This window comes from Chryseobacterium phosphatilyticum, assembly GCF_002899825.2.
In the GTDB taxonomy this organism is placed as follows: Bacteria; Bacteroidota; Bacteroidia; order Flavobacteriales; family Weeksellaceae; genus Chryseobacterium; species Chryseobacterium phosphatilyticum.
This window is the reverse complement of sequence record NZ_PPED02000002.1, coordinates 907,330-1,022,672: the sequence shown is the minus strand read 5'-3', so window position 1 is coordinate 1,022,672 and position 115,343 is coordinate 907,330. Positions and strand designations below refer to the sequence as shown.

Here is a 115,343-nt window from a genome sequence, read left to right as displayed (position 1 = left end):
CAGTTCCTGTAGAAGTTGTCAATAACAAAGTAATACTTCCTAACTTTATTAAATATCCTTACGAACACAGATTCAGAGATTACAGAGTTGATTACGAATTGGTGGTTCCTCAAAAAGCAATTGTGCTTCCATTAAAGAAAAATGGGATCCACTTCGACGGAGATTTGAACGGTGATGGTATAGATGACGATGGAGACGGTGACAATGACGACTACAACAATCACAATGGGGTCAGAATTGAAAAAAATAAAATTACCGTAAACGGTTCAAGCATAGAATATAACTCTGACGATAAAGACAGCATCATTATCAACGGGAAAAAAGTTCCCAACAATCAAGCTAAAAAAGTAATTGATTCTGTAGCATCCGACATCAAAAAAATAAACAAAGATGTGGATATCAAAATCAAAGACGGAAAAAACGAAATTTCCATACAAACTAAATAATTAACTTCAGAGAGTGGAAGAAAGTGTGAATGGATAGCAACCGTTTGAAATTCACACTCTTCTTATCTCATAAAAGTAAAAAAAGATACTATTTAATTCGCTATGTGAAAAAAATGTTTTAATTTCGTATTGCTAAAAATTCAATAACCAATCAACCAAAAAACACTATTGTTATGATACAATTTGCACTGGAATTCGTAATGAAAATCGTAGATTTAATTAACGGTTTATTTTAAGAGCGATAATATTTCAATATATTTGTAAAGTATAACCAATATTTGGTTATACTTTTTTGTTTTTAATCCAACAATCTATGAAAAAGCTGATAGGCAAATTAATGTTAAAATTATTGGGATGGAAAGTTGTTCTTCAGGGCGATGCCAGCTCCCTCAACCGTTGTATCCTTGTAGTGGCGCCTCATACCCACAACATGGAATATATTTTAGGAAATTTTGCTTATTGGTCTTTAGGAAAACCCCTGAAAATAATTATCAAAGACGCTCATACCAAAGCCTGGTATGGAAGTGTTGTAAAGGGGCTTGGAGGTATTGGTATCGATAGAAGCCAGAAAAATGATCTTGTTAATTTTGTAGCAGGTCAATTCGCAAAAGAAGACTTCAGCCTTGTAATCACACCCGAAGGCACCCGAAGCTGGGTACCAAAATGGAGGAAAGGATTTTATCACATGGCTTTAGCTGCAAAAGTTCCCATTGTACTGGCTGCAGGAGATTTCAAAAGAAATATTGTTTATCTGGGATACACAATCCCTTATGAGAGAATAGCATCAGTTCCTTTCGCTGAGATCATGAAGGAGATACAGGATTACTATGTAAAAAATGATATCGTTCCTAAAGTTCCCGAAAATTGGAACCCTGATATTATGGGTACTGGTGAATAACATGTCACAAAATACCCATGCTCGTTATTAATCATTTATCCATTATAAAAATGAAAGATCAAACCAAAGAAGAAATCCTTACGTTTTTGAACAACTGGGGAGAAGGAGTAACATTAGCCAAAACACTTGAAATAAACTTCACTGATATAGATGTAGAAAACGAAACCCTAACGGCTACAATGCCTGTACAACCAAAGGTTCATCAACCATTTGGAATTCTGCACGGAGGGGCCAGCTGTGTCCTGGCAGAAACATTGGGGTCAAGCCTGTCTAATTTTTTTATCGACGGAAATAAGTACTATGGAGTAGGAACTAATATCAACTCCAACCACCTGAAAAGTAAAAAGGACGGCATTGTAACAGCAACGGCACGTTTTATTCGAAAAGGTAAAACCATGCATGTTTCTGAGATTGAAATTCGTGATGAAAAAGGGGCTTTGATCAACCATACAACAATGACAAACAATATTCTACTGAGGTAATTCAGCTAAGTAAGAAAAATAAAAAAGAGCGACTTCCAACTGGAGGCCGCTTTTTTTGTTTATACTCATCAACACTTCTCAGTATAGAATTTTTATCATTTTTGTGCATGTAAAAGCTTCCAAAATAAAGAATACCAGACAACAAAATGATATTTTGGGATAACAAAAATCTCTATAAACCATCCTATCATTGTAAAATCAAAAGAGATCATAGTAAACTCTCAAATATTTAACACAATGAAAAAGTTTAGAAAGTATATCAAAAAGCCGATATCAGTTTACTTTATTTTAGCATTACTTGTATTTATCAACAGTCCTGCTCAAACAATGAATCATGATACAGCAAAAGTTGCTCAAAATCCCCCCGAAGCAAACAACCTTGCAAAAAACAACTTGCTAATCCTATTTCAAGCCTTATAAGCGTACCTATGCAGTTCAATGCAAGATGGAAAGGAGGTATAGACAACAAAGGTTTTGCAACCGTTACGAATTTCCAGCCTGTGATTCCTTTCTCTATATCTAAAGACTGGAACTTAATTATGCGTGCTATTCTTCCTGTAATTTCAACTTCCCAATATACACCTACAGTGAAATTTGGTATGGGAGACGTTGTTCACAGTTTTTTCTTTTCACCTAAAAAACCAACATACGGTATAGTTTGGGGTGTCGGTCCTGTATTGTTATGGCCAACAGCTACCGATCGTACATTAGGACAAGGTAAGTTCGGAATGGGACCTACAGCTGTAGGTCTTACCCAGCAAGGAAAGGTAACCGTTGGTCTGTTGGCCAATCATGTTTGGTCTGTCATGGGGCCTGGAACACGGCCGAATACCAGTGCAACCTTTTTACAGCCTTTCTTTGTATACGGACAATCTACTGCCGTTATTTTAAGCAGTGAAGCCAGTTACAACTGGAAAAAACGGACTGGACGGTTCCTATCTATCTGGCAGGCCGAAAAATGTTAAAAATAGGAACTACCCATTTTAGCGCAGATTTGGGTGGAGGGTATTATGTACAACGTCCGGATTATGCTCCACGCTGGGCATTGCGGTCAACGTTAACCTTACTCTTGCCTAAAAAATAATCAGTTTTCATTGACTCCCTATTTATAATTACCCCCAAAAACTCCAGATTTTCGAGTTTTCCTGGGGGTAATCAATTAAAAATATTGAGTTTAAGAATAAATCTGCATAATGAAATGACCAATATTTTCGTCAAAAAATATCTCTTTTAATTTTGACATTTTTAAGACTAGTAATACCTTTGCACAAAGGAAAATCAAATTGGAAATGTATCTATTATTTCTGGTTTGTGATTTTCTTAATCTATTCAATGCCCATGATTTATTTCAAACTTCCTTTTGACGAAAGATTGTATACTGTAAATGAAAAAAACAATACAAACGCAGTTAATTTCCATTCATATGATACTCTTAACCAAATTAATTTCCACGGAGATATCATCGAAGTAAGTTCGCCTGAATGGGATCATACATCCATCACCAATACTTCATTGGCAAATGATACAACCCATTTCATTGCAGAAACTAACGAAGAATATATTACAAATCTTCAACAGGTTATTGACGTCATTAAGGAAAACAATCTACCTAAGCTGGTTTACTCAAGAAGGAAGATCTTTACTGATTTTAATAATATTGATTTAAAAGAGAGTTTTAACAATCTCTGCAAATCCTATCCCAATGCTTTCAGGTATCTATTTAATGATGGCAAAAATGCATGGATGGGAGCTTTTTCTGAAGTACTTGGGAAATTCAATAAAACAACCCATGCGTTTGAAACGATGGCTCTCGCCGGAACTCTTCCTGTTTCAGAAGCATGGTCGGAAAAAGAAATCGAAGAACAGAAGCCTGTTACCTCTTATATTCAAAATATTCTTGACAATTATACGGATCAGGTATTTCAATCAGAAACCTATGATCACATTGCAGGAAATATTAAGCATTTACGTACAGATTTTAAAACCCATATTCAACCTCAGGATCTGGATCAACTCATTCAGGATTTACATCCTACCCCAGCTGTATGTGGTATCCCAAAAGATTTCTGTAATGACAATATCCGAAAATATGAGAAATTCCCTCGTGAATTCTATGCAGGATATATCAAAGTAGAAACAGAGGAAAGTATTTTATACTTTGTGAATCTTCGTTGTGCAAGGCTATATCAGGATAGAATACACATTTTCGTAGGGGGTGGAATTACTGATCTGAGCAACCCAGAAAAAGAGTGGATAGAAACAGAATTAAAGTCTGAAGCGATTCTGAAGAACCTTACTTTATTAACCTGATTATAGAACATACAACTCAATTCAAATACAATTTTATAACACGAAATCATTTGATGTTTTCATAGAATATTAAGATTTTAGTTGGTAAAAGTAAAAAACAACAAATATTTAATACTTTTACAGAACATCATTTCTTAAAATACCATTATGAAATCAAATCTTATTTTCAGTGTATTACTGACTGTCGGATTGATATCCTGCACTTCAGAGAAAGCAGTTGATTTTAAAAAGGAAATCACCGCTCAGGAACAGATTGTATTCAATGCTTTAATCAATAAAGAAGGATATGAAACAGAAAAGTCACTAAGTATTATAAAACGTGACTATGACAGAGCTCTCTCTTTTATAAATAAAGAAGAACAACTTTTTGATTCAGTGATTAAGCACCTATCAATATTGTCGGATGATCATATTAAAGAAGGAGCTCCTGTAAAAACAGCAGCCATCAGTTATTATAAAGCTATGAAAGATTTATTTCTTCTGGATAGGCAATCGATTCAACAGCAAAAAATAACATTCAGCAAAGATATCCGGAAAGTGGATAAGGCACAGGACAGTATATTACAGATATCCAGAAAAAAGCTTGAATTTCACAAAATTGTAGAGGCCAGAAATATGGATCTTCAAAAAGCTTTGGAGAAATTTGATCAGGCCAATAATATAAAGTAACCTGCTAATCATACTCAACAAAAAACCTCTTTTGTACAAAAGAGGTTTATATTTATAATAAAAAATGAATTTATTTTTTTGCTCCGATCCTGCTCCAGGTATCCATTACAAAGAGAACAAGAAGGCCAAGGGCAGCCGCTGCCGCTGAAAATACAAATCTAACATTATCCTCATCTCCTAAAATTTCTGTTTGCCAGTTGATAGCATAAAGATTGATTGCGATGAAAACAATAAATACAACTAGAAATACTTTATAAAACTTCTGCATGATATTTAAAAATTAATATAATTCTGCACCAATTGAGCAAAATTTGCGGTGAATAATTTAATTGAAATCGCCAACAAAATAATTCCGAAAACTTTCTGAAGGATCATTAATGTAGCATCCCCTATTTTTCTTTCTAACCACTTCGCTGATTTCAGCACCAAATATACGAAAATTGTATTAAGAATAATTCCACAAATAATATTAATATCATGAAATTCAGCTCTGAGGGATAAAGCTGTAGTCAGGGTTCCAGCTCCTGCAACCAAAGGAAATGCGATGGGAACAATAGATGCGGCCTTTGCTTCTGTAGTTTTGTTGATTTCAATTCCTAAAATCATTTCCAGCGCTATGACAAAAATCACAAAAGCTCCGGCAATAGCAAATGAATTTACATCCACCCCTATCAGCTTAAGAATCTTATTTCCTACAAACAGAAACACAATCATAATTGCTCCGGCAGTGATGGAAGCTTTTCCGGCTTCAATCTTCCCGAACTTCTGTTGAAGACTTACGATAATGGGAACCGAACCAATAATATCGATAACGGCAAAAAGAACCATAAAACTGGTAACAATCTCTTTAAACGAAAAACCATCAAAAATTTCCATCTCTTTGTAATTAAAAATTTCGCAAAAATATGAAAATAAACTGACTATTTGCTAATTTGTGAATATAAATTAACAATTGTTTTCAAAAGTTCTTCCAACCCTTCAGCAGATTTCACAGGAGAATATTTTTCAATCTGGATTTTCTGTTGTAGCTTGCTATACTCTTCAGCCATTGAAGAACCCTTGTGCTTTTCAAGAAAAGTTTTAAATTCCACAGATGTACCCTGAAAATATTGATTTCTTATTTCCTGATCCAATTCTTCCAATGTAGTAAAAAACTTTTCGTACTCACCATTGTCTTTAAGATTTTCAAGATATCCGAAATAATCGTTAATATCAGTTTTCAGTAATTCTCTGATCTCTTTTTCTGTTTCAGCTACAGAACCTAATGGTTTTGGGGATGTGGTTTCCCTAACTAATGTACGTTTTTTTTGCCAAGTCTTAAATAAGATATACACAATAAATAAGCCTAAAAGAATACCTATATTAATAAAAAGAGTATTCCAATGGAATTTACTTTTTTCTTTTACTTTAAATGATGTTGTTTTGAGTACCGGAGTATTTACCGTTTCCAGTAGATTATTGGTATATTCATTTACCTTTTCCACGGTAGAGCGTGCTTCCATGATCTGATCATGAGAAAATGCATTTAATGCCAGCGTTTTTTGTCCAAGATCAACATATTCTCTGTTTTCAGGATCAAAGAAAGCGAATTGTTCTGTTTTGATAGAGATCGTTCCGGATTTATTGGGAATAACAACATAGTTAGCGAGTATTTCACCTTTCATTCCGGTAGATCCCGGAGAAACTCTAGAGGTAATCTTTGGTGCGAAAATTTCATAATCCGGAGAGGCTGCAATTTTAGGAAGCTCCATATCCGGTAAATTTCCTTCTCCCGAAACTTTTATGACAACATTCAGTGGTTTTTTAGCTTCCGCTTTTTCTTTGGAAGCATTGTAAACACTTACATTAAAATTCCCAACAGCATTTTTAAAACATTCAGGTGCTCCTTCCGGAAGTTTTCTGACATTCAGTTTTATTTTGTTGGAAACTATCTTATTTTTATTTGAATAGGAATTAACGGATGCTGAAACTCCAGGTACTTCTACATAACCAGCTTCATTGGGAAATACCATAAAAACAGCTAATACCTGAGAAGCCATATTTCCGATACCCGAAGGATCAATTTCTGACTTACTAAAGTTAATAGGATGTACATTGATGTTATCCTGCTGTGGAAGGCGGATATTTTTCACCTTTCTGAAGTTATCCATATTTCTTGAATACACCTTCAAAATAGCAATTGTCGGCTGGTCCTGATACACTTCCCTATCCTCAATCTCCATATTCAGATATACTTCACTGGAAGTATTGCTAGCCAGAGATTTTTTTTCAACAAAATCTTTAACGGTTACATCAAAAGGTTCTGTTTTGTAGATTTTATTATTAACTGTAACCAGTACCGAACCTATTTTTATTTTCCCCTTTTTCTTAGGTTCAAGAGCTATTCTGGATACTTTTTGGGTAATTAAGGTATTGGTAGCAGGATCAATAACCGTATTGGTTACAGAGCCACTGCCTATAATATTAAATTTAGAGAGATCAGGAAGCTGAAATCTTGTCTGTTGTTCAAGATCACTCCCATTAAGCTCAAGAACAATCGTAAGATTTACAACGTCCTTACTTCCATATTCAGATTTATCAGCATCCAGAGAAAGATTCACCTGTCCGTAAGTAATTACGGATGCCAAAGTAAGCAATATGTAAATCAGTTTGTGCTGCATCACCAATCTTTCTCGTTGCTTTCAGGCATCGAATAAGAATTCTTGTTTAAAATTCTTCTGGCGGTTTCTTTTTCTTTTTCGTTAATTTTATCTAAAATAGCATTTTCAAGATTTTTAGGCATCTTTCCTTCATTGTTGGGGTTCTGCTGAGGATTATTTCCCTGATCGCTCTTGCCCTCGTTTTGCTGGCCATTTCCCTGATCCTGCTTTTTGTCTTTATCACCTTTCTGATCATCACCTTTGTTCTGATCATTTCCACCACCACCTTTGCCTGAATTATTCTGCTGGTTTTTCTGTTGTTGTTCTTTTTCTTTCAGTTTGGCAATTTCATAATTTTTTCTGGTTGCCTCGCTATATGGATTTTGCTTCAGAGATTTTTTATAATACTCTGCAGCTTTCTCAGGCTGATTCATTTGCATATAAGCATTTCCTAAATTATGAAATGCCGCAGCTTTATCGGGAAGTATTTGAGAAAGTTTTTCTGCTTTTTCAAACTCAGCCTTTGCCTCTTCATATTTTTTACTTTTATACAAAGCATTCCCCAAATTGTAATGAGCCGTAAAATCTTTATCATTAGATTTTGCGGCTTCCATATATTTTGAAGATGCTCCATCATAATCTTTACCGTCAAATTTCTGGTTGCCTTCATGAACTAAAGTTCTGTAGTTTTCCTGCCCAAACAAAATGCCTGAGAACGAGAAAGCAACAATAAACGATAAAAAAATGATTTTAGTATTCATCACTTGCAAAATTATTCCTTTATATGTTAATAAACAGCGTTTTATTTGTTAAAATTCGGTTAAAGTAGCCTTTAAAAATCCTCATCAACAGTAAGGAAATTATATATTAAAATCTCTTTTGGGATTAAAAATATAAATTAAAAAGAAAAGTAGGATAGAAACTAATAAAAAATATTGATAATAATGATTGGCATTCTGCGATTTCACCAGCGTTTCAGCCCCTGATGACTTCTTGTTAACCGCATCAATAATTCTATTGGGAGCCTCGTTGATATTATTTCCATCAATATAAGTTCCACCTGTGGACTCTGCCATTTTCTTTAATGCTTCAGTTTGTCTTTTTGAAATTACCGTTCCTCCGTTTACATCTGTTTTGTATCCCATCAGCTGCCCGAAAACATATTCCGGAACAGGAGCTCCTTCATCAGAACCTATTCCTACAGAAGTAATACTAATCCCTTCCTGATTGGCCAATCTTATTGCAGCATTATCATTTCCTTCATTATCTTCTCCATCACTTAACAATATCACTTTTCTGGATCCTTTACTTACATTTTTAAATTTATTAACTGCTACCTGCATTCCTTTGAGAAAATCAGTCCCCTGAATCTGCATAGAATTTGTTTCAATCCCGCTGATATAGGTTTCTGCAGAATTGTAATCCGTAGTCAAAGGCATAATCGAAGTGGCCTGTCCCGCAAAAATTACAATTCCAATTTTATCATTCTTCATCTTCTGCATGGTTCCGATCATCAGATTTTTTGCCTCCGCAAGACGACTGGGATCAATATCCTCCGCATTCATCGAATTGGAAACATCAAGCATAAAGATCACATTATTAAGCCTCTGATTACTTTTCACTTCTTCAGATCCGTTCAAAAGATCAATAATTGAAAAGATCAGAAACAAAGTACCTAAAAGATATAATGCCGGAAAAAAACGGGTAAAACCGGAACTTTTTTCAAATAAATTTTCATGAAACTGACTGTTCGCAAAAATTTCTCTTTTTTTCTTTCTCCACTTTAAAAAACGGATCAAAAAAATGGCTAACAGCGGCAGTAGCAACAGTAAAAATAAATACCAATAATTTCCTAAAGACCAACTCATCAGCTTAATATTTTATAAAACACCCATCTCAACAATGCATCCAACACCAGCATTCCTAAGGCTATCCAAAGGAAAATTTTGAAATATTCTTCATAGTTATATAATTTTGAAATCTTTACATCTGATTTTTCCAGCTGATTGATCTCATTATAAATTTCTTCAAGACTACTGTTTGAAGTAGCCCTAAAATATTTCCCTCCCGTAGTTTGTGCAATTTCCCTTAGTGTATTTTCATCAATGGTAACTTCCGTTTCGGTGAAAACAAGATCCCCGAAAATATCTTGTGCTGTAGGCATCAAAGCATAGCCGTTCGTTCCGATTCCAATAGAATATACCTTAATATTATTATTTTTTGCCAGTTCAGCAGCTATCTGTGGTGGAATTGCATTTTCAATATTGCTTACACCGTCCGTCATCAGAATAACTACTTTACTTTTAGCTTTGCTTTTAATCAAATGATTTACGGCAACAGAAAGTCCCTCACCAATTGCGGTTCCGGGTTCAAGGCCCTCTGAGTTTAAATTTTTAATTTCATCAATGACAACCTGATGGTCTGAAGTAACAGGAACTTTGGTAAATGCTTCGGCAGCATATGCTACAACACCAATTCTGTCATTCGGACGCTTCTGAACAAACTTTACTGCAATATCTTTTAAAGCTGTAATACGATCGGGATTCAGGTCTTTTGCCAGCATACTTAATGATACGTCAATAGACAGCATAATATCAACACCTTTTGTATCATCCCTGTCTTGAGAAACAGTGAATGTTCTGGGTCTTGCCATTGCAATAATAAGAGCAGACAGAATGATATACTTTGATATTTTCAATATAAAAAGTACTCCCTGGATCCCACCACTGCTATCCATATTTTTGGTCGTAGGAACTTTTATTCCTTTTCTCTTTTTTTGCCCCGCATCTTTAATAAAAAGGGGTATAAAAAGCAGAAAAAGCAACAAGAACCACGGACTGTAAAACTCAAAATTAAACATCCTTTCTCAAGTTTTCGAATTCTAAATCTTTAGATGATCTTTTCACAAAATCCCTGATATCAGCAAAATCTTTTTCCATAGTTCCCTGATCAGGAAAAGTTTTGGCAAATTTCACCAAATCTCCTCTCAAAAAGACATCTTCTATTATTTTTTCGTTGTCCTGTGAAATGGTATTATTTCTTTTCATTACATCAATGAGGTCGTCAGTAAGAAGTACATCAGCAGGCAGATTATATTGTTTGGTAATAAAATTTCTTGAAATATCGATCAATTCCACATAAAACGATCGAAAATTACCTCCTTCAATGTATTTTTTCTTTTTAAGGGAATCCAGTTCTTTCAAGGTTTGGTTGGTAGCAACTACCGGCGAACTTTTTGCTTTTCTCCCCCATTTTACAATCATGACAATGGCAATAATCAAAGCAATAAGAGCCAATACCAGCAGAATGTAAAACTTATAGAGTTCCCAATAGTCTTTAGCATCCAGTTTTACTTGCTTATTCTTCATAATGTCATTAATCTGATCAGCTTTTTGAGCAGTATTGATGACATCTATTTCATAAGGAATTGTTTTAAGAATTTTATCCCCCACTTTAAATTCTAACTCCGGAATCGTAAACTTACCCTCTTCAAAAACGGCAAATTCAATTTTCCTTTCATAAGATCCTGCATTCTGTCCGATGCTGTCTTTTGTTTCTTCAAAATGAAAAGGAAGCAATTCATTCTTTGCTGCAGAAGTTACCTGTTGATCATGAACATTATCAATTTTAATAATCAGATGATTCACTTCTCCTAAAGCAATGGTTTTCTTTTCTATATTGGAGGAAAGTATCTGTGAAAAAGCATTTGCACAGATGAGAAAAGATAGTATTAAAAGTATTTTTTTCAATGTTAAATAATAAAAAGGCCTCGCCTCATGTTTTTATGTACGGGCTTTACCCGTGTTATTTTTTCTGAAAATAATTATATAATAATTTTGAATAATCTGTACCTGTACTGATATTCATAAAACTTGCCGAACTTACGGAAAAATCATCTTCCAAAGCTCTTAATTTTTGTTTTTGAGCCTCTGCAAAGGTGTACCGCCATCTTGCACTGGAAGTATTTGCCCATATTTGTTTTCCTGTTTCTGCATCGTATAGCAGAGTGTATCCCACATCAGGAATTTCATTATCCTTATCATCGTAAATTCTCATTCCCAGCAACTGATGTTTTTTGGAAGCGACTCTCAACATTTTAGAATCATATTCATCTTCAAAATCTGACAATAAAAAGACCAGAGATTTTCTCTTAAAGATCCCCATCATATATTCAAGAGCCTTATCTATTTTGGATTCTGCAGGAACATAATCTGCGGTGAGAATAGTACTGATAATCGAAAGAATATGCTTTCTCCCTTTCTGAGGCGGAATTACCTTATATACTTTATCAGCAAACAGGATGAGTCCTACTTTATCATTATTACCTGCCGCTGAAAAACCCAGACTGGCAGCGATTTCAGCCACATACTCTCTTTTAAGCTGAACTTTTGTTCCGTAATCCATAGAAGCAGAAATATCTACTAAAAGCATCATCGTAAGCTCTCTTTCCTCTTCCATTACTTTTACGAATGGTTCCCGGAAACGCGCTGTTTTGTTCCAGTCGATTCTTCTGATTTCATCTCCAAACTGGTAGGGACGAACTTCGGAAAAGGTCATCCCCTGCCCTTTAAAGGCGCTGTGATATTGCCCCATCAAAGCAGCTTCCGTCTTTTTTCTCGTACGGATTTCAATCTGCTTTACTTTCTTTACAATATCTTTTATCTGCATAGACGAATTTTAATTATTTACAGGTTTGAAAAGTTTGAATAAAGAGAATTTAGAGTTCAAAATCACATCTAAGTTCCTTATCTTATTTTTCAACCTCTAACCTCTAATTTCTATTTTTTAAATTCAATGGATACATTCAACCACTCATTATCAAACTTCGGACTGTACTTTTTATAAAAATTGATTGCTGGTTCATTCCAGTACAATACCTGAAAAACCATTCCACTGTACTGATTGGTTTGACCATGTTCCAGGGTTGCATCAAAGAGTAATTTTCCAATCTGCTTTCCTCTTAGCTTTTCCGTTACCACAAGATCTTCAAGATATAATCTTCTTCCTTTCCAGGTTGAATATCGATCATAATAAAGGGAAATCCCTACTACCTCACCCTCAAATTCAGCTACGAATGCTCCCCAAACCGGAGATTTACCGAAACCGTCTTGTGTAAATTGCTCAAGAGTCACTGTTACCTCATGTAACGCTTTTTCGTATTCTGCCAGTTCTTTAATCAGATTTAGCATCGAAGCACAATCCTCAATAACAGCTTTTCTAATTATCACATCACTCATTACGGAGCCTGGATTTTTGCTAAAATTCTGTTAATAATCTCCTCCGTGGAAATCTCTTCTGCCTCAGCTTCAAAAGTTAAGCCCATCCTGTGTCTTAATACATCTTTTGCTAAAGCTTTTACATCTTCAGGAATTACAAATGCTCTTCCTTTTAAGAATGCATATGCTCTTGAGGCAATGGCAAGATTAATGGAAGCCCTTGGTGATGCTCCAAAACTAATATAATTTTTAAGCTCAGAAAGTCCGTAGTTTTCCGGATAACGGGTGGCAAACACCATATCCAGAATATATTTTTCAATTTTCTCATCCAGATAAATCTGATTGATCAATTCTTTAGCATCTATAATGTCCTGAAGAGAAATTACCGGTTTCACGGTTGGCTGGTGTGAAGTGGAAACCATTCTCATCACCTGCCTTTCATCTTCAAAAGCAGGATAATCTATAGTACATTTCAACATAAAACGGTCACTTTGTGCTTCCGGCAGCAGATAGGTTCCCTCCTGATCAATAGGGTTTTGTGTAGCCAATACTAAAAATGGTTTTGGCAGCTTCATCGTTTCATCACCAATGGTCACCTGCTTTTCCTGCATGACTTCCAAAAGAGCTGACTGTACCTTTGCCGGGGCACGATTGATTTCATCTGCAAGAACAAAATTTGCAAATACAGGTCCTTTTTTTATAGAAAAATCATTATCTTTTATATTAAAGATCATCGTTCCAACAACATCAGCAGGAAGTAAATCCGGCGTGAACTGAATTCTTGAAAATTCACCATGAACAGCATCGGCCAAAGTTTTTATGGCTAAAGTTTTGGCCAATCCCGGCACCCCTTCCAAAAGAACGTGCCCATTCCCTAAAAGTCCTACCAAAAGGCGATCTATCATGTATTCCTGCCCAATAATAACTTTATTTATTTCCTGTCTCAGAAGAGAAAACAGGTAATTTTTTTCTTTTATTTTTTCCGTCAATTGACGGATATCTTCAGCTTGATATATATCTGACATAGCTTGATTTAAAATAAGTGGTAAATTTCTGATAAATACTTGCATTAATCAACACAATCAATGCCATTTTTGAGTTAAAGTTTGTTAAAAATTCCAGTATTGATAAAGGATTATGAAGCAAACAACCTGATTTTCTTATACATAAAAACAATTCTTCTCCCCCTTCATCACTAATTGCACTTAATTTTTACAGAAACCGGGTTTGCTATATAATCGACTGCAAATCAAAAAAATGTTGTGATAACAGTACCACAACATTTTTATTATCTTCTTATATTTCGTATTACAGTTTGGTAATCGTAATTGTGAACACATCTTCCGGCATATCTACATCATCTTCAAAAGATCCTACATTTATAAAATATTCTGTTCCTGCAGTTGTTGTAATTGTCATCGTTTCTGCAGTACCTCCGCCTCCATTGTCTTTTGTACCCACGCAAGTGAGATTAGTACATGTTCCACTAAAAACACCAATTTTAGGATCAAAGGAAGTTGTGGACGGAGCTACTTTAATGGTGTATTGATTACCATCTCCTGTCAACCTGAACCAAAGTCCATCATTCATCCCATCATTAGCACACGCCAAAACAAATCCTCCATTGTTAGTAGAAGACATTGCATCACTCTGCACATAGGTATAAGGAAAAGTACTGGCTAATAATGCTCCGGTACACTCATCATTTACCGGTATCGGGGGAATTGTTTTAAAAGTATTTTCCGTACAACCTGTAGATTCTCCATTCGCTGAGACAGCAGTAACTTTTAAATAATAAGTTGTATTTCTGGTCAGAACAATTGAAGGAGAAAGGTTAAAATTATTAGTGCTTACAACTTGTTGATTAATAACATCTGTACCTCCTGTACTTGTCCCCAGAGAAACCTTATAGGAGCTGGCTCCTGAAACAGCCTGCCAGCTCAAAGCAGGAGATAAAGAAATATATTGAGCATTATTTGAAGGATAAAGGATGATGGGACATCCGGGAGTTACATTGGGAGTCAATCCCGAAATCGTTATTGCTGATTTATACTCCGCTCTAATTCCTCCCGGAGGAGAAGAGATATCTACTACTTCACGATCACCTTTATAGTATAAAGTAGAATTGGGAATATAAGGATACACATGAAATGCCTCATTAAAATTATTAATATCAATACTCGGAGCACTTTCTTTTGCTGCTATAACTAAATTATCTGTGTTATTATAGGCAAAGGGAGTTGTAAGGATAATTTCAACTTTATTATTATTTTTAGTTACGTTTCCGGCAAACACCTGAGTCAGCTGAGAAACAGGTATCCAGTCTGTACCAGAAGTGAAAGTTGCCTTTGAAGTATGACCAAGATATAGAGTCCAGTTAGAAGAATCAGTAATTGTTGCTGAGGGATCCAGATAAAATGTAAGTCCTGTAATATTTCCGGCAGCATTGATATTGAGTTCCTGTTTGAGATAAATCTGCTGAACGTATGAATAGGAAAAAAAACTGCTTACAGGAGCGCTTCCAACATTCATACTTCCAATATTAAGGTTGACCTGTGCATCAAACACAGATGATATCAACACCAGAAGCAAAAGTAAAATTCTTTTCATAATTGACAATATTAATATCTTATTTCATGCTAATCTAATAATAAAATTTTAATTTTTATAGCAAAAATAAATTATTCAGCAAACAAAAATAATCTCATTTATAATTTTAGTGCAAAAACACCATTGTATTAATTTAATTAGACAATCAACAACAAAAAACCAAAAACAGCAATATTAAATCAAAAAACAGCAAAACATAATGCATATTTTGATATATTTACAACAAATACCAAGTAATATGCACAAAAAAATATTTTTTTTAAGTCTGTTCTTTGCGGGTCTTATACAATCACAGGTAACCACAATGACCAATGTGATTTCACAAGCAGTTTATTATGACGGTTATGCCGCAACGGTATCTCAACCGGTTCCCACTGGATTGACAAGATTAAATAATGCGAGATACACCAGAAAGCTTACAGATACTGAACTTAACTCGTTTAAAACAACCATTGCAATGAGGGTCACAATAGGTGCTTTGTGTGATAATTATGACCGTCTGGGGGAGGTTTTTCTTGCATTAGTACCCAAAAACCAAGCTACATATACACTGAATGATCCGAATGTCAAAAGAATTGAAGTTGGCAGGTACATTACTCCGTTTATGAATAAAAACAGAACTCCTTCGGAAGTCCCATATACCTATAATGTAAGTAATCTATATAGTATATTTCATGATACAGAATTACGCAATACCTATGACATCTATATGGAACTGGATGTTTTTGGAGTTCCATACGCTGCAAACAATGAAGTTCCCGGATGTGCCGGCAGGAATGATGTTTTTACGGGAACCTTGACATTCTTTTCAAATGATTCAGGAACGGCTACTGATTACAATGCTCTTGTTCCTTTACTCACTTATAATGCACTTAATAAATATAACAGCACAGATGTTCCGGGTGAAACGGTAAGAATTGTAAACTTCAACCTGCCTAACGCCGTTACTAACGCCAACTTTTTTGTAATATCTACTCCTCATGGTGCCAATAGTGGCGGGGAAGAATATGTAAGAAGACAAAACTATACTTATATTGATGATGTACAGATGCTAACCTACACACCAGGAGGTATTTCATGTGAACCGTTCAGAGTATATAATACACAAGGAAACGGTATCTATGGAGCTACTCCCAAGACTGAAGCAGGCTGGACTTCATGGAACAACTGGTGCCCCGGCAATTCGGTTCCAATTCGTGGATTTACCATACCTAATATGACCGCAGGAAATCACACATTGAAGCATACCATTCCTACAGCGGTATTTAATCAAAATCAGGGAGATGTCATGCTATCTGTCTATATGCAAGGGAAAAGTACCACCACTTTAAATGTAAAGGATTTCAAAACAATTGATGTTAGTATATTCCCTAACCCTACTTCTGATTTTGTCAATATAAAATCAAAGACAGCAGTAGCCTCATTAAGTCTTTTCAGCATGGATGGTAAAAAATTGCTTGAAACCTATAAAGAAGATAGAATAAATATCTCCTCTTACAGTACAGGTGTCTATCTTTTAAATATTACCCTGAAAGACGGAACTCATTTTAAACATAAAATTATTAAAAAATAAAACAGTTGTCTTAAATCCTATTTTTAGGTTTCAACTTATTTAAAAGAAATATAAACTCCTGATGAATGATACTCAACAGGAGTTTTTGTTTATTATTATCTGCTTCGACATCATAAGCAATTCATAATTTCTTACCAAACATGCTTATAATACCCGTCAGCAGCAGAAATCAGGTAAAATTTTAATAAAAATAATCCTAATTGAAAATTATCAAGAATATAAACCAATACCATTAATACTTTATACACAAAACAATATATTATGATTTATTTTATATTATTAATAATTATTTAGTTAATTTACTATCAATAACGTAAAATAAATGTCAATTATATTCCATTTTTTTTTACATTTACAAAAAACACCAACGTTATGTACAAAAAAATATTTTTTCTAAGTATCCTTTTTGCAGGTCTTGCAAAATCACAGACAGTCACTCCGGTAATAACACAAGCAATTTACTATGACGGGTATGCTGCTACAGTATCGCAGCCCGTTCCTCCCGGATTGATCAGACTGGGTAACACCAGATATTCACGAAAACTTACCGACAATGAACTTGATTCTTTCCAGGCAAAGATCACAATGAATGTAAAAATAGGAGCTCTATGTGACAACTATGATCGTCTGGGGGAGGTATATCTCACCCTGGTACCTAAAAGCCAAACATCTTATACGATGAATGATCCTAATATTAAGAGAATTGAGGTAGCCAGGTATATCACTCCATTTATGAATAAAAACATTCTTCCTACAGAAGTTCCCTATACTTATGACGTGAGTAATTTGTACAGTGTATTTCACGATACTCAACTGCGCAGTACCTATGATATCTATATGGAACTGGAGGTTTTTGGTGTTCCGTACGCCGCCAACTCCCAAGTCGCAGGATGTTCGGGAAGAAATGATGTTTTTACCGGAACCCTTACCTTATCTTCAAACAATACAGCCACTGCCTCTAACTACAACACTTTAGTTCCCATACTTACCTATAACACACTCAATAACTATAACAGCACTGATGTTGCGGGGGAAACCGTTCGGATTACAACCTTCAATCTGCCCAACCCTGTTACGGACGCTCGCTTCTTTGTAATATCCACTCCACATGGCGCTAATAGTGGCGGAGAAGAATATGTAAGAAGACAAAACTACACCTATTTAGATAATGTTCAAATGCTCACATATACACCCGGAGGAATTTCATGTGAACCCTACAGAATGTACAATACCCAGGGGAACGGCATCTATGGATCCACCCCTAAGACTGAAGCTCAATGGACCTCCTGGAATAATTGGTGTCCGGGGAATTCTGTTCCAATAAGAACATTTACAGTAGCTAATATGACAGCTGGGAATCACACGCTCAAACATACTATTCCAACAGCTGTTTTTAAAGACAAAAAAGGTGATGTCATGCTATCTGTCTATATGCAAGGGAAAAGCACCACTACTTTAAATGTAAAAGATGTTAAAACGATTGATGTCAATATCTATCCTAATCCTACCTCTGACTTTATCAATATAAAATCCAAAGTTGAAATAGCATCATTAACTCTTTACAGTATGAGTGGAAAAAAATTATCCGAAACCCATAAAGAAAATAAAATAAACATTTCTGCTTACGCAACAGGCTCTTATCTTTTAAATATCGTTCTTAAAGATGGTACTACCTTTAGCCATAAAATCAATAAAAGGTAAGATTCAAAAAATAATAAAGATTTAGTTACCCCTCCGGTGAAAACATTCACCGGAGGGATTTTTTAGTCAATGATTTACAAGACAGTCTGCATCATAATTGTGACCTTATCGCTTTAAAAACAGCATAATCAATATGATTTTTTGAAAGAGTTAAAAAACTTTAACTCTAATCCTCCATCCAAAAAATTGTCATTTCCAGTTTATTAAACTATTTTTGGAGATTAAAATTTCGCAAAATGAATTATCATTTTCAAGCGCACAGACAAGTTAGAAAAAACCTTTTAGACATCCTTCAGAATACATCCCATGAGGATTTATTGCTGATTCCGGATGGGTTCAACAATAATATGTACTGGAATATCGCCCACACTGTTGCCACACAGCAGCTTTTGCATTATTATCTGAGTGGAAACCCCTTCCGTATTGACAAATACTGGATTGAGACTTATAAAAAAGGAACACTACCTAACTTAAATGTTCAAAAATCTGAAGTGGAAGACTTGGAATTTTTACTAACGGAAACTTCGAAGATTTTAATGAAAGATTATGACAGCGACTTCTTTTCAGACTATACTCCTTACACTACTAGTTTTGGAATGGATTTGAAAAGTATTCAGGATGCGATTATCTTTAACAATATGCATGAAAGCCTGCATTATGGTTATGTAATGGCACAAAAAAGAGCAATTTTAGGAGAAAAATACTAAAGGAAGCCGGAAGAAAGGAGACCGGAAGTTTAACGTGGAATATTGATATTAAACAGTATTTTACGAATCCCGGATCCTGAATCCCCAACCTTAAACATAAAATTTTAAACAACTCAATGAAAGACGATTTTATTTTCGGGCTGCGTCCCGTTATTGAAGCAATTGAAGCGGGAAAAACGATTGACAAGGTCTTTGTGCAAAATGCACTTCAAGGCCCTATTTATGCTGAACTGAAAGCGATTTTAGCGAAAAATAAAATCCGTCCCAATTATGTTCCGGTTGAAAAACTGAACCGTTTTACAAGAAAAAACCATCAGGGAGTGGTTGCTTTTATTTCGGATGTTCCGTTTCATAAAGTGGAGGATCTTGTTCCACAATTATTTGAAGAAGGAAAAACTCCCTTTTTACTAATTCTGGACAGACTTACTGATGTAAGAAATTTTGGTGCAATATGCAGAACTGCAGAATGTGTAGGGGTTGATGCTATTGTTATTCCTGAAAAGGGAGCAGCTCCCATCAATTCAGATGCTATAAAAACTTCTGCTGGAGCCATTTATAATATCAAAATCTGTAAAGAAAACAATCTGGCACATACGGTAGACTTTTTACAACAAAGTGGAATTACTGTATTCTCAGCCAGTGAAAAAGCCCAAAAATTAATTTATGATGTAAACTTCACAGAACCATGTGCTATCGTGATGGGGAATGAAGAAACAGGAATTTCTAAAGAAGTACTGCATCATTCAGACGAAAAAATAAAACTTCCTATTGAAGGAAAAACTCAATCTTTGAATGTTTCTGTTGCTTGTGGCGCGATTTTATATGAAGCTGTAAGGCAGAAAATGTTGAAATAAATTAATTCGATAACACACAACACTTAAAAAATCAGGAAATGAAAAACATAGCAGCAATAGCTCTTATCTCATCTATAGCTCTTGTTTCTTGTAAAAAAGAAACAGCAAAAATCACTAAAGTAGATCCTAAAACCGGAAAAACAGTTACAGTAGAAGTTCCGGCTGACTCTGTAGCAAAAGTTGCAGAAAATCCTGCAATCAGAGATTCTGCAGGAATTGTAAAGCAAACTTTCAAGCTTGAAAAAGGAAAGACATACCCTCTTACAACTTATCAAAGAGATGTAAAAACCATGACAGATCCTCAGGGAAAATCAATCACCGCAACCAGCGAGTCTACAGACGAAATGAATTTCACCGTTAATGAAATCAAAGGGAATGTATATGAGATGACTCTAAATCTTGTTGCTAAAAGAAGTTCTCAGTCTGCACAAGGAAAAACAATTGTAGTAGATACAAAGCAACCTCTGCCTAAAGAAGATGATCTTAAAATGATCTGGAATATCAACAGAGCACTTACCGGAAACAAACTGGATATGAAAATGGATACCAACGGTAATGTAATCTCTATTACAGGTTTTGATGCTGTTTATACCAAAGTATCAGCTGCTGTCGGAACTCTTGTTAAAGATGCCAATGAAAAAGCAAGCGTTGTATCAAGTCTTAAAGAATCTTTCAATGAAAAAGTATTGAAGGATCAATTCAATAAAAACTTGACAATTATTCCTAGAAAGGGAGTAAAAGTAGGAGAGAAATGGACAACTTCTGAAAATGCTGACCCAAGTGGAAGCGTTAAAGTAACCTCAAACTATGTATTAAAAAGCTTAGGAAACGGAGTAGCAGAAATTGCAGTCACCGGAGGAATTCCTAAGAAAACTGAAAAGAAAAACCAGGGACCTATTACACATAGTCTGAGCAGTGAGCTTACTCAGAACGGAAGCATTAAGTTTGACGAAAATACAGGATGGATTACGAATCAAAACATCAACGTAATCACTACACAGATCGAAACGATTTCAGACGGAAAACAATCTCAGTCTATGAAAAGTGTTTCAAAATCTTCTGTAATGGTAAATCCTTCCGCTAAATAATTCAATAAAAGTGTTCAAAGTTGAGAACTACAATACACTTTAGACTCTCAACTTTGAACTTTAAATAAAAAAGTTATGAAGTACATTCTTGAGTTAGTACTGTCTGCTATTATTATTTTCTTTGTATGGAACATTCTGAAAAGGATATTTTTTAAAACCTTTTACAGTTATCGGTTCAACAACAATAATCAGGATAACAGACAGCAAGATATACACAACTCGAATAAGAATAACAAACAAGGCCTTAAATGGGATGCGGAAACCGTAGACTATGAAGAGGTAAAAGAGAGTAAGGACAAAAGGTAAAAATTCCAAGAAATAAAGATAATAACCAGCATGGCGAAAAACAAAAACTTAATTTATATTGCAATTTCATTAGTAGTATTTATAGTTTTAGCATTTTTATATTCCACTCCTGTATTTACGGGAAAACAGCTTTTCCAGCATGATATTGTACAGTACAGAGGGGGAGCAAAAGAACTACTCGACTACAGAGCTAATACCGGAAATGAAACCTATTGGAGTGATTCCATGTTTGGGGGAATGCCGACTTATCAGATGGGTAGCCAATTTAAGGGTGATATCATCAAAAAAATCGACAGCAATCTAAATTTCCTGCCCAGACCGGTAAATTATCTGTTCCTGCTTTTCGCAGGTTTTTTCCTTTTGGGAATGGTTGTGGTGAGAAACTGGAAATACGCTTTATTGGGAGCGACATTTTTCGGACTATCAACCTATTTTTATATTATTATTGCGGCCGGACACAATGGTAAAGTCAATACCATTGAATATTTTGCTCCGCTTTTAGCAGGAATTTTATTAGTTTATATCCGGAAACAATACATCTGGGGATTCATTGTCACCACCCTTTTCATGGGTCTTCAAATTGCAGCCAATCACCCTCAGATGACCTATTATTTATTTATTGCGTTAGGCTTTTTATTCCTTTCTGAGCTCATCAGAGCAATCCAGAAAAAGACTCCGATGAAACATTTTCTGATTTCTTCAGGAATTATTGCGGCTTCATGTATCATTGGGGTTGGAATGAATTCACAAAGAATTATGGCCAATTCTGAATATGTAAAGGAAACAGTTCGGGGAAAACAGATTTTAACAAATGACAGTCATACTTCTGGAAAGTCCGGAATGGATAAAGAAAGTATGCTGATGTGGAGCTATGGAAAACTGGAAACCTTAAACTTATTTATCCCAAGATTAATGGGTGGAGGTAGCCAGGAACCGGAAGCAAAAGAAATGATGAACAGAGTCCAGGAACTCGTTCAGGAAAATGTTGGTTCACAAGCTGAGATGGATAGAATCTCTAAAGGTTTCAATGGAATGACCTATTGGGGCGACCAACCCGGAACTTCAGGTCCTGCCTACCAGGGAGCTATTGTATGTTTCCTTGCTGTATTAGGATTTTTCTTTGCGTGGAAAAAATATCGTTACTGGATTCTGGGTGCTTCAATTTTAACTGTTTTACTGGCCTGGGGAAGTAACTTCATGCCGTTATCCGATTTCTTTATTGATTATGTTCCGTTTTATAATAAATTCAGGGCTCCTTCTTCCATATTAGTAGTCGTAGAATTATTATTTCCTCTTATTGCTATTTTAGGATTGTACAGGTTCTTTACCGATGAAAAACTAACGGAAGAATACAAACAGAAGATTCTGATCTATGTGAGTGGCGGAACGTTAGGTTTGCTTCTCATTCTTTTGGTATTTGGAAAATCCTTATTAGGTTTTGCCGCAGAAGGCGAAAAAACATATTTTCCACCTTTCCTACTCGACTATCTTGTAGAAGAAAGGTATAAACTATTCAGAATAGATGCCATCAAAGCATTTATTTATGTCGCTATTGCAGCTGCTGCATTGTTTTTAAGTTTAAAGAAAAAACTCAACCAAAACATTGCGTTGGTCGTGATTGGATTAATAAGTTTATTCGACTTATGGACTGTCAACAAGCGTTATTTAAATGACGAAAACTACGTAGACAAAATCTTTGCAGAAAATCCTTTCCAAACGGAAAGCTCAGATTTATTAGCTGAAAAAGTTCAGGCAAATCCGAATCTCGCCTCCATTTTATCCAATGTAAATATCAATAAAACATTGGAAACTATTGCTGAAAAGGACAAAACTCACTATAGAATTTATAACCAGACTCTGGGGGTAACAAGTGAAACCAATACCTCTTATTTTAAATCTTCAATTGGTGGCTATCACGCGGTAAAATTAAGAAGATATGATGACCTGCTCAACGAGTATATCTCAACAATTGATAGTGTAAAAACACCGAATATACTAAACTTACTGAACACCAAATACATGGTCTTCGGAGGTCCTGATCAGCCACAGGTAGTTCCTAATCCAAAAGCAAATGGAAATGCATGGTTTGTGAGTGATCTGAAGTTTGTAGAAACTCCTAACGAGGAAATTAAATCAATCGGAACTATTGATAATAAGAAAACTGCTGTTATTGCATCATCAGATAAGTCATATTTCAGCAATAAAACTGTTCAGGCAGATTCTACAGCATTTATCAATCTTACGAAATATCAGCCTAATGAATTAGAATTTAAATCTCAGTCGAAAACACCACAGCTGGCTGTATTTTCTGAAATTTACTATCCTCACGGCTGGAAAGTCCTGGTTGATGAAAAAGAAGTTCCTTATATCAAAGCAGATTATTTACTTCGTGCAGTACATGTTCCTGCAGGAAGTCATCACATCAGAATGGTTTTTGAACCTGAAGTGATTGAAAAAGGAAAATGGCTTTCTTTACTCTCCTTTGGATTATTCATCGCTCTGGCCGCTTTTGGAATTTTCTGGATGAATAAGAACAGAAAAAAAGAAATACTTATTGAACCACAAGCTTGATTGACATGTCATTCTGAATGACAAATAATTTTGAAAATGGAACAAAAGAAAATATTGATTATCACCTATTACTGGCCTCCTGCGGGAGGCCCTGGTGTTCAAAGATGGCTAAAGTTCGCAAAATATCTGCCGGAATTCGGTTGGAAGCCTGTTATTTATACTCCGGAAAATCCGAGTTATCCCTTATTGGATGAGAGCCTGATGAAGGATATACCTGAAGACATAGAAATCATCAGGACCAGGATTTGGGAACCTTATCAACTGGCAGAAAAACTTAATAAAAGCAATAAGAAGTTTAAGGCAGGACAGTTTGACGTTGGCAAAAATCAAAGCTGGAAATCCAAATTATCAATCTGGGTAAGGGGAAATTTCTTTATACCTGATGCCAGAGTTTTTTGGGTAAAGCCTTCCATCCGTTTTTTAGAACAGTACTTAAAAGAAAATAAAATAGATGCAGTAGTCACTTCCGGCCCACCCCATTCTTTACATCTGATAGGGCTTGGTCTGAAAAAGAAATTTCCCAACCTGAAGTGGATTGCCGATTTCCGTGATCCATGGACAGAAATTTCTTACTACAAACATCTGAAGTTAACACAAAGTTCGGATGCCAAACACCGTGAGCTGGAAAGTGCAGTTTTTAAAAATGCAGATATCACCTTAGCAACAAGCTATACAGATGCAGAAAACTTTCGTAAAGCGGGAGCCAATGCGGTATGTATCACGAATGGATTTGATCAGAGTGATTCAACTCAACAAAACGAGACTTCAAAAGATCAGCAACAAAATAAAACTTTTACATTAAGCTATATTGGTGTTCTAGAACAGCTCAGAAACCCTGAAACCCTTTGGAAAATTCTGGATGAGCTGGTAAAAGAAAATTCAGAATTTGCACACCATTTCAGTCTAAAGTTGGTAGGAAGAATTGATGATAAGATTTTATATTCCATTGAAAATTCAGGTTTAAAAAACCATATTCTGAACCTCGGTTATCTTTCACATGGCAAAGCGGTTGAAGAAATGCAACATTCAGATATATTGCTTATTACCAATTTCCCAAATGATTCTTCAAAAGGTATCATTCCGGGAAAGATCTTTGAATATCTGGCTTCAGGAAAGCAAATTCTTTCTTTTGGCCCTTCCGGGGCTGATGTTTCAAAAATTCTGGAAGAAACCCAGGCCGGAAAACATTTCAGTTATGATGATACTGAAACGGTAAAAAGATTTATTTTAGAAAAATTTGATCTTTGGAAAAGCGGAAATCTTCATGAAAATAGTCAAAGTATAGAACAATTTTCAAGAAGAAACCTGACCAAGCAATTAACAGGAATTTTATAATAAAAAAGCGGAAGACTGAAGTAAACCACTACTCTCTTCCGCTTTTTTATTATGGTAAGTTTCCAATCCTTATTTTTCAACCTTCAATGGTAAGCTTGTAGTTTTTTAAATGGTCCATTGATCATTCACAACGGCGATCAGGTAATATCTTCCCTGAAAATCTTCAAAGACCAGCCGAATAGTTTTCCAATCCATTTCACCATATTTCTCAGTACCTTTTATATAGTTTTCCGTAAAATCAGCCTGAGGATAGGTTTCTTTTAAATTATTCAGAGAGTTTCCACCCCCTATAAAATTATTTAGTGAATATTGTCCTTTCGTAAAATCTTTTGAGAAAACCCATTTTCCAAGATAATCGTTGATCGTTGCTTTGTATTCATCTCCTGATCCGTCCTGTGCTCCCCAGGTAAATATAGTTTTAGTGGGTTCATATTTTTCAAAATCAGCTTTTGAGAAATGTTTATCTCCTTTTATATCTACAAAAGCATACATTGAAAAACGAATCCCTTTCTGAGGATGAATAAAGGTGGCAAAAGTTCTATAGTCTCTGTTTTTCAATACCTGTAAAACCTCATCGTTTATTTTCTTTAAAGATTCGTCTTTATGCTCTTTGGGTTGATTGGTATTGATGCTATCATTCTTTACCTGTGTTGTAGAATCATTAGGTTGAAGATCGGGTTTATTTCCATTCTTCTTGCAAGCTACAAATAAGCTTAAAATAACCATTGAGATAAGTAGTTTTTTCATTATTCTTGATTTTGTGATAGGTAGAAAAACACCAAATCTGATGCCAGAGCCTTCACAGAGTGAAAAGAGCTGTCGGTCTGGGAATAGAATTACAAAAATTTTCCGGGTATGCAAATTCCACGCAGAGAAAAGGCTTATTTGTATAGAAATTTTCACTTAAAAACATGAATATAATCACTAAATTACATCGTACATTTGTTCTATGGAAATTTTGGATATTCTTATTATAGGTGCCGGCCCGATCGGTTTAAACTGTGCCATCGAAGCCGAAAAAAACAATCTAAATTATCTTATCATAGAAAAAGGGACTATTGTCAATTCATTATACAATTATCCATTATATATGCGGTTCTTTTCCACTGCTGAAAAATTGGAGATTGACGGAATTCCTTTCATTTCTACAGCTCCGAAACCAGGAAGGCAGGAAGCTCTGGAATACTACCAGGGTATTGCCCGACAAAAAGAAATGAACATTCATCTTTATGAAAAAGTTATGAATGTATCGAAAAATAATACCTTTTTTGAAATTGAGACTACAAAGGCTAAATACACAGCCAAAAATGTAGTCATCGCTACAGGTTTCTATGATATTCCAAATCAGATGAATATTCCGGGGGAAAATCTCCCAAAAGTAAAACATTATTATACAGAACCTTATCCTTATACCAGACAAAAAGTAGTGGTGGTTGGATCAAGTAATTCTGCAGTAGATGCAGCTCTGGAAACCTATAGAAAAGGAGCAGAAGTCACTATGATTATCCGTCATTCTGAAATTTCAAAAAATGTAAAATATTGGGTAAAACCAGATATTGAAAACAGAATTACTGAAGGAAGTATAAAAGCTCATTTTAATGCTGAAATCATTGAAATTAAAGAAAACTCTGTTGTATTTAAAGATGAAAACAAGCATATCCATGAAATTGAAAATGATTTCGTATTGGCGATGACCGGTTATCTTCCTGATTTTGATTTCCTGAAAAACTCCGGAATAGAATTGAACGGTAATTGCCTCAATCCTTCTTACAATATGGAAACCATGGAAACCAATGTTCCGAACTTGTATCTGGCAGGTGTCGTATGTGGTGGTAAAGATACACACCTGTGGTTTATTGAAAATTCACGAACTCATGCCCATATGATTATCCATAATATTCTTTCTCATAACAAACATCTTAAGACCCGGGCATAAGCAAGGCCAATTTTTTTTATAAAAAACAATGAGTAGCTCTTTTTTGAATTACTCATTTTTTATGCAAATACTTTAAATAAGAATATTTTTTTAATTAAAAATACTCTTAAATAGTTATTTTTTTAATATTAATTCATTATTTCAAAAAAACACAAACAACAATCTGAAAACCAATAACTTAACATAAAAAAATATTTCCATAACGTATGATATAAATTTATACTTTTAACGAAGTTATTATCATATTAATAACAAATCAATTAAAAAAATAAAAACATGAAAAAAAAAATCTATCTATTCTGGGCAATAGCTGCCATAGGAAGCCACAGTCTGTATGGGCAGAATTTCTGGAAAAAAACGAAAATCAATGAAAGAAATTTAGTTGAATCCAAAAGAAATATCGGAGCTGATTATTCTAATGCTTATACTCTGGATATCAATCAATTGAAATCTGCACTACAAACAGCCCCTGTATCTAAAACCGGAATGGCCACCCAATCTACTGTAACTTTAGATATTCCCGGTCTGGACGGAAAATTCGAAAAATATGCCATTTATGAGACCTCCAATATGGCTCCTGAACTGGCGGCAAAGTTTCCGGATATTAAATCATACAGAGGATTGTCTGTAAAGGATCCAGGCAAAAGAGTCAGCTTTGGACTTTCATCAAAAGAAGTAAATATAATCATATTCAATACAGATCAAAAACCTGCCGTTATTGAACCCGCCACTAAAGATGCTTCAATCTATCTGGTAAGTCCGGCCGACCCTGAAACATTATCAACAATCAGCACATTTGAATGTCATACTCAGGAAAAAAAAAATGATAATACATCAAAGGTATTTCCTACTGATAATACCAATGATAAGAAATTCAGAACCTATAGACTGGCCGCATCAACTGATGGGGAGTTTAGTGAATATCATGGTGGAACTCTTGCTAATTCAATCTCAGCAGTTAATAATCTGATGAGCTATATTAATCCGGTCTATGAAAGAGATCTTTCTATCCATATGAATCTGGTAGCCAATAATGATCTGATTATTTACCTGGATAAAAATACAGATCCATATTCAACATATACAGCGGCACAAACATTAGATCAGGAAATCAAAACAACTCTTGACAACACTATTGGAAGCGGTAATTATGACCTGGGAATGTTATTTTCGAATCAAAATACAGGTGGTGGCAAGGCTTCAGCTATTGGTGGAGTATGTAAAGGAGGAGCAGCCTATGCCGGCGCGGTAGGACTCACCCCCACTCCCAGTGGCTTTGTATATGCCATGATTGTTGCGCATGAAATGGGCCATCTGTTTGGAGCTAATCATTCATTTTCCAGGCCGGAAAATGTAGATTTTATTTTCATCAGCTCACCTGAAACCGGTGCTAACAGAGAGCCTGGTAGTGGCACCACAATTATGGGATATCCAGGTGTCACGGGGACTTATGATGTAGCAGATAAACATAGTGATCAGTTTTTACACTATAGTATCAGCCAAATCAATAATTATATTAAAACAACAAGTTGTGCTACCATTGTTGATATGTCTAATAATCCCCCAACAGTCAATGCAGGGGAGGATTACACAATACCTAAAGGAACTGCTTTTAAACTGACCGCTATTGCAACTGATCCGGATAATAACAGTCTTACATATTCATGGGAAGAAGCTGACATTTCTCCTCCCAATCCTGCATTTGTCTTAAGTGGAAGTTATTCATTCCCGGATCGAACTTCAACCACTACTCCAAACTTTAGAGTGTACCCACCTGTTTCAAGTCCTACAAGATACTTCCCACCACTTAAAGAAGTTCTTGATGGGAGTTTATACAGTACATGGAACATGATTTCAAATGTTGCCCGAAATATGAAATTTATAAGTCTGGTAAGAGATAATGCCACCGATGGCGGGCAAACAGCAACTGATGAAGCAATAGTAAGTATAAATGGGAACACCGGGCCATTCAAAATTACATCAGTTTCATTAAACCAAAATTATCCTTCAGGATCTTCCCATCTTCTAAAATGGGATGTTGCAGGAACCAATGCACCTCCTGTTAATACACAGTCGGTAAACATCTTAATATCAACAGATGGAGGAACTACATTTAATCAGCTTATCTCCAATACACCCAACGATGGGGAAGAAACGATTACGATTCCTTCTACACCTTCACAAAAAGCATATATTATAGTAGAATCTGTAGGGAATGTATATTATGCGGCAAGTCCGGCATTTGCAATAAACTACAATATTACAATGAATTGTACTCAATATCCCGCCAATGGAACATTTGCTATTGCCCCCAATGCACCGGCAACGATGAATATTAATATTCCAAACACAACTGTTATTGAAGATATCAATATTCCTGTGGATATTTCTTACACCGACCTAAAAAATCTTGCGTTAACTCTAAGATCACCAAATGATACTCAAAATCAAATATTCTGGTATTCGAATTGCCCTGGAAAAAATATTCTTAAAGCAGCATTTGATCAGGAAGGAGAGTCTTCTGCAATAAATTGCAATAATCTTAATTCGAACCCTCCTGTTAGAATAGAACCTGTCAGACTTGATTTAAGTAAATATTATGGTCAAAATCCTAATGGAAACTGGATCATAAAAGCTATTGATACCGTTACTAACTCTACCGCTTCAGGAACCGTAAATGCAGCTGCTATTGAACTTTGTACCAGAGAAGCAATTTCTACTCTTGGGGTAAAAGATCTTTTATCGGAAAAAGATGAATTCCAGATCTATCCTAACCCTTCTAACGGAAAGTTTAATGTTCTTATGAAGAAGAATACGAATACAGAAGTTCAGATTTTTGATATTGCAGGCAGATTAGTTCATAGCCAAACAGGCATTACCAACGACACCCGAATAGACCTTACCCAGTTTGCAAAAGGAAACTATATCATGGTATTCAATACAGGAACCAAAAAAATTGCTAAAAAGGTTATTATTAAATAAATTCAGAGTTTAGAATTACTTAAAAACCCGGTTGAAGAAATTTCAACCGGGTTTTATATTATTAATTAAATTTAAACAAAATCTTGTTCAACTTTATTTTTATCTTTAAGCATCCAGGGAACAATAAAATAAAACCCCAATGCTATGGCTATTGCCAGTATTCCTGTACCGATCCATAGTACGGTGAAGCCTAGTTTATCCGCTATGATCGTTCCTATATAAGGTGTAATGATAAATGCAATGGAAATTGACATCCCGTTCAGTCCCATATAAGCTCCTTTATTATTTTCTCCCGAGCGTAGTGCTGTAATCGTCGACATAAAAGGTAACGTCCAGATTTCTCCAATGCAAAGGATGGTCATGGAAACCAATAATGCAACCAGACTATAATCAAATGCAAGCATTGCATAGGAAAGGCCACACAATACAGTTCCTGCCAACATCGTAAATGCTAACGTGAAATATTTCTCTGCAAGCTGTACAAATCCCATTTCAAGCAAAACAATCAGAAATCCACTATACCCAAGAATAAATCCGATATTCTGCTGGCTCAAATGCGCAGTATCTTTATAGAAAATAGTTAATGTACTGAATAACTGAAAGAAACAGATAGCAAACAACATACAAAGCAAGCTGTACACTAAAAATTTACGATCACGATATGGAGAGCTTTCTTTCTTTACAGCCATTGCATCTTTGGCTTTTTTTGTATTCTGTCTTGCTGATTTTGTACGTTTTTTAAAAAACCATATGTACATCAGGCCTGCTAATAAAGCAGCTAAAGCATTACTAAAAAAGAGAAACTCATAAGAGATAGCTGATAAGATCCCACCCAATGCAGGACCGATAGAGAATCCCAGATTAACAGCCATTCTGTTTAATGAGAAAGCTCTGGTAATATTCTCTGGTTTGGCATATTTTGTAATAGCAACTGAGTTTGCCGGACGAAAGGTTTCACTTACTATACTCTGAGCTAAAATAATGGCTGCCAATCCTACCTCAGTTTTGAATAAGGGAATTAAACAAAATAATGGAACACTCAGCAATAAACTCAAGCTCTGTACCCTATATTCACCAATTTTATCAGTGATCACCCCCCCCAACCAGGAACCCAACACTGAGCCAATGCCAAAAAAGCTCAGGATAATCCCTGAATTTTCAATACTAAAATGTAAATGGGCTGTCATATAAACTCCCAGAAAAGGAAGCACCATCGAGCCGGCTCTGTTGATGAGCATTACCAACGCCAGCATCCAACTCTCCTGCGAGAGTCCTTTGAAAGAACTCGTATATAAGTTAATTAATCTCACAATTTATTGGGGGAAAATTTGAAAATACAAATTTAGATAAAAACAGTATCAAAACCCTCTATTTAAACCATTTTTTATAAATAACCTTCATAAGAAGAGACTATCAGCTGTATCCCTGAAAAAGAAATTATTTTCATTATATAAGAGTTGAGGTAGTTTATATAGTTTGTACATTGTAGTGATCGCAGCAAAGCTTTTCGTTATAAAAAAATTAAAAGCATCATAAAAACCTGATCAGTACAGAAATAAATGAAAAAGCAGGACTTAAAAATAAGTCCTGCTTGTATGTATAGTAATATTCCGGGAATTATTCCGGTTTATACCCATCTTTTAAGGTTACTGTACGATTGAATACCAAAGCAGTATCCGTAGAATCCTGATCTTTTGTAAAGTATCCTATTCTTTGAAACTGAAGTGGCTCGCCTACAGCAACATCTTTTAAACTTGGTTCAGCAAAACCTTTCACTGTAGCTACAGATTCAGGATTAATGAAGTTTAAGAAGTCAACGTCTTTTTCAGCATCCGGTTGTTCTACCGTAAATAATTGATTGTAAACTCTTACTTCTACCGGAATTGCATGTTTCGCTGATACCCAGTGAAGTGTTCCTTTTACTTTTCTTAAGCTTTCTTCAGTTCCGCTTCCTGATTTACTCTTCTCATCATAAGTAGCGTAGATGGTAGTGATTTCTCCGTTTTCATCCTTCTCTACTCTTTCAGCTTTAATAATGTAAGCAGACTTTAGGCGAACCTCGCCCCCTAATTTCAATCTGAAGAACTTATTGTTTGCTTCCTCTTTGAAATCTTCACGTTCAATATAGAGCTCTCTCGAGAAAGGAATCTCTCTTGTTCCGGCATTTTCCTGTTCAGGATTGTTTTCAGTTTCTACCCATTCTTCTTTATCTTCAGGGTAGTTCTCAATGACCAGCTTCACAGGATCTACTACTGCCATCACACGTTTAGCTACTTTATTAAGGTCTTCACGTACACAGAAATCAAGTAATTGAATTTCAATTAAATTTTCTCTTTTGGCAACTCCTACTTTCTCAATGAAGTTTCTGATAGCCGTCGGAGTGAAGCCTTTCCTTCTCATTCCTGAAATGGTAGGCATTCTCGGATCATCCCATCCTGTCACCACCCCTTCTGCCACAAGTCTTTGTAGCTTTCTTTTGGAGGTGATCATATAAGAAACGTTCATTCTTGCAAATTCTCTTTGCTTAGGAGCCACTTTGTCTTTATCAGATACTTGTTCCAGATACCAGTTGTAAAGGGGTCTATGGTTTTCAAACTCTAATGAACACAATGAGTGAGAAACCTGCTCCAGATAATCTGATTCTCCGTGAGCCCAATCATACATCGGATAGATTTTCCAGGCAGTTCCTGTTCTATGGTGAGGTCTTTTAAGAATTCTGTACATAACAGGATCACGCATATTCATATTAGGAGAAACCATATCAATTTTTGCACGAAGCGACATTGTTCCTTCTTCAAATTCACCATTCTTCATTCTTTCGAATAAATCAAGTGATTCTTCCACAGGACGATTTCTATAGGGTGATTCTACTCCCGGTTCTGTAGGATTCTTTCTTTGCTCAGTAATCACTTCAGACGGTTGCTCATCTACGTAAGCTTTTCCTTCTTTGATTAATTGTACGGCCCATTCATAAAGTTGCTGGAAGTAGTCTGATGCATACAATTCTTTATCCCACTTGAATCCTAACCATTCAACATCTTTCTTAATAGAATCTACGAATTCCTGCTCTTCTTTTTCAGGATTCGTATCATCGAAACGAAGGTTTACAGGGGCATTGTACTTTTCACCCAGACCAAAGTTGATGCAGATCGCTTTTGTATGTCCTACATGCAGGTAACCATTTGGCTCAGGGGGAAAACGGAAACGGATTTGATCTTTTTTCAAACCGTTTGCCAGATCATCTTCAATAATTTGCTCAATAAAATTGAGGGATTTTTTTTCTTCTTCCATTAAATTAGCTTTTATTTTATAGCAAAAAAAGTTGCACAAAGTTACGGAAAAATAAGCTTTTATGAAAGTGATAATTTAAAAGCTTACCTATTGGTAATTCAGTATTTTTCTTTACTTTAGGGAAAGCTAAAACCATTTTCAAAGTACTAATCATGGCCGTGTATATCTTAAGCAACCGTAAAATTGTTCGTCATAAAGGTGAAAGAATGGATTCTTTTTCAAATGATGAGTATTCAATTCCCAATTTCAGGATTGCCAAGTGCAATTTTGACAATTATAAAGAACCCACCGCACAGGCCAGGAAAAAGAAAGACTATACCAATAGAAACATTCTTGATTACAAGCTATTCTCTGAACCCGAAAAGCAGGGCTATCAAGAAGTTCTGGACGTTTTACTGAGCGAAAAAGGGATTAAAAAATCGTCTCTGACCGTCAATAATCTCGGGGGGACTCAAAGAATGTTTTATGAATTGTATAAAAATATGTCTTCTACAAAAGACAGAAGTGATGTATTGATCTTTATTCATGGATATGCTTATACTTTTGATGATGAATTAAAAGCTATGATTGATCTGAAAAAACTATTTATTGACAATCCCCTTTCTCCTGTAGAACATATTTTATTTGTAAGCTGGCCTGCATCAAGCAGTATTGTTCCCATGACCTATTTTGATGACAAGGCATCTAGCATCAATTCAGGAACATCATTATTAAGGTTGTTTTATTTTTACACTCAGTTTTTAAAAGATATTTTTTCCAACCGAGACCTTACACCCTGCAATCAAAGAATCCATATTATGGCTCATTCTTTGGGAAACAGGGTGCTACAGAGCATGCTGTACAGCCTTAAAAGGGAAAATATCCTCCGGGTAATTGATCAGGTTATTCTTCTGAATGCTGATGTTTCTTACAAAGTCTTTGAAGATTCTGAAGATTCTTTCAATAAATTACCTCTCCTTGCCAACCGTATTTCCGTGTATCTAAACAGACAAGATTTAATTTTAGGAATATCTCAGTTTACGAAAAACATCCTTACTCCCCGATTGGGTAAAAACGGACCAAGTGATATTGAACAGTATAAAGATATTGTATCTATCATCGATTGTACATTTGTGAAAGATGACATTTTAAGTGGGCTTAAATTTGAAATCGGCAATCACTGGGGATATCTTTCCAGTTCACAGGTTCAGAATGATATTTTTCAGAATTTATATGGTATAGATAGAAATCTTATCACCAATAGGGTTAAAAATAACGAAAATATTTTCACAATTATTTCTTAATGGTTAATTAAAAAACTATTAAGAAATGAAGTCTGTGTTAAACTTACGTCACATATTCAAAATGGCATAAAGATTGCCAATTCAATCACAAGGGAATTACAATTTTTTTATCATGAAACAAATAAAAAGACGTTTTCATTATATAATAGAATTTATAAAGAAAACAATTTTCGTAAAAGATGTGATTTAACTGAAAAAAACAATCATAAAAAACTACAGATTATCCGATCCTATCATTACTCTATCCTCTAAACAAAACCGAATACAATTTACCACTTCCTCCAAGTAGCCTGCAGGAATATTTTCTGTGTGAATTGCTTTGTAATTGTTGATTTAACATTTATTATAACAACTTAATAATATCAATATTTTTACATAAATTAATTTCATTTATTCTCAATACAACCTTGATCAAACTAATAATTTCATTAATAATAGTCTAAAACAACTATTATCAACATATGATCAATTCCGGTTCTTTACATAAAAATCAATGTTTGACAATAAAATACATGGATATGAAGTTATACAAATAGAACATTGAAAAAATAAATCTAAAAGTAAAAAACACAAAATCTCACAGCTATTTAAAAATGACCACCATCCATTTAATAAAGAAGTCATTACATCTGGATACGATCAGTTAAGAAATACGCAACAAATACACAATATTGAATGAGATACTTTTTTGACGATAAAGTTTATTTTTGCCAAAAAGTAGATACAGAGACTACATCCAGCTATTGTTGCAAATAGAAAATGTACGCTCTGGAGAAAACAAATATAATCTTACAGACAGCTAGGGATTAACGCAATAGTGATCAATTTTAAATATGAAAATCAAGCATGATGAACAAAACTGTTATTAATACTTATATCCCGCCCTGTTTATTTTTATTGTATTTACCATTATTTTTATTAACCTTACTGTTATTTTTTCTTTATAAAGAGGATGCTCTTAATACGGTAGCCTATATAGGTATTCAAGAAAACTGGTTCTTTTTTCTGAATTCAAAATTATCCCAATATCCGAATCTTCAATATAACTTAACACAGTTGGGAGATGCTCTGGTACTTTTACCATTTTTATCCATTTTCGTAGTCTATGCTCCAAAAATCTGGCAGTCTCTGTTTTCAGCATCTCTAATATCTGCCATATTCTGTAATCTTTCAAAAAGATTTTTTACCATACCAAGGCCGGCAGCTGTGTTTGACAATGAAAGCTTTGTCATCATTGGGAAAACATTAACCGGCCACAACAGCTTACCATCCGGTCACTCCATGACAATTTTTACAACCCTTACCATTTTAATGTTCGGATTTATGCCCAGAAAATTGAAATATCAAACCATTTGGTGTAGCTCCCTTATTCTGATAGGCCTTGTCATAGCCTTTACAAGAGTGGCCGTAGGTGCTCACTACCCTCTTGATGTTATTATTGGTAGTATTATTGGGTACATTTCAGGTATTTTAGGTATTTTTATCAATCAGAAATATAATATTTGGGAATGGGTTAATCATAAAAAATACTATCCTGTTTTTATATCGTTATTCAGCATTGGTATTATTATTCTGATGAACAAAATCATTAATGAAAATTTAATTATATTTTATTTATCATTCATTACCTTAGTAACTTCACTTTATATCATCACTTATTCTTATGTTAAAAAATAATTTGAAATTATTGAATTTTGCCCTCTTAATGAGCTTTCTTAATTTCATATTCTTTCATATTCCTTTTTTTACTTTTGTCTTCAGTAAAGTTGATTATAAAAGCTGGAACGGCATTGTACTCATTATAAGTTTGATCACTCTTATGGTAGTCGCCAATGCTTTTGCCTTTTATCTTATATTTTTTCTGTCCAGGATTGTTGGAAAAATTCTATTGACACTTACCTTTATCATCAGCTCTGTTGCAGTCTATTTTATCAATACCTATAGCGTTATCATTGATGAGAGTATGATTGGTAATATATTTAATACCAATTATGAGGAATCAAGTAGTTTTTTTTCCTTAAAATTAATTCTCTACATTATTTTCCTTGGTATACTTCCCGGTATTTACATTATTACTGTCAAAATCGTTAATGTCCCGCTAAAAAGGTTTTTAACCACGACTTCATTGACATTGCTATTCATGATTATTGTAGCATTTGCCAATGCAAGCAATTGGTTATGGATTGATAAAAATTCAAAAACATTGGGTGGTCTTGCTATGCCCTGGTCTTATTCTGTCAATACTTCTCTTTTTTATATTCATGAATACAAAAAAAATGAAAAGGAGATTTTATTACCACCTGCAACCATAAAAAACAATGAAAAATCAGTTGTTGTTTTAGTTATCGGAGAATCAGCACGAAGCCAAAATTTCTCATTGTATGGATACGGAAAAAACACAAATCCATTACTTTCCAAAGAACAGAATCTACACAGCTTTAAGGCAACATCTTGTGCAACATACACCACAGCCGGTGTAAAATGTATTCTGGAGCACACCAACACGGATGAGCTGTATGAAATATTACCCAATTATTTATACCGAAATAATGTAGAGGTTATCTGGAGAACAACAAATTGGGGAGAGCCACCGGTTCATATTAAGAATTATCAAAAAAAAGAAAATCTGCTTTCCAACTGTAAAGGTGAAGATTGTAATTATGATGGTGTCCTTTTAAGCGATCTCAAAGAACAGATAGCAGCAAGTACAAAAAACAAAATATTAGTTATTTTGCATACAAGTACAAGCCACGGCCCAACCTACAGTAAAAAATATCCATCCCGATTTGAAACTTTTAAACCTGTCTGCAATAGTGTTGAACTAGGCAATTGCTCTCAGCAAGAGCTTATCAATGCCTATGATAATACAATTGTTTATACAGATTACCTTTTGTATAATGTTATTGAAGATTTAAAACAACTCAAAGATTATAAAAGTACAATGCTTTTTGTTTCAGACCACGGAGAATCTTTAGGAGAAAAAAATCTCTATATGCATGGAATGCCGGTCAGTATAGCTCCTAAAGAGCAATATGAGATTCCTTTTATCGTTTGGGTATCTGAAGGTTCCAGACAGCTCAAGCCTGCTAAAAATTTATCTCAGAATCATGTGTTTCATAGTGTTTTAAACTTTCTGGGAATACAAAGCCCTGTTTATAATGAAGAGATGAACATTTTTAAATAATTATTTTAAAGTATACTTTGTCCCTATTGTGATGGCCTACAGGCCCAGTTATGTCTATAATTATTCTTCGCAAAATCAAACACCCTGTTCGTTTAATTAATAAAATTCACCATTTAGTTAAATATTCATAAAATACAATGTAAAAAATTGCATAACTGAGAAAAAATTTCGACATTTACTCAGAATCAAAACATTAACCATGGAAAATTTAAAAAAACTAAACAAAGCAGAATTAAAAACAATTCGTGGGGGATTGATTCCCCGTGGTTGTATCAGCTGGGACTTTACAGTCAGATGTTGCAGACAATGGGATCCTATGTTCTGGGAAAACCCGGTTTGTCCGGTTCCTTATTAATCAAACTATTTATATTCAACCTTTATTTTGAGATTAAGACATTATCCCAACCGGGGTTCTATTAATTTCGTTTATTCAAACAATGTATTTCACTAATCTTTTAAAATATCAATTATGAAAAATTTAAAAAAACTAGCAAAACAAGAATTAAAAACAATTAAAGGAGGGATTATTCCTATCGGATGTAACAATTGGGATCCAAGAAAAAGATGTTGTAGAGAATGGGATGCTGACCATTGGAACAACCCTGTTTGCCCGGATGCATAATCTTAATTTTTCATTACATTTTGAACCATAGCAGCTCATTACGAAGATCTAAACTTGATTCAAAATTATTTACAAATAAAGCTCCGGTGCCTAATCCTTGTGGCATCGGGCTTTTTTTTGTGAAAGTATACTGAGCAATGGCATTCAGACCTATATTACTTTCCAGTGCAGAAGTAATCCACCAGCCAATATTTTGTTGTTCGGCAAGAGAAATCCATTCATCAGATCCGGAAAAGCCTCCTACTAATGCAGGTTTCAAAATGATATATTGAGGGTTTATTCTCTGCAGCAGCTTTTTCTTTTCTTCAGAATTGATAATCCCGATCAATTCTTCATCCAATGCAATAGGGGTCGGGGTTGTGGCACATAATTCAGCCATATCATCCCAGTTTCCGGCCCTGATAGGTTGCTCAATAGAATGAATATCTAAATCAGCCAACTGCTGCAAAACATCTGTTGCTTCCTTCTTGTTAAACCCTCCATTAGCATCTACACGCAGCTCTAATTGAGTTTTAGAAAATTTGTTTCTTAACTTTTGAAGAACCACATACTCTTCCTTCCAGTTGACTCCAATTTTTAGCTTAATACAATGAAAACCCATTTCCAGCTTGTCCTGGATCTGCTCTTCCATATATCCGATATCTCCCATCCAGATCAGACCATTGATTGTAATGGCAGCTTTTCCTTCAGTAAATTCACTTGGAAAATAGAGACTATCACCATATTTCAGATTTAAAATTGCCTGTTCATAACCAAACCAGATAGAAGGAAATTCTTTTAATTCATCTTTTAAATAATAAGGTTCTTTCTCAATATTTTCACAAAGCCATTTCAGGCGATCTTCATAGTCTAACCTGTCATCAAAACTCAATCCTCTGAAAATAGCACATTCACCTACCCCCTTTCTTCCGTTCTCTGAAATTTCAAGAATGAAAGTTTCCTTATCAAGCAAAACGCCTCGAGATGTTCCACTCGGGCGTTTGAATTCTAATAAGTATCTGTTATATGATGCTTTCATTTATTTTACACTGTCTATACGCATAAATTCTTCAGCTTTCTCCACCATATCAATACTTCCACAGAAAAAAGGAATTCTCTGGTGAAGTTCAGTAGGTTCTACTTCCAAAATTCTTCTGAAACCATCTGTAGCTTTTCCTCCTGCCTGTTCCGCAAGGAATGCCATAGGATTACACTCGTATAACAATCTCAATTTACCGTTAGGAGCCTGAGAATAAGAAGGATAAATATAAATCCCACCCTTCAACATATTCCTGTGGAAATCTGCTACCAGAGAGCCAATATATCTGGAAGTATAAGGACGGTCTCCTTCTTCCATCTGACAATATTTAAGGTAATTTTTTACTCCTTGAGGAAATTTGATATAGTTTCCTTCATTAATGGAATATATTTTTCCTGTTTTTGGGAAAGTCATATTGGGATGAGAAAGATAGTATGTTCCTAAAGACGGGTCAAGCGTAAATCCGTTTACTCCGTTTCCTGTCGTATAAACGATCATCGTAGAAGAACCATAGATCACATATCCTGCAGCGATCTGATTAACTCCTTTTTGTAAGAAATCCTCAAGCTGAACAGGAGTTCCCGGTTCAGAAACTCTTCTGTAGATAGAGAAAATGGTTCCTACAGAAACATTCACATCAATGTTTGAAGATCCATCCAAAGGGTCGATCAACACTACATATTTACTTAAATGGCCATTTTCACCACATTTGATATCAATGAAGTCATCGTTTTCTTCTGAAGCAATACCACAAACAACCTCTCTTTGAGACAAAGCCGTAATAAAAATTTCATTAGCGATTACATCAAGTTTTTGCTGTTCTTCACCTTGAACATTCTGGTTTCCTGCAGCTCCGGTAATATCTACAATTCCAGCTTTATTTACTTCTCTGTTTACCACTTTCGAAGCCAATCTTATTGCACTTAGAAGACGAGAAAATTCACCTGTTGAATACTGAAAATCGTCCTGTTTATCAATAAGAAATTCCCCTAAAGTCTGTAATGGTTGATTTGACATATTTTACTTTTTATGTTTTCCCAAATTTCGGAAAATTTATCACATTAAGAAAATTTAATTATAAAAGACACTAAGCACTGTATTTCAATCAAATACAATCAAAAAACAACATAATACGAAATATAAACCTGCCATTACTGACCCCAAATACTTATCCCGGGCTGATGAAACATAATCTATCGTGTTCAAAATTGACGGAAGCAGAAACCATCTGTTTTATATCATTAAAATTGAAATCACAATTAAGTATAAACATCAAAACACGATCACACAACCTACTTAAATACAATAAGTTACACCCAAAAAGAAATATAATCCAAATAGTAAGCATCATATTTTAAGGAAATCTTAATTCCATCAGATTGGTTGACTATTTCATATCTCGTTGTAAATTTATAATTTTGACGTCCGTAAAAAACTCATGTAATTTTTATCTAACAATTTTATTTTTAACAATTTAATGAAAATTTTCAAGTTTGGTGGAGCGTCTGTAAAAGACGCCGAGAGTGTGAAGAATGTGTCTATGGTATTAAAAAGCCAGGGATTTGCTAAATGTTTGCTGGTAATTTCAGCAATGGGCAAGACGACAAATGAATTGGAAAAAGTTGTGGAACTTTATTTCAAAAAGGATAACTATCAAACCGAGATTGAAAAGATAAAACGAAAACACATTGAGATTGCAGAAGGACTTTTCCCTGAAAATCATGCTGTTTTTGCGGAAATCAATCTTTTTTTTGATGATATTGATTCTTTTTTAAGAAGAAACAAGTCCCCGAACTACAACTTTGTGTATGATCAGGTAGTAAGTTGTGGAGAAATGATTTCTACTAAAATTGTAAGTGAGTACCTGAATGAGATTCAATTTGTAAATCAATGGCTGGATGCAAGAGATTACGTTAAAACGGACAATTCATACAGAGAAGGGTCAGTAGACTGGACAAGGACTGAAGAATTTATCTCAAATCTTAATCCGGAAATCTGTTATGTAACACAAGGGTTCATTGGGTCTGACGAAAACAACTTTACGGTGACATTAGGAAGAGAAGGCTCCGATTATTCTGCAGCTATTTTTGCCTATTGCCTGAATGCCGAAGCCATGACCATCTGGAAAGATGTACCGGGAGTAATGACAGGGGATCCCAGAAAGTTCAGTGATGTCTCTCTTCTTTCTCATATTTCTTACGAAGAAGCAATTGAAATGGCCTATTATGGTGCAAGTGTCATCCATCCAAAAACATTACAGCCGTTACAACAAAAAAATATTCCTTTTTACGTAAAATCTTTTGTAGATCCTACTAAAGAAGGGACCAAAGTAGGTGCTTCAGAAAAAAACCAGCAGGAAGAATCTTATATTTTAAAAGAAGACCAGGCATTATTAAAAATCTCGACAAGAGACTTTTCTTTTATCGCAGAAGATCATATGAGTTTGATTTTCGGATATTTATCTAAATACAAAATCAAAGTTTCCCTGATGCAGAATTCCGCTATTTCATTAGCTTTATGTCTGGAGGATAAATTTAACCATATCGAAGAGCTTAACGAAGAGCTTCAAAAAATTTTTAAAACCGAAGCAATTAAAAATGTATCTTTATTCACAGTAAGAAATGCGAAGATGGATCACATTGACAAGTTTTACCATGGAAAAAATGTATTATTAGAGCAAATTTCTAAAAATACTCTTCAAATGGTAACACAATAATATTAATTGCGACTAAACACACATGAGTTTAATTTCGAAAAACGATCTGATCAAAGCTTCCGGCTTAAGTAAAATTGGGTTCCTCAAGAACCCGGTAGCATCTGCTGTGATGAGCATTGCTAAAATAAATGAAGTAAATAGACTATACGACAAACTAAAAGATAAGGAAGGCAAAGACTTTTTCGACTCATTTGTAAGAGAAAGGAACCTAAGCTATGTCGCTTTTGAAGAAGATTTGGCAAAGATTCCTAAAACAGGACCTTTTATTCTGGTTTCCAACCACCCTCTGGGTGCTATTGACGGAATCCTGATGTGTAAGATCCTGACAGAAGTACGTCCAGATTTCAAGGTGATGGGGAATTTCCTTTTGGATAAAATACAACCCATGGCTCCGTATGTAATTGCTGTAAATCCTTTTGAAAACCGAAAAGATGCTTACAGCAGCTCTTCAGGAATGCGTGAAACTCTAAAGCATTTACAGAATGGAGGTTGCGTAGGTATTTTCCCGGCAGGAGAAGTTTCCAATAAGAATAATCCTTACGGAGAAATCTTAGATAAAGAATGGGAAAAAACGGCACTTAAGCTCATCAGAATGGCTAAAGTGCCGGTAGTTCCTATGTATTTTCATGCTAAGAACAGTCGCTTGTTTTATCAGATTTCAAAACTTCATCCTAACTTACAAACCCTGATGCTTCCTGCAGAAATGATGAATGACAGGGAAAAGCCTATCAGAATCAGAATCGGACGGCCGATTACTGTAAAGGCAATGGATGAAATGGAAACCATTGAAGAATTGGGGGAATTCCTGAAACGCAAGGTGTATATGATGAAATCTTACTATGAAAAGAGGAAATCCCTTGCACAAAGCATCAATCTTCAGAATTTATCAGTAAAATTCCCTTTGTTAAAAGAGGAAAATATTGTTCAGAATATTATTGATGAAACTCCTATTGAAGACATCATTCAGGATGTCAATAAACTGAGAGGGACAGACAAGATGTTATTCAGTAACGGAAATTATGAGATTTACTTTACAACCTACGAAGAAATCCCTTCTATCATGAGGGAAATCGGGCGCCAGAGAGAATTGACTTTCCGTGCGGTAGGTGAAGGAAGTAACCTACCGTTTGACCTGGATGAATATGATAAGCATTACCACCATCTTTTCCTTTGGGATAATGGTGAAAAGAAACTCGCAGGAGCTTACAGAATGGCTCTTGGAAGAGAGGTCATGAAGAAATATGGTATTAAAGGATTTTACACAAGTTCTTTATTCGAATTTGAGCAGGACATCCACCCTTTCTTTAAAAAGGTGATCGAAATGGGGCGTGCCTATATCTGCCAGGAATATCAGCAAAAACCACTTCCTTTATTCCTTTTATGGAGAGGGATTGTACATGTCTGCCTGAGAAATCCTGACCACAAATTCCTGATGGGAGGAGTAAGTATTTCCAATAAGTTTTCAGAATTTTCAAAATCTTTAATGATTGAGTTTATGCGTTCAAATTATTTTGATTCTGCCGTGGCTCAATATATTACTCCAAGAAATGAATATAAGGTAAAACTTCGTGACAGAGATAAGAACATCTTCTTTGAAGAGATGGAGTCTGACCTCAATAAGCTTGATAAAATCATTGACGACCTGGAACCCGAATTAAGACTTCCCGTCTTGATTAAAAAATACATCAAGCAGAACGCTAAAGTAATTGCTTTTAATGTTGATCCTAATTTCAATGATGCAATTGATGGATTGATGTATATAAGGATTAGTGATCTTCCGGAAAGCACGATAAAACCTGTGTTAGAAGAAATGAGTGATCAAATCAGAAAGGAACAGGAAAATAATCCAGCTGAAAATCAGTAAGTTTTTAGTTTTATTCAAAAAAAGCACGATGAATACTTGCTTTGTATACTAAAACTTACTACTTTTGCATCACTTTAAAACAACGAAGTAAGTCAAACAAAAATATAATGGTTTCTTAGCTCAGTTGGTAGAGCAATGGATTGAAAATCCATGTGTCCCTGGTTCGATTCCTGGAGAAACCACTTGAAAACCTCTAATTCAGTTTAGAGGTTTTTTTGTTGCATTAAAACATAATTCATATAAAAAATTAAAGAAGACAGGATCAAGTATAAAGTCACTATCTTTTATGATAAGACAGCATTTTAACGGATGAAAAAGCTCATTATTTTTTTTATAATTTCATTTGCTCTCGCAGTACTGAACGGATATTTTTTTTATTATATCAATAATTCATATGTACATTTTGACGTAAATCAAAATCAAAATATTTCAAAACATGAGTTAAGTTTTATTGCAATCTTCATTGCTCCTTTTATAGAAACCTTAGTATTTCAATATCTTCCTTATATGCTTTTAACAAAGGTGATGATGATTAAAAACAAATCACTTTGTATACTTATAATGAGTCTAATTTTTGCCTCAATGCATTATTATAATTGGCTATATATCATTATGACATTTTTTGGAGGAATAATACTGAATAATCTTTACATTCATTATTTCAGGCATACTCCCAAATACAGCTTCATTTTAACAGTATTCTTCCATGCTTTATTTAATCTTTATGGTTTCTTATTCGTAATATAAAAATCTCTTTTCCTCATATTCAAAAAAATAATATATAGCAGAAACTTTAATTCTTGTAATTATTTTTCTCATCATGTTTATGCATTTTTTTCAATTCAAAAATGTAAAAATTTCACGATTGAAAAATTCAGAAAAACTCACCATGTTATTCTTGTTTTTATAGTTCATTTTTGTATTTCACTGATATTAAACAGTAAAGAAAAAAATGCACAATGAAAATCCGGTACAAAAGCACAGCTTTGTGAAAGTGATTGAAAAAAAGCTACAGGAAAGAAAATATGAAATTCTCTTATTCGCCTTGTTGCAACATTTATTTGTAGGAATATTCCTTACAGACATGGGGTTTTACACCCGCATAATATGGCCCATCAACATGTTGATTTTAGGTTTAGGATCTATTTTCTTATTTACAGGAAAACATAGTTGGAGGCATTGGTTCAGAAATCTACATTTTATTGTCATTCTATTATTACCCATCGGCATTCCATTTTTTAAGGATTTCACATGGTATTTTGCATTTCTGAACATTAATTATGTAGTATTCTTCTGTTTTTTGTTTATGGAGGTTCTGCGATTCCTTATAAAACCAGGCTATATCAATACGGATATTATTTCCGCCTCAATATGTGGGTATATGTTACTCATTGAAATTTCAGTTTTTTCATTACAATTTTTTCAATATCATGACTCTACATCTTTTAAAGGGGTAGATCTATCCTCTCCTGCACTCACTTTTATAGATTTGGTTTATTTCTGCTCCATAACGTTTACCAGTATAGGTTTTGGTGACATCACCCCTAATACACATGTTACAAAATTAATAACTGCTTTTGTAGGCATAGCCGGACAATTCTACACAGTGGTACTTGTAGGTATTTTAATCAGTAAATTTTCTTCAAAAAATTAATTTATTATGAATACAGGTTCACATTATAAGCTTTACCATTTCATTCCATGGACAAGGAAGAAAATTTACAAAATGCTTATCTTAAGTAGTATTCCTACCTTATTATTTTATTTTCTGGACTGGAAATGGCTAGCTATCCCATGGGTTCCCGTCGCCTTGCTTGGAACCGCCGCAGCATTTATTTCAGGATTTAAAAACACTCAAACATATAACCGAAGTTGGGAAGCCCGTCAGATTTATGGCACAATCATCAACAACAGCCGTAGTTTTGGTATTTTTGTAAAAGACTTTATCAGGGCAAACGTTCCTGTTGAAGAAACAATAATACATCAGGAGATTATTTACCGTCATTTTGCCTGGCTTACTGCTTTAAGGTTTCAGCTCAGGGAAATCAAGAGCTGGGAACATGTGAGAACAAAGAGTTACAATAAGGAGTATTTGAAGTACTATAAGGTTCCCGAATGGGAGACCAACATTGAAGACGAACTGAAAGCTTTTCTCAATAAAGAAGAGCTGTTGTATATTCTTACCACGAAGAATAAGGCCACCCAAATTATTTCTTTACAATCTGCACAATTAAGAAAATTAAACGAAGAAGGTAAGATTTCGGAATACAATTATACAGCATTAGAAAATCAGCTTAAAGAATTATATGACCAACAGGGAAAATGCGAAAGAATAAAAAACTACCCTTATCCACGTCAATTTTCCAGCATTAATCTATATTTTACAAATGCTCTTTGTTTTCTACTTCCCTTAGGTTTTTTAGGAGAGTTTTCAAAAATGACAGAGAAGTTGGGAGAAAATATTGTGTGGCTTACAATTCCTTTCAGCATATTGTTAGGTTGGGTATTTTTGGTTTTGGAACAAATTGGTGAAAGCACAGAAAACCCATTTGAAGGAAATGCAAATGATATTTCTATCACACAAATCAGCAGAAACATAGAAATTGACCTACGCGAAATGCTGGGTGAAAAAGAATTACCCGCCGCCATACAACCTGTCAATAATATTTTAATGTAAAAAGTCATAGAATGATCTATGATAAAAGATATATAAAAACAAAAATTATGAGTATAGAATCTGTAAGAAAATGGTATCCAACAGCTTTAACATCTATTGATACAGTCAATCGACTACTGGATACAATTGAAGAAAAATTAAGATTGAAACCTCATCAATTGATGCATGCGGACAGTATGTGTTGTGATGATGTGAATGCAATACAATATCCACCCAGAGCATATGAAATGCTAGGTCCATTCCATTTAGGGGGACTTGATGGCTTCCCCTTTGCCGGCCTTACTGGAATGGGCGCTTTTGCGCACCATGTTCCCGAAGATGGAGCAGTTATAATTTTCTATGCACCTCACATTGGAATCACCAAAAACGGAGAAATAGGAGAAATAAGCAGAATAGGACAAAACAATAATTCAGCATGTTGTGGTGCAGCAAAAGGAGCATTAGGAAAACTAGCTGCAGGGCAAATTATTGAAGGCAATATAACTTCATTGGATTTTCAGATGAATACGATCGAACAGATATTTCTTCATCATAAAAACAGAATTCTGAGTGCAGAAAATCAGATTTTCGAAGCCACAGAAATCATGTACGAAGCCATAGATGAACGAATAGAATTACTGGTAAAAGAAACGAGCTACCCCTGTAAGTATGTGATTTTGGCAGGAGGTATTTTTATCAATGGCGACACAGACATGGGATCATTCTGTCAGTATAAAAAACTTGAATACATCAATCTGGAAACGAAAGAACGAAAAAGCCTTATGGAAGAGTATTATAAACATAATCTATAATCTGATGATAATGATAATCGCATCCGAAAAAACTCTTTACAATATTTATTATTCAAAAAAATAAATATCGAAACACCCTGATGAGCAACCCTTTGAATCTCAAAACCGGCTGTATCAATATATTTTTTCAAAAAAATTGCAGTAAAAACTTGCATGATATTATAAATTATTATACTTTTGCATCACTTTAAAACAACGAAGTAAGTCAAACAAAAATATAATGGTTTCTTAGCTCAGTTGGTAGAGCAATGGATTGAAAATCCATGTGTCCCTGGTTCGATTCCTGGAGAAACCACTTTAAAACCTCTAATTCAGTTTAGGGGTTTTTTTGTATTAAATCACTGGGTAATTTAATATAGATTAGCCTCCGAGTTCCAGCTGATTCTTCACAAGATTATAATAATCTGATTTTCTGGAAACAAGTTGCTGATGACTTCCCTGTTCAACGATTTCCCCATGCTTCAATACAATAATCTGGTCCGCATTTTTCACGGTAGAAAGCCTATGTGCTACAATGACCACCGTTTTTCCTTTAAAGAAAGACTGCAGATTATCATGAATGACTTTTTCATTATCTGCATCAAGAGCAGAAGTTGCTTCATCAAAAAAAATAAGTTGGGGATTTTTATATACAGCTCTTGCTATAAGTATTCTTTGTTTTTGCCCTCCTGAAATCCCATTACCAGACGTACCAATTTTTGTTTTTAGCCCTAATGGCAGCTTTTCGATGAATGACCTTATATTTGCTATATCTAAAGCTTTTTCAAGCTTTAAATAATCAATATCTTCATCTCCGGCTGCAATATTTCTCTCTATGGTATCAGAAAACACAAAACCTTCCTGCATTACAGTTCCACAATTGACTCTGAGATCTTTTGGAGAAATATCTTTCGCATTTAAATGATTAAAGAAAATCTCACCTTCTACCGGCTCGTAAAATTTCAGAAATATTTTCATCAGAGTGGTCTTCCCGCTTCCACTCGCCCCTACTATTGCCGTCATTTTTCCTTCGGGAATAAAAAGATTGATATTTTTTAAAACATGAGGAGATCGGGGACCTTCATACTGGAAAGATACATTTTTACAATAGATCCCTCGTTGTATACCATTTTGCTCAGTGTATTTTTCACTTAATAAGGGGACCTGACCTTCTTCTTCCTCTTCATGATAATCGTGTACTTCATGCAACCTGGATAAGCTTAATTTAGCATCCTGTAGTGATCGAAAGAATTGAATAAGTTCATTGACCGGAGAATTCATCTGTCCGATAATATAAGAAACACTCAATAATTCTCCTAACGTCATACTTCCCTTTACAACAAAAGAAGCAGCCAAAAAGGTAACAATAATATTTTTCAGTTGATTGATAAATTCAAATCCGGACATTTGTATCTGGTCTACTTTCAGGATTCTTACATTTGTTTTTAGCAGTTTTTGTTGTATTTCTTCCCACCTTTTACGTTTGTAATCTTCAAACTGGTTAAGTTTCATTTCCGACACTCCGCTGATGATCTCATAGACAGACTCCTGATTTTCGCTTCTTTGCTGGAAACGAAAATAATCAAGCATTTTTCTTTTCTTCATCCAAAACAAAGACCATACAATTGATATGGAAGTTAAAGCCATATAGACCAATAAAATAGTAAGATCATAATACCAAAGAACTCCAAAAAAAACGGTAAACGTAATTGCCGAAAATAAGGTAATGAGACTTTGCGAAGTGAGAAAGCTTTCTATACGTTCGTGATCTTGTATCCGTTGATTGAAATCTCCCATAAGTTTGGTATCAAAAAACTTAATGGGTAGTTTTAAAAGTTTTTTCAGAAAATCGGAAATAATACGAATATTGATATTCGTTCCTACAATCAACATGATCCAGTTACGAAATATGTTAAAAATAATATTTCCCAGAAAAAATGCCAATTGTGCTATCAATATGTATGAGATCACTGACATATCTTTTTTACTAACCCCGTCATCCATCAATTTCTGAGTGAGAACAGGAAACACCAGAGTCGTAAGGGTGCCAACAAGTAAAAGAAGAAGCATCTGAACCATTTGAGTTTTGTAAGGCTTCAGATAATGCAAAAGAAACTGTACTGATAATTTTTTTTCTTTATGAGAGGACTGTTTATAGAACTCTTCCGTTGGTTCTAAAAAAAGAACCACTCCTTTATCTTCATCGGAAATCCAGTTTTTTTTAAACTTTTCCTCAGAAAGATTAATATACCCATGCCCCGGATCTGCTATTTTAAAAACCGGTTTACGCGTAAAAATATTTTTTGAGATTTTGTACAAGACCACAAAGTGGTTTTGATTCCAATGGAGAATGCAAGGTAAGAGGGAATTGTCCAGATATTTCAGCTGTGATTTTGCAGCAACTGTTTTTATTCCTATTTTTTCAGCGGCCTCACTTATTCCTAATAATGAAACTCCTTCTTTAGTAATAAAGCTTTTATCCCTCAGATATTGCAATCCGAAATCTACCCCATAATGAGAGGCTATCATGGCGAGGCACGCCGGGCCACAATCCATTTGGTCATGTTGAGGAATAAAATTCATGAAAAACAGGTTCTTTTAAAATTATTAATAAGTCATAGGTTTTGTCACTTTCAGATCATCATGCAAAGAATCTATGGCTATCGTAGACGTGTAATCAGTTGATCCCGCAATAAATTTTTTAAGTAAATCCATACTCAATTCCTCATGATTACTTATATTTTTTTTAAGTTTTACCCAATACAAAAGACTCTTCAATTCATCTTTTACGGTGTTTTCCTTCAAAAGAATCTCACCGAAAGTACGATCCAGAATTTCTGTTTTATTTTTAAACTGATCCAAAAAAGGGATATATTCATTGGTAATCTGTACCAACATTAGCTTTCTTAATTTTTTTAAAGATTCAGAACGATCTGCATAATAAAAATTAACGTCACGATAAGTTACTTTTTCTGATAACATTAAACACCTGTATAATGAATTAAATATCTCCAATGCATATTCAGTATTCAATTCCTTCATTTCAATTCTTGCAATATTATGCAACTGCTGAATCTTATGACAAGCTATGGATGAGTTATATTGTTCCAATTTTTCATCAAACAACATCGTCTCATACGTCTGTTGTTTTGCAAGAATATAATTTGTTTTTTTATAGCTTAAAAAGGCCTGAATAGGTAGACTGATAAGCTCATATAGATGTTTTTCCTGTATTTGTAATGAATCAAAATCAATATATTTTTTTGCCCGTATAGCTAAGATTTCTGCTTTTTGTACATTTCCTGTTCTTGCTTCTTTTAAAGCTTCATGGTAATTGAGACTGTAAAAATTAAAAGCTTCTTTATCAGTACACACCACATCAATAAGTTTATCCATTTCCTTCTCAAAAAGAAAATCATCCTTATAGTACAGGAGATTAGCAGATATCTGATCTTTATGCTGCTGTAATAGTTCTAAGATATACGTATTATCTTCCATTGCGTTAACTCATTAGATATTCTGTCCCTTTTTCCTGAATGATATAATTAATGGCCAGTTTATCCTGGATATTAAATTTATTGGAAGGACAGGCCATAATTCCTTCTTCCCATGATTTTGGACATCCTCCGCCACAGACCGGAAACATTTTGCAGGTGTAGCATGGGTATCCCTTTTGATCAGTATGTACAATATCATTCCAGTTTTGCAGATGTAAGGAATTAAACTTCTGATCAATTTCAATATCTTTTATGTTACCAATTTTATAGGGTGTATTTTCGTAGACAGGAACATAGGAGACTTCCGTACAATTATACATATTGCCGTAGGCATCTATTAATTCGGCATCTAAACTTGTAATCATACACAATTCATGATTTCTAACGGGAAGAATAGATGGTGAAAAGCCGTATTTATATTGTTCCAGAATCCATTCTATTTCTTTCTCTGCGAAGGTTTCCTTCTCTAATGAGACCAAATGGGCTTCGTTCCCCCATGAATGAATAGGCGCCACATAGAAAAATGAAATTTTATCCTGAAAGCCATGTTCATGCATCAATTGTAACAATGGTACTACAGCCTGATAATTAGTACTATCCACATTGCAGCGGATAGAAATATTAGCGCCCAGATCTTTATAATTTTCGATACTGAAAATATCCACGAGATTTTTAAAAATAAGATCAAAAGAATTTTCCCCTGATTTTACAAACCTTCTTTTATCATGAAATTCAGCAGTTCCATCCAGAGTCACCTCTATGGTCTTTACGGCATGTTCATTGACCAGCTCCAGAAATATATTTTTTTTCAATGCTAATCCATTGGTCGTTATTTTAGCACTATAACCAATTCCTAAATCTGAGGTTAATTCTTTCAACTTTCCCGTTACTTTTCTTAGAGTTTGCAGACTCATCAGAGGCTCTCCGCCAAACCAGCCAATAAACAAACCTTTATATTCTTTTAAAGAAAGCTTATATTTTAATCGTTCAATTAATTTTTCATAATCCTTAGCCTGCAAGTCATTTTTGGTATGCTGTTGCCCACAGTAATCACAGCCCAACTGGCAGTTGGAAGAAGGTTGTATAACCTGATAAAGCACATCGTTTGCTTCAATCATCATTTTATTTTCTTCAACAATTTCCGTAAGCTCATCTTCGAAAAGAGGAACTAAAATCACAGCAGTAATCAGCTGATTTTTTATATCAGCATTAATTTTTTCAAAGTGTCCGTTCATCAAAGAATGATAATTTTCTTTCTGTAAAAGAAGAACTTTACAGCTTCTTGTCGAAAAGACAACGTATTTGTCTTCCGAAACCTGAGTAGAAACAGTATAATGGGATAATTTATAGTTCATGGGGTTCACTTTTAAAATTAAAGGAAAAGTGTTCATAGTTTAGAGACATTAAACACAATCGGTCTGTTTGAATTTTTTTTAGCTTCAGGTTCTATTGCTTAGCCAGGCATCCGGAGTTGCATGCCAGATTAAGAGGTGCAGTTCCACCTTTTATTGAAGATAATTCTCCTTCTTTCAATGTTGTCACGTCTCCTGAAATTTTAGTCAGCAGGTTTTGTAATTTTGAATTTTTCATTTTAATTAATTTTAGTAATTAGATGGTAGAATCATGGTTTTTGAAGTGTATAATTCTTTCGACTTTTTTCACACTTTCCTTGCAAGGGATATTATAAAATGTTTCACCTGTATAGTACTCTACAAATTACTCCATCTGATAAATTCATTGATTTAAAAACGATTTTCGTCAGCAGCGAAACCGTTTTATTTTTTCGGGGGAATATTCTTTGGATCTTCTACAACAGGATTTAAAACTTCCGCGGAAGTCTGTTGTGTATTTTCAGTTGCTTCAGAATCATTTACTTTCCCTTCGTATATTTTTTCAGAATTTTGCATAGAAGGGCTGGTTACATCCGGTTCACGCTCATCCGTACAAGAGTTCATGATAACCAAAGCTAAAGCAAGCATAAAATAAAATTTAGCTTTTTCCATAAAAATTAGTTTTGTTTTCTGTTTTGAAATGTATACACGTAAAATGAAATTCACAAAATCTGAGAGCAATCTCAATACTATCCCGAAAAAAAAAAATCATATATCCAGTAATAAGAACTCTATTTTAATAAAAAATAACAATAAAACCATAAATAACAATTCATAACATATTGTTTTTGAGTAATTTAAATTTTTATCACCATTAATGGAAAAAATTATTTATTTTTATCCTGCTATACAATTAAAAATGAATAACCTGAAGTATATTTTTCTTACTATATTTATTTTTGGAGGATTTTATACATTACAATCTTCGCAAAAAATGCAAAAGCCAATCGGTAGCCTGAGTTATTCTGATTTAGAACTGGCTATAAAAAATCTGGAAAATAAACCGGATGAACAATGGAAATATATTCATCATTTTATACAAAAGGCGAAGAAAGAAAATAACTTTGAAAAAACAAGAAGAGGCTATGTTCTCGCTACCTTCAGTACCAGAGGAAATGAACAGATTACTTATGGGGACAGTATCGTTATTATTGCCAAAAAGATAAATGACAACAATATTATTGGTGATAGTTATTTGTCTCTCGGAATGTCCTATGCTAATAATGAAAATTACCCGAAGGCCCTGGATGCATTTATTAAAGGATATGATTATATAAAAAAAAACAAAAACCCCTATTTAATTCATAATGCTGAATATCAAATTGCCCAGACAAAATCCTATCTGGGACTTTATCGGGAAGCCCATGTATTGTTAACAAATTGTGTTTCGTTCTTCAGAAAACATCATGAAAAAATCGAAGATACCCATTATGCTTATTATTACCTTTATTCTTTAATATCCTTAATAGAAACAAACAGCCACCTTTCAAATTTCCGTATCAATAAAGATCTTATTCAGGAAGGAATTGAATTTGTAAAAAACAATCCGGACTTTAAAGAATATTATGCTTATTTTATCTCTTCTGAGGGTACCGATCTTTATTATCAGAAAAAATACAGCGCATCAGTTTTTAAACTTCAGGAGGCTATTCGATTATATAGTGACACATGGAAACATCTTACGGATAAATTTTACATAGGGATGTCCCTTTGGAAAATGGAAAAAAAAGAAGAAGCACTCCCTTATTTCCTGCTGCTTGATCATGAGTATAATGAAACTCAAAAATTAGATCCAAAGTTTCGGCCAGCTTTTGAAATGCTCATCCGCTATTATTCGGAAAGAAATGATTCTCATAAACAGCTGGAATATATAGACAAACTTATCACACTGGATAAGGCATATGAAAAAGATTATAAATATCTGAATTCTACTTTAAACAAAGAATATGATACCAAAAAGTTATATGAGGAAAAGGAAATCCTGAAAGATAAAATTATGTGGGAAAGATTTATATATTTTAGTCTGATTGGTCTATTTCTCACACTTATGTTAGTTTTACTATTTTTACGTAGAAAATATTTCATCAAAAAACAGTACTTGCCATTATATAATAAAGATTTCACTGAAAATCAAAATGAAAAACCCATTTTCAGAAATGAGATAACAGAAAGTGCAAATGACGACTCCATCATTAATGATCACCTGGGAATCAACCCATTAATCGTTGAAAATGTTCTTAAGATATTGTCTGATTTTGAAAAAGAAAAACAGTTTCTTAAAAAAAATATTTCACTTGCCGCAATGGCGAAACTATGTGGAACCAATACAGTCTATTTATCTAAGATTATTAATTTTTATAAGAAAAAAAGCTTCAATGAATACCTTAATGAACTAAGGTTGGATCATATTGTATCTCAGTGGAAAAACAAACCCAAGACAAGATATATCAGCATTCAGAAAACTGCAGAAAATGCAGGATATAATACGACTCAGACGTTTACAAAAAATTTCCAGGAGAAGTACCATATCCCCCCTACTTACTTCCTTAATCGTCTCAATAACGAAGGCTAGCTTTACCCATTCCGGATGATTCTACCTCAGCTATTCAGCCAGCTCAGACATTCGGAAATCTGTATTTTGCTGATAAAAACCTCTGCATTCACTTCAGGTTCAGGAGAAAGCTTAAGTTCTACTTTCTGGCTAGAATGCTTGATAATTTCAGTGACAGATTCCTTATTGACGATAAACTTACGGTTTATTTTAAAGAAAATCTGTGGATTCAATTTTTGAATAATATCTTTAATGGTATCATCATAAATATAGGTCTGGTGATCCTTGGTCGCCAGAAACAGATATTTTCCCGATGCAAAAAAATAGGCTGTATTGTGTTCATCTATAGACTTCAACTTATTCCCTTCTCTCACCATAAAACGTTTCATCATTTCCTGATCATTAGCCTGATGCAATGTAGACATCGACTTCAGCACGGGTTCAGGGTCAAAATTATTACGGATTGAAATGAATTTTTGCAAGGCTTTATGCAAATCGGTTTCCTCAAAAGGTTTCAGAAGGTAATCTATGGTAAAATGTTTGAACACCCTCATTGCATACTCATCAAATGCCGTAATGAAAATAACAGGCGTAAACAACTCTACATGCTCAAAGATCTCCAGACTCATTCCATCACCCAAATGGATATCCATAAAGATAAGATCAGCAGCATTATTTTCAAAAAATTCAATTGCCTGTTTTTTTGAACGAAGAATAACGATTTCGGTGACAGGAATAATGTTCTGATTATCCAAAAGATTTTTCAGATAATTAACAGCCAGCAATTCGTCTTCTATAATGGCAATTCTCATAACCCTGCAAAAGTACAAAAAAACCGCTAGAACGATTAAGTTCAAGCGGTTTCAGGGGTTGTTAATATGAAATGTTATAAATTAGGATTATTCTTCTTTGCACTCATTGGATATTCTATGATATATCTCGGGTCATTTTGCTGAAGAATATACTCTTTGCCTAATACGGTATGTATAATTTTTTTCTGGTCAGCTCTTCTCAAATCAAACCATCTGTGGCCTTCCATTGCAAATTCTCTGAATCTCTCATCTAATATAAAATTCATGAAATCGGTGGTATTCATTCCATTGATCTGATTCTGAACAGCAGTATAGCCATCTGCTGTATATCTGTTTTTTAAAACCGGAAGCAATGCTTCTTTAGCTTCAGCCAGTCTGTTTAACTTTAATAATGATTCAGATTTTATAAAATATAATTCAGCGGTTCTGAAAGACACCCTGAAGTCATTGCTTCCACCTTTGATCGCTTTATACCGGTTCTTACTTTTTTCAAAATAGATTCCAAATCTTTTATCGGTGATGGTATTATACTTTGAAATCAATTCCGGAGAAGCAAAAATCACATTTTGTATATTGGTATTCAACGGATTGTCTAGTGCCAGAATAGATTCTACCGATGCATAATGATTGGGTGCTGTATTACTTGTATTTAAATTACTTAGTTCCCCTTTTACTGTCAATAATTCTTGTGAATCATGGAGTGCTTTGTTCCAATCACCCTGATAAAGCGCAACTCTTGCACTGAACGCCTTCAGTGCATTTTTTGAAAACTTATAGTTAGCACCGGCAGCCTGTTGCTGTTCCGTCATCAATCCCTGAGCCTTTTCTATATCCGCATGAATCTGATTGTATACCTCCTGTACGCTAGACGGTTTCAACACCGCTTCCATATCCGTTTCCAAAGTAATCGGAACTCCTCTGTCTGAAGAAGCAGCAGCACTACTATACGGTTTTGCATATAAATTAATCAGATCAAAATAGGAATAAGCACGCAGGGCATAAGCTTCTGCTAAAATCTGATTCTTTTCAGGAGAATCTTTCATCGTTTTACTTCCTTCATTGATTGCCTGATTCAAATAAAAGATTACGGTATAAAAATCAGCCCACTGAAATTCTTTTGTTTCAGCATCATAATTGCTGTCCTTCCACATGGCAAGTTCACGATAGTAAGGAAAGTCACTGGTATCTTCATCTATCACTATTTCATCTGTACGAAGTGCAGTAAAAGATTTATGAATCGGATATTTGGCGTATGCAGATGTAAGTACTTTCCGGTAATCTTCAACCGTAACCGGAATCACTTTTCCTTCAGGCTGGATATCCAGAAAACGGTCACAACCTATGCTGCTAAAGCTTATTACAGCCAGTGCAATGAATGTAGTTATTTTTCTCATTTTTCTCAAGTTTTAAAAAGAAACATTAAAGCCGATTGTAACCGATTTGGCAATTGGCTGTGCATAAATATTACCATACGTTTCAGGATCAAAATATCCTTTGTATCCGTTACTGAATACAAAAAGGTTACGCCCTTCAACACTCAGTCTCAGACTGCTGATTCCCATAGGAGCGGTAAATTCTTTAGGAAGTGTATATCCTAAACGGATACTGCTGATCCTCAAATAACTGATTTCTTTTGCCCAGATATCAAGAAGCCCATAGGCATTATTCGGACTGTCTGTAAGCCACTTGTTTCCCATCCATCCGGGATTGTTTTCCATATTAGGGCTGGTGATCGCCGGAAGCGAAATTCCCGCTTCATAGATATCCCTTGTATAATTTCTACCTCTGTCCAGATCCATTCCTCTGTAAGAAGGAGACCTCATCACAGTCTGCTTAAAGCTGAAAGCTGCTGAAACAGTTAAATCAAAATTATGTATTTTAAAGCTGTTGATAATACCTCCTGTAAATTTAGGATCCCTGTCACCAACATAGGTAAAAAGACCTCTCATCTCTTCTGCCGTAAGCTTTGTACCTACCAGCTGCCCTGGAAGGAACTCCTCATACACATCATACAGTTTAAAGAAATCTTCAATCTTCACCTTTTCATTCCCTTTCCAGAACATTGGATTTCCGTTTTCATCCATTCCTGCAGTTTTCAAAGCAAATACAGCATTTACAGGAAGTCCTTCTCTTGAAGGAAGCATTGAATTCTGACGAGGCTGCTCCGTAATTACATTACTCTTATTATGAGCAAAGTTAATTGTGGTAGACCATTTGAAGTTTTCTTTTTCAATATTTCTGGTTGATATGGCAACTTCAAATCCTTTGTTTGTCAAACTTCCCCAGTTCATCATCGTATAATTGAATCCTGTTTCAAGAGGAGTTTCTCTCATACTGATCATATCTGTACCTTTTCTGTTGTACACATCAGCGGTAAGGCTGATGCGGTTTTTAAACAATCCCATATCAATTCCGAAATTCACATTGGTTGTTTTTTCCCAGCGAAGCTTATCGTTCGGAGAAGTCAGTACATTGATAATTTCATGTTTTTGCCCTGGAAGAATGGTAGCTTCACCATACTCACCGATGAAAAAAGGTGATGTATTACGGTCAATATTTCCTTGTAAACCATAGGAAGCTCTTAATCTAAGATTGGAAATAAGAGGTATATTCTTCATAAAGTTTTCCTTAGAAACCAGCCAGGATCCTGAAACAGCCCAGATTGGAAGGTACCTGTACTTTTTATTCACTCCAAACAGATTGGTACCATCATATCTCACACTTCCGAAAAACGTATACTTCTGATCGAAGGTATAAGAAGCTGTAGCAAACATAGAAGCATAGGCATTCTCTACAGTTGGCATCTCACGATACGTTTCGTATTTTTTATCTCCGGCAAAATCAGAGTTTGGAAATATAATCGGGGTTCCTGTTTTCGTAAGGCTATTAAAACCAAAAGCTCTGGTTACCGTAGTATTATCTTCTGTTTTACGAATTTCAGTTCCGGCCATCAAATCAATCTCATGTACCGAATTAATTCTTGTACTATACAACGCTTGTAATTTCCAGTTGTATTGAAAGAAATCGTTATTCCAATTTTGCTTTATTCCACCTACTGGTAAGAAGTAATTGGCCACTCCATTTTTAAAATAACGGGTTCCTTCTCTCATCTTTCTCGTAAAATAGGTGTTTTCAGCCGCAAACTTCTCGGTTTTATTAGTATCGTACTGAATACCTAACTGTGAGGTAAATCTAAGGCTCTTCGATGCTTTATACTCTAAATCAAGGATCCCTTTTAATGAATAATTTTTTAGGGTATAGCTTGTATTCGAGCGCTCTTCCAAAAAGTTGAAAGGAACATAAGCATCTCTGGTCCCATCAATGTCCGGATCGTATTTGTAGCTTCCGTCAGCATTGAATGGAGTCAGATAAGGATTAGCATTTCTTGAATAATTAATAGGATTGGCAGCTGCATCCGCATCCGTCATGAAAGACTCTTTTTCACTCTGAGTACCGAAAATAGAGATTCCTGCATTAAATTTATCGCTTATTTTATAATTATTCTTTAAAGTCAGGTTATATCGTTTGAAACCTGTGCCTATAGTTGTTCCTTCTTCATCAAAATACCCCAGTGAAAAATAATAATCTGAACGATCACTCCCTCCTGAAAGACTTAATCCGTATTGTTTATTGATGGCATTTCTGTATAACAGCTTTCCCCAGTCGGTATTATTGCTTCTTAAACCATCAATCTGTTGGCGGGTAATTGAATTCAGCGCATCTAAACCTCCTGCTCTGAAAGCATCAAGTTGATTGTTTTTGTTTAAGATTCTCATTACTTCTCCTTTGTCAGCACGATAGGTTAAATCAGCCCGCTTTGCAAGCATCAGCTCAAGATCTACTTTTTCGTTAGAATTCAAAAGATTAAGCTTATCAAAATCAGGACGGGAAGTAATGAAAGTATCTGCTGAAAAATTCAGTCTCATACTCCCTTTTTTACCTTTTTTTGTGGTAATAGAAATTACCCCGTTAGCCGCTCTGGCCCCATAAATAGCTGTTGCTGCTGCATCTTTCAGGATGGTAATATCTTCAATATCATTGGGGTTTAATCCTGCTATTGAAAAATTCTGCAGCTGATCAATATTATCTTTATCACTAAAATTAGGAACGTCATTTCCCTCTAAAGGTAAACCATCCACTACCCATAAAGGATCCTGAGGCCCGGATAGAGAAGCTGTACCACGGATTCGGATTTTCGCAGGACCTCCCGGCGCTCCTGTTTCAGGAGTCACCACTACCCCGGCAATCTGCCCTGATAGCATCTGATCAACACTGGCAACACCGGCCTGGTTAATGGCATCCATTTTAACGGTGGAAACCGCAGAAGTCTGCTTACGTTTTTCGATTTTCTGATATCCCGTAATGATCACTTCCTGAATCTTATTCTTATCAGAAACCTCAGGAGTAAGTCTTATCGTATAATTAGTTTTCCCTTCAATGAGCTGAATAACTCTGGATTCGTATCCCGGAAAACTTACCGTTACTGATTTTGTGTCTGCAGGAATTTCCAGTATAAATTTCCCATCCTTATCGGTTACAGTACCTACGGATACACTTTCAATAATTCCTTCCAGTTCTGTTTTGGCAGAAACGGACTGTGTTTCAATTTTCACAGATGCACCGGTAATTATAGTAGAATTATTTCCGTCTTCTATTTTTCCGGTAATAGTTTTCTTTTCCTGAGCAAGGGCAACCTGAGCTGCCAAAAGAGGTAAAAGTATTAGAGATTTTTTCATAGCCGATTATTTATTTAAAGCCTCTTCAATTCGAATAATTAAGTCTGTGTAATGAGCTCTTGAAGAATCATCACCTTTGTATCTGCGTGCAGTCAGAAGGTTCAACACCTTCTGTAGCTCTGCTCTTTTATAAGTGGTTACTTCAGATACTCTTTTCATGGATGAATAATTGATATTTCTCAGGCTGTGATCTTCTTCATGGAAATTACAGATGGTTGGGATATTTAATGTCTGATCAACCTTTAATCCTTTTACTGCTGTTTTTTCAAATAATTTATTTACTGAAACAATCAGGGCATCCACATAGTTTTTCTGAGTCATTTTTTCCAGAATGGTCAGATTTCCTTTTTTATTGAAAACGGCTCCTCTCACCTGATCAAATAAATTTTCAACCGTATAGATTTCTTCTTTCGAACCTGAAACCTCGTGTTTTAATTCATTTTCCAAAATTCTGAGTAACCGATCATCCACAAACAAAGAATAGATGTTAGCATATTGCATTCCTCTCGCCAGGGTATAAGGAGTCTGTTCAAATGGCCCCATCGGAGAATTTTTAACGGGATAAGTCTTTTCTGTTATTGGATTAAAAAACAGCCATTCCGGAAGATTGATTACATTTTTAATAAGGTAATCAACCGCTCTTTTCTGCGTTTCTGCCGATACTGGCTCGTACGCTTTTTTCTTATTACCAAAAACAGTATTATTAAGATAAATTCCTCCTACATTTGCCATCACATGACCTGTATACAAATCCCACTGTCCGATAACTCCAAAATATAATTTACCTGCATCTGTATAATCTTTTCCGTCTTCATAGCTCCATTTTAAAAGATTATTGACCACGATTTTCAGGTTTTTCAATCCATATTCACTGGCTTTCATGGCATCATCCCCCAGATCTTCAGATTGTGAGCGAGGATCAATGGTTTCCAAATAACTTTGTTGTTCCCCATAAAAATACAGAGGATCATCCTGATGTTTTTCTATGGCACTTCGAAGAGCTTTTTTTTCCGTAAATTCATCGGGATACCAACGATAACCCCATTCAATCGCATATTTATCATAAATCCCTATTTTTGGAGTGATCGCCGTAACCCCATCTTCAGGTTGTGCTACATAGTTATAGCGGGCATAATCCATGATAGAGGGTGCCGTACCCCCCATTTTATCTGTAAATTCTTTCGAACGAAGTGATTCTACCGGGAATGCAAAAGAAGATCCCATATTATGCTTTAATCCGAAAGTATGTCCTACTTCATGAGAGGACACAAAACGAATAGCTTCGCCCATATACTCGTCACTGAATTTATTTCCTCTCGCCTTCGGGTCAATAGGTCCTATCTGGATTCTCATCCATTCCTGAAGTGACGTCATTACGTTGTGCCACCAGATGATATCTGACTCAATAATTTCACCACTTCTAGGATCCACTACTGACGGTCCCATCGCGTTCGACTTAGGAGAGGCAGCATAAGTGATCACAGAATATCTCACATCATCAATATCAAAATCTTCATCTTTCTCATCCGGCATTTTTGCAATCACTGCATTTTTAAAACCAGCCTGTTCAAATGCAGCCTGCCAGTCATACACTCCGGCAATAATTTTTTCACGCCATTGTTTCGGGGTAGCAGGGTCTATATAATAAACAATTTGTTTTTTGGGCTCTACCAGCTCTCCTCTCAGATATTTTTCTTTGTCTTCGTCTTTAGGTTCAAGGTTCCATCTGGTAATGAAGAATTTCTCATCCATTTTCTGCTGACGGTCATTGAACGCCCAGTGCTTTTCACTGAAGAACCCTACCCTCGAATCTAAAATTCTTGGTTTCATAGGCGTTTTTGAAAGCAATACCAAATTTGTGGTTACCCCTAATGTTACCGGCAAATCTACTCCTCCTTCATTGACAGAAGTAGTCAGTTGAGATTTTACCACAAGGTTTTGAGGAAATGTCTTTACTCCTTCGATGTAGGAAAGACTTGATTTTACAGATCCTCCGAGTCCCACATTTGCCAATACATCATTAAAGCTTTTCTGATTACCGTCAAAGACTTTGTTTACTTTAATCGCTACCGATGTAGAGTCATTATTTTGAGCCTCAATATCAAAAACTTCAATCACAGATTCTGAAAAGTTGTCTTTTACAGATTTTGTAATCGCGTCATTCTTAGGGGAAGACACCTTCACGTCAGAAGTTTTCACCCAGACCTTTTTGGCCACGTTATCACGGTGAAAAGAGATGATTTTATTTTCATAATTCATTCCCTTATTCAAACCGGCTTCGTTTACCTGCATTGGTACCTGAGACAGTTTATTAACAACCAAAAACTGGCGTCCCATCAGGCTGTCAGGAATTTCAAAATAAACATCAGTTTTTACCTGGATCGTATTAAAAAGTCCTTTTTTATAAGTTCCTTTTTTGATCAGGTCATCAATTTTTTTGGTCTTCTTTGATGATGAAGTTTCTGTTTTATCAATTTTGTCTTTGTTGACTTTTACTGTATCTTTTTTCTGTGCTATTGCCATCGGTGAGGCCATTGCAAGTCCTAAGTACAGTGCTAGTCTGTAATTCTTCATTAAAATAGTCCGATTCATTCCAAATAGTAAATATCTTAGTTTCAGCTGGCAAAGCTATAGGTACAGGAAATAATATGGGTATTATTAGGGAGTGAGAGGTTAGTTTTTGGGAGTGAGTGGCTTTTTTTAATTTCATTCCAATAAAGGTAAAAAGCATATAAAATATTCACCATCTACAGAAATATTAAGAGAATTAATTTTAAAATACTCATAAATTTGATTCAAATAATCAATCCCGAATTTTTCACCTTGAACAGACTCCGTTTTGGGCTGCCATGTGTTTTTTACAATAATCCCATGATCCTCTACTATAATAATAATTTCTAATGGCTGATCTATAGTGGCAATATTATGTTTTACAGCATTTTCTATGACAATCTGAAGAGACAAATAAGGCATTCTTCTTTTCAGGCTTTTCTCATTATTGATGATCATGTTAAAAGTCATTTCTTCGTCAAATCTACTTTTAAGAAGCTCCATATACTGCTGTATAAATTGAATTTCCTGAGAAACCGGAACAATATTTTCTTTCGGAGGAACAATAAGATACCTATAGATCTTGGAAAGATTCATTGTAAATTTCTGAGCATTCTCTTTATGAATACCAATCAACATATAAAGTGAATTGAGTGAATTGAAAAGAAAATGGGGATTGATATTATTTTTAAGTTGTTGAAGCTGATTAATCACTTCTGCTTTGTGCATCTTCTCATTTTCTATCAACAGTAAATTTTTCTCAGACTGTATCTTTTCTTTTTCTTTATGGGCGATATTGGCAAACCTTTGAAATAAAATAAAAACGGCAACAATAAGAAACAGTGCAGCAAGAAAAATGTAGGTAGTATATGTTTTTACTTTATATACATTCTCATCGATAATAAAATTGACATGATTCACCACGGTGTACCCATCAAAATTATCGGTCTTTAATGGTTTTATAAATCGGGTTACTTCGACTCCAAGATATTCAGAAGTTGCAATTCCCTCTGTATATCCGGATTTTGTTGTACTGCATAAAGTATCTTGTGGCTTGATATCCGTAAAGTCAAAAACATTCTTACCTAAATATTTTTTCTCGGGATGAGTAATACAAACGCCTTCTTTGGTAAAAACATAGGCATAGGTATTGGAACTTTTATCCACATTGGTAAAATACTGATGCAGATCGTCAAGACTCACTGTAGATCCGTAAAACAGCATATTTTTGTCGGGAAGTATGAGAGAATCATAGCTCATCCAATATAAACTGTCTTTACGGGTTATCAAAAGATCTTTAAAATGTCCGGGGCCGTTATTTTTTAAAGTAATAGTCTTTTCCTGGTGCCTGTTCTCTTTAAAAATGTAAGATAAAGAACTATTACTCTCGGATGTACCGGAAGTACTATTATAGTAGTAATACCAGCTATACGCTAAAAGATTACGTTTTTTGTTTAAGTCATTTAAAACAGAAGAGTAATCCTTATAGTTTTTCAACCCGTCTTTCTGGATCAATGCACGAAGTAAATATTGATAATCTTCAATATTTCTAAATTCATTTTCTACCGATTCATACTTGCGAACAAAAGTTTTTCTGGCAAAATCTTCAGTATTTTTCCTACTGTCCCGGGTGATTAAAAAGCTTAAAACAGCAAATGCCGCAACTGCAATTAAACAGGCGGACAAGGCGGCGATATAAACAGATTTTTGTGATAAGGCTTGTTTAAAAGTAATAGCCAAATTGTATGGAGTGTTATTTTCCTTCAAAAGAAATCAGCAACATTTCCTTAAATGTTACTTTTTTGATCTAGTTCTTTAAGAGGTAATTGATTAGGGCGCAAAAATACAACAAATATTTCAGGACCAAAAAGTGAATTATTTATATCCGGAACAACCAGTAAAAAGGCGATTTCTCAGATAAAAAAACAACAAACCCTAAAAAATAGGGTAAAAAAAACATTTGAACAGGTAAGTTTTGACATCTCTATCCAAGTTTTTTGCTTACTTACATGTAATATTTTATCAGTTAAAACGGTCTACTTATTATATAGCTCTCTTTTAAACATCAAATAATATGGAATGTAGGGTCTTTTATTTTATTTTCTGTTTGTTAATCAATATTGGAATTTCCGGGCAAAGGTTTTCAAAAAAAACAGTGGAACAGGATTTCGATTTCCTATATCATTCATTGCAGGATACACACTATAATCTTTATGCGTATCAAGATAAGCAAGCATATGACCGCTTATTTTATTCTCTAAAATCCGGAATCAAAGATTCTATGAGCTTTATTGAAACCGTCTCCTTATATCAGAATCTGACAAGCTTTTCAAATACAGGACATTGCGAAATAGATTTTCCTGCCGGCTCCTATATTCAATATGCCCAAGAGGGAGGAACGCTTTTTCCACTTGAGTTGGCTTTTGAGAATAACAGAACGTTCATCCGAAAAAATTTTTCATCCAATAATAAAGCAGCTATTGGAGATCAGCTATTGAGTATTGACAAAGTTCCTGTAAGGGATCTCATAAAAAAAGTCTATCCCTTGATTTCTGCTGAAAGGTCTTATTTTAAAAATGCAAAAATAGAATTCTGGTCTTTCCCCAGACTTTGGTTCCAGCACTATGGAAAGAAAAATTTTTGGGATCTGGAAATAAAAAACAATAAAAATCAGATATTTATTACCAGACTAAACTCAATTTCCGTAATGGAATATGAAGAAAAAAGAAATGGAGAGATTCTCAATCCCCAAAAGATTCTGAAATTCTATGGGAAAACAGCTTACCTCAAACCCGGATTTTTAAGCAGTGCTGATCCTGATGGTCTCTATCTCTTCAAAAAATACATTGATAGTACATTTGATAAAATCAGAAATAACCAAACCCGTAACCTTATTATTGATTTGAGAAATAATCCTGGCGGAGATAATGATTACAGCGATTATCTCATTTCATATTTTGCATCAAAACCTTTTAAATGGTATTCCCGATTTTCAATAAAAACGAGTGCTATTTTGAAGGATTATACAAAAAAAAGCAATGATACACTCAGTTCTTTCGCTCAAACTATTCTTAAAGGAAAAGATGGGGATATTATTCCAGTTGATCTGCCTGCACAGCAGCCTATGGAGCAATCTAAAAGATTTAAGGGAAAAATCTACATACTGATAAACCGTCAAACATATTCTATGGCAGCAGTAAGCGCCGCATTGATTCAGGATTATAAGTTTGGAACCATCGTCGGGGAAGAAACAGGAGATACTCCCACCCTTTACGCTTCCCAGTTTTCATTTCAACTTCCGGAAACAAAAATTAACGTTAAAGTTCCTAAAGGTTATATCATACGACCAGACGGTGATGAACATCTGAAAGGAGTTGTACCCGATATTGCTATCACTGATCATTTATTGGATGATCATGACGAAATAGTGGAAGGTCTATTATTACGATTAAACAGTGTCAAAAAAAACCACCTCTAAAGAGGTAGTTTTTACATTAATTTTCTCGTTTTTAGATTTTTTTTATTGAAAAAGTCTATTCATAAGGAAGTCTTTATATTCATCATTCAGAGGAGAATCAAAAAGATCAAAAACATGCAGTGCTCCGGGAATTACCCATAACTCGGTCTTTACACCCGCCTGATACAAAAGTTGGGAAAATTCTATATCTTCATCTCTTAAAGGATCCAGTTCACAGGCAACAATTGTTGTTTGCGGTATTTTCGAAAAATTGTCATAAAAAGTTAAATCTGAGTACCTGATACTTTTGTTCTTGTTTTCTTCCCCTAAAAAATGAAGCCAGGCAGTCTGAGCATATTTTTTATTCCATAATGGTATGTCTGTAAATTCTTCCATGGATGCTGTATTCAATTTATTATGAATAACGGGATACAATAAGAATTGATGTTGAATATGATGAATCCCCTGATCTGCAGCCATCTGAGTAACTGCTGCAGCAAGATGCCCTCATGCGCTTGCTCCAAATACAGTAAAAGAAACAGGGTTAATACCTAACTGAGCCTCACCGTACGCAATAGCCCATTGCAAAGCATCAAAACCATCCAAAATAGGAATAGGAAAACGATATTGGGGAGCCAGCCTATAATCTACGGAAATAATTGTAGCATTCAGCTGATCTGCAATTTCAAACATCTGATCATCGACTTGCTCCGGAAGACCAAAAACATATCCTCCTCCGTGAAAATAGATCAGCACCCGGTCACGGTTGAATCCTTCAGGCTGATAAACATGCAGCCTTATCTCAGTACCATCTACCGAACTGGGTATAAAAATATCTTTTACAGTAATATGCTCAGGCTGCTTTATAAAATTATTTTTTGCAGATTCTTTTCTTTCCTGTTGAATAATTTCAGGGGTATTCAAAAATAAATACGGATCAATATCCAGTGAGTACGGAACTTTATTCATGCTGGCCTGTAAGTGATTATCAATTCTTTGAAAATCCATTGTAAAAATTATTTTAAAAGCCAAATAATAAAGGCTTTATGGTTTATATCTTTAAATCTAAATGATATATCAACAATATCCAAACATACCATTGATTGTATGCAACGAACAAAAATGTAAGTTTTGATATTTTTGCCACCAACATAGCAAAAACTACCATTTATAATTATAGCCAACCTGAACGAGAAAAGGCAGTTGAGGTTTGGTTGTAAAATCCTGTGAAACAATATTTCCCAATTTAAGATACACATCCTGATGTGGAAATGAGTACCCACCCTGTAGCCCATAATAAAAGTTTCCTCCTGTTGCAGGTTCATACCAACCATTCTTGACTTCCGGATATATTTCTTTATAATGTTCAGAGTGCTGAAAATGGCTGACTATAGCTTTATCAAAACCTACCTCTATTCCCGCGAACCATCTTGGCCTGTAATAACCAATAACACCTGCCATATCCAAACCAAAATTGGCAATGGTAACATTTTCATTTTCAAATCTTCTGAAAATTCCCTGAACTCTTGTAGAAAATTGAATATCATGGACTGTTAACCATCGTACATTAGCGCCTGCTTTTATTTTAAAATCATCCAGTAAAGTATTCCCCGAAGGGACAGAAAGTTCGCTACCTATGATGATCGGAAATAATCTGTTATTAATTGTATAACCATAACCCAATCCGAAAACCACACCATATTCAGTGCCTATATTGGCATTCACCCTATGTTTTTCTTTATTATTCAGAGTTGACCAATTTACTGTTTGTGAAGCCAATGAAGAGGTTGTCAGTATTACAATGAATACGGATACTATATAATATTTTCTCATGATTTTTGTGTTTTAAAGACCGTTTATAAAAGTGATGATTTCAGGCTTTGTTTGACTATTCCAGACATTTGTATTCGTAATTATTCCGTCATGGCCCACACCCGAAACTTTTACTTTGGTTACATCCTTATATTTAGAAGATATCTTTTGAGCCCAGGAGTCAGGATAAGCTTTATTTCTTTCGCTATACAAGAATAAAACAGGTGCATGGAAGTACTGAAGCCCTTTGGAAAAATCAAGTTGATATCTGTCACCGCTGTCAAAAAGTGCGTCCATAATAACAGCACCACTCCTCCAGCTTATCCCCGGATCAAAATCACCTTCTCCGGTAATACTATTTTTTGAAGCAAGCATGGTCATTTTATAATCAAGAATTTCATGCTGATCCTCTTTTCCCGAGATAAACTGATCAAGATAGGTAACATCATTAAGGATCTCACTCCATAGTTTGAATGATCTTGATTTTTTCACATAATCCTTAACATCATCCCACACGAGCCCTCCCGGTTCACAAACGATAAGTCCCTTTATATCATTGGGATATTTTCCGGCGTATCCGGAAGCCAGCATCCCTCCCCAGGAATGTCCTAACAGGACAACTTTCTGCTCGGGATTTTTACGATAATGTGCAATTATAGTATGTAATTCGTCATACATCAAATCCGTAACACCAGCTCCCAAAGATAGGTAAGACTGCCCGGAGAAACGTTGGGAAAGCCCCGAACCACGCTGATCATAAAATACAACCCTGAAGCCAAGATCTGCAAGATTTTTACAATTAAGAAGGTAACGATAATCTCCTCCGGGGCCGCCATGAAGTGCTATAATTATTGTCCCGTTTTCAGGACCAAATGCTTCAGCGTGAAGTTGTGCTCCATTAATAGAAATTGAAGGAATGGAAGAATCCTGGTCAACAGTTTTAGGAACCAGGTTTCCCGGCTCGTCAATAGTTCGTCCATCTGTGCAGGAAAATAAGATGGAAAGCATCATAAAAACAGCCATTGCTGTATTTTTTTGTGTAAAAGCAATCATACTTTTTAGGTTTAAAAATTATGATGCAAAGATTCATCATTCCCAAAAGCAATGCGCTCCATCAGGAAAGTTGAAACTCAAAAGCTCAAAAACACAATAGATTGATTATAAATCACATATAGATATTGAAACCTTCTCCCTGAAAGATGAAACCCGAATATCAGTTCTTCTGATACTCACTTGGGGTAACTCCGGTGTATTTTTTAAAGTTTCTGTTGAAAGATGTTTTGGAATTAAAGCCACATTCAAAAGCTATAGAAAGTAAAGTATATTGCTTACTTTCAGGTTGTGAAATTTTTCTTAAAAATTCTTCAATTCTTTTCTCATTAATAAGCTCATAAAAGTTTTTGCCTTCTTTAGAATTGATCACCTGTGAAAGATAATTAGGATGAACTTTTAACATGTCTGCCAATTCATTAAGTGTAAGGTTTGGATTCACAAATGGCTTTTCATCAGTGAGAAGATGAAGCAATCTCATATGAATATCAGCAATACTATTTTCTGTAAGCCCTGATTTTTGATATTTCTTTTCATCAGAAGCAAGTTCTTCTTTTTGAATTTCGATAACGACATCCGTTTTTATCTGATGTGCAACAACGGCAAGCGCCGGTTGATTGAAAACCTGTACCTGTTTTATACCAAAGTAGCCAAGCCATACAATAAATACGGCTACTGCTCCGTAAATTATATTGGTATCAACAAATAATACCAGTCCCCAGATCAGAGCAATCCATATAATAAGGTAGAGCAACCAGTTAAAATTAATCTTTTCCGTGTTGGAAAACTGCTGAACCATATTTTTCCTGAATTGATACAAGGTCCAGAAAGAGAAAATTACATAAACAATTCCTGAAATATAAATCAAATACAGCCGGAGAAGCATTTCGGTTTCAAATCCGCTCCCGTGCTGCTTAAATATTTCTACTCTCCTATCAAAAGGGGCTCCATAAAATGAAACGAACAAAAAGTTACATAGTAAAAAGGGAATAAAGTGCAGAAAATATTTCCATGAAAAAGGTCGGGGTGAAGTTTGCTTTCGGACATAAATATATAAAAACGGTCCGTAAATTACAGGAAGTGTAAAACCAAGAAAAGTCAAGGAAGGGTATTGAGTGTACTGCTTTGTAAGCAGTAAGTAATGTCCGGCTAGATTCAGTCCGATCACAAAAAGCCACATTGCCAGAATATAATCAGCGGTATTTTTGTTTCTTTTTGTAACCAAAAGAAAAGACAGAAAAAAAGCGAGAAAAACACCTGACAAGTAAAGCATCCAGCTATAATTTTTGATTTAAATATTTTTCCCAACAAAAGTAAATATAATTCTGATGTGAAAATTCAATAAATTTTCAATATTACAAGAACAAATTATGAATTATTTAAAGATTTATTTTTTTAACGACACATAATACAATTAATTTAATATGTTTTATTAAAAAACTCTACGATCGCAGTAATAAGCCTTAAGTCTTAAAATTAGTTAATATAGGTATACAAACGGTAGATTCAGCATTTTATATTTCGAAAATTAATTATCTTCGCTCACAAATCTTATTTGAAATGAAGAAGATCATCTCCGGGATATCTATTTTTTGCGCCGTCATTACTTCTGCTCAGGAAGCCATCCAATTTCAGGAACTACCATACAAGGATATTATCGCTAAAGCCAAAAAGGAAAAAAAATTGGTTTTTATCGATGCTTATGCTTCATGGTGTGGTCCATGTAAAATGATGGAACATAATGTATTCAACAAAAAGTCTGTTGGAGATTATTACAACACCAATTTCATCAATGCAAGATTTGACATGGAAAAAGGAGAAGGAAGGGAAATTGCCGCTAAGTTCGGAGTTCGTTCTTACCCTACTTATCTTTTCCTCAATGGTGAAGGAGACCTTGTATCACGAAATACAGGGTATATGGAAGAAAGCCTTTTTGTCGCAATGGCTCAGGACATCAATTCACCCGGCAATAAAAAAGGATCTCTTAAAGATAAATTTGCAAGTGGAGAAAAAGATCCGGAATTCCTGATCAATATTATGAAACTGAATTCTACCACTGATTATGAATTTGCAAAAAGAGCTTCTGAAAGATATTTTGAGAATAAAAAGAAAACCGAAGAACTATCAAAAGAGGAAATCGGCTTTTTGTTATATTTCTTAAAATCAACTGAGGATACCAATTATGCCACCTTTATATCCAGAAAGGCAGACATCATTAAATATCTTCCGGAAGAAACCTATAAAGAATTTGATGCACAAATAAAATTATCAAAAATAGTAGAACAAGCTATTGATGATAAGAATAAAAGAATCAATGATGAGTACTTCATGAAAGTTGCTGAACCTTTAGTAGGCAAAGAAGCTGCAACTACAAAACTCAATCAAACAAAACTTAGCTATTATGAAGTAAATGCTAACTTTCCGGAATATGAAAAAGCTGCGTTGGATTATTATAAAAATCCTGATACCTTTGAGCCCAACGAATTATTGAGAGCATCATGGGTATTTGCTGATCATATCAAAAACCCATCATCATTAAAAAAAGCTACAGAATGGGCAGAAAAGTCTGTAATGAGGGGAGAAACTTCCGAAAACACTTACATTCTTGCCAAGCTTTACTTCCTTACCGGAAATAAAGAAATAGCAAAAAACTATGCAGAAATGTCTAAAAATATGGCAGTTCAGGCCAACAAAGACTCAAAATTAGCAGACGAACTACTAAAGCAAATAAAATAACACTTCGAATGAAATATAAATTATTAACAGCCGTATTGGCTTTCTTATCTGTAGGAACGATCAATGCACAGGAACAAGGACAAGATAAAAGTTTATATATAAAAGGTAATGCTTTGTTTATTCCCATCGGAATTTTAAATGCAGGAATCGAAAAACAAATCAGCCCTAAATATACAATACAGGGAGATGTTTTTATTTCGCCATGGAAGTCTTTTGCAGGGCACAAACTTCAGTTTTATTCTGCTTCTGTTGAAGGAAGATATTACTTTAAAGAAGCTTTCAAACATTGGTATGTTGGAGCTAATCTTGCTCTCGCAGCCTTTAACGCTCAAAAATGGAATTATTGGAATGATGATATTTATGTAAATGATAATGGAGAAAGCTTTGTGACATCTAATATTTATCAGAAAGGATTTTCTGTAATGCTTGGTATTACCGGGGGTTACCAATTCCAGCTTTCAGACCGTTGGAATCTTGATGTATATGCAACTGTGGGCACAGCACAAAGCTTTTACAAGGGGTATGACCAAACAACAGGACAACGTTATGATAAACCTGAAGGTCTGAACAGAAGTGGGGAAATTATTCCTTACAGAGGAGGTATAATGATTTCTTACAAACTAAAATAGTCCAATGAAACCTTTCGGAAAAAATCATATTATCATTTCTGTCATCACTTTTGTAATCCTTTTTTTAATGAATTATCTAGGAAATGATCTGCCAGATAAATTACAAAGAGCCTTACTGACTGCTTTCGCAGGAGTTGTTGGTTTAACTATAGGACTTTTCATCTTAAACAAGGGGAAAAATGATAAAAATCCACCCCAGAATTTTGATTAATTAGTTCTCATAGACTACATATTTGGTTCTGATCTTTTCAAAACGATCAAGATCTGTTTTCCATGAAGCTTTAATCTCCGGAATTGATTTCCCTGCAATAATTTGTTTTCTGAATTCATCAGTTCCGGAAAGCGTATCAAACCACAGGTTTTTCAGAAAGAAATCCTGTTGTGAGTTTTTATAATTTTTATATGCTTTGATTATCCATTCGAGATTAAGCTCTCTCAAATCTTTAGGATAATTTGAAAGATTTTCACCATAGCACAATTTTCCATTAAGGAAAGGATCTTTTGCACCATAACTTGGTTTAGGAGTAAACTGGTAAGGTAGATTCTCTGTCCATGGAGAGCCATAGATCTGAAACGGAAGCTCTGTTCCTCTTCCTACAGAAACCTGGGTTCCTTCAAAAAAACACAGACTTGGATATAGATTAATAGCTTTATCATTCGGTAAATTTGGAGAAGGTTTATCTAAAATCGGATAGCGTAGTTTCTTATGGTAGTTCTTCATTGGAATAAGAGTATATTTAGCCTGAACACCATTTTTAAGCCACTTTTCACCATTGACCATTTTTCCATATTCACCAATAGTCAGCCCATATACTACAGGTACTTCATGCATTCCCACAAAACTTGCCCATTTCTTTTTTAAAACAGGTCCGTCAGTATATCCGTCATGTGGATTGGGACGATCCAGAACCATCACCTCAACATTATTTTCAGCACCAGCTTCCATCAGGTAAGTTAAAGTAGAAATATAGGTATAAAATCTTACCCCCACATCCTGAATATCAAAAATCACAATATCAATATCTTTCAATTGTTCAGGTTTTGGTTTTTTATTATTGCCATACAAAGAAACAATCGGGATTCCTGTTTTAATGTCTACTCCGTTTTTCACTTTGGCCCCTGCATCTGCATCTCCTCTGAAACCATGTTCCGGAGCAAAAATAGCTTTGATCTTAATATTATTCTTTACTAAAAAATCGACAAGATGCGTTTTGTCACCCATGAGTCCTGTTTGATTCGTGACAACTCCCACGGTTTTATTCTTTAGTAAGGGTAAATACATTTCAGGTTGGTCTGCTCCGGTTTTGAAATCCGGTTGAACTTGAATCTGAGAATAATATTGATTGAATACTCCTAAAAAAATTAGGCAAATAAGAAGTAAATTTTTAATTTTGAAATCTAAATTCATAAGCTTGAAGTTTCCTTTATATTTCTCTAGAAAAATAGCATTTTCCAAAGATAACAAAAATAACCTTTCAAGGGTTATCATCTTCATTGGCAGGCTATCTGTAGCACTAGGACTCATTGTCTCATTAATTACAGTCGCTACCGGTTTTGGCTCCAAAAAAGCAATTAAAGAGAGACTGGCAGATTTCAGCGGACATATTACCGTTAGGTCAACCCGTTCCAATTCTTCGTACAATACTTCTGTATTGGACAATCAGGGACTTAATCTTGCAAAAATAAAAGAACTTAAAGATGTTGAGACGGTTCAAAAATATGTAACTGTTACTGGTATTATGCGTAATGAGCATAATTTTTCAGGAATTATTTTTAAAGGGATAGGAAAAGATTTTGACAGTTTGCGATTTAAAAAATTTCTTATTGCCGGGACTACTCCAAAAGTGACGGAAGTTGGCTTTAACAACAATGTCACTATTTCGCAAAAAATAGCCAATGATCTTCACCTTAAGCTAAATGACAGTATTGTCACAGTATTCTTAAAAGCTGATCAAAAACCCCTATACCGTAAATTTCGAATTATAGGAATTTATAAGACAGACATTAAACTCATTGATGAACAATTTGTTATTGGAGGAATCAACCATGCACGAAAAATTCAGGATATGAAACCTGATGAAATCGGCGGGGTTGATATTTTTCTGAAAAATGTAAATGATATTGACAAAGATTTCCCCGAAATTGAAAAGCTCATCGGTTACAAAAATTATGCAGAAAAAGCAACTGAAAAGTTTCCTCAAATTACAGACTGGATCAGTATTTTTGACACCAATATCGCTTTGATTATTATTATCATGCTTATTGTTGTCGTTATTAATATTATCATGGTTCTTTTAATCCTTATCATAGAAAGAACCAATTCTATTGGTCTTCTTAAAACATTAGGTGCCAGCAACGCTCAAATCAGAGCCACCTTCATCAATTACACCCTGATCATAATGATCCCGGGACTTTTATACGGGAATGGTATAGGATTGGGACTTATTTTGATTCAAAAGTTCTTTGGCGTTATAAAACTCAATCCTGAAAATTATTACGTAAGTACGGTTCCGGTAGACCTTAATCCCGTTGCTATTATTTCAATTTCAGGAGGTATTCTTATCATTTCCGGGCTGGCTTTAATCATCCCAAGTTATCTGATCAGTAAGATTTCTCCTGTGAAAGCAATTAAGTATAACTAATTATAATAATTGATAATGAAGACTAAGCTTTTTATCAATAGTCTGCGATTATATCTACCGCAAAGAAATTTTAAAAGCCCTATCTTTGCACCGCTTATAAAACATTTATGAAATACGCAAAAAATATTCTTGAAACGATAGGGAATACTCCACTTGTAAAACTTAATAAAGTATTAGGTGAAGACTTCCCAGCCTTAGTTTTAGCAAAAGTAGAGACTTTCAATCCCGGAAATTCCGTAAAGGACAGAATGGCTCTTAAAATGATAGAAGATGCCGAAAAAGACGGCAGATTAAAACCCGGAGGGACCATCATTGAAGGGACATCCGGAAATACAGGAATGGGACTGGCACTTGCTGCAATCATCAAGGGGTACAAATGTATCTTTGTGACCAATTCCAAGCAATCAAAAGAAAAGTGTGACATTCTTCGCGCTGTAGGTGCTGAGGTTATTGTCTGCCCTACAGATGTAAAACCAACCGACCCCCGTTCTTATTATTCCGTTTCTAAAAGACTCGCTAAGGAAACAGAAAACGGATGGTATGTGAACCAATATGATAATTTATCCAACAGAGCCGCTCACTATGAGTCTACTGCTCCTGAAATTTGGGAACAAACTGAAGGAAAACTGACTCATTTTGTTGTAGGAGCCGGTACAGGAGGTACCATTACCGGATGTGGAACATTCTTCAAGGAAAAAAATAAAGACATTAAAGTAATCGGAGTGGATACCTATGGTTCTATTCTTAAGGAATTCCATGAAACAGGTGAGCTTCATTACGATCATGCTTACACTTATATCACAGAGGGAATTGGTGAAGATATTATTCCTGAAAACTATGATATGTCTGTGATCGATCATTTTGAAAAAGTAACTGATAAAGATGGAGCAATTTATGCAAGAAAACTGGCTAAAGAAGAAGGTATTTTCTGTGGATATTCAGCAGGAAGTGCGATTGCTTCTTTGATTCAGATGAAAGATCAGTTTACCAAAGATGATGTTATTGTTGTTTTGCTTCATGACCATGGGTCAAGATATGTAGGAAAAATCTACAATGACGAGTGGATGAAAGAAATGGGCTGGCTGGATTAACAGATGTATAAATTTGTCAAAAAATAAAAACAGGAGCAATTTATTATTGCTCCTGTTTTTATTTTTTGATATAATCCTTGAGATTCTTTTTGAGTAAATTGTACTCTTTTTCGCTCATTGACTTCTTAGGAAACATATAACTGTACTTTCCTTCAAGAGAAATAAATTCATTACCCGCTTCCAAATATTCAAAATCTTTCCATTCACTGGTTTCTTTTTCTCCATCAATATTAACCGTAAAAAAATTTTGATCAAATCTGATCTCGTATAATTTACAATTTTCAAGCAGATTCAAATACTGATTTACCTGTTTCTTCCATCTTGAAATCTTATTAACGCTTACAGACAGAAAAATAGCACACAGCAGGAATATAAAGCTCAAAAAGTATAAAACGCCCTGACTATCTTTACTCAAAGTGTCCTTCAAAAGAAATACAATCAGTAAAATAACAGCAGAAGCAATAGTTATAATTGTTTTGCTCTTAGTAGTCGGTGAAAAAAGTAAACTTCCTTGATTTCCGCTAAAATAAATGGCTTCAAAATTCTTCCTGTCAGGTTGTAATGTAATGACCTTTTCCTCATTCATAAATAAGTGGTTTGCTTTAAAAAGCTACAAAACTAAACTAAATATCTTCATATTGATCACTTATTGCAGAAAGTTTATTCATCAACTCTCTGTTTCTACGATTGAGAGCTTCCAGCTTTTTCAGCATATTATGAATAACTTCCAGCCCCGGAAGATTGATTTCAAGATCATAATGCCAGTTGGCAAATTTTTCCAGATCAGGTAAATCTTCATACAACAGATAATGAACTTCATTTTCTGTCTGCACATGAAGCAATCCATACTCTACAAGATCATCAAAAAAAGTAATTTCGATATTATATATTCTTACGAGTTCTTCCCGCGATATTCTTTCACTCATAGCCTAGGAGTTTTTTAATTGTTCAAAAAGTTCTTTTTGTTTCTCCGTAAGGTTGGTTGGTAATTTCACTTCATAGGTTACAAAAAGATCACCATGTTCTCCTTCCTTCTTATAGACAGGAAAACCTTTTCCTTTCAATCTTACTGTTATTCCGGTTTGAGTTTCCGGTTTTACTTTGAGATGTACACTTCCTTCCAAAGTATGTACTTTTACCTCACCACCCAAAACAGCTGTATACAAATCAATAGTAACTTTAGTTTTTAAGTCATCACCGATTCTTTCAAAATCCGGATCTACCGGAATATTGAAGGTAATATACAAGTCTCCGTTAGGACCTCCGTTTATCCCTGGATTTCCGTGTCCTTTCAATTTGATCTGTTGACCGTCATAAACTCCTGCCGGAATTGTAATTCTAACTTTTTTCCCATTAATTTCAAAAGTTTGAGGATGTGTTTTTGCAGCATCTCTTAAGTTCAGATTCAGTTCGGCTTGCACATCCTGTCCTTTGAATTTTCCTGAAGCTCTTCCTCTTGAGCTTTTTCCAAAGCCTCCACCTCCAAACATATTTTGGAAGAAGTCTGAATAATCTTCTCCTTCGCCAAAATCAGCACCGGAGAATCCGCCACCGTAGCTCTGTTGTTGATATTGTTTTTGCTGCTGCTGAGCCTTTTCATACTCCTCACCATGTTTCCAGTTTTCTCCATACTTATCATATTTGGCACGATTTTCAGGATTACTGAGAACTTCATTGGCTTCGTTTAGCTCTTTGAATTTTCGTTCCGATTCTTTATCATCAGGGTTGAGATCAGGATGTAACTTTCTTGCCAATTTTCGATAGGCTTTTTTAATGTCATCCTGTGTTGCGCTTTTATCTACGCCTAAAATTTTATAGTAATCTATATAAGCCATAGAAACGATATTTACTCAAATTTATGAATTTTAGGTCTGAAAATTGTATAACAAAATGTTAAAAATAAACTTATCTTTGATAAAAACCACGCATGAAAGAGGTACTCAAAAACTACTCAGGAATCATATTTTTACTTTTAGGAATTACCATAGGAAGTGTAATAGGAATAGTCATTCCAGGCTTTGTAGAATATATCAAGCCTATCGGGGATATTTTTCTTAACCTTCTTTTTGTGAGTGTGGTACCCCTGGTCTTTTTTGCAGTATCCAACTCTATTGCTTCTCTGGAACAACAGTCTGAATTTGGAAGGATCATTCTTGTAATGGCCCTAACCTTTTTGTTTTTTATTCTTACAGCAGCTGTTTTCACAATCTGTGCGGTCTATCTTTTCCCTGTTTCAGGGGTCTCGGGAAGTTCTCAGGTGATTGCCGAAACGGCTAACAGCGATACGTGGGGTAACAGAATTGTAAGCTTTTTTACTGTCGGAGAATTTACGGAGCTATTTTCACGAAGAAATATGCTTGCTCTTTTGGTATTTGCTTTTATGACTGGCTTTGCTGCCAGAAAAACAGGAGAAAAGGGAGAACCATTCAGAGTCTTTATTGCTTCTGGCTATGAAGTCATGAAGGAACTTTTATTGTTGGTTATGAAACTGGCTCCCGTTGGTTTGGGTGCCTATTTTGCGTTTCAGGTGGCGACCCTGGGGCCACAACTTTTTGGATTTTATGCGAAGCCGCTAGGATTATATTATGTTGCCGGAATTATTTATTTTTTTCTCTTTTTCTCCATCTACGCTTTTATGGCCAATGGGCAGACAGGCGTTAAAAGTTTTTGGACAAATGCCATCTATCCTACCCTTACAGCAATAAGCACCTGCAGTAGTTTTGCAACAATGCCCGCCAACCTTCAGGCAGCTTCTAAAATTGGAATTCCTAATCCGATCGCTAACCTTGTGATTCCTATTGGAACAACCCTGCATAAAAATGGATCATCCATGTCTTCGATTATCAAGATTTATGTAGCTTTTCTTATCATTGGAAAAGATTTCTTTGATCCTGCCAATCTACTTTTAGCTGTGGGAATTACCGTATTTGTAAGTATAGTAGCCGGAGGAATTCCTAATGGCGGATATATTGGTGAAATGCTGATGATTTCTGTTTATAAGCTACCACAGGAAGCAATTCCTGCAGTAATGATTATTGGAACTCTTGTAGATCCTTTGGCAACTGTTCTGAATTCTGTGGGAGATATTGTCGCCGCAATGTTCGTGAACCGGTTTGTGAAGGTTTAAATCAAATGTTCCCACCTTTAAAAAGTCTTTCATTAGAAATAAAAGAGTCTATTCACTGCGTTGCACAGGTTCCAGATTTTCATATTCTTCGGGAGTGAAAAGTTTGTAATGGACTTTGAAGGTTTTGCCTAAAGGAGTTTCTAATGAAAAGCCACCTGGACCAAACCCCTCTGTCACATCAAGGGTAAAATGAGAATATTTCCAGTATTCAAAGAGATCCCGGTCTATCCAGAATTCATAGCCATTGATAGTTCCAATCATGGCATCATTCATTCGTGGGAAAAAACCTCCTTTTTCAAAGCATTGTGGTTGTGTACCTTCACAACAGCCTCCAGCCTGATAAAACATAAGAGGACCATACTGTGCTTCAAGGGTATGAATTACTTCAAGTGCTTTTTCTGTCGCAGAAAGTCTTGATATTTTTGTTTCCATATGATGATTCAGACTGTATAAGACAGCCTTAATATTTTTGAGTTTTAATAAAAAGATCCCGGTCATTTACCGGGATCAAAACCACATTATCAACTTAATTTGAGCTGGTAATATCGAAAATGAACTTACCGTCAATTTGAGTTTTTATTTTATTGAAGACATTACTGATATCTTCAGGCTTTGCACAAGTTATTATAGCCTTGAACTGCTGTAGCCTCTTTTTTTGGATTAGAATTTATTTTGATGAGCTTTTATTGGGGTTATCAATTAAGGAAGCTTTACAGCCATATGACATATAATGTTACCCGGATATTGTCTGCGTGAGGGATAGTAAGGGCGGCGAGGAACGAGCCGGTATGTAATGTAATGAAATACCGAAACGAAGTGCAGCCCTGGATAGCCCGACCGTCTGCCCTGATAAAGCCAGGGCAAGCGGGCACGCTCTCATTAATATTAAAAGAAACCTAACTTATTTTTGTTATAAGAAATCAACATATTTTTGGTCTGGCGGTAATGGTCAAGCATCATTTTATGATTTTCTCGTCCTATTCCTGATTGTTTATATCCTCCGAAAGGAGCACCTGCCGGATAGGAATGGTATTGATTGACCCAAACTCTTCCTGCCTGAATCTGGCGCGGGATATTGTACAGCTGGTGAGCATCTCTGGTCCATACTCCTGCACCCAGTCCGTAAATGGTATCATTGGCTATCTTTATCGCTTCTTCTTCATCTTTAAAGGTGGTAAAAGCCAGTACGGGACCGAATATTTCTTCCTGGAAAATCCTCATTCTGTTGTTTCCTTTAAAAATGGTTGGTTGAATGTAAAATCCGCTTTCAAGGTCTTCTCCCAGATTGTTGACATCACCTCCTACCAATACTTCAGCTCCTTCATCTTTTCCTAACTGAATGTAAGAAAGTATTTTATCTTTTTGGATCTGAGAAGCCTGAGCCCCCATCATGACTGTTTTATCCAGTGGATTTCCTACTTTAATAGCTTTCACCCTTTCAATTACTTTTTCTATGAAAGCATCTGCAATACCTTCCTGAACTAATAATCTTGAAGGGCATGTACAAATCTCGCCCTGATTAAGAGCAAATAAAACAGCTCCTTCAATAGCTTTATCTAAAAATTCATCGTCTGCATCCATCACAGAGTTGAAGAAAACATTGGGTGATTTACCTCCCAGCTCCAATGTCACAGGAATAATATTTTCTGTTGCATATTGCATCACTAAACGTCCGGTGGCTGTGGAACCGGTAAATGCTGCTTTTGAGACCTTGGGATTGGTTACCAGGGCTCTGCCTAATTCTGCCCCAAAACCGTTAACAATATTCACGACACCTGCAGGTAAGAGATCCCCTATCAACTCCATTAAAACCATGATGGAAACAGGAGTGCTTTCTGCCGGCTTCAAGACTACGCAGTTTCCTGCGGCGAGTGCCGGAGCCAATTTCCAGACAGCCATCAGTATGGGAAAATTCCATGGAATGATTTGTGCAATGACTCCCAGGGGTTCATGTACGATCAGAGATACGGTATCTTTATCCAGCTCGTTATGAGATCCTTCTTCTGCACGGATTACGGAGGCAAAATATCTGAAATGATCAATAGCCAAAGGCATATCTGCAGCTAAAGTTTCTCTCACTGCTTTTCCATTATCAATTGTTTCTACGGTAGCCAGATATTCTAAGTTTTGCTCAATGCGATCGGCAATTTTATTAAGAATGATGCTCCTCTCTGTAGACGAGGTATTTTTCCAGGTTTGAAAAGCTTTATCTGCCGCATCTACAGCCAATTCCAGATCCTCTTTGGATGAATGTGCCACCTGAGTAAAAATCTTACCATCAACAGGAGATACCACATCAAAATATTGTCCTTTAACGGGTGGTGTAAATTTTCCGTTGATATAATTATCATATCTGCTTTTGAACTCAGGACGCTGTAAAAGGGTCACTGATCTAGGTTCTGTAAGAGTGCTCATATTAGTATGTTTTAATTTTTGCGTTATGCCAAATTACTGTTCCGGAATAAAAAGCGATAGCACAATCGTATAAAAAAAGTGTAAAATAATACAGGGTAGTAATTTTATCATTTTATTAACAACAACGTTGTATCAAATTTTCTATATTTGAGTAAGCGCCTTCATAAAAATATTTGGAAATGAATAACAATAGTAAGATTTTATTAAATACTCCCGAATTATCCAGGGAGAACCAGCTATTGAGTCTTGTTGAAAACCAGACGAAATTTAATCTGAACAATTGTGAATTCAGTATATATGAGACCCATAAGGCAGCTTTTGATGTAAGGCTTCATTTCGACAATATTGCTTTTACGGCTATGTTAAGAGGGAAGAAGCATATGAAACTTGATAATAAAACGAATTATTTTGATTATTTTCCGGGTGAAAGTATTCTTGTTGCTCCGGGAGAAACCATGGTCATTGATTTTCCTGAATCTGATGAAATTCCTACCCAATGCATTTCTCTAAGTCTGAATCCTGAATTTATAGAAGATTCTCTTAACTATCTGAATTATCATCTTCCCAAAATGGATGAAGAATCCCAGTGGAACATTCAGCTGGATGAATATTTCCTTTTTAATAATAAAGCACTGGCCTCTGCGACCAACAATATTATGAGAATTGCAATGGATGATAATTCCCAAAAGGATATCATGGCTGATTTTGCGCTGAAAGAGTTACTGATCAGACTTATGCAAACGCAGGCAAGAAGTATGGTAGAAAAAAATATCATCAAGAATAAATCCAGAATCGGATTTGTGGTAGATTATATCAAAAGAAATCTGCACCAGAAATTATCTATTGACAGTATTGCCAAGCTGGCGTATGTAAGCAAATCCAACTTTTTTAAAATGTTCAGAGATGAATTGGGGACTTCTCCTAATGATTTTATTTTGCAGGAAAGAATTAGCAGAGCAAAAGAATTATTGGCCGGGCAGAACAGCATTAAGGAAACAGCTTATCAGACAGGATTTTCGGACACCAATTACTTCACAAGAGTATTCAAGCAACTGGAAGGAATCACACCGAAAAGCTATCAGAACATGAAGCTTATTCGTGAGTAATCTAACTCCGAAAGTAAACCCAATACAATATAAAAGAAAGAGCCCCATCAAAAGATGGAGCTCTTTCTATTTTCAATAATGACTACTGATTAATAGCCTTTATTTTGTTCAGCATTCGGGTTTGCCGAAGTTTCTTTGATAGGAATAGGTAATGTATATTTATCATCACCGTTCGGAAGGTTCTTGGTAGGAATGATATCATCTGTATCATTTCTATCCATTTCTACATTCGCTGCTACTGCAAGTCTTTTTAAATCTACATAACGGTGTCCTTCAAGTGCTAATTCAATTCTACGTTCTTTAAGAATATCTGCATAAGCAAATTGAGCATTAGTATATGTAGGGGTTACCGCTTTTCCTTCAGAGTTTCTTGCTTCTCTTACTTTCTGAATAAGATCTTGAGCCACCGAAAGATTTCCTGCCACTGTTTCAGCTTCAGCAAGAATGAAATACATTTCAGACAATCTGAAAACTTTCACATCATTTCTCGTTGGAGTACCGGTTTTACCAGGATATTTATCAATTACCAATTTATCATCTCTTGTTGCACCCGCTGTTGCACTTGCATAGTTAGGATTTGGAACTGAAGTAATATCTACATATGATGTTTTTCTAACATCCCCCGGAATATTCTGGAACAAATTATACAGGTTTCTTCCCCAGAACCACATTGGTGTACCATCAACGTTAGATTGATTGGTATTCCATCTTGCTCCAATAGCTTGCCCGGCCCCTAAAGGTAATCTGTTTAAAGAGAAAATAATCTCTCCTCTTGCTGTGTCATTCCACATATTACCGTATGAATCAGCTTTAGTAAGAGCCAAACCTGAGTTTGAAATTACATCCTGTGCATATTGTTTTGCCAAAGTTGTATTTCCTCTGTATAAATTAAAACGAGCACTCACTGCATTCACAAATCCTTTATCTGCAAAATATCTTCCAGATTGTCCGTTGGAATACTCTAAAATACCTCTTGCAAAATCTAAATCAGCATTAATAAAATCGTATACATCCTGATTTTTAGCCCTTGGTAGCTTGGCATCCGTAGAAGGAACATCTTTTAAAAGAATTACTCCTAAACCGTTAGGGTCTTTCATATCTCTTGCAAAATATGCCTCTAACTGTACGTAGCAATATGCTCTGATTGCTCTTGCCTGCGCAAGAATTGCATTATAGGTTTTTGTTTCTTTTTCGTTAGCAGGTGTAATTTTCTTTGCACCTTCAAGTAATCTGTTAACTCGGTTAATCACTCTGTAGTTATTCAACCAGATCCCGTCACTTTGAACAGTACTTACGGTTCCTCCTCCCGTTACAATAACAGTTGCGGGGTCAAGGAAATGTCTGTGTAATGAATATTCCTGTCCTCCACTTCCTGAACCGGGCTTTACCTCATCTGTAAATACAGCGGTAAAGTATACCTCATCAATAGGATCCAATTGAGCATATACAGACCCGTTTAGTACTTCACCTAAATTGGCCACACTTGTATATAATTCATTTTCCTGTAATTCTCCCGGCTGTCTGATGTCTAATGCATCCTGACAGCTGTTTAATGTAAATGCAGCAGATGATAAAGTTGCTACAACTAATATGGTATTTATAATTCTTTTCATAATTTCTTTCAATTAAAAATCAACATTTAACCCTACCGATACAGTTTTTGGGTTTGGATAAACATTCAGTGAGTAAGAAGTAATTGGCTCAGGATCGAATCCTTTCCATTTTGTCCAGGTATAAAGGTTTTCTGCCTGAATAAATACTTTAATTCCTCTTACCGGTAGTTTACCGAGTTGATTTTTATTAAAACTATATCCTAAAGAAACATTTTTAAGTCTGATAAAGTCTGATCTGCGTAAGAATCTGTCTGAAGACCCTAAACTTGAGTTTGTTGCTTTTAATCCTGGTACATCAGTATCTTTATTTTGAGGGGTCCATGCATTCAACAAGTCTGCTGAAAGGTTTCTGTTGGCAGCGGCACTTGGATCAAATACCCATGATTCCAGGTTATCATAAATCCAACCTCCTTGTTGGAAAGAGAATAAGGTATCTAAGTACCAACCTTTATGCTGTAAATTGAATCCAAAACCTCCTGTAAACTTAGCATATCTTGATTTTCCTGTCAATCTTCTGTCCGCAGATGTTGGAGCTTCAGTAATATTTCCGTTTTTGTCAAGGAATTGAAGATTTCCGTTTTCGCGGTTCACGCCGATATACGGGTATAGCTGATATTGACCAGCAGGTCCACCAATTGCATTTACTACATCTCCTGCAAGATTTTCGCTTCCCATTGAAACAATTTTGTTGGAGTTGTATGCTGCGTTCGCAAAAATAGATAATCTTGTATTTTCAGTTCTGATGGCATTATATTTAATTAACCCTTCAATACCCTTGTTATCAAGGATTCCATCGTTACCTCTGATCGCGTAAGTACCTGTAATTGATGACTTTTGAAGGTCATTAAACATTCTGGTAGTTCTCTTTTGATAATAATCAACGCTACCTTCGATCAATCCTTTATAGTTAAAGTCGAGACCAATGTTCGTCTGCTTTACCTGCTCCCATCTTAAGTATGGGTTTGAAAGATTAGTAAAGTTATACCCTAAGATATTTTGATATCCTGAAAAACCGTTGTATAAATCAAGGAAGTTGTTAGGTAATAATGCTAATGGGTTAGAATTATCTGTAGCAATTCCTAAATTCTGGTTACCAGTTGTACCGATAGAAGCTCTTAATTTAAGCAATCTGAATCCTGAATCAGCCATGAAATCTTCTTTATCGATATTCCATCTTGCTGCCAGGGACCAGAAAGTTTCCCATCTGTTGGTAGGAAGGAAACGGTAAGATCCGTCTCTTCTGATCACCCCGCTTACCCCATACTTGTCTTTGTAATCGTAATCTAACGTACCGAAGTAAGCTAAAGTACCTGCCGTTACTTTTGTAGCGCTCACAGAAGGTCTGTAAAAGTTAGGAGTATCCGGGTTAAAAGGGATATAACCCGTTCCAGCTCCGAATTCCCATTGTAGTGGGTTCAGACCATTTTGTCTCTGGAAAGTTGTATTAACGTGAGCTTTTACATAATCCATATAAGCTGCAGCAGTAATTGTATGATCTCCAAAAGATTTGTTGAATGTAATATTCGTAATACTGTTGAATGTTAAATCTCTTGTAGTAGTAAATTCTTCGCTACCTCCATACTTAGATCCATCACCATTGGCAACACTGATTGAAAGATATCCGAGTGGAGATCTGGCAAAAATCTTTTCGTATTGTTTGTATTCAATACCTGTTCTGTTTCCAATGCTTAAGAAATCTGTAATTTTATAATTTACATTGGCATTTGCAGAGATGCTTAATTCTGTAAATCTGTTTCTGATTCCTCCATTGATATTATCCTGAAGTACCCATTGTCTGTTATTTGTTGCATCTGATTTAATCGCATTAAATAATTCCTGACCGTTTGCATAAGGAGAAGGGCCTATGTATGGTCTTGAAAGAACACCTCCAAATAAAGGGTTTTGAAGTGTATTGGCTGCAATCCCTGTGTTTGTTTCATCATCAAGCTGGTTTCTTTTGGAGAATCCTAAACCAATGATAGACCCGAAAGTCAGTTTTCCGTCTTTAGATTTACCATTAAGGTTATTTCTCATCGTAAACCTTTTGAAATCAGTAGATCTTACAGTACCTTCACTTTCAAGATATCCTAAAGATAAAAAGTTATTGATGTTTTCACCACCTCCAGTAATGGAAAGGTTGTGTTGTTGAGAAATACCAACACGGGTAAATTGCTTATTCCAGTCTGTATTTGTTCCCCAATTATCAATCTGGTCTTGCGTAAGAGTTTTTCCTTTGCCAGTTTGTAAATTCTTTTGAATCTGTAGTAACTCTCTACCATTTGCCATGTTGTATTTTGTATCAGGCAATTGGCTGAATGAAGTTAATGCATCATAAGAAACTTTTAGTCCGGAATTAAATCTTCCTCCTTTTGTTGTAATTACAACAACTCCATTAGCGGCTCTGTTACCATAGATTGCAGTTGCCTGAGCATCTTTCAGAATACTGAATGTTTCAATATCATAAGAGTTTAGGTTTCTGAATTGAGAACCTGAAGTAATTACTCCATCTACCACATACAAAGGGTCTGTAGAACCATTAAGGGAACTTGTACCTCTGATCAGGATGTTGAATTTACCAGAACCCGGAGAACCTGACGCTGAATTAACAACAATTCCAGGAGCAGTACCCTGAATTGAACTTAATACCGAAATGTTTGGTCTGTTTTCCAGAGTTTCGGCACCAACTGTTACCGAAGAGGTTGTAGTTTTAGCTTTTGTAGATGTTTTACTATATCCCAACACCACTACTTCCTCAATCTTAGTCTCCTTGTCCTTACTGTTCTTAGATTCTTTTTCTTGAGCAAATACAGCCTGGCCTGTAAAAAACAAAACCCCTGCTGTTAAAACACGCAATTTCACATTCATATTAACAAATTTTAATATATTCAAGGTGACAAATATGTTAATAAAAATTAACAACATCAATTTATCAAGCGTGTAAAACAGCCTGTCAGAGGGAACATATCTTCACTTAATTCACAAAATCAATACAAAATAATTTTAATTATATTTAAAATATTAACAGAAAATAAAGCAATCTGAACATTAATGGAATTTTAAGGAAAACTGAAATTAAAATTAAAGTCCTTCAATTGATTAAATACAGTAAAAAAAATAAACCTAAACCGGAATTAATAGCGAAAAATATTAAATTAAAATATTCAACATTTTGAAGAAAAAAGAGAAAAATAAAAGGGTATTTCTGATAATTTACATAAAAAAGACTTAATAAATAGCAGTAAGGCCGTCTTAAAAGACGGCCTTACTGCTATTTGGATTAAAAATTTGTTAATTATAATTAGTATCCTGGGTTTTGCAACATATTAGGATTTAAATTAATAGCATCTTGGGGAATCGGTAATACAAATCTAAAACTATTTGCAGGAAGGGTTTTTAGTGATCCTGTAGGCGCATCTGTACCTCCGCCATTTGCTGCTGAACCAAAACTCGATCTAATAACAGATTGTCCCAATCTCTTAATAGTCCAAAAACGATCATTCTCAAACGCAAGCTCTAACCTTCTCTCATAATATATTGCATTTAATAGATCAGTTCCTGTTTCTGTACCTGCAACATATGATGTATACCTTTGAGTTCTTAATATATTTAATAATTGTAATGCTCTTGTAGGATTTGCAGCAGATGATTTAATATATGCTTCTGCTACATTAAGATAAACTTCTGCAGATCTAAGAAATTTGATATCTACAACCCCCCTCACAGTAGAACTATTTCTTGTTCTATATTTTATAACATGATTATAAGGCGTGGATCCAAAATTAGCAGTAAGTACATAAGCTGTTTTTCGTATATCAATGTCCTGATATTTAGTAAACAAATCATAATTTACATTATGCTCGGAACGAATACCTGAAACATCCTGACTATAAGCCACACCTACATTTACATTGTCAGCCGATACATTTGAGTTTAAAATTGTAAATAATTCTCCATCATCAGATGCATCTCTCCACACATTTACAAAGTTATCTTTACTTCCTACAGAAGGATAAGCACTTATGCATTGCTCTCCATACTCTATAGCTTTATTATAATCTCCCTTGTATAAATACACTCTAGACAAAAAGCCTAGTATTGAGGTCCTATTCAATCTACCAATGCTCCCATTATCACTATTGATTTTACTCAATGCATCTAACAAATCAGCAATAATCTTATCATAGGTAATAATAACAGAGGTGTCTCTCACTGGCTTAATAGCAGGATTAAAAGTTGTCACATAGGCAATTCCTAAAGAAGAGGAAGCATCAGCACTTTGTGTAGGAATTTTTGCATAAGCTCTCACCAAATCAAAATGAGCAATTGCTCTTATAGCTTTCGCTTCAGCCTCAATGTTTCGCATATAATTAGTATATGGAACTTTATTAAGATTATCCAAAACGAGGTTCGCTCTTGAAATCACAAAATACGCAGAAGAATATAAAGCCGTTACATCAGAAGACTGTGGAGTAAAAGACCACTCGTAAGCAACTTTGTTTGTTTGCCTTCCCTGTGTATTTAAAATAAGATTATCAGCAAGTACGTCTCCAAGTATAATCGAGCTTCCAGTATCACCACTATAATAAGTTGCACTTTTAAATGCATCATAAGCACCATCTACAACAACCCTGTAATTAGACTCCGTAGTAAAAATTGTCTGAGGAGAATCTTGGTTATTAGGCAAGACATCAAATCTATCATCGCTACATTCTATAAACGAAAAAAGAGCAAATGATAATATTGTTATGTTAATTATTCTTTTCATGTTTCAATTATATAATTAAAATTCTAGTTCAATTCCAAATAAATAGGTTTTCACAGCCGGATAACTATAAAGAGCAAACGCACCATTAATAAATGTTTGTCCGGTTCCGGTTTGATTTTCTCCTGATCCGATTGAAACTTCTGGATCTCCTTCGAATTTTGTCCAAGTAGCTAGATTTTGCCCAGTTAGTGATATTCTTATCTTATTAACAGGAAGTGTCTCTCCAATGGTTTTTTTATCAATCGTATATCCAATACTTACATTTCTAAGTCTAATAAATGACGCATCTTGTAAAAATCTGTCAGTAGTTTGCAAACCAGTAATTCCTCCAGGTGCATTGGTGGGATTGCTAGGCCTAGGCAATACATTCGTTTGTCCTGGTGCTGTCCAATAATTAGCAGCATCGGATCTCATATTACTATTGGTCCCATTACTATAATTTAACATATTAAGAGCCATATAATTATATGTATAGTTTCCTGATTTATACGTAAAATCAGCTTGAAGATCAAACCCTTTATAGTTTAAGCTTGTACCAAAGCCACCAAAAAGGTTAGGAAGGGGGGATTTGCCATCTATTAAAACTGCATCATTAGAATTATAAATTTCTGTAGTATTTCCATCCTTGGTATAATATACTTCGTTGCCATTATTAGGATTTATTCCTGCACTTTTTACCAAGAAAAATGAAAATGGTTCATAACCTTCTCTTAAGATATTAATTCCATAAATTCTTTCTGTTTCTCCATTTCTCAATTTATTAAGCTTATAGCTCATAATACTTGTATTAGCCCTTACACTCCAATTAAAATTAGCTGACTTTATTATATCTGCTGATAAGCTAATTTCCAATCCCTTATTAGAAAGATCTCCGGCATTAATATTTGTTGAGTATGCTCCTCCTTCTGAACTAAAATTAGGTATTGATAATATAAAATCCTTTTTCTTATCAATAAAATAGTCTATCGTACCTTTGATTCTGTTCTTTAAAAACCCAAATTCTGCCCCATAATTTTGAGATTTTGTTACTTCCCACTTCAAGTCAGGATTTCCATAATTAGCATTTGAAACTATTGTTGGAAATGTTCCATAGATTCCTCCTGACATAAGAATGTTATTTAGATTAAGGTTTATATTATTATATCCCCTTGTTCCTATTGAAGCACGTAATTTTAGCAGAGAAAGTATCGTGCTATTTTTTGCAAAATCTTCATTCGTCACATTCCATGCACCGCTTAAAGACCAGAAAGGCTCTGAAGAAACATTATTTTTCCCAAAACGAGAATCTTTATCTTGTCTTATAGAAGCTGTTAAAATATACTTTTTAGAGAAATCATAAGTTAGAAACCCTCCATATGAAAAGGTTCTGTACAATTCATCATATCCCGCAATAGCAAAGGGAGTGGAAGCGTTACCTAATTCACTTAAAGATGGTGAGGAAAAATTTCTCCCTGTACCACTTATATAATCATTTCTAAATTCAGTATATTCGATTAATGCCAGCAAATCAAAACTGTGATTACCAAATGATTTAACATAATTCAATGTATTTGAATTTGTATATCTGAAGCGATTTTGATTTTGTTCAACAACACTTCCATTAATTCCAAGAACATTATCAAGAAATGATCCTCTTAAAATTTTAGATGTTCTTCTTATATTATTATAATATCCTCCTAACTGGGTTTTAAAATTTAAGCCATCAATAATTTTGTATTGAGCAAATACATTTCCATCAAGAATTAAAGAATTTATATTTTCAGGATTATTTTTAAGAGCTTCTAATATTGGAAAACCCTGCCTTGTTGGGTTATAGCTTCCATCTTGTCTATATACGGGTTCAAAACTATTATAATCATACATAGCTCGAAAAGGATTTTGTGTATTATTCCGATCCCTGATTTCTTGAGACATGCTATAATTGACACCTAATGATGACCCAAAACTTAATCTATCAGTAGGGCTTGCTTCATATTTCATTCTCCCTGTATATCGTTTATACGCATGGATGTTCTCAACAATACCATTATCAGAATCATAGCCTAGCGAGATTGTATACTTAGATTTTTCATTTCCACCTCTTACAGCAACCTGATAAGATTCAATATAGGAGGTTCTTAAAATACTTTTTTGCCAATTATGGTCCAAAGCTAGAGCGTTGGCGGTTGCTTGATCACTCCACTGAATATATCCCGGAATACCCAAAGCATACATTTGCTTCTCATAATTAATCTTTTCAGCAGAGTTCATCATGCTAAAATTAATATCTTTGATTTTGTCAGAAAATCCCATACGAGAACTTAAAGTAATAACTGGCTTTCCGGATTTACCGCTCTTTGTTGTTAAAACAATAACCCCGTTAGCACCCTGAGAACCATAGATTGCTGCTGCTGCTGCATCTTTTAAAACTGATAGACTTTCATAATCATTGGGATTTATAGAGTTGAATACATCTTGTGCCCTCTGATCATTTCCTACAATAAAACCGTCAATCACAAATAAAGGATTAGACGCTCCAACTGATGTCGTAATATTACCTAGCCCTCTAATATTAATGGCTGAACCTCCTCCTGGCTTTCCATTTAAAGCAGCAATATCTACACCCGCAGCTTTTCCTTGTAAAGCATTTGTTCCCATTGTAGAAGAAGAAAGGTTTGACAAAGATTTACCGGAGACAACAGAAATAGCTGAAGTAACCTCATCTTTACTTTTCTTCTGGTAACCTGTAACAACAATTTCTTCAATATTAGTTGCATTAGGAATCGTATCCTTCTTTACTTTCTGCGCGGAAACCCCCTGTCCCAGAAAGAACAAGGCTCCTGCGCTCAATACACATAATTTCACATTCATATTTAACAGTTTTTAATATATTCAGTCACAAATATGTTAATAAAAATTAACAGACTCAACTTTTAAAACACTGATAAACAATCGTTTAAACTGTAATTATTTCGTTAAAAATGGAAAATTATCAAGAACTAATTAGTGATATGTTGAAAAAAACTAAAAAAAACCCACACACTTCAATATTAACGGAATTTTAACAATTATTAAAAATTCTATTAACCCACACATATTTTAAACAATTAATAAAAAAAATAAATTAAAATATTATTTTTAACAAAAAAAATCCAAAAATAAACATTATATATTTTCAGTAAAAACAGTAAAAAGTATACACAAACTCATTAAAACACTAAAAAAAACAGCGAAAAAATAAAGCATCCCTTAATTTGGAATGCTTTATTAGTATTTCTGATTATATTTTACCTCTGGCAGCTATAATATCGGGCTCCATTTAAAACCGGATTTTCAGCTTCTATAGAAACTAAGCCAAACCCTTTATATTGTGGGTTTACGGATTGCTTCAATTGTTTTCTATGTAGTTTTTCATATGTTTCGAAATCAATAGAAGTCCTATTATCGAGATTTTCAAACAAATTCCATTTTTCAACAACCTTTCGCCATTGGTTAGAAATTGTACCTGCAAAAACTTTTGATTTTGAGCCGCTACCATATCCTACAAAGCCTATTTCTTTACCGGTAAGATCTTCATTTTCATTAAAAGAGGTTTGTAGAGCTGATAAAAATGCCATAAAAACGGAAGCGGTATACATATTACCAATTTGTGAAGATGCCCATTGTGTTTTTTCTATTTTATCATGAATTAACTGAAGGTAATCCTCAGACTTTGCCACAGCTTTTTGTTCTTCAGTTGTTTCGTACGAAAGTCCATTTTCAAGGCTGTAGATTTCGGTAAAAACTCTTTTTCCATGAAAGGCGTAAGGAAGGTGGAAAATAATATATTTCCAATTTTCATATGGTTTCTCTTGTCCTGTGATTTCTTTATAGTGATGATATGCCTCTCTTATTCTGTCCTGATAACATTGATTAGAATATTGTCCATCAAAAACAGGTTCATCGGTAAAAACTTCAATTTGGTCAGGATAGTTTTCAGGCGCGGTAACTAAATCAGCTTTATTATATTGTCTTCTCGGTTTGAAAAAGTCAAAAACGCTTTCTGAAGCAACCCCCCAGTTATTTTCAATTTCTAAAAGATCTGGTTTTGCAGAAACCAACAGAGCAACTGCTCCCCCCCCTTGTGTATACTCACCTGAGGAAGCCAACTCATATTTAGCATAATCACTGGCAATGACTACTGCCTTTTTTTCAGGATTCACTCTCACATAGTCAAGAGCATTATGTAGTGCATCTACGGCACCTACACAAGCAAAGGTCATATCCAGGACATCACAATTTTTAAAGCTTCTGATCCCAAACTCACTTTCCAATACTTTTTCTACCATCTGTACAGCATAGGAAGCCGTAGGTTTGGCTGCATCCACAGCACTTTCTGTTCCTAAATAGACTCTAGCAATATCTTTAGGATTGATGTTATAATTTTTAATAAGCTTCAGAAGAGCTTCTGCTGCAAAGGTTGCTGCATCTTCATGAACGTCCGGAAGTCCCATTTTATGCAAACCCAGTCCTTTTTCCAATTTTGCGGGTTCAATTCCTCTTTTTTCTGCTAAATCTTTGATCTCCAAATACAAACCCGGCACATAGTAGTCCGCTGCTTCAATTCCAAAACTCATTTTATTTAAATTTTTATACGAATTTATAAAATGTAGCCTGAATAACCTTTTAATATCCTTATTTTTTAGTTTCTTGTTGATAAGTCAGTTTTTCAACCACAAAAAAACAGCATTGCTACCGCAATGCTGTTCTATCTGTATTGATAAGAAAATTTGTTATTTAAAATCTTCAATACTTTTATTCAAAGCATCAATTTGCTTATTGATACCAGCACTCTGTGGATTTTGTTTCAACAATTCCATTTTTTTACTTAATCCATCCTTTAACATTTGAACAATCATCATTTTCGCCTGTGGATTATCCTTCATTTCATTCTTTGCATATCCTACCATCTTTGTAATGTTTTGAACAGCCTTAAGATTATCGGAACTCATAATCCAGTTGTATCCTTCTTCTGCTGTCTTACCTAATTCCGGATTCTGGAATTTCACAAAAGGATAAAATGCAGCAAGAGGAGCTATATATTCCATTTGTGAAGCAACTTTATTTTTAACAATGACCGGAAGGAAAAGAGCCAGCAATTCATCTGAAGCCCCATCCAGATTAATTTTATCTGCTAAAGAATTGGCTCTTGAAGGATCAATAGTCAACAATGCACTTAGAGAATTTCCCTTTACAGCATTGGAAACAGCATTGACCCCTTTCTCAAAAATGGGAAAATACTTTTTATCTTTTGTTTTTGCCAAAGCACCAATAGCAGCTGCCTGAGCTAATGTTTTCGGGTCATTCGAAGCTATTTTTTCAACCTCTGCTCCTAATGCTTTCATTTGCTCCGGATTGGTAAGATCTATTAACTGTAACGCCTTAATTCTTACCCTAAAGAATGGATCTTTTAAAGCTGCAGCTAATAATTTTGTAACTGCCGGGCTTTTTCCTGTCTGGTCTTTTACTCCTTCTAAAGCAGTATATCTGCTCTTGAATTCTTTCGAGTTTGTAAACTGCATCAGATTTTGCTCCGGCGTCTTTGCATCGGTAATATCTGCTAATAATACTCCGTCTGCATTGATGTTAACCAGATCGGGAGTTTTAGAAACATCAAAGTTGAATGTATTTTTTGCTTCTGCATTCACCCAAACATGATATCTTTTCGGTTTTCCGTTATCATATACATCAATAGCCAAAGGGAATTCAAATAATTGATCCTGAGTTTGATTAATTGTTACAGCTACCTGTTTTTTCACCGGCTCAAAAGTAAGAGAGTAATTGATTTTCGGATTACCACTTCCAAAATACCATTGATTAAAGAACCAGTTGAGGTCTTTCCCTGAAACTTTTTCAAAAGAAAGTCTCAATTGGTGGGCTTCGGCATTCTTGAATTCATTGGTTTTCAGATAATCGTTCATTCCTGCAAAAAAGGCATCATCTCCCAGGTAATTTCTTAACATATTCAGGATTCCACCGCCCTTCTGATAGGTAACCAGATCAAAGACATCTTCACGGGAATCATAATTAAATCGTACCAGATTTTTCTTAAAATCACTCGGATTATGAATGTACATATTTACATCACTCATCAGATGATAGTCTGCCTGATCTTTCCCATATTTATATTCGTTCCAGAGATATTCGGAATAGTTGGCAAAAGATTCATTGACGGTAAGGTTGCTCCAGCTCTCTGCGGTAACCAGGTCCCCAAACCAATGGTGGAATAATTCGTGAGCAATAGTGTCTTCCCATTTATTTTCATCAATGAGTTGCCCCGGTTTTTGAAGGATATCACTTCCATGAAGTGTTGCTGTTGTGTTTTCCATAGCACCACTCACGTATTCTCTTCCGGAAATTTGTGCATATTTAGCCCAGGGGAAATCATAATTCATTTTCTTGGAAAAGAAATCAATCATTTCCGGAGTATTTCCGTAGATCTGCTTCGCATAGGGCTCATATTCCTTTTCAATATAATAATCAACCGGAATATTCTTCCATTTATCTTTAACAACAGCATATTCTCCTACTCCCATAAAGAAAAGATAGGTGGAGTGTCTTTTATCCATCACCCAATGATCAGTTCTAAGACCACCGGATTCTTTTTGAGAATCTTTTAAAATCCCATTAGAAAGGGTTACATATTTATCAGGAACAGTCATATAAATTTCCTGAGTAGTCTTTTGATTGGGTTTATCAATAGTAGGGAACCATGCAGAAGAAGATTCTGTTTCCCCTTGTGTCCAGATCTGTGTAGGCATATCGGGATCTGTACCCTGTGCATTGATGAAGTAAAGTCCTTTTGCATCATTGATTGCCATACTTCCTTTTTGTTTCACCTCGTTAGGACGGGAAGTGTATTTAATATAAACCGTATAATCCTGTTTGCTTTGATAGGTTTTATCCAGGTTAATTTTCAGGATATCGTCTTTATATTCATATTTTAAAGGAGATTTTTTTCCATTGTTATCAAGTGCAACTTCGTGAATCAGCATTCCTTTTGCATCAAGAATCAACTCATTGGTAGGGTAAAAATAAGGTGATGCCGTAAGCCACTCTTCCCCATTCAACTGTTCTTTCTGATAATCAAAATTTACTTTCAGTTTTGTGTGTTTAAGTTCTGTTACTTTGGTATGAGTAGCTCTGTATATTTTCTCTCTACCTGAAGTATCAGTTTGTGCTGCTACAGTTGCGGAACATAAGATTCCCAGTATAGCAATGGATAAAATGCCCTTTCTCATCTCTATTTTATTATTTTTTAGAATTATTTTTTGTCAGGATGTCAAAAATATCATTGACCAAGGTTTCATAATCTCCTGTTTTCAGCTGTTCTTTTGTTTTGGCAAAAGCTTTTTTCAGCTCACTTTCGGGATTCTCTTCATCGATGATTTCTGCGGAACTCACACCCTTTAATTGAAGTATAACATTTTTCAGTATTTCAATATCTGCGCTTTCTTCAATATTAATTTTTAAGTACTTCATGATCTATTATAATTAAAATCAAGTTCTTTCAAATTTAAAACTTATTTTAGAAACAATAGCTCTGTTTATCCTTTTTTAAGGGATATTTTCACATAAAACAGGTAGAAAAACAAAGTGATTTTTTATATAATCTGTATTACATAAAAAATTCCCGGAATTGAATCCGGGAAAGTATATATAAAATTGAAATAAGCGCGTGGAGATAGATGTTAATTTATAAGCCTCGCTTTTGTTCTTATTTGTGAAAAAATTTCATTCACGCTTCTGTTATACGCAAGAGTTATAAAGAATATCGGAAATATTTAAATCGCTACCGGAGCCTTGATTCCCGGATGTGGGTCATAATTTTCCAGCGTAAAGTCTTCAAATTTAAAACTGAAAATATCTTTAATTCCGGGATTCAGTTTCATTATCGGAAGCGGTCTTGTATCTCTTGAAAGTTGTCTGTTTACTTGTTCAAAGTGATTATTGTAAATATGAACATCTCCAAAACTATGAACATAATCCCCTACTTCAAGATCACAAACCTGTGCTACCATCATTAAAAGCAAAGCATAGCTTGCAATGTTAAAAGGTACCCCAAGGAAAACATCTGCACTTCTCTGGTAAAGTTGCAATGACAGTTTTCCGTCGGCTACATAAAATTGAAATAATGCATGACAAGGCGCCAATGCCATATTCGGAATCTCAGCAACATTCCAGGCTGAAACGATCAATCTTCTGGAATCAGGATTTTTTTTGATCTGGTCAATAACTTCCGTAATCTGGTCTATTACTTTTCCGTCAGCACCGTTCCAGCTTCTCCATTGAGCACCATATACAGGACCTAAGTCTCCATTTTCATCTGCCCATTCATCCCAGATGCTTACTCCGTTATCATTAAGGTATTTTATATTGGTATCTCCGTTCAGAAACCAAAGCAATTCATAAATAATTGACTTTAAATGCACCTTCTTGGTGGTTACCAAGGGAAATCCTTTTGACAAATCATATCTCAGCTGGTATCCGAATACACTTCTTGTTCCGGTGCCTGTTCTATCAGTTTTATCTGTTCCGTTGTCTAAAATATGTTGTAAAAGATCCAGGTAATTTTGCATTTTGAAAGAAATTTTATGGTTCAAATTTAGTAAAAAAGCATCAAAAAAAGCATTCATCTTATGAATGCTTTGTATGAAACGAATATCTGTTTTCTATTAAACATTGTGTATCTGCACACTACAGATCAGCGTTATCAAATATTTTTTTATAATACGAAAACACTGACATCGTCATTATTTCCGTTGATAGATTTTACCTGACCATATTTTGCTTTCTCAATAAACTTATCATTCCAGTAGTCAAGACGTACCGGGCCAAATTTGATCAGTTTCTGATAATTACTGTCATCAATAATATCTTTAACGCCATAATCAACGGAAATATTACCAATTGATTTAATTTTGCCATACCTGCTATTATCGATGATGTCTTTAGGCCAATAATCAACAGCATAGCTTCCTATTCTCTTCACTTTTCCAAATTTCTCTTCATTAAAAACAGGATTATCCCAATACTCCAACCTGATATTTCCGATACTTTTTAACTTGCCATATTTCTCACTTTGCTGATCCATGTCATCCCAATAATCAATTTTTACATTTCCAATACTTTTAATTTTTCCAGCTCTGTACTGATCAAAACTGCTATTGTCGTAATAATCAATTCTACCGTTCTGATTCGGGGAATGGAAATCGGTAATGGTTCCCTCAGAATTCATTGTCACAATGAATCCGTCGACCGTAAGACTTACTGAAGTAAGGTCATATGTTTTTGCTGAAACGCTAGCCCGAACTTGTGCGTTGGTACTTAAGCTACCCAAGAGAAAAACAAAGAGAAGTAAATATTTATATTTCATAATGAAGGAAATGTTAATCTACCAGATATTTTCAATAGTCTGGTTGATATTGTTAATGGTAAAGGTCTCTCCCATTTTCTTGCCAAACATAGCCTTCACCAGTGGTGATTCTGTGGAAACTGTCATTATCTTCTGATTTTCAGAAGTAATTTCTCCCATGGAAGCGGCAATATAAAATAACCCTTTGTTTGTTTTTACAACAGCTCCGTTTTGAACTTTTTCACAAGGATCGGTCGTTATTTTTTGCAGAACTCCCTGTTGATTCAGTACTTCATTGAGCTGTCTCTGAAGATTATTGATTTCTTGCTGAAGCATTTCACGACCGGTTTCGTATTTATCCCCCATCGAGCTTTTGGTATCGTTATTGGAAGCTCTGGTTTCAGCAATCAGTTTTTCAAAATATTGAATTTTATCTGTGATTTTGCTTTTGATGATATGTACTATTTCTTGTTTGTTCATTTTAAATTATTGGTATTTTATATGCAGGGTTGGGTCACCCCGTCAAAATCAAAGATTTTGACACCCCTCCACCAGAGGGGAAACAGTATATCTTAAAACCTTATGGTTAGGATTTACAACTGCATGCCTTATAATAACTTCTTGTTTTATTTTTCAAATACGACATAGTCCGAAACCTGAAAACTGAAGTTTTTGTCATCATCAAAATTTCTCGTGATCTTGTCAAAAACATTTCTGAAAGTGCCTGACAAATTTCCATCTTCTATACTAAAGTTTACTGGTTCTTTAGACATATTCAAGACGACCAGTACCTCGTTTTTCCCATTTTTTCTTACATACGCCAGTATCTTGTCATTAGCAGTGGTATTCAAAAGATAAGTGGTAACATTTGGATCTCCGCCTCTTAAAGCGGCATTAGAAGCTTTTAGATTCAATAATGTTTTATAAAAACCAGCCACCTGATAGGTATTGGTCCACTTGATGACATCTTTTTCAAAAAATTCCAGTCTTTTCATATTGGGAAGCTCCTGCCCTGAATATAATAATGGAATACCATTCCATGTTGCAGAGAATACTGCCATGGGTTTAGCAATCACTGCATATTTTTCATATTCTGTTCCATTCCAGGAATTTTCATCATGATTAGAGGTAAACCATGCCCTCATAGAAGTATCTCCAATATTGGAATATTGTACCAGTAAGTCTTTCAATTCCTGGAGAGGTTCGTTGTTCTTATAATAATCGGCTGATTTATGCATCCATTTCCAGGAATAGCTTGCATCAAAAACTTTTCCGTATTCAGGGCTTTCCAATTCATCAAATTCTCCCAACCAGAAAAGAGGTTTTATTTTTTCTACTTCAGGACGGGCCTGCTCCCAGAAATCTACTTCTACCCACGAAGCCAGATCACATCTGAAACCATCAATATTGGTTTCTCTTACCCAAAATTTCATAGCATCAATCATAGCCTGTCGCATTTCCTGGTTTTTGTAGTCCAGTTCGATGATGTCATCCATACCTGAAGCGATGTGAAATTTTCCATCCGGATCTTTTAAGTAAAATTCGGGATGTGTTTTTGTCCATGTATGATCCCACCCGGTATGATTAGCTACCCAATCGATGATAACATTAAATCCCAGTCGGTGAGCTTCGTTTACCATATCCTTAAAATCATCCAACGTTCCAAACTCCGGATTAACGGAGGTATAATCTTCAGCGGCATAAGGACTTCCCAGACTTCCTTTTTTATTCTGCTGAGCAATTGGAGTAATTGGCATCAACCAAAGGGTTTGCACTCCCATTGACTTCAGTCGGGGCATTTCTTTTGCAAATGCTTTAAAAGTGCCTTCCTGCGTATATTGTCTGATATTTACTTCGTAGATATTTGTGGTGTGTTTCCAATCTTTTGGCAATGCTGTCATCTTTCCGGTTCTTTTTTGAGTGGTACAGGAAACAATTCCCAGACCAATTATAGCTAATAAAATTAATTTTTTCATTAATCTATTTTTAACAAAAATAAGGGAAAATGATAAAAAGAAGTAGCCATTGATACAAAGAAAGCAAAATGATCAAGAAAACAAATTTTTCTATTTCGTTATTATCTAAGATTTGTCTTCTTGCTTCCTCAGTCTTTCAGCTTTCACAAAAAAACCCCGGATTAAAAAAATCCGGGGCTATATTTATATATCTTTATTTCCTATCTTTCATCGTCGTTATCATCCTCGTCGTCGAAAACATCATCATTGTAGTCTTCTTCTTCCTCGTCATCGAAGCTATCATCTTCATCAGAAAAGTTTCCTCCAGATCCAAAATCATCTTCAAAGCCGAACTCATCATCTGTAAGAGGCATTGCTGATTTCTTTTTAGATCCTCCTGCACTTCCGTTTTTACTTGGTGCTTTCAAAGGAACATTTCCAAATCTGTATACTGTAATCGGATAATTTACAGCTTTTGTTTCTTCAATTATTTCTACCAGCTCACAGAAGAATTCCCAAAGGTCAAGAAGTCCATACTGGAACTGAGCTTTGTCCCCTACATTTGCAAAAGCTTCATCAATGTACACGTCTGACATAATCTCACCATCACCGTCATCACTCATATCTTCCAACGGAACACTTTTTACAATCGTTCCGTCACTTTCCAACAAGTTGAAAGCAGAAAGCTCGTCTCCTTGCAGACTGAATGCACTTTTAATTCCTAAATGTAAGTTCCATAACGTTTGTTTTCCCTTAACTTCAATATCTCGGAAAATATCCTCTTTCGCATCTAATATTACGCGGATTTTGTAAACCATATCAGTTTCTTAAATTACTTTTTTGCCTTTATAATTATGATAAATCTATGGTGCAAATATATAATAAATGACATGTGACAAAAAAATATTTCAGGATTTTTTAAAATATTTTTTTTTCTTACATTTTGCCGGAATTATTTGCTTTTTTCAAGCATAAAACTGAATTTGGTGCCTTCAAGATAAACACTTTCTACGGTAATGTTTTCATTGTGAGCTTCAAGAATATGCTTTACAATGGCCAATCCCAACCCAGAACCCCCTTCTCTTCTGCTTCTGCTGGTTTCTACCCTATAGAATCTTTCGAAAATTCTTGGAAGGATTTCAGATTTGATTCCCATTCCATTATCGATGACCTCAATGAGTACTTTATTTTTTAAAACACTTGTTTTTACAATCACTTTTGCTTCCTGTCTGTTGGCGTAATGGATTGCATTTGAGATCAGGTTAATGAAAACCTGAGAAATTTTCTGTTTATCCGCTTCCACTAAAATCTGTGGGTGAAGCGTTTGGATTTGCATTGTTGTATTGTGCTTCTCTGCCTCAAGATCAAGAAGATCAAAGATTTCTTTAATAAGAAGGTTAACATCGAATTTTGAAACATTAAGATTGATCTCCCCTGCCTCTAATCTGTTGATCATATCAAGATCTGTAACAATGGCTATAAGCCTTTCTACAGAAATATCAATTCTCTCCAGGTATTTGTCTCTGATGGTAAGATTGTCTACCCCACCATCTCTTAAAGTTTCCACATATCCCTGAATAGAAAATAAAGGAGTTTTAAGTTCGTGAGAAACATTGCCGATATATTCTTTACGGTAGCTCTCCATATCCTTCATCATATCAATTTCTGTTACCTTCTGTTGATTGAGATCGGAAAATCTCTCCCCCAATTCTTTAATGGTCATGTTTTCATCGTTATCATGAACGATTTCCTGAGGAAGCATTTCAGAAAGTCCTCTGACCTGTTTTTTTCCATAATAACTAAAAAGAAGCTCCAATACTACAAAGTTGATTGCAAAGATCAGGAAAACACATAGTATAAATCCCGGTGTAAAGTAAGGAGTATTGTAGTAGATATCCTTTAGTGAGTCAAAAACGACCACTAAGAAAAGCATCACCAATGTCAAAAGACAGGAGGCAACAAGGGTAAGTCTGTAAAATTTCAATTTTACAAAATTTTAAGGTTGAACGTAAAGTTAAGATTTTTAAATGATTAAACGATCAGTTTATATCCAATTCCTTTTAAAGTCTGGATGGTATTGATCCCTAATTTTTCTCTAAGTCTTCTGATATGAACATCAATCGTTCTTTCTCCTACAATGACATCATTCCCCCAAACTTTTTCCAGAATTTCTTCTCTTTTGAAAACTTTTTCTGTATTGGAGGCCAGAAGGTAAAGCAGATCAAATTCTTTCTTAGGAAGAAGAAATTGTTGTCCGCTTTTGGAAACCCTGAAATTATCCTTATCAATAATAAGATCACCGATCTCAATCAGCTTAGCATTCTCAGAAACTTGCGAAGTCAACTGCAATAATGCATTTACTTTGGAAATAAGAATTTTTGGTTTGATCAGTTTTACGATATAATCATTGGCACCTGCCTGGAAGCCTGCCAACTGAGAAAACTCTTCGCTTCTTGCGGAAAGGAAAACGATAAGTGTTTTTTGAAGTTCTTTCACTTTACGAAGTTCCTGACAGGTTTCAATACCATCTTTCTCAGGCATCATTACATCTAGTAGGATCAAATCGGGAATAATTTCCTTTGCTTTTTCTATACCTTCATTACCATTAGTGGCTGTATAGATATCATAGCCTTCTTTTTCCAAATTGTAAGACAGAATCTCTAAAATGTCCAGTTCGTCGTCTATTAAAAGAATTTTTTTGCTCATCTTCTAGTTTAAGAATTCCCACAAAAGTAGTTATTTTCGGTGGTCTTCTTTATTTATGTTATGTTAACTAATTATTAAAAAACCTATTTTCAATTTACAATTAAAAATTTAACAATAAAAACAGGTAAAAAATACACATACATCAAATATACAAAACAAATTCTAAAACAAACGAAAAAAATATCGGTATAAAAAACATATTTCAATAACAAAAAATAGGAGTTATCTATTAATATAAACTTCACAATTAATTAAAATTCTCCTAAAGTTTTCTTAAAAACTTAGCCTTTATTTTGCCCTTGAAAAAGAAGTAAAAGAAGTAATAATGAAAAAACAACTCCACAAGAGCATTGTGCTACTTGCCTTGTTTTCTGCTGGCTATGCTTTTGCACAAAGTCAGATTCTGGAAGGTAGGGTATTGGATGAGAAGGACAACACTCCTATACAAGGTGTAAAGGTAAAAGTAAATGATCAGGAGGTAACGACCGACATTTCCGGATACTATTCTATCAATCTCTCCCCCGGAACCAATTACATCATAACCGTATCTTCTAATGGATATAATAAAAAGGAAATCAGTGAAGTTATTGTAAAAAATGATGGTAACACTCACCTTGATATTGTTTTAGACAAGCCCTCTCTAAAGGAGAAAGAAATTGAAGGAGTTGTCATCAGATCGAACGCAAGGAAGGAAACGATTGCCTCTACTATAGGTTTACAGAAAAATGCAGGTGTAGTCTCTCAGGTGATCGGAGTTGAAGCTATTAAAAGAAGCCCGGACAGAAATACAGGAGAAGTTCTGAAAAGAGTTTCAGGGGTAAGTTTGTTTGACGGAAAATATATTGTAGTAAGAGGTTTATCCGACCGTTATAACCAGGCCATGTTAAATGGTATTCAGTTATCGAGTACAGAACCAGACAGAAAGACTTTCTCATTTGACCTTTTTCCGGCTAACGTTATTGAGACGCTTGTTATCAACAAAACTTTCATTCCTGAATATACAGGGGAATGGGCAGGTGGATTGATTCAGGTTAATACAAAAGATATTCCTAATAAAGATTTCTTTAATGTACAAGTTGGTGTAGGAGGAAATACAGCAACCATGGGTCAGGAATTTTTTATGCAAAAAGGCGGAAAATGGGACTTCGTAGGAATTGACGACGGATATAGAAAACTTCCAACCAATATGCCTGCAAAAAATGCTTTCAGTATTTTGAATGAAGCTCAAAAAACAGATATTGGTAAAGGCTTTACAAAAAATATCGGATATAATAGTGTTGGCTATCCTGAAAACCTTAGTTTACAACTGGACGGAGGTTTCAATACCAAAGTTTTCGGAAAAGATTTAGGAGTGATTGCCGTTTTGAATTACAGCAACAATAAGAGAAGAACTGAATCTACCAACCGTTTCTTTACCATCAACAATCAACTTGCTGATACCAACTTTGATTATTTTACTGAAAAATATAGCAATGATGTTATTTTAGGAGGGATGTTGAATCTTTCTCTAAAGTTTAACAGCAATAACAAAATTTCCCTGAAGAACATCATCACCAACAATACGGTGAACCACATGTCTTTCAGAACAGGAAAAGATTTTGAATTTGATCCGATCAACGGAACCAATATCATGGCGAGAGAAATAGGCTTCAAACAGACTACTTTCTATAACTCTACCCTTACCGGAACTCATAAAATAGATGCTCTCGGCGGATTTACTGTAAACTGGTACGGAAGTTTCGGGATTCTTGATCAGTATATTCCTTTATTACAGCGTTTGCAGTACAATCAATATACAGACCAACCGGGAAGCCCTTATTTAGCATTGATATCCAATGGACTTTCTCAGAAATCAGGAAGTGTATTCTACTCTACGCTAAGCGATTACCTGTATAATGCAGGTGGAGATATTTCTAAAACATTTACATTATTCGGGCAAAAACAAACCATAAAAGGAGGATATTTATTTCAGGTAAAAGACAGGGTTTATAATTCAAGACCATTCTCAGTACGACTTGAAAGATCTAACCAGGGATTACTTTCCCAGCCTTTTGAAACGATTTTCAACCCTGAAAATTTTGGTACTGATGGTAAATTCACATTTGATGAAATTGCCGGAAACCAATACCGATATATTGCCAACACCATCCTTAATGCAGGATATTTACAGTTTGACAATAACTTTACACCATGGCTAAGAGCCATCTGGGGATTAAGAGTTGAGAACTTTGACCAGTTGGTAGGAAGCACAAAAAGAAGTGATGATCGTTTTGTAAATACCCGAGTAACAGACTTTTTACCTGCAGTTAACCTGACTTTCAAGTTGAATCCAAAAATGAACATTCGTGTGGCCGGTTCACAAACGGTTGTAAGACCTGAGTTCAGAGAGGTTTCACCTTTAGCATATTATGATTTTGATTTGGGAGCTACGGTAATCGGTAACAAATCTATTGAAAGAACTAAAATTACCAGTGCTGACCTTCGTTGGGAATATTACCCAAGAAACGGGGAGATCTTTTCCATTGCTGGGTTCTACAAAAACTTTAAAAAACCCATCGAATTATACTTCAATCAATCCGGAGTGGGAACCAGTAATACCTTTAACTTCCTGAATGTAGATAAAGCGGATGCGTATGGAGTTGAAGCGGAATTCAGAAAAAAACTTGATTTTGTAAGCGCTCTGAGAAACTTTACATTGGGTGGAAACTTCGCGTACATCAAAAACAGAGTAACGGATGAGGCCACTAAAATCGACAGACCGATGCAGGGGCAGTCTCCTTACACCATCAACCTTAGTCTTCAATATGATGCCGAAAAATCAGGATGGTCTTCTACAGTATTATTCAACATGATCGGAAGAAGAATTCTTTATGTAGGAAATGACCAGGTTCCACCAATCTGGGAAGCTCCAAGACCTCTTTTAGACTTCCAGATCGCTAAAAAAATATGGAACAAAAAAGGAGAAATCAAACTTAATGTTTCGGATATTCTTAACCGTCGTGCCAAATTCTATCATGACCTTAATGACAATGGTAAATACGACAGCAAAGATGCTCTTGCTATTGAAAGGGTAACAGGAACCAATATCAGTTTAACACTGGGATACAATTTTTAACAATACATAATCTAATAAAAATAATTTAATTCTTTATAACATGAAAAAGTTCGTTTTATATTCTTTAATGCTTGGCGCTCTGGTATCAACTACCGCATGTAGAAATATAGAGGAAGATGGACCAACCATCGTTCAAGGTGGAGGTAACGGAAACGGAGAAACTGAAAACCTTATTCTTTCAGGAAAAATCACATCTAATCTTACCTTAAAAGCTAATAAAACATATAAGCTGAGAGGACTGGTATATGTAACAAACGGAGCGACTTTAACAATCGAACCGGGTACAAAAGTGGTAGGTGAGGCTGATAAAAATGGAGCTTTGATTATCACCAGAGGAAGTAAAATCATGGCAGAAGGTACTGCTGCGAATCCTATCATCTTCACTTCAGACAAACCAAGTCCAAAAAGAGGAGACTGGGCAGGTGTTGTTATTTTAGGTAATGCACCTACTAACGCCTCTTTTGGTGGACAAAACGGAGTTGGAGAAATTGAAGGAGGAATCAACAACTCTGAAGGACTTGGTCTTTACGGAGGAACTAATGCAGCTGACAACAGTGGTATTTTAAAATATGTAAGAATTGAATATGCAGGATATGCTTTCTTACCGGATAAAGAGGTTAACGGTCTAACCTTCGGAGGTGTCGGTAACGGTACTGTAGTAGACTACGTAGAGGTTGCTTATGCAAATGATGATAGCTTTGAGTGGTTCGGAGGAACGGTAAACTGTTCTCACCTTATTTCTTATAAAGGTCTTGATGATGATTTCGATACAGATAACGGATATTCAGGAAATGTTCAGTTTGGTATCGCCGTAAGAGATTCTCAGGTAGCAGACGTTTCAGGTTCTAACGCATTTGAATCAGATAATGATGCTAATGGTTCTTCTTTAACACCTCAAACATCAGCAACATTCTCTAATATGACGATCATTGGACCCATCAATTCATCTTCTTCGGGTTCAATCAACTCATTATTCCAGAATGCTTTACAGATCAGAAGAAATTCTTCAATCTCTGTATTCAACTCTGCTTTCACAGGATTCCCGGTTGGTTTATTCATTGATGCCACTAAGGGAACTCCTACAGACAATAATATTGTTGGTAATAAATTATTTTTTGAAAACAATATCCTTGCAGGAAACACAACTCCTTTAAAATTCGGAGCTTCTACATCTTCTCCAACAAGCTTTACATTAAGCGATCTTACAACATGGTTTAATGCTAAAGGAAATACAATTCTTGCTTCTACAGCTGATGTAAAACTTGCAGGGGCATGGGCTCCGGCGGGAACAACTCCAAATTTCTCTCCAGCAGCAGGTTCACCATTATTAACAGGAGGAACATTTACACATGCTAAATTAACTTCCTGGTTCAAACCTGTAACATACAGAGGAGCGGTAGCAGATGCTAATGATACATGGTATGCAGGTTGGACAAACTATAACTTATAAAATATAGTAATTAGATTAATTTATAAAGAAGCTTTCGGAGATATTTTCCGAAAGCTTTTTTTGTATAAATCTGTCTGATCACAGACTTTAGGAAAATTTAAGATGAAGAGATGTTAACATTAGAAAACTCCGAAGATCAATGTTAAGAACAAAAAAGGTTATTTTTCCTGTAAGTTTTAGCTAAAGCCAATGGAATTTAAATTATCTTATTTGAGCGGGCTAAAGCCCACTCCTATTCATGTTGTAATTTAAACTTTGATGCATAACCACATTATCATTCATCATTCATCACTCATAAAAAAGGCCACTGGAAAAACTCCGATGGCCGATTACAAAAAACAAGTGTATAAAAAATATATACTATATCATTTACTTTCTCCAAAACAGGTTCCCGTCATTCATAAGGGCTTCTATTTTTGAGATTCTTGAAACGGCTTCTGCAGAACATGAAGCGTCAGTCAAAACAATAGCTGCTTCATCCCCGGCTTTAGGCCATTGTTGATTTCCTTTTTCGTTGAGGGGTAGTATACTTTGAGTGGCAAACTGTAAAGCTCTTGATAATGCGAATTCTGTGGCATAGCCATATAATTCTGCAATAAGATTAGCTTTCTGAAGCATATTACCGGAACCGAAAGTACTCCAGTAGTCCTGTACATTATCATTTCCAACCAACACATTTACACCGTATTTCTTCAATGTCGGAATAGGCATTATAGTTCCTCTGAAAGGTACAGAAGAAGCAATTCCCACGTTACCTTCTGCCAGCCTTTGCGCGATCTGCTCTGTTTCTTTTTCTGAAAGATGTCCCAGAGCAAACGCATGGCTTACAAATGTCTTGCCTTGTAATTCCGGATTTTCAATAGTTTTGTCGATGAGATAATTGATGGTTTTCATTCCAGATTCACCTACTTCGTGCAAATGGATATCAATTCCTTTGTGATGATCCAAAGCTAATTGTACAGTAAAGTCTATTACCTTCTCAATACTACCGTCAATACTGAAAGGATCCAGTCCTCCGATAAAACCTACACTTTTCAATTGTGCCGCTTCTTTCATTAAAGTAGCTGTATCTGTATAATACACTCCATGTTGTGGAAAAGCAACCAATTCAGCTTTAAACGATTCTTTTTTATGATGTAAGGCCTGTTCCAAATGTTCCAGTGACTGTAATCCTGAGGTAGGATCAATATTAAAATGGGTTCTGACAAAATGGGTTCCGTAATGCTGTTGTAAGCTAATCAACTGTTCCGCTCTTTCTACAGAAGTTTTCAATAATCCGGGGATAATTTCCTGTTCGTAGGCAATCATATCCTTTACGGTCTTTCTCTTTGGTGACAGGGCTTGCCACGGAAGTCCGTACAATGTTTTATCTAAATGGATATGCATATCTCTGAAAGCGGGAAGCATCAGATATCCTTTTGCATCTATCGCATTGGAGGAAGGTTCGTTGGGTTTTACTGCTTTTATTTTTCTGTCTTCAATTTCGATACTAAAAAGTTCTGTTTTTGTTCCGGTTACCTCTTCATTTTCGTATTCAAAACCTGTTTCCAGGCGGACATTTTTCAGGGAATATTTTCCTTTTGCAGCTAATTGATAGGGAAATTGCATGATGTACTATTTTAACAATACAAAATTACACCCATTTATGTCCAAAACCGGTGTATCAATTATGTCTTGTGTTGTATCAATTATTCTTTAAACTGAGAGGGAGTCATTCCTGTTTGTGCTTTGAAGAATTTTGAAAAACTGGCATGATCATAAAAACCGAGATCATAGACGATATCTTTCACTGACATTTCCGAAACTTTTAAAAGCCGTTTTGCTTCCAGTAAAATACGATCCTGGATGAGTGATGAAGCGGAAGAATTTAAATGTTTCTTACAGACAATATTCAGGTAATTGGCAGAAATATTAAGTTTGCCAGCGTAGAAAGAAACAGATCTTTCTGTTTTAAAATGTATATCAATCAATTGTAAAAAACGGGAGACAATAGGATTGGAGTGATACATCTCAAAATCTTTAAAAGCCCCTTCCATACATTGGCTCACCAATAAACCAATCAATTCACTCCTTTTTTGGATGAGTTCCCAAAATACTTTCTCATGATTCAATTCTCTTTGAATAGCCTTAAATTCATACCTGAAAGTTTCAAAAAACTCTCCGGAAAGATTAATAACCGGATGGTTCTGATAATAGGAAGCAGAAAATCTCAATGATGGTAGAAAACTTTCAAACCAATCCCTGCTGATCATCAGTTGGTATCCTATCGTTTCTTTTTCGATCACCCACTGATGGACCTGATCAGGAAAAACAAGATGAATCTGGTGATCTTTCACCTGATATTCTGTAAAATCTATCGTATGAGAACCTACCCCTTGTTCAAAAAGATTAATGATAAAAAAATCGTGTTTGTGGGGATGATCAATAGAACGTGCCCCGTGAAGCTCATTAAACAACAAATTACAGCCCATAAGCTGATTATCACTGAACTCCTGAATTCCTAAAATAGGAAAATGATCTGTATGGTAACTCACACTACCTTAATTTCTCTTAAAATTAATAAAATTCTCCGGAGAAAAAATTAAAATAACCACAAAAGAAACAAATTATGAATCTCTTGTGGTTAAACACCAACTCAATTATACGTCTATTTTTTTTAATCTATGATTTATAGATAAAACCATTATGTAAAATATCCAATACTTTATATTAAAATATCGTTCACTCTTCAACCTGATCTTTATGATTTTAAAAGCATTGCTATTTCCTTAAATCCTAGTGATTCTGCATGTTGCAAAGGAATTTTCCCGGAGTGATCAGGAATATTAACATCTGCACCATTCTCCTTTAAAACCTGAACAATCTCCTGATATTTTTTTGTACCATTGCCAAGAATGACTGCTTCCATTAAGGCTGTCCAGCCCAGACGGTTCACATGATTAATGGGAAAACCTTTTATTTTCACCAAAACTTTAACAGTTTCCACATGTCCACGTTCGCAGGCAGGAATCAGAGCCGTACCATTATACCTGTTGAAATGGTCAAACCGGGCTCCGTTTTCCAGAAATAATTTGACCAGTTCTGTTTGTCCACTCGCTCCGGCATATAAAAAGGGACTGTCCATCTGATTGTCCTGAAGATTAACATCTGCTTTATAAGATACCAGAAGCTTTGACATTTCCGGTTTCTTTTCTATGGTTGCTATCAAAAGTAAAGAACGTCCTTTTTCGTCCTGAGTATTCACATCACTACCATTTTCCAGAGCCAACTTTACCGCAGTAATATCATTTTTCTTTACTAAATCCAGGATAGTATTCTGTTGCATACTATGTTCTTTTGAATGCTTATCAGGTTTCATTTTACAGGCATTCATGCTTCCAAAAGCCAAAAGAAATACCAACATTTTCATCGTTGTTCATTTTTGGGGTTAATGATTAAAAGACAACATTTCCCTGATGTACCAGAGATTCCACGTTTGAAATTCTGGATACCGCTTCCGCTGAGCAATTTGCATTCAACAACACAAAATTGGCCTGATCTCCGGCTTTCGGCCACTGCTGAGTTCCTTTATCATCCAATGGAAGTACATTTCCTGTAGCCAGTTTCAGGCTTCTTGACAATGCAAACTCAGTAGAATATCCATATACCTGTGCCATTAAATTAGCTTTCTCAAGAACACTTCCCGTTCCGAACGTATTCCAGTGATCAACAATACTGTCATTTCCTGTCAGGACCGTTACATGATGTTTGTATAAGGTCGGAATCGGCATTACAAGTCTTCCGAATGGAATGGTAGAAACAATTCCGATCTGAGCTTCAGCTAATTTCTCAGCAATTTCTTCCTGTTTGGCGGCTTCCAGTTTTGCCAAAATGAAACAGTGGCTTAAGTATGTTTTACCTTTTAAAACAGGATTTTCATTCACTTTTTTGATCAGGTATTCTACTGTTTTCAGTCCGGAATCTCCTGTTTCATGAAGATGAATATCAATTCCTTTTTTGTTGTCTAAAGCAAGCTGGACGGTAAAGTCTACTACTTTTTCGATATTTCCGTCAACATTGAAAGGATCTACTCCCCCAATAAAATCAATATCCATCTTAGCAGCCTCTTTCAGATAAGGGGCAGAATCCGTATAAAACACTCCGTGTTGCGGAAATGCTACCAATTCTGCTCCAAATCCTTTCTTTTTATTGTCTAAGGCTTTCTGAAGGTTCTTTAATGATTGAAGTTTTGAAGTAGGTTCAATATTCACATGGCTTCTCGCATATGAAGTTCCCTTTGACTGTAATAATTCAATCATTTTTTCAGCCTTAAAGGTTGAGTTTTTAAGCATGTCCGGAAGCATTTTCTGCTCCAGTTCTATCATTCCTTTGATTCCTCCTGTCCTTTTCCGAACTGCCTGCCACTTATCTCCATAAAAAGTTTTGTCTAAATGGATGTGCATATCTTTAAATGCCGGAAGCATTAAAAGTCCTTTGGCATCAATTGCTGCTTTAGCATTTGGTTGATTGGTGGTAATCTTAGTGATTTTTCCATTTTCAACTTCTATATAAAACAAATCTGTTTTTGTTGAAATGACCTCTCCATCTTCATAAGTAAACCCTGTTTCCAGACGCACATTTTTAAGGCTCAGTTTTCCTTTTGCCCAAATATTCTGATCATCAAAAAAAGGTGATGCTGTCATGGCACCGGGTAATAAAGTGAGTCCGGTCATTGCCAGTGCTGAGCTTTTGATAAAATCCTTGCGAGATATATTATTGTATGAAGTCTTCATATCCAATCTGTTTATTACAAAATTAAAAAGATCGGCCAGGAACAAAGTGTATGGTTTATTACAAAATCTGTATCATTTATGCTTGTTTTTAAAACACTGATGAATTGTACTGATGGCTCTTCCTTTATGAGCTTTTGATACAGCTATTTTTTGACAGGTTTTGGCAAAAAGCCAATGGAAATTTATTTTTTTATAAATTGGATAAAACTGATTTTTATTAAAGTTTTACAGAAAAATATAGGCGAAAGGATTCGCATCCGTATCCCATTAAAATCAATAAAAAAGACCAGATAAAAAACCCGGTCTTTTTATTTTTATTTATTTGAATATTCAAATTTTCTTACTGCTTCCAGTGTCATATCAATTTCTTGATCCTTGATTGCATCACTGATGAAATACGTTTCATACCCACTTGGCGGAAGATATACTCCATTGGTAAGCATCTGGTGGAAGAAGTTGTTGAATAATGAATGATTGGCTTCCTGTGCTTCATCAAAGTTAGACACTCTGTTGATGTGGAAAAATACAGACATCATGGAACCTTTTCTGTTGATTTTATGGGCAATTCCTTTTTCATTTAAAATTTTTCCGATTTCAAAATCTAAAGTTTCCGTAGTTTTTGCCAATCTGTTGAAAAATTCAGGATCATTTTTAATCAGCTGAAGGGTTTTCAATCCCGCTCTCATAGCCAATGGGTTACCGCTCAATGTTCCAGCCTGATATACACCTCCTTTTGGAGCCAGATGATCCATAATCTCATTTCTTCCTGCGAAAGCACCTACCGGAAGCCCTCCACCAATAACTTTCCCGTATGTTACAAGGTCAGCTTTGACGTTGAAAAGTTCCTGTGCCCCACCGAAGGCTAATCTGAAACCTGTCATCACTTCATCAAAAATCAATAAGGCACCATTTTCATCACAGATCTTTCTTAAATTCTGAAGGAAATTATTTTCAGGCAAAACACATCCCATATTTCCGGCAACAGGCTCAATAATAACAGCAGCAATCTCTCCCTGATTATGACGGAATAAATCTTCAACCTGTTCAAAATCGTTGTAGCGAGCCAGTAATGTATCTTTAGCTGTACCTGCCGTTACGCCCGGAGAATTTGGATTTCCGAAAGTTGCAGCTCCACTCCCTGCCTTAATAAGGAATGAGTCTGAATGTCCGTGATAACACCCTTCAAATTTTACAATTTTATCTCTTTTTGTGTATCCTCTTGCCAGCCTGATCGCGCTCATACAAGCTTCAGTTCCTGAAGAAACCATTCTGATCTGGTCAATATTCGGAACGTTTTCGATAATGAATTTGGCAATCTCGGTTTCCAGTTCTGTAGGAGCCCCGAAAGAGAATCCTTTCTCGGCCTGTAATTTCAAATCTTCCAGTACTTCAGGATGTGTATGTCCTAAAATTGCAGGTCCCCATGAATTGATGTAATCGATATAGGTATTATCATCTGCATCAGTAAGGTAAGCTCCTTTTGCGGATTTCATAAAAACGGGAATACCTCCCACAGATTTGAATGCTCTCACCGGAGAGTTTACTCCTCCCGGAATGTATTTGTAGGCTTCATCAAATAAAGCCGAACTTCTTTGGTATTTCATATATACTTAGTTGCGGGTTGACAGCTCTTGGTTGGCATGTAACTGTCAACAGAAAACTCTCAACAAAAAAATTAGTTTCTTGGTTTTTTATCAATCAAATAAATCAGCTGTCCTGCAGATGGCTGCTGCCCTTCATCCATCCTGTTTTTAGCATATAATTTATGTAATTTGATTCCGAATTTCTGAGCGATGTCATGCATATCTTCACCAGATTCAGCTTTGTAGGTAGCGGTATTTCCGGAAGAATTTTTAGACTCAAGGAAAACGATATCATTTTTCTTCAAGATTCCATTTTCCAGTTCATTCCATTTGATCAATCTGCTTTCGCTTACTTTAAATTTGTTGGCAATAAACTGTACATTGGTGTCTTCAGGAATTACAATATATTTCAGACCGTCATTCGGATGGCTTTTGATAAGAATTGAATTAAGAATCTCTGCTTTTGTTTTGATTCTCTCTACTCTTTTCTGTTGCTGTGCGTAAGAAGTCTGCTTGTAAGGAACTTCTACCGTAACCGGTTCCTTTGTCTTTTTTGCATACTTTGACGGTTCAAGCTGAGCCATAAAAGATCTGTCGTCTTTCAGATCCGGGTACATTTTAAGAACAGCATACAATACTTCGTTAGAACTGGTATTGTCGT

94 protein-coding genes, 2 tRNA genes and 1 pseudogene (2 of these 97 only partly in view) are annotated in these 115,343 nt (G+C 35.2%); 41 read left to right on the top strand and 56 right to left on the bottom strand.

The genetic code is table 11. The annotated features are described in order from the left end of the window. The 7 genes from C1631_RS11725 to C1631_RS11695 all read left to right on the top strand — a co-directional run. Positions 1-446: the end of a PspC domain-containing protein gene (locus tag C1631_RS11725; protein ID WP_109712262.1), read on the top strand. The gene continues 1,285 nt to the left of window position 1, outside the view; the window shows 446 of its 1,731 coding nt (coding positions 1,286-1,731); its start codon lies off the left edge, out of view; its stop codon occupies positions 444-446. Between the two features lie 313 nt (positions 447-759). Then, on the top strand, positions 760-1,344 hold the full coding sequence (locus C1631_RS11720; protein WP_103248375.1) for a 1-acyl-sn-glycerol-3-phosphate acyltransferase: 585 nt from the start codon (positions 760-762) through the stop codon (positions 1,342-1,344). 50 nt (positions 1,345-1,394) lie between these two features. Then, a complete protein-coding gene (locus C1631_RS11715) occupies positions 1,395-1,826 on the top strand; it encodes a PaaI family thioesterase (RefSeq protein ID WP_103248376.1) in 432 nt (143 codons plus the stop codon). A gap of 237 nt (positions 1,827-2,063) precedes the next feature. After that, positions 2,064-2,246 carry a hypothetical protein gene (locus C1631_RS11710; RefSeq protein WP_109712260.1) on the top strand — a complete coding sequence of 61 codons (183 nt, stop codon included), beginning with the start codon at positions 2,064-2,066 and terminating at the stop codon, positions 2,244-2,246. 8 nt (positions 2,247-2,254) lie between these two features. After that, positions 2,255-2,791 carry a hypothetical protein gene (locus C1631_RS11705; RefSeq protein WP_103248378.1) on the top strand — a complete coding sequence of 179 codons (537 nt, stop codon included), beginning with the start codon at positions 2,255-2,257 and terminating at the stop codon, positions 2,789-2,791. Positions 2,792-3,164: 373 nt separating this feature from the next. Beyond that, positions 3,165-4,136: a chorismate-binding protein gene (locus C1631_RS11700; protein ID WP_109712380.1), complete on the top strand. Its 972-nt coding sequence runs from the start codon at positions 3,165-3,167 to the stop codon at positions 4,134-4,136. A gap of 147 nt (positions 4,137-4,283) precedes the next feature. Beyond that, positions 4,284-4,805 (top strand): hypothetical protein, encoded by a 522-nt coding sequence (locus tag C1631_RS11695; protein ID WP_109712258.1) that lies wholly within the window; start codon positions 4,284-4,286, stop codon positions 4,803-4,805. 70 nt (positions 4,806-4,875) lie between these two features. On the opposite strand, the gene C1631_RS11690 is transcribed toward C1631_RS11695, so the two are convergent. The 11 genes from C1631_RS11690 to C1631_RS11640 form a co-directional block, all read right to left on the bottom strand. Continuing rightward, on the bottom strand, positions 4,876-5,073 hold the full coding sequence (locus C1631_RS11690) for a hypothetical protein (protein ID WP_109712256.1): 198 nt from the start codon (positions 5,071-5,073) through the stop codon (positions 4,876-4,878). A 5-nt stretch (positions 5,074-5,078) separates the two neighbouring features. Then, positions 5,079-5,681 (bottom strand): MarC family protein, encoded by a 603-nt coding sequence (locus tag C1631_RS11685; protein WP_109712254.1) that lies wholly within the window; start codon positions 5,679-5,681, stop codon positions 5,079-5,081. A 44-nt stretch (positions 5,682-5,725) separates the two neighbouring features. Then, positions 5,726-7,465, bottom strand: coding sequence for a BatD family protein (locus C1631_RS11680; RefSeq protein WP_109712252.1), 1,740 nt, complete (start codon positions 7,463-7,465; stop codon positions 5,726-5,728). After that, positions 7,465-8,205, bottom strand: a complete 741-nt coding sequence (locus C1631_RS11675) for a tetratricopeptide repeat protein (protein ID WP_109712250.1) — start codon at positions 8,203-8,205, stop codon at positions 7,465-7,467. The genes C1631_RS11680 and C1631_RS11675 overlap by 1 nt, the downstream gene beginning before the upstream one ends. A gap of 99 nt (positions 8,206-8,304) precedes the next feature. After that, the gene (locus tag C1631_RS11670; RefSeq protein ID WP_109712248.1) at positions 8,305-9,312 is read right to left on the bottom strand and encodes a vWA domain-containing protein; all 1,008 of its coding nucleotides are present in this window, start codon (positions 9,310-9,312) and stop codon (positions 8,305-8,307) included. Beyond that, positions 9,312-10,304: a VWA domain-containing protein gene (locus C1631_RS11665; protein WP_109712246.1), complete on the bottom strand. Its 993-nt coding sequence runs from the start codon at positions 10,302-10,304 to the stop codon at positions 9,312-9,314. Before C1631_RS11665 ends, C1631_RS11670 begins: the two co-directional genes overlap by 1 nt. Then, positions 10,297-11,193: a BatD family protein gene (locus C1631_RS11660; protein WP_109712244.1), complete on the bottom strand. Its 897-nt coding sequence runs from the start codon at positions 11,191-11,193 to the stop codon at positions 10,297-10,299. Before C1631_RS11660 ends, C1631_RS11665 begins: the two co-directional genes overlap by 8 nt. A gap of 55 nt (positions 11,194-11,248) precedes the next feature. Continuing rightward, entirely contained in the window at positions 11,249-12,112 is an 864-nt protein-coding gene (locus C1631_RS11655) for a DUF58 domain-containing protein (RefSeq protein WP_109712242.1), read from the bottom strand. A gap of 110 nt (positions 12,113-12,222) precedes the next feature. Beyond that, positions 12,223-12,681: a GNAT family N-acetyltransferase gene (locus tag C1631_RS11650; RefSeq protein ID WP_109712240.1), complete on the bottom strand. Its 459-nt coding sequence runs from the start codon at positions 12,679-12,681 to the stop codon at positions 12,223-12,225. Further along, a complete protein-coding gene (locus C1631_RS11645) occupies positions 12,681-13,685 on the bottom strand; it encodes an AAA family ATPase (protein WP_109712378.1) in 1,005 nt (334 codons plus the stop codon). Before C1631_RS11645 ends, C1631_RS11650 begins: the two co-directional genes overlap by 1 nt. Before the next feature lie 283 nt (positions 13,686-13,968). Continuing rightward, positions 13,969-15,270: a hypothetical protein gene (locus C1631_RS11640; RefSeq protein WP_109712238.1), complete on the bottom strand. Its 1,302-nt coding sequence runs from the start codon at positions 15,268-15,270 to the stop codon at positions 13,969-13,971. Positions 15,271-15,508: 238 nt separating this feature from the next. On the opposite strand from C1631_RS11640, the gene C1631_RS11635 reads away from it, so the two are divergent. The 8 genes from C1631_RS11635 (at position 15,509) to C1631_RS11600 (ending at position 25,405) form a co-directional block, all read left to right on the top strand. After that, a complete protein-coding gene (locus tag C1631_RS11635; RefSeq protein WP_165828281.1) occupies positions 15,509-16,843 on the top strand; it encodes a peptide-N-glycosidase F-related protein in 1,335 nt (444 codons plus the stop codon). 372 nt (positions 16,844-17,215) lie between these two features. Continuing rightward, entirely contained in the window at positions 17,216-18,544 is a 1,329-nt protein-coding gene (locus C1631_RS11630; RefSeq protein ID WP_109712236.1) for a peptide-N-glycosidase F-related protein, read from the top strand. Positions 18,545-18,780: 236 nt separating this feature from the next. Continuing rightward, a complete protein-coding gene (locus tag C1631_RS11625) occupies positions 18,781-19,251 on the top strand; it encodes a DinB family protein (RefSeq protein ID WP_103248712.1) in 471 nt (156 codons plus the stop codon). 116 nt (positions 19,252-19,367) lie between these two features. Continuing rightward, positions 19,368-20,105 carry a 23S rRNA (guanosine(2251)-2'-O)-methyltransferase RlmB gene (gene rlmB, locus C1631_RS11620; protein WP_103248713.1) on the top strand — a complete coding sequence of 246 codons (738 nt, stop codon included), beginning with the start codon at positions 19,368-19,370 and terminating at the stop codon, positions 20,103-20,105. Between the two features lie 38 nt (positions 20,106-20,143). Then, positions 20,144-21,193, top strand: coding sequence for a DUF6263 family protein (locus C1631_RS11615; protein WP_103248714.1), 1,050 nt, complete (start codon positions 20,144-20,146; stop codon positions 21,191-21,193). 75 nt (positions 21,194-21,268) lie between these two features. Beyond that, positions 21,269-21,499: a hypothetical protein gene (locus tag C1631_RS11610; protein WP_109712234.1), complete on the top strand. Its 231-nt coding sequence runs from the start codon at positions 21,269-21,271 to the stop codon at positions 21,497-21,499. Between the two features lie 30 nt (positions 21,500-21,529). Further along, a complete protein-coding gene (locus C1631_RS11605) occupies positions 21,530-24,070 on the top strand; it encodes a YfhO family protein (RefSeq protein ID WP_109712232.1) in 2,541 nt (846 codons plus the stop codon). Between the two features lie 36 nt (positions 24,071-24,106). Further along, positions 24,107-25,405, top strand: coding sequence for a glycosyltransferase family protein (locus C1631_RS11600; protein ID WP_109712230.1), 1,299 nt, complete (start codon positions 24,107-24,109; stop codon positions 25,403-25,405). Positions 25,406-25,510: 105 nt separating this feature from the next. Here C1631_RS11600 and C1631_RS11595 read toward each other — a convergent pair whose 3' ends face one another. Further along, positions 25,511-26,152, bottom strand: a complete 642-nt coding sequence (locus C1631_RS11595) for a hypothetical protein (RefSeq protein WP_103248868.1) — start codon at positions 26,150-26,152, stop codon at positions 25,511-25,513. 202 nt (positions 26,153-26,354) lie between these two features. Between C1631_RS11595 and C1631_RS11590 the strand changes: the two genes are divergently transcribed. Continuing rightward, a complete protein-coding gene (locus C1631_RS11590) occupies positions 26,355-27,341 on the top strand; it encodes a YpdA family putative bacillithiol disulfide reductase (protein ID WP_103248869.1) in 987 nt (328 codons plus the stop codon). A 276-nt stretch (positions 27,342-27,617) separates the two neighbouring features. Continuing rightward, entirely contained in the window at positions 27,618-30,323 is a 2,706-nt protein-coding gene (locus tag C1631_RS11585) for a zinc-dependent metalloprotease (protein ID WP_109712228.1), read from the top strand. A gap of 71 nt (positions 30,324-30,394) precedes the next feature. Here the strand turns inward: C1631_RS11585 and C1631_RS11580 are convergent, their stop codons facing one another. Further along, complete coding sequence (locus C1631_RS11580) at positions 30,395-31,576, bottom strand: MFS transporter (RefSeq protein WP_103247845.1); 1,182 nt, start codon at positions 31,574-31,576, stop codon at positions 30,395-30,397. A gap of 364 nt (positions 31,577-31,940) precedes the next feature. Next, entirely contained in the window at positions 31,941-33,614 is a 1,674-nt protein-coding gene (locus C1631_RS11575) for a glutamine--tRNA ligase/YqeY domain fusion protein (RefSeq protein WP_103247844.1), read from the bottom strand. A gap of 152 nt (positions 33,615-33,766) precedes the next feature. On the opposite strand from C1631_RS11575, the gene C1631_RS11570 reads away from it, so the two are divergent. The 5 genes from C1631_RS11570 (at position 33,767) to C1631_RS24045 (ending at position 38,703) form a co-directional block, all read left to right on the top strand. Next, complete coding sequence (locus C1631_RS11570) at positions 33,767-34,897, top strand: alpha/beta hydrolase (protein ID WP_103247843.1); 1,131 nt, start codon at positions 33,767-33,769, stop codon at positions 34,895-34,897. 849 nt (positions 34,898-35,746) lie between these two features. Continuing rightward, entirely contained in the window at positions 35,747-36,574 is an 828-nt protein-coding gene (locus tag C1631_RS11565) for a phosphatase PAP2 family protein (protein WP_103247842.1), read from the top strand. Beyond that, positions 36,561-38,081 (top strand): phosphoethanolamine--lipid A transferase EptA, encoded by a 1,521-nt coding sequence (gene eptA / locus C1631_RS11560; RefSeq protein ID WP_109712226.1) that lies wholly within the window; start codon positions 36,561-36,563, stop codon positions 38,079-38,081. Before C1631_RS11565 ends, eptA begins: the two co-directional genes overlap by 14 nt. Before the next feature lie 199 nt (positions 38,082-38,280). Continuing rightward, the gene (locus tag C1631_RS24050; protein ID WP_165828280.1) at positions 38,281-38,436 is read left to right on the top strand and encodes a bacteriocin-like protein; all 156 of its coding nucleotides are present in this window, start codon (positions 38,281-38,283) and stop codon (positions 38,434-38,436) included. A gap of 114 nt (positions 38,437-38,550) precedes the next feature. Then, a complete protein-coding gene (locus C1631_RS24045; protein WP_165828279.1) occupies positions 38,551-38,703 on the top strand; it encodes a bacteriocin-like protein in 153 nt (50 codons plus the stop codon). A gap of 13 nt (positions 38,704-38,716) precedes the next feature. Here the strand turns inward: C1631_RS24045 and C1631_RS11555 are convergent, their stop codons facing one another. Together C1631_RS11555 and fbp are read right to left on the bottom strand one after the other, a co-directional pair. Then, complete coding sequence (locus C1631_RS11555) at positions 38,717-39,721, bottom strand: o-succinylbenzoate synthase (RefSeq protein WP_109712224.1); 1,005 nt, start codon at positions 39,719-39,721, stop codon at positions 38,717-38,719. After that, entirely contained in the window at positions 39,722-40,738 is a 1,017-nt protein-coding gene (fbp, locus tag C1631_RS11550) for a class 1 fructose-bisphosphatase (protein ID WP_076352395.1), read from the bottom strand. 460 nt (positions 40,739-41,198) lie between these two features. Here fbp and C1631_RS11545 point away from each other — a divergent pair, with 460 nt between their 5' ends. From C1631_RS11545 to C1631_RS11510, 8 genes are all read left to right on the top strand, one after another. Continuing rightward, positions 41,199-42,437: an aspartate kinase gene (locus C1631_RS11545; protein ID WP_109712222.1), complete on the top strand. Its 1,239-nt coding sequence runs from the start codon at positions 41,199-41,201 to the stop codon at positions 42,435-42,437. A 22-nt stretch (positions 42,438-42,459) separates the two neighbouring features. Beyond that, on the top strand, positions 42,460-44,301 hold the full coding sequence (locus tag C1631_RS11540; protein WP_103248720.1) for a bifunctional lysophospholipid acyltransferase family protein/GNAT family N-acetyltransferase: 1,842 nt from the start codon (positions 42,460-42,462) through the stop codon (positions 44,299-44,301). A 109-nt stretch (positions 44,302-44,410) separates the two neighbouring features. Then, positions 44,411-44,483: transfer RNA gene (locus C1631_RS11535), tRNA-Phe, on the top strand. A gap of 127 nt (positions 44,484-44,610) precedes the next feature. Next, complete coding sequence (locus tag C1631_RS24565; protein ID WP_103248719.1) at positions 44,611-45,048, top strand: CPBP family intramembrane glutamic endopeptidase; 438 nt, start codon at positions 44,611-44,613, stop codon at positions 45,046-45,048. A 205-nt stretch (positions 45,049-45,253) separates the two neighbouring features. Then, positions 45,254-45,955, top strand: a complete 702-nt coding sequence (locus tag C1631_RS11525; protein ID WP_109712220.1) for a potassium channel family protein — start codon at positions 45,254-45,256, stop codon at positions 45,953-45,955. Positions 45,956-45,961: 6 nt separating this feature from the next. Next, the gene (locus C1631_RS11520; RefSeq protein WP_109712218.1) at positions 45,962-46,978 is read left to right on the top strand and encodes a bestrophin family protein; all 1,017 of its coding nucleotides are present in this window, start codon (positions 45,962-45,964) and stop codon (positions 46,976-46,978) included. Positions 46,979-47,025: 47 nt separating this feature from the next. Next, positions 47,026-47,769, top strand: a complete 744-nt coding sequence (locus C1631_RS11515) for an LCIB family protein (protein WP_103248721.1) — start codon at positions 47,026-47,028, stop codon at positions 47,767-47,769. A 222-nt stretch (positions 47,770-47,991) separates the two neighbouring features. Next, a tRNA-Phe gene (locus C1631_RS11510) sits at positions 47,992-48,064 on the top strand. A gap of 65 nt (positions 48,065-48,129) precedes the next feature. Here the strand turns inward: C1631_RS11510 and C1631_RS11505 are convergent. The 5 genes from C1631_RS11505 to C1631_RS11490 form a co-directional block, all read right to left on the bottom strand. Beyond that, on the bottom strand, positions 48,130-50,331 hold the full coding sequence (locus C1631_RS11505) for a peptidase domain-containing ABC transporter (RefSeq protein WP_109712216.1): 2,202 nt from the start codon (positions 50,329-50,331) through the stop codon (positions 48,130-48,132). 24 nt (positions 50,332-50,355) lie between these two features. Beyond that, positions 50,356-51,246, bottom strand: a complete 891-nt coding sequence (locus tag C1631_RS11500) for a hypothetical protein (RefSeq protein ID WP_109712214.1) — start codon at positions 51,244-51,246, stop codon at positions 50,356-50,358. 4 nt (positions 51,247-51,250) lie between these two features. Next, positions 51,251-52,600, bottom strand: coding sequence for a radical SAM/SPASM domain-containing protein (locus C1631_RS11495; protein WP_165828278.1), 1,350 nt, complete (start codon positions 52,598-52,600; stop codon positions 51,251-51,253). A 91-nt stretch (positions 52,601-52,691) separates the two neighbouring features. Then, positions 52,692-52,835, bottom strand: coding sequence for a hypothetical protein (locus tag C1631_RS24040; protein ID WP_165828277.1), 144 nt, complete (start codon positions 52,833-52,835; stop codon positions 52,692-52,694). Between the two features lie 185 nt (positions 52,836-53,020). After that, a complete protein-coding gene (locus C1631_RS11490; RefSeq protein WP_123966665.1) occupies positions 53,021-53,248 on the bottom strand; it encodes a hypothetical protein in 228 nt (75 codons plus the stop codon). A 205-nt stretch (positions 53,249-53,453) separates the two neighbouring features. Here C1631_RS11490 and C1631_RS11485 point away from each other — a divergent pair, with 205 nt between their 5' ends. After that, a complete protein-coding gene (locus C1631_RS11485; protein ID WP_109712208.1) occupies positions 53,454-55,208 on the top strand; it encodes a helix-turn-helix domain-containing protein in 1,755 nt (584 codons plus the stop codon). 26 nt (positions 55,209-55,234) lie between these two features. Here the strand turns inward: C1631_RS11485 and C1631_RS11480 are convergent, their stop codons facing one another. The 5 genes from C1631_RS11480 to C1631_RS11460 form a co-directional block, all read right to left on the bottom strand. Next, on the bottom strand, positions 55,235-55,999 hold the full coding sequence (locus tag C1631_RS11480) for a LytR/AlgR family response regulator transcription factor (protein ID WP_109712206.1): 765 nt from the start codon (positions 55,997-55,999) through the stop codon (positions 55,235-55,237). 74 nt (positions 56,000-56,073) lie between these two features. Beyond that, positions 56,074-57,393, bottom strand: a complete 1,320-nt coding sequence (locus tag C1631_RS11475; protein ID WP_103248302.1) for a RagB/SusD family nutrient uptake outer membrane protein — start codon at positions 57,391-57,393, stop codon at positions 56,074-56,076. 12 nt (positions 57,394-57,405) lie between these two features. Continuing rightward, entirely contained in the window at positions 57,406-60,735 is a 3,330-nt protein-coding gene (locus C1631_RS11470; protein WP_109712204.1) for a SusC/RagA family TonB-linked outer membrane protein, read from the bottom strand. A gap of 6 nt (positions 60,736-60,741) precedes the next feature. After that, positions 60,742-63,327 (bottom strand): zinc-dependent metalloprotease, encoded by a 2,586-nt coding sequence (locus C1631_RS11465; protein WP_109712202.1) that lies wholly within the window; start codon positions 63,325-63,327, stop codon positions 60,742-60,744. Positions 63,328-63,441: 114 nt separating this feature from the next. Then, positions 63,442-65,052 carry a sensor histidine kinase gene (locus C1631_RS11460; RefSeq protein WP_228441175.1) on the bottom strand — a complete coding sequence of 537 codons (1,611 nt, stop codon included), beginning with the start codon at positions 65,050-65,052 and terminating at the stop codon, positions 63,442-63,444. A 307-nt stretch (positions 65,053-65,359) separates the two neighbouring features. Between C1631_RS11460 and C1631_RS11455 the strand changes: the two genes are divergently transcribed. After that, positions 65,360-66,763, top strand: coding sequence for a S41 family peptidase (locus C1631_RS11455; RefSeq protein ID WP_103248297.1), 1,404 nt, complete (start codon positions 65,360-65,362; stop codon positions 66,761-66,763). Between the two features lie 42 nt (positions 66,764-66,805). Here C1631_RS11455 and C1631_RS11450 read toward each other — a convergent pair. The 4 genes and pseudogenes from C1631_RS11450 to C1631_RS11435 all read right to left on the bottom strand — a co-directional run bounded on the left by C1631_RS11450 (position 66,806) and on the right by C1631_RS11435 (position 70,877). Beyond that, a pseudogene (locus C1631_RS11450) lies at positions 66,806-67,711 on the bottom strand (alpha/beta hydrolase). A gap of 192 nt (positions 67,712-67,903) precedes the next feature. Further along, positions 67,904-68,575 (bottom strand): hypothetical protein, encoded by a 672-nt coding sequence (locus tag C1631_RS11445; RefSeq protein WP_109712198.1) that lies wholly within the window; start codon positions 68,573-68,575, stop codon positions 67,904-67,906. 12 nt (positions 68,576-68,587) lie between these two features. Then, positions 68,588-69,607 carry an alpha/beta hydrolase gene (locus C1631_RS11440; RefSeq protein ID WP_109712196.1) on the bottom strand — a complete coding sequence of 340 codons (1,020 nt, stop codon included), beginning with the start codon at positions 69,605-69,607 and terminating at the stop codon, positions 68,588-68,590. A 160-nt stretch (positions 69,608-69,767) separates the two neighbouring features. Further along, on the bottom strand, positions 69,768-70,877 hold the full coding sequence (locus tag C1631_RS11435; RefSeq protein ID WP_103248300.1) for a helix-turn-helix domain-containing protein: 1,110 nt from the start codon (positions 70,875-70,877) through the stop codon (positions 69,768-69,770). Between the two features lie 287 nt (positions 70,878-71,164). On the opposite strand from C1631_RS11435, the gene C1631_RS11430 reads away from it, so the two are divergent. From C1631_RS11430 to C1631_RS11420, 3 genes are read left to right on the top strand one after another with little or no spacing between them, the layout of a single operon-like run. Next, positions 71,165-72,340 carry a thioredoxin family protein gene (locus C1631_RS11430; RefSeq protein WP_109712194.1) on the top strand — a complete coding sequence of 392 codons (1,176 nt, stop codon included), beginning with the start codon at positions 71,165-71,167 and terminating at the stop codon, positions 72,338-72,340. A gap of 8 nt (positions 72,341-72,348) precedes the next feature. After that, positions 72,349-72,969 carry a DUF3575 domain-containing protein gene (locus C1631_RS11425; protein WP_109712192.1) on the top strand — a complete coding sequence of 207 codons (621 nt, stop codon included), beginning with the start codon at positions 72,349-72,351 and terminating at the stop codon, positions 72,967-72,969. Positions 72,970-72,973: 4 nt separating this feature from the next. Next, complete coding sequence (locus tag C1631_RS11420; RefSeq protein ID WP_065398796.1) at positions 72,974-73,180, top strand: hypothetical protein; 207 nt, start codon at positions 72,974-72,976, stop codon at positions 73,178-73,180. On the opposite strand, the gene C1631_RS11415 is transcribed toward C1631_RS11420, so the two are convergent. Then, a complete protein-coding gene (locus C1631_RS11415; RefSeq protein WP_109712376.1) occupies positions 73,181-74,377 on the bottom strand; it encodes an exo-beta-N-acetylmuramidase NamZ family protein in 1,197 nt (398 codons plus the stop codon). Positions 74,378-74,381: 4 nt separating this feature from the next. On the opposite strand from C1631_RS11415, the gene C1631_RS11410 reads away from it, so the two are divergent. Next, entirely contained in the window at positions 74,382-75,611 is a 1,230-nt protein-coding gene (locus C1631_RS11410; RefSeq protein ID WP_103249189.1) for an ABC transporter permease, read from the top strand. Positions 75,612-75,718: 107 nt separating this feature from the next. Then, positions 75,719-76,702, top strand: coding sequence for a PLP-dependent cysteine synthase family protein (locus C1631_RS11405; protein WP_103249187.1), 984 nt, complete (start codon positions 75,719-75,721; stop codon positions 76,700-76,702). A 58-nt stretch (positions 76,703-76,760) separates the two neighbouring features. Here the strand turns inward: C1631_RS11405 and C1631_RS11400 are convergent, their stop codons facing one another. The 3 genes from C1631_RS11400 to C1631_RS11390 are packed head-to-tail and all read right to left on the bottom strand — an operon-like array spanning position 76,761 to position 78,537. Continuing rightward, the gene (locus C1631_RS11400) at positions 76,761-77,288 is read right to left on the bottom strand and encodes a hypothetical protein (protein ID WP_103249184.1); all 528 of its coding nucleotides are present in this window, start codon (positions 77,286-77,288) and stop codon (positions 76,761-76,763) included. A gap of 37 nt (positions 77,289-77,325) precedes the next feature. After that, positions 77,326-77,628 (bottom strand): chaperone modulator CbpM, encoded by a 303-nt coding sequence (locus tag C1631_RS11395; protein WP_109712190.1) that lies wholly within the window; start codon positions 77,626-77,628, stop codon positions 77,326-77,328. Between the two features lie 3 nt (positions 77,629-77,631). After that, positions 77,632-78,537 (bottom strand): DnaJ C-terminal domain-containing protein, encoded by a 906-nt coding sequence (locus tag C1631_RS11390; RefSeq protein WP_109712188.1) that lies wholly within the window; start codon positions 78,535-78,537, stop codon positions 77,632-77,634. Between the two features lie 92 nt (positions 78,538-78,629). On the opposite strand from C1631_RS11390, the gene C1631_RS11385 reads away from it, so the two are divergent. Continuing rightward, entirely contained in the window at positions 78,630-79,829 is a 1,200-nt protein-coding gene (locus tag C1631_RS11385) for a dicarboxylate/amino acid:cation symporter (RefSeq protein ID WP_109712186.1), read from the top strand. A 48-nt stretch (positions 79,830-79,877) separates the two neighbouring features. Here C1631_RS11385 and C1631_RS11380 read toward each other — a convergent pair whose 3' ends face one another. Beyond that, a complete protein-coding gene (locus tag C1631_RS11380; protein WP_103249616.1) occupies positions 79,878-80,261 on the bottom strand; it encodes a DUF779 domain-containing protein in 384 nt (127 codons plus the stop codon). A gap of 453 nt (positions 80,262-80,714) precedes the next feature. Then, entirely contained in the window at positions 80,715-82,244 is a 1,530-nt protein-coding gene (locus tag C1631_RS11375; RefSeq protein WP_109712184.1) for an aldehyde dehydrogenase family protein, read from the bottom strand. Positions 82,245-82,423: 179 nt separating this feature from the next. On the opposite strand from C1631_RS11375, the gene C1631_RS11370 reads away from it, so the two are divergent. Further along, positions 82,424-83,350 (top strand): AraC family transcriptional regulator, encoded by a 927-nt coding sequence (locus C1631_RS11370; protein WP_103249667.1) that lies wholly within the window; start codon positions 82,424-82,426, stop codon positions 83,348-83,350. Positions 83,351-83,439: 89 nt separating this feature from the next. Here C1631_RS11370 and C1631_RS11365 read toward each other — a convergent pair whose 3' ends face one another. The 14 genes from C1631_RS11365 to C1631_RS11300 form a co-directional block, all read right to left on the bottom strand. After that, positions 83,440-84,963 carry a RagB/SusD family nutrient uptake outer membrane protein gene (locus C1631_RS11365; protein ID WP_103249668.1) on the bottom strand — a complete coding sequence of 508 codons (1,524 nt, stop codon included), beginning with the start codon at positions 84,961-84,963 and terminating at the stop codon, positions 83,440-83,442. Positions 84,964-84,975: 12 nt separating this feature from the next. After that, positions 84,976-87,828: a SusC/RagA family TonB-linked outer membrane protein gene (locus tag C1631_RS11360; protein WP_109712182.1), complete on the bottom strand. Its 2,853-nt coding sequence runs from the start codon at positions 87,826-87,828 to the stop codon at positions 84,976-84,978. 433 nt (positions 87,829-88,261) lie between these two features. After that, a complete protein-coding gene (locus C1631_RS11355; RefSeq protein WP_109712180.1) occupies positions 88,262-89,728 on the bottom strand; it encodes a RagB/SusD family nutrient uptake outer membrane protein in 1,467 nt (488 codons plus the stop codon). A 15-nt stretch (positions 89,729-89,743) separates the two neighbouring features. Further along, positions 89,744-92,578, bottom strand: a complete 2,835-nt coding sequence (locus C1631_RS11350; protein ID WP_109712178.1) for a SusC/RagA family TonB-linked outer membrane protein — start codon at positions 92,576-92,578, stop codon at positions 89,744-89,746. A gap of 416 nt (positions 92,579-92,994) precedes the next feature. Beyond that, positions 92,995-94,323: a hydroxymethylglutaryl-CoA synthase family protein gene (locus tag C1631_RS11345; RefSeq protein ID WP_109712176.1), complete on the bottom strand. Its 1,329-nt coding sequence runs from the start codon at positions 94,321-94,323 to the stop codon at positions 92,995-92,997. 156 nt (positions 94,324-94,479) lie between these two features. Further along, on the bottom strand, positions 94,480-96,987 hold the full coding sequence (locus C1631_RS11340; protein ID WP_109712174.1) for a M1 family metallopeptidase: 2,508 nt from the start codon (positions 96,985-96,987) through the stop codon (positions 94,480-94,482). A gap of 10 nt (positions 96,988-96,997) precedes the next feature. After that, positions 96,998-97,228, bottom strand: coding sequence for a hypothetical protein (locus tag C1631_RS11335; RefSeq protein WP_103249498.1), 231 nt, complete (start codon positions 97,226-97,228; stop codon positions 96,998-97,000). Between the two features lie 302 nt (positions 97,229-97,530). Continuing rightward, positions 97,531-98,325, bottom strand: coding sequence for a thymidylate synthase (locus C1631_RS11330; protein WP_109712374.1), 795 nt, complete (start codon positions 98,323-98,325; stop codon positions 97,531-97,533). A gap of 146 nt (positions 98,326-98,471) precedes the next feature. Continuing rightward, positions 98,472-99,122: a hypothetical protein gene (locus C1631_RS11325; protein ID WP_103248900.1), complete on the bottom strand. Its 651-nt coding sequence runs from the start codon at positions 99,120-99,122 to the stop codon at positions 98,472-98,474. A gap of 18 nt (positions 99,123-99,140) precedes the next feature. Then, positions 99,141-99,581: a hypothetical protein gene (locus tag C1631_RS11320; RefSeq protein ID WP_103248899.1), complete on the bottom strand. Its 441-nt coding sequence runs from the start codon at positions 99,579-99,581 to the stop codon at positions 99,141-99,143. A 146-nt stretch (positions 99,582-99,727) separates the two neighbouring features. Continuing rightward, complete coding sequence (locus tag C1631_RS11315; protein WP_109712172.1) at positions 99,728-101,077, bottom strand: alpha-amylase family glycosyl hydrolase; 1,350 nt, start codon at positions 101,075-101,077, stop codon at positions 99,728-99,730. A gap of 200 nt (positions 101,078-101,277) precedes the next feature. Beyond that, positions 101,278-101,874, bottom strand: coding sequence for an IS1096 element passenger TnpR family protein (locus tag C1631_RS11310; protein WP_109712170.1), 597 nt, complete (start codon positions 101,872-101,874; stop codon positions 101,278-101,280). 134 nt (positions 101,875-102,008) lie between these two features. After that, on the bottom strand, positions 102,009-103,040 hold the full coding sequence (locus C1631_RS11305; protein ID WP_103248897.1) for a sensor histidine kinase: 1,032 nt from the start codon (positions 103,038-103,040) through the stop codon (positions 102,009-102,011). Between the two features lie 47 nt (positions 103,041-103,087). Beyond that, positions 103,088-103,762, bottom strand: coding sequence for a response regulator (locus tag C1631_RS11300; RefSeq protein ID WP_109712168.1), 675 nt, complete (start codon positions 103,760-103,762; stop codon positions 103,088-103,090). A 325-nt stretch (positions 103,763-104,087) separates the two neighbouring features. On the opposite strand from C1631_RS11300, the gene C1631_RS11295 reads away from it, so the two are divergent. Both C1631_RS11295 and C1631_RS11290 read left to right on the top strand, forming a co-directional pair. After that, on the top strand, positions 104,088-106,877 hold the full coding sequence (locus C1631_RS11295) for a TonB-dependent receptor domain-containing protein (RefSeq protein WP_103248058.1): 2,790 nt from the start codon (positions 104,088-104,090) through the stop codon (positions 106,875-106,877). Positions 106,878-106,917: 40 nt separating this feature from the next. After that, positions 106,918-108,327, top strand: coding sequence for a beta-helix domain-containing protein (locus C1631_RS11290; protein WP_103248059.1), 1,410 nt, complete (start codon positions 106,918-106,920; stop codon positions 108,325-108,327). Positions 108,328-108,696: 369 nt separating this feature from the next. Here the strand turns inward: C1631_RS11290 and C1631_RS11285 are convergent, their stop codons facing one another. From C1631_RS11285 to C1631_RS11260, 6 genes are all read right to left on the bottom strand, one after another. After that, complete coding sequence (locus C1631_RS11285; RefSeq protein ID WP_109712166.1) at positions 108,697-109,935, bottom strand: amidohydrolase; 1,239 nt, start codon at positions 109,933-109,935, stop codon at positions 108,697-108,699. Positions 109,936-110,015: 80 nt separating this feature from the next. Beyond that, entirely contained in the window at positions 110,016-110,861 is an 846-nt protein-coding gene (locus C1631_RS11280) for a helix-turn-helix domain-containing protein (protein ID WP_109712164.1), read from the bottom strand. A 206-nt stretch (positions 110,862-111,067) separates the two neighbouring features. Continuing rightward, a complete protein-coding gene (locus tag C1631_RS11275; RefSeq protein ID WP_185144663.1) occupies positions 111,068-111,736 on the bottom strand; it encodes an ankyrin repeat domain-containing protein in 669 nt (222 codons plus the stop codon). Positions 111,737-111,761: 25 nt separating this feature from the next. Continuing rightward, the gene (locus C1631_RS11270; protein ID WP_109712372.1) at positions 111,762-113,099 is read right to left on the bottom strand and encodes an amidohydrolase; all 1,338 of its coding nucleotides are present in this window, start codon (positions 113,097-113,099) and stop codon (positions 111,762-111,764) included. Positions 113,100-113,413: 314 nt separating this feature from the next. Then, entirely contained in the window at positions 113,414-114,703 is a 1,290-nt protein-coding gene (gene hemL / locus C1631_RS11265; protein ID WP_103248062.1) for a glutamate-1-semialdehyde 2,1-aminomutase, read from the bottom strand. 71 nt (positions 114,704-114,774) lie between these two features. Then, positions 114,775-115,343: the 3' portion of a glucosaminidase domain-containing protein gene (locus C1631_RS11260; RefSeq protein WP_109712162.1), read on the bottom strand. The gene runs 490 nt beyond the window's last position; 569 of the gene's 1,059 nt are visible here — the last part of the coding sequence; its start codon lies off the right edge, out of view; its stop codon occupies positions 114,775-114,777.

What these genes read in the sequence shown, in the direction of transcription:
- C1631_RS24565 (WP_103248719.1), top strand. Translation starts at nt 44,611, where the DNA reads ATGAAAAAGCTCATTATTTTTTTTATAATTTCATTTGCTCTCGCAGTA.
- C1631_RS11420 (WP_065398796.1), top strand. Translation starts at nt 72,974, where the DNA reads ATGAAACCTTTCGGAAAAAATCATATTATCATTTCTGTCATCACTTTT.
- C1631_RS11335 (WP_103249498.1), bottom strand. Translation starts at nt 97,228, where the DNA reads ATGAAGTACTTAAAAATTAATATTGAAGAAAGCGCAGATATTGAAATA.
- C1631_RS11480 (WP_109712206.1), bottom strand. Translation starts at nt 55,999, where the DNA reads ATGAGAATTGCCATTATAGAAGACGAATTGCTGGCTGTTAATTATCTG.
- rlmB (WP_103248713.1), top strand. Translation starts at nt 19,368, where the DNA reads ATGAAAGACGATTTTATTTTCGGGCTGCGTCCCGTTATTGAAGCAATT.
- C1631_RS11640 (WP_109712238.1), bottom strand. Translation starts at nt 15,270, where the DNA reads ATGAAAAGAATTTTACTTTTGCTTCTGGTGTTGATATCATCTGTGTTT.
- C1631_RS11470 (WP_109712204.1), bottom strand. Translation starts at nt 60,735, where the DNA reads ATGAAAAAATCTCTAATACTTTTACCTCTTTTGGCAGCTCAGGTTGCC.
- C1631_RS11395 (WP_109712190.1), bottom strand. Translation starts at nt 77,628, where the DNA reads ATGAGTGAAAGAATATCGCGGGAAGAACTCGTAAGAATATATAATATC.
- C1631_RS11455 (WP_103248297.1), top strand. Translation starts at nt 65,360, where the DNA reads ATGGAATGTAGGGTCTTTTATTTTATTTTCTGTTTGTTAATCAATATT.
- C1631_RS11575 (WP_103247844.1), bottom strand. Translation starts at nt 33,614, where the DNA reads ATGGAAGAAGAAAAAAAATCCCTCAATTTTATTGAGCAAATTATTGAA.
- C1631_RS11270 (WP_109712372.1), bottom strand. Translation starts at nt 113,099, where the DNA reads ATGAAGACTTCATACAATAATATATCTCGCAAGGATTTTATCAAAAGC.
- fbp (WP_076352395.1), bottom strand. Translation starts at nt 40,738, where the DNA reads ATGTCAAATCAACCATTACAGACTTTAGGGGAATTTCTTATTGATAAA.
- C1631_RS11330 (WP_109712374.1), bottom strand. Translation starts at nt 98,325, where the DNA reads ATGCAAAATTACCTGGATCTTTTACAACATATTTTAGACAACGGAACA.
- C1631_RS11300 (WP_109712168.1), bottom strand. Translation starts at nt 103,762, where the DNA reads ATGAGCAAAAAAATTCTTTTAATAGACGACGAACTGGACATTTTAGAG.
- C1631_RS11565 (WP_103247842.1), top strand. Translation starts at nt 35,747, where the DNA reads ATGAACAAAACTGTTATTAATACTTATATCCCGCCCTGTTTATTTTTA.
- C1631_RS11655 (WP_109712242.1), bottom strand. Translation starts at nt 12,112, where the DNA reads ATGCAGATAAAAGATATTGTAAAGAAAGTAAAGCAGATTGAAATCCGT.
- C1631_RS11490 (WP_123966665.1), bottom strand. Translation starts at nt 53,248, where the DNA reads ATGGAAAAAGCTAAATTTTATTTTATGCTTGCTTTAGCTTTGGTTATC.
- C1631_RS11435 (WP_103248300.1), bottom strand. Translation starts at nt 70,877, where the DNA reads ATGCTTTACTTGTCAGGTGTTTTTCTCGCTTTTTTTCTGTCTTTTCTT.
- C1631_RS11680 (WP_109712252.1), bottom strand. Translation starts at nt 7,465, where the DNA reads ATGCAGCACAAACTGATTTACATATTGCTTACTTTGGCATCCGTAATT.
- C1631_RS24045 (WP_165828279.1), top strand. Translation starts at nt 38,551, where the DNA reads ATGAAAAATTTAAAAAAACTAGCAAAACAAGAATTAAAAACAATTAAA.
- C1631_RS11720 (WP_103248375.1), top strand. Translation starts at nt 760, where the DNA reads ATGAAAAAGCTGATAGGCAAATTAATGTTAAAATTATTGGGATGGAAA.
- hemL (WP_103248062.1), bottom strand. Translation starts at nt 114,703, where the DNA reads ATGAAATACCAAAGAAGTTCGGCTTTATTTGATGAAGCCTACAAATAC.
- C1631_RS11675 (WP_109712250.1), bottom strand. Translation starts at nt 8,205, where the DNA reads ATGAATACTAAAATCATTTTTTTATCGTTTATTGTTGCTTTCTCGTTC.
- C1631_RS11320 (WP_103248899.1), bottom strand. Translation starts at nt 99,581, where the DNA reads ATGAACAAACAAGAAATAGTACATATCATCAAAAGCAAAATCACAGAT.
- C1631_RS11670 (WP_109712248.1), bottom strand. Translation starts at nt 9,312, where the DNA reads ATGAGTTGGTCTTTAGGAAATTATTGGTATTTATTTTTACTGTTGCTA.
- C1631_RS11515 (WP_103248721.1), top strand. Translation starts at nt 47,026, where the DNA reads ATGAGTATAGAATCTGTAAGAAAATGGTATCCAACAGCTTTAACATCT.
- C1631_RS11365 (WP_103249668.1), bottom strand. Translation starts at nt 84,963, where the DNA reads ATGAAAAGAATTATAAATACCATATTAGTTGTAGCAACTTTATCATCT.
- C1631_RS11700 (WP_109712380.1), top strand. Translation starts at nt 3,165, where the DNA reads ATGATTTATTTCAAACTTCCTTTTGACGAAAGATTGTATACTGTAAAT.
- C1631_RS11625 (WP_103248712.1), top strand. Translation starts at nt 18,781, where the DNA reads ATGAATTATCATTTTCAAGCGCACAGACAAGTTAGAAAAAACCTTTTA.
- C1631_RS11310 (WP_109712170.1), bottom strand. Translation starts at nt 101,874, where the DNA reads ATGGTTTACAAAATCCGCGTAATATTAGATGCGAAAGAGGATATTTTC.
- C1631_RS11350 (WP_109712178.1), bottom strand. Translation starts at nt 92,578, where the DNA reads ATGAATGTGAAATTATGTGTATTGAGCGCAGGAGCCTTGTTCTTTCTG.
- C1631_RS11605 (WP_109712232.1), top strand. Translation starts at nt 21,530, where the DNA reads ATGGCGAAAAACAAAAACTTAATTTATATTGCAATTTCATTAGTAGTA.
- C1631_RS11385 (WP_109712186.1), top strand. Translation starts at nt 78,630, where the DNA reads ATGAAAGAGGTACTCAAAAACTACTCAGGAATCATATTTTTACTTTTA.
- C1631_RS11440 (WP_109712196.1), bottom strand. Translation starts at nt 69,607, where the DNA reads ATGATTGCTTTTACACAAAAAAATACAGCAATGGCTGTTTTTATGATG.
- C1631_RS24040 (WP_165828277.1), bottom strand. Translation starts at nt 52,835, where the DNA reads ATGAAAAATTCAAAATTACAAAACCTGCTGACTAAAATTTCAGGAGAC.
- C1631_RS11315 (WP_109712172.1), bottom strand. Translation starts at nt 101,077, where the DNA reads ATGAAAAAATTAATTTTATTAGCTATAATTGGTCTGGGAATTGTTTCC.
- C1631_RS11545 (WP_109712222.1), top strand. Translation starts at nt 41,199, where the DNA reads ATGAAAATTTTCAAGTTTGGTGGAGCGTCTGTAAAAGACGCCGAGAGT.
- C1631_RS11520 (WP_109712218.1), top strand. Translation starts at nt 45,962, where the DNA reads ATGAATACAGGTTCACATTATAAGCTTTACCATTTCATTCCATGGACA.
- C1631_RS11555 (WP_109712224.1), bottom strand. Translation starts at nt 39,721, where the DNA reads ATGAAAGCATCATATAACAGATACTTATTAGAATTCAAACGCCCGAGT.
- C1631_RS24050 (WP_165828280.1), top strand. Translation starts at nt 38,281, where the DNA reads ATGGAAAATTTAAAAAAACTAAACAAAGCAGAATTAAAAACAATTCGT.
- C1631_RS11695 (WP_109712258.1), top strand. Translation starts at nt 4,284, where the DNA reads ATGAAATCAAATCTTATTTTCAGTGTATTACTGACTGTCGGATTGATA.
- C1631_RS11325 (WP_103248900.1), bottom strand. Translation starts at nt 99,122, where the DNA reads ATGAAATATAAATATTTACTTCTCTTTGTTTTTCTCTTGGGTAGCTTA.
- C1631_RS11495 (WP_165828278.1), bottom strand. Translation starts at nt 52,600, where the DNA reads ATGAACTATAAATTATCCCATTATACTGTTTCTACTCAGGTTTCGGAA.
- C1631_RS11500 (WP_109712214.1), bottom strand. Translation starts at nt 51,246, where the DNA reads ATGGAAGATAATACGTATATCTTAGAACTATTACAGCAGCATAAAGAT.
- C1631_RS11610 (WP_109712234.1), top strand. Translation starts at nt 21,269, where the DNA reads ATGAAGTACATTCTTGAGTTAGTACTGTCTGCTATTATTATTTTCTTT.
- C1631_RS11590 (WP_103248869.1), top strand. Translation starts at nt 26,355, where the DNA reads ATGGAAATTTTGGATATTCTTATTATAGGTGCCGGCCCGATCGGTTTA.
- C1631_RS11295 (WP_103248058.1), top strand. Translation starts at nt 104,088, where the DNA reads ATGAAAAAACAACTCCACAAGAGCATTGTGCTACTTGCCTTGTTTTCT.
- C1631_RS11400 (WP_103249184.1), bottom strand. Translation starts at nt 77,288, where the DNA reads ATGAATGAGGAAAAGGTCATTACATTACAACCTGACAGGAAGAATTTT.
- C1631_RS11340 (WP_109712174.1), bottom strand. Translation starts at nt 96,987, where the DNA reads ATGAGAAAGGGCATTTTATCCATTGCTATACTGGGAATCTTATGTTCC.
- C1631_RS11445 (WP_109712198.1), bottom strand. Translation starts at nt 68,575, where the DNA reads ATGAGAAAATATTATATAGTATCCGTATTCATTGTAATACTGACAACC.
- C1631_RS11615 (WP_103248714.1), top strand. Translation starts at nt 20,144, where the DNA reads ATGAAAAACATAGCAGCAATAGCTCTTATCTCATCTATAGCTCTTGTT.
- C1631_RS11360 (WP_109712182.1), bottom strand. Translation starts at nt 87,828, where the DNA reads ATGAATGTGAAATTGCGTGTTTTAACAGCAGGGGTTTTGTTTTTTACA.
- C1631_RS11570 (WP_103247843.1), top strand. Translation starts at nt 33,767, where the DNA reads ATGGCCGTGTATATCTTAAGCAACCGTAAAATTGTTCGTCATAAAGGT.
- C1631_RS11430 (WP_109712194.1), top strand. Translation starts at nt 71,165, where the DNA reads ATGAAGAAGATCATCTCCGGGATATCTATTTTTTGCGCCGTCATTACT.
- C1631_RS11415 (WP_109712376.1), bottom strand. Translation starts at nt 74,377, where the DNA reads ATGAATTTAGATTTCAAAATTAAAAATTTACTTCTTATTTGCCTAATT.
- C1631_RS11630 (WP_109712236.1), top strand. Translation starts at nt 17,216, where the DNA reads ATGTACAAAAAAATATTTTTTCTAAGTATCCTTTTTGCAGGTCTTGCA.
- C1631_RS11715 (WP_103248376.1), top strand. Translation starts at nt 1,395, where the DNA reads ATGAAAGATCAAACCAAAGAAGAAATCCTTACGTTTTTGAACAACTGG.
- C1631_RS11690 (WP_109712256.1), bottom strand. Translation starts at nt 5,073, where the DNA reads ATGCAGAAGTTTTATAAAGTATTTCTAGTTGTATTTATTGTTTTCATC.
- C1631_RS11645 (WP_109712378.1), bottom strand. Translation starts at nt 13,685, where the DNA reads ATGTCAGATATATATCAAGCTGAAGATATCCGTCAATTGACGGAAAAA.
- C1631_RS11580 (WP_103247845.1), bottom strand. Translation starts at nt 31,576, where the DNA reads ATGCTGGCGTTGGTAATGCTCATCAACAGAGCCGGCTCGATGGTGCTT.
- C1631_RS11405 (WP_103249187.1), top strand. Translation starts at nt 75,719, where the DNA reads ATGAAATACGCAAAAAATATTCTTGAAACGATAGGGAATACTCCACTT.
- C1631_RS11390 (WP_109712188.1), bottom strand. Translation starts at nt 78,537, where the DNA reads ATGGCTTATATAGATTACTATAAAATTTTAGGCGTAGATAAAAGCGCA.
- C1631_RS11710 (WP_109712260.1), top strand. Translation starts at nt 2,064, where the DNA reads ATGAAAAAGTTTAGAAAGTATATCAAAAAGCCGATATCAGTTTACTTT.
- C1631_RS11665 (WP_109712246.1), bottom strand. Translation starts at nt 10,304, where the DNA reads ATGTTTAATTTTGAGTTTTACAGTCCGTGGTTCTTGTTGCTTTTTCTG.
- C1631_RS11345 (WP_109712176.1), bottom strand. Translation starts at nt 94,323, where the DNA reads ATGAGTTTTGGAATTGAAGCAGCGGACTACTATGTGCCGGGTTTGTAT.
- C1631_RS11380 (WP_103249616.1), bottom strand. Translation starts at nt 80,261, where the DNA reads ATGGAAACAAAAATATCAAGACTTTCTGCGACAGAAAAAGCACTTGAA.
- C1631_RS11375 (WP_109712184.1), bottom strand. Translation starts at nt 82,244, where the DNA reads ATGAGCACTCTTACAGAACCTAGATCAGTGACCCTTTTACAGCGTCCT.
- C1631_RS11370 (WP_103249667.1), top strand. Translation starts at nt 82,424, where the DNA reads ATGAATAACAATAGTAAGATTTTATTAAATACTCCCGAATTATCCAGG.
- C1631_RS11650 (WP_109712240.1), bottom strand. Translation starts at nt 12,681, where the DNA reads ATGAGTGATGTGATAATTAGAAAAGCTGTTATTGAGGATTGTGCTTCG.
- C1631_RS11635 (WP_165828281.1), top strand. Translation starts at nt 15,509, where the DNA reads ATGCACAAAAAAATATTTTTTTTAAGTCTGTTCTTTGCGGGTCTTATA.
- C1631_RS11595 (WP_103248868.1), bottom strand. Translation starts at nt 26,152, where the DNA reads ATGAAAAAACTACTTATCTCAATGGTTATTTTAAGCTTATTTGTAGCT.
- C1631_RS11465 (WP_109712202.1), bottom strand. Translation starts at nt 63,327, where the DNA reads ATGAATCGGACTATTTTAATGAAGAATTACAGACTAGCACTGTACTTA.
- C1631_RS11505 (WP_109712216.1), bottom strand. Translation starts at nt 50,331, where the DNA reads ATGAATTTTATTCCTCAACATGACCAAATGGATTGTGGCCCGGCGTGC.
- eptA (WP_109712226.1), top strand. Translation starts at nt 36,561, where the DNA reads ATGTTAAAAAATAATTTGAAATTATTGAATTTTGCCCTCTTAATGAGC.
- C1631_RS11425 (WP_109712192.1), top strand. Translation starts at nt 72,349, where the DNA reads ATGAAATATAAATTATTAACAGCCGTATTGGCTTTCTTATCTGTAGGA.
- C1631_RS11485 (WP_109712208.1), top strand. Translation starts at nt 53,454, where the DNA reads ATGGAAAAAATTATTTATTTTTATCCTGCTATACAATTAAAAATGAAT.
- C1631_RS11525 (WP_109712220.1), top strand. Translation starts at nt 45,254, where the DNA reads ATGCACAATGAAAATCCGGTACAAAAGCACAGCTTTGTGAAAGTGATT.
- C1631_RS11705 (WP_103248378.1), top strand. Translation starts at nt 2,255, where the DNA reads ATGCAGTTCAATGCAAGATGGAAAGGAGGTATAGACAACAAAGGTTTT.
- C1631_RS11685 (WP_109712254.1), bottom strand. Translation starts at nt 5,681, where the DNA reads ATGGAAATTTTTGATGGTTTTTCGTTTAAAGAGATTGTTACCAGTTTT.
- C1631_RS11600 (WP_109712230.1), top strand. Translation starts at nt 24,107, where the DNA reads ATGGAACAAAAGAAAATATTGATTATCACCTATTACTGGCCTCCTGCG.
- C1631_RS11275 (WP_185144663.1), bottom strand. Translation starts at nt 111,736, where the DNA reads ATGAAAATGTTGGTATTTCTTTTGGCTTTTGGAAGCATGAATGCCTGT.
- C1631_RS11540 (WP_103248720.1), top strand. Translation starts at nt 42,460, where the DNA reads ATGAGTTTAATTTCGAAAAACGATCTGATCAAAGCTTCCGGCTTAAGT.
- C1631_RS11355 (WP_109712180.1), bottom strand. Translation starts at nt 89,728, where the DNA reads ATGAAAAGAATAATTAACATAACAATATTATCATTTGCTCTTTTTTCG.
- C1631_RS11475 (WP_103248302.1), bottom strand. Translation starts at nt 57,393, where the DNA reads ATGAGAAAAATAACTACATTCATTGCACTGGCTGTAATAAGCTTTAGC.
- C1631_RS11585 (WP_109712228.1), top strand. Translation starts at nt 27,618, where the DNA reads ATGAAAAAAAAAATCTATCTATTCTGGGCAATAGCTGCCATAGGAAGC.
- C1631_RS11290 (WP_103248059.1), top strand. Translation starts at nt 106,918, where the DNA reads ATGAAAAAGTTCGTTTTATATTCTTTAATGCTTGGCGCTCTGGTATCA.
- C1631_RS11285 (WP_109712166.1), bottom strand. Translation starts at nt 109,935, where the DNA reads ATGCAATTTCCCTATCAATTAGCTGCAAAAGGAAAATATTCCCTGAAA.